A 90,136-nucleotide genomic window follows, 5' to 3' on the forward strand; every position below is an offset into this window, starting at 1 on the left:
GCTCGCCTTCAGGGTTGCGACGAGCCCGGCTCCGTAGTTGCAGGTGTACTGCGTGTCGCAAGAGGAGACATACTCGTTGTCGAACAGGTTGTTGACGTTGAGCGCCAGGGTGAAATTGTCCCGCGTGTAGCGGGTGGCGGCATCGAACACGGTGGCGGCCGGCACCTTCAGGGTGTTCTCGTTGTCGACATAGGAGAAGCCGACATAGCGAATGCCGGCGCCGAAGAGCAGTACGTGGCAGAGAAAGAGCGATGGCGACAGGAGGGCGAGCATCGGAAGCGCATCCACGATGCTAAGTATCCGACATGCATTTGCAAGTATATCTCTGACAAATACTCACAGAACACACCGATATTGCGAATACCCATGCCGCCTGACTCCGCACGAAATGCATTCACCTTGAACCGGCGCTGGTTTCTTGGGGTGTCGATCGGCACTCTTATCGGCGGCAAATCCGAGGCGGAGACTTCCCGGCGGATCGCCGTTCTCGATTGGGCCATGTTCGAGACTTTGCTCGCGCTGGGCTTCGTGCCTGTCGCCGCAACCGAGCTTGTGCAGTTTAGAAAGATCGCCATCGAGCCGACCGTGCCGCCGTAGGTGACCGATCTCGGTCTTCGCGGCTCGCCGAATTTCGAGATGCTGCGCCTCGCCCATCCCGACCTCATCGTCAGCTCGGGCTGGTTCACATGGGTGCAGGACAACTTGGAACGAATTGCTCCTGTCGTGTCCTACTCGGTTTACGAACCGGGTCGCTCTCCTTACCTGGCGGCCGAGGAGACAACGTTGGCCCTTGGCGAGTATCTCGGACGTAAGCCGCAGGCCGAGACTTATGTCAGTGCATCGTCCCATGAGATCGCCCAGGCAAGCCGGCGCATTGTGGACAAGACACGTCCGGTTTTCCTGATCAATCTCGGCGATGCGCGCCACTTCCGGGTCTTCGGCCCCGACAGCATGTTCGGCGACGTACTCCAGCGCCTCGGCCTCAGTAATGCGTGGCAAAAGCCCACCAGCTATGCGGCGGCGGCTCCCCTGCCTCTGGAGGCCCTCGTGGAGATGCCGGAGGCATTGATCGCCATTATCTCCCCGGTTCCTCCGGATGCCCACGTCACTCTCGGCAAGAGCCCTTTGTGGAAAGCCTTTCCGGCGATTCGCGAAGGACGCGTCGTGACGCTGCCGCCCGTCAATCCATTCGGCGCGCTTCCCGCCGCACGGCGTTTCGCAAGGATTCTCAGCGAAGCGCTATCGAACCGCGAGATCACAAATGGTTAGGACCAGAGCAACGGGGCCCTCCGCATTCGCATGGCTTTTGGAGCATTCTGCAACGCCCTCGTCAATGCGGCCATGATCACGGGAGACGCGCGTGCCTTCCAGCTCCTGGCCTGGATCAGCGGCTCGACCGGTCAGGTCACCTGGACCGAGGCCTTGGTTGCCATGACGGCAGCCGTCGTCCCGTTGGGTCTTTTGCCCCTCGCGATCCGCTGGCTCGACATCCTCCCTCTTGGCCCCGATCAGGCTCGCGCCATCGGCCTGCCGCTTCACACGAGCCGCGTGACGCTCACCCTGTTTGCCGCGGGCCTGACAGCCGCGGCCTCGCTCATTGTCGGTCCTTTGAGCTTCGTCGGACTCGTCGCACCCCACATGGCGCGTCTCATCGGCTTCAGCCGTGCCCATCATCAGCTGACGGCCGCAATCCTGATCGGCGCGGGGATGATGATCAGCGCCGACTGGCTCTCGCGGGTCGTCTCCTTCCCCTACCAACTCCCGCTGGGTCTCTTCGCTTCGCTCATCGGCGGACCGTATCTGATCTGGCTCCTGCGTCGAAACCGATAGGCGGAGCGCCATTGTCATGGAACGAACGATGACCTCATCCCTCCTTCGCGCCGAGGCCCGCGTTGCCCTCGCCGGCCCCATCCGGATCATGGACAAACTCTGCGAGCATTTCGTCGAACACGGCCGAGTGGAGCGTTCCGAGCGCTCCGCCCGCTTGGACTTCACCTATGGCAGTGCAGCTGTCGATGCGGACGGCGAGAGCCTCCATCTTCGTGCCGAAGGCGCCGAAGCAACGGGCCTCGCTTACGTGAAATGGAGCCTCGCCGAGCATATCCTCGGCTTTGCCGAGGGTGAGACGCCCCGCATCTCCTGGAGCGGCGATGGCGCTGCCGGTTCGCCCTTGCCCTACTTCCGCGAAATGCGCGTCATCAGCGCCACCAACCTGACGCCCCGCATGCGTCGTGCCCGGTTGCAAGGCTCGGATCTTGCCCGGTTCGCCACCCGCGGCATGCATGTCCGGCTCCTGTTCCCTCCGAGGTCTGGCGTCGTTCCGCAATAGCCGGTGACGGGCGATGACGGGCGGCCGGTCTGGCCGAAGGGAGAGGATCGACTGGTGATGCGGATCTACACGATCCGCGCAATCGACGTGGATCGCGGCGAGATCGACGTCGATTTCGTCCTGCACGACGATGAAGAAACGCCAAGTTCGACCTGGGCCCGAAGAGCCCGCCCCGGAGATGTCGTCGGCGCCATGGGATCGGCGGGAGGCGAGCTTCCGGATGCGGACTGGTATCTTTTTGCCGGCGATGAAACGGCGCTGCCGGCGATCAGCCGGATCCTGGCGGAGCTTCCGGCCGAATGCCGGGCCACCGTCCTGCTCGAAGTGGCTGACGCGAGCGAGGAGCAGTCGCTCCGCTCGTCTGCGGCGCTAAACATCCGCTGGATCCACCGGGACGGGGCCCCGGCGGGAACGACCTCCCTGCTCGAAGATGCCCTCCGTGGAATCGCCATGCCGTCGAGCGCGGCACGTCGCTTCATCTGGGCCGGATGCGAGCAGAAAAGCTGCCGATGCCTGAAGAGGCTCCTGCGCAAGGAATGGAAGATGCCAACGTCGGAACACCAGGTCGTCTCCTATTGGCGCGCGGGCCATACGGCCGATCAGGTCGAGCATTGAAAAAGCCGCAGCGGATCCACTGCGGCTTGGCTCACGCGATCTGGAAAAGATTAAGCCGCATATTTGTCTCGAAGATACGCCAAGTACGGCGCCGGATCGAGGCCGCGTCCGGTCTCCCGCTCCAGCAGTTCGTCACGCTTGAACCGGCGGCCGTGCTCCCAGATCCGGGTGCGCAGTTCTCCCGCCAGAGCCGAATACTCGCCTGCCGCGATGGCTGCATCGAGGGACGGCTTCTGCCGGCGCAGGGTGTCCATCACCTGGGCGCCCATGATGTTACCGACGGTATAGGTCGGGAAGGAACCGATATAGCCCGTCGACCAATGTACGTCCTGCAGGACGCCTTGGGCATCGTTCGGGACGACGAGATCGAGATCGCGCTTGATCGCCGCGTTCCAGGCATCAGGCAGGTCGGCGACGGGCAGTGAGCCATCCATGAGCGCGCATTCGATGTCCGCCCGCAGCATGATGTGGAAATCGTAGGTGAGCTCATCCGCCTCGACGCGGATGAAGCCGGGCTCGACGCGGGTGACGGCGCGGTAGAATTCCTCCGCGCTCACGTCGCCGAGCTGATCCGGAAAGTGCTTCTGCAATTCGGAGAAGTGCAGCTGCCAGAAGGTGCGGCTGCGGACGATGTGGTTCTCCCACAGGCGCGACTGGGATTCATGGGCGCCGAAGCTGGTCCCGCCGACCGCATAGAGCCCCACCAGATCGGTCGCCAGCGTCGTGCGCGTATAGGCCGGGTCGACACCCTGCTCATAGAGCCCGTGCCCGACCTCGTGGGCGGTGCCGAACATGGAGGCCGGAAGGTAGTTGCGATTGTAGCGGGTGGTGATGCGCACGTCGTTGCGCGTGAATGACACCTCGAACGGATGCACTGTCGTGTCCAGGCGTCCGCGCTTGAGATCGTATCCGAGCTTCTCGGCGAGACTCAGGCCGAAGGCACGCTGCCCCTCCTCCGGATAGTCGCGGAACAGGAAGTCCGAACGGGGCTGAGGCCGCGACCGTGCGACTTCGAGGATCGGAAGGAGCCCGGCGCGCAGTTCCCGGAACAGGGACTTAAGGCTCGCGGCCGTCTCGCCCGGCTCGTAGATCGACACCATGGCGTCGTAGGGATGCTCGCTCCAGCCGATGCAATCGGCATAGGCGCGTGACAATTCGACCGTCTTGGCAAGGTGGGGTTCGAAGATCGAAAAATCACTCTTCAAGCGTCCCTCGATCCAGGCTGCCTGAGCTAGGGTGCGAAGAGCCGCCCGCTCCTGGATCAGCGATGCCGGGACTCTCTTGTGGTGGTCCACCGCATGCCGCGTCTGCTGCACCATGCGCCGCTCTGCGGAATCTTCGGCAAGACCTTCGACCGCCCGTTCAGCCTCATCGAGCGCTGTCTCGGTCTCCGGCGCGAGCAGCAGATCGCGCGCCACCCGGGTCAGCGTCGCGATCTGATGACCGCGGGTTTCCGCCCCGCCAGCAGGCATCATGGTGCGGGAATCCCACGTCAGGACGGACGTTGCATTGAGCACGTCGTTGACGGCGGCGATGCGCTCCTGAAGCGCCACGAGAGAGGCTTGCTGGGTCATGTTTCAGAGGTCTCGATTAATCCGTGCCGCCGGTGTTGAGATGGCAGGCGGAGAAGCGGCCAGGAGCGATGCCGGTGAGTGGGGGCGTTTCCCGCTTGCAGCGCGGACCGGCGAAGGGGCAGCGCGGATGGAAGTGGCATCCGCTCGGCGGATGAAGCGGCGACGGAATTTCGCCGGCGATCGGACGGAAGCTCTTCTTGCCCACACCGATGCGGGGAACGCTCTCGAACAGTGCGCGCGTATAGGGATGGTTCGGATTGGCGTAGAGCTCTGACGTGGGCGCCAGTTCGACGATGCGGCCGAGATACATGATCGCGACCCGGTCGGAGACATGCCGCACCACGCCGAGATCGTGGCTGATGAAGATGCCGGTGAGATCGAGATCCTGGCGCAGATCCATGAACAGGTTGAGCACCTGCGCCTGGATCGACACATCGAGGGATGCCACCGGCTCGTCGAGCACCAGAAGATCCGGCTTCATGGCGAGCGCGCGGGCAATGGCGATGCGCTGGCGCTGGCCGCCGGAGAACTGATGGGGAAAGCGCCTGCGGTAGCTCGGGTCGAGCCCGACCCGCCCAAGCAGATCCGCCACGTACGAATCCGCATCGCGCCCCTTGACGATGTTATGCGTCACAGGCCCTTCGGCCACCGTGTCGCCGATGCGGATACGCGGGTTGAGGCTGGCAAAAGGATCCTGGTGGATCATCTGCACGCGGGTCGTCAGCTTCTGCGTCCGCCGTCCCTGCGACTTGGCCACGGGGACCTTGTCGAACAGGATCTTGCCGTCGCTCGGCGTGTAGATGCCGGCGATCATGCGCCCGAGCGTCGACTTTCCGCACCCGGATTCGCCCACCAGACCCACGACCTCGCCCTTGGCGACCGACAGGCTGACGTCGGTCACCGCGCGCACGGTCTCGGCCTTCGGACCCGCCCCCAGGAGACCGGCGATGCGTTCGCCGATGTTGGGCTGCTTTATGAAGCGCTTCGATACGTGGTCGATGTCAAGGAGAGCGGCTGGCATGAAACGGGCTCGATCGGGTAATGGCATAGGGCGGTGCGTCCGTCCGCGAAGGTCTGGACGGGCGGCGTCGTGGTGCAGGCGGGTCCCGCCTTGGCGCAGCGGGGCGCGAAGGCGCAGCCTGGTGGGAGATTGGCCAGGGATGGCGTCGATCCCGGAACCTGTGGAAGCTTCGTCCCGGGCTCATGCTCGGCCGGGACGGATGCGAGAAGGCCTGCGGTGTAGGGATGGCGCGGAGATGCGATCACATCGGCGGCCGGCCCGCTTTCCACGATCCTCCCCGCATACATGACGCAGATGTCGTCCGCGAGGCTCGACACCACCGCGAGGTCGTGCGTCACCCACACGAAGGCCGTGCCGGTCTCGTCAGCCAGGCGCCGCACCTCGGCCAGGATCTGGCCTTGGATCGAGACGTCGAGCGCGGTCGTCGGCTCGTCCGCGATGATAACCGCGGGGCTGTGCAGGAGAGCGATGGCGATCGCCACGCGCTGTCGCATGCCGCCGGAGAGCTGATGCGGATAGGCATCGAGCCGCTCTTCGGGGCTTGGAATGCCCACCTTGGCGAGCGCGTCGCGCGCCCTGGCACGGGCCACCTTGCGCGAGACCTTGTCGTGCGCCCGCACGGCCGCGATCATCTGCGTTCCGATCTTGAGAACCGGATTGAGCGTCATCATCGGGTCCTGGAAGACCATGGCGATCTGGGCGCCGCGGACCTTCCGCATGGCCTCGCCCTTCAGTCCGGTCAGGTCTTTGCCGTTCAGGAGAACCTCACCTCCGGCAATCCTGCCGGGTGGCTCGATCAGGCCGAGGATGGAATAACCCGTCACGCTCTTGCCGGATCCGGACTCGCCGACGAGTCCCAGAATGCGACCTCGGCCGACCTCGAAGCTGACGCCGTCGACCGCCTTCAGAACGCCCGCCCTGGTCTGGAACTGGGTCTGAAGGTCTTTGACACGAAGAACCGCTTCGCTCATCGGCTGCGCCTCGGGTTCAGAACGTTGCGGACCTGATCGCCCACGAGATTGATGGCGACGACCGTCAGCATCAGGGCGATGCCGGGATAGATCGAGATCCAGTAGCGGCCGGACAGCAGGAACTGGAAGCCGTTGGAAATGAGCGAACCCAGCGAAGGCTGCGTGATGGGAAGGCCAAGCCCCAGGAACGACAGCGTCGCTTCCAGCGCGATGGAGTTCGCCACCTGCACGGTCGCCACCACGATCAGGGGCGGCAGCGCATTGGGAAGCAGATGCCGAAACAGCACGTGGCGCGCAGGTAGAGGCGTCGAGAGTGCCGCCTCGATATAATCCTTGCGCCGTTCCGCACTGGCCGCACCATGGGTGGTGCGGGCGAAGTAGGCATATTGCGCGGCCACGAGGGCGGCTACGAGCTGCATCAGCCCCTGCCCCAGCATCGCCACGAGGACGAGTGCGAGCAGGATCGCCGGCAGGGAGAGCTGCAGGTCGATGATGCGCATGATCAGCGCCTCGATGCGGCCGCCGTAATAGGCCGCGATGAGACCAACCGTCGTGCCGAGCACGAGCGCCAGGCTGCCTGCCATGACGCCGACGATCAAGCTCGTGCGCAAGCCATAGAGAATGGCCGAGAAGAGATCGCGTCCAGCCGCATCGGTGCCGAGCCAATGAACGTAGCCGCCGGAGCCGATCTCACCGGGCTCGAGGCGGGCGTCGAACAGATCCAGCGCTTCCTGGTTATAGGGATCCTGCGGTGCGACGAACGGCGCGAAGACAGCCATGAGAACCACGATCACAACGACGGCGAGCGCAGCGACGGCGACCGGGCTCTGGCGGAAATCCGCCCAGAAATTGGAGAGCCGGCTCCAGCCGGTCTCGGCGGGCAAGGGAAGAGCGGGAGAGCTGCTCATGATGCCGCCTTCACGCGAATGCGTGGATCAAGCTGGCCGTAGACCAGATCGACGATGAGATTGATCAAAACGAAGAGGAAGACCACGAGGATGAGGTAGGCGACCATCACGGGACGGTCGAGCACGGTGATGGAATCGATGATGAGCTTGCCCATGCCGGGCCAGTTGAAGACCGTTTCCGTCACCACCGCGAAGGCCAGGGTCGAGCCGAGCTCCAGGCCGAAGACGGTCACGATGGGAATCGAGATGTTCTTGAGCACATGGAGGCCGACGACCTTGCTTTCGGAGAGCCCCTGGGCGCGGGCGAACCGCACGTAATCGGAGCTCATCACCTCGGCCGTGCCCGCGCGCGTCAGGCGGATCAGCAGACCGAGCTTGAACAGCGCGAGGTTGAACGCCGGAAGGATAATGTAGCTCCAGCCCTCGAGCGAGGTGATCGACAGATTCATGCCGAGCACCTGCGTGGTGGGACCACGCCCGCCCGACGGCAGCCAGCCGAGTTCGACCGCGAAAGCCATGATGAGCAGAAGACCGACCCAGAAGCTCGGAACGCTGAAACCGAGAACGGATAAGCCCATAATCGCCTTGGCCGAAAACGAATCCGGCTTGTACCCGGCCCAGAGACCAAGCGGAATTCCCAGGCCCGTGGCGATCAGCATCGCCGTCAGCGCAAGCTCCAGGGTCGCCGGGAAGCGCGACCAGATCAGGTTCAACACCGGCAACCGATAGATGAACGACTCGCCGAGGTCTCCGTGCAGCATGTTGTTCATGAACACGAAGTACTGCTCGTAGAGAGGGCGGTCGAGCCCATAGCGATGAATCAAAGCCTCGCGCAACGCCTGATCGGACGCGGGGTCGATCATCACGTCGATGGGGTTGCCGATGGCATAGACGCCGAGGAACACGATGATCGACATCGCAATGACGACCATGAGCGCCTGCAGAACGCGCTGAATGAGAAAACCAATCATGCTGTCTCGTGCATGGTGCCGAAATGGCAGGAAGCGAAGGGCACGCGGCCCGATGTTCCCGGCCATCCATCAATCAGAAAGCCGGAGGGAAAGGAAGTTCCCTCCGGGAGAGAAACGGGCCGGGCCCGAATGACCCGACCAGCCATCGATACGATCAGCTCTTCGGCTTGATCTCGTAGGCCAGGGTCTCCTGGTCGACGCGCGCCGGGATCGTGAGCATGCCCTTCTTGGCGGCCCAGACCGTCTGGATCTGAACGGTCGGGATCAGCGCACGGTCGTTCATAGAGACCTCCGTCACCTTCTCGAAGAGAGCGCGACGCTTCGGATCGTCCATGGTGCGAGCACCTTCCTGAAGCAGCTTGTCCACTTCCGGATTGGAATAGCCCTGCTTGTTGAAGGCGCCGAGGCCGATCTGCGGATCCGCCGTGTGCACGAGCGAGCCATAAGTATAGCTCGCCTCGCCGGTCAGCGTGCCCCAGCCGCTCATCCAGAGCGAGAACTCGCCCTTCTGCTGAGCCGGGAAGAACACCGTGCCGTTGAGCGCGTTCGCGTTCACCTTCAGGCCGGCGCGGGCCCACATCTGCGAGAGCGCTTCGCACACCGCGCCATCGCCCGGCAGGCGGTTGTTGGTGCAGTGGAAATCGATCTCGAAGCCCTTCGGGTAGCCGGCATCGGCGAGAAGCTGCTTCGCCTTGGCCAGATCGTAGGGCTTCTCGGGCAGGTTCTTGTTGCCGCCGAAGAAGTTGGACGGCATCAGCTGGTTGGCCGGACGACCCAGACCTTCGAGCACGACGCGAACGAGCGTCTTGCGGTCGATGGCGAGATCCATGGCTTCACGCACCTTGGGATCGCGCAGCGGGTTCGCGTCGATTTCCTTACCGTCGACCTTCGCCTTCTTCGGCAGGGTCTCCTTCACGTTCGGCGTGATGTTCAGGAAGTACACCGAATCGGCCACGAACGTGTCGACCGACTTGTCCTTCTGCATCGCGGCATAGTCGGTGGCGGGCACGTAATTGACGAGATCGACCTGGCCGGATTTCAGGGCTGCCATGCGGGCCGGATCGCTCGGAATTTCCTTGCGGACCACCTTCTGCCACGGCTGCTTTCCGCCCCAGTAATCGTCATTGCGCTCGAGGACGAGATCACCCTTCGGCTCCCAGGACACGAACTTGTAGGGACCGGTGCCGATGGCGGCCTTGCCGGAGTTGAACTGCTCGTTGCGTGCCTCCATGCCGACATTCTTCGACACGACAAAGAGACGGATGAAATCGTTCGGCAGGGTCGGCGCGGGCGACTTCGTCTTCACATGCAGGGTATACTTGTCGGCGACCTTCGTCTCCGCAACCTGCTTCGTATAGATGGTCATGCTCATCGGGCCGGTGACGACCGGGATGCGATCGATCGAGAACTTCACGTCCTCGGCGGTCAGCTCCGATCCGTCATGGAATTTCACACCCTCGCGGATCTTGAACTCCCAGGTCGTGTCGTCGATCGGCTTCCAGGACGTGGCGAGACCGGGCTTCAGCCCCAGGTTCTCGTCCGACATCACGAGCGTATCGAAGATGTGGCGCAGGGCTTCCGCCTGGCTGCCAAGCGTCGACCAATGCGGATCGATCGAGTCGGGACCGGCGCGCAGTCCCATGGTCAGCGTTTGTGCGGAAACCGACCCGCAGAGAACCGTGCCCAGAACGAAAGCCGCAACGAGCGATCCACCAAGTTTGAAGTTTTGTTTCACTTCACTTCCCCTCTTGCTAAGACCCTGGCTTTTCGTCCAAGGTGTTCTTATCGATTAGAACGGTAGGTCACTCGGTTAAGAAAAGTCAACAGCGCCGTGCCCAAACCTGAACCAACGCCTGACGCTTATGCAAGCACCCGTTATAAAGAAACGGAACAGACGCCCGATGAGCGCATTCTCGCCAATCTGGCGGCGGCGCTCGACCGTTCTCTCCCGGTGCCGCTCGGCATCCAGTTGCGCGGCTTGATCGAGTTCGGGATTGCGCTTGGTGAACTGCCCACAGGCCAGCGCCTGCCTTCGGTGCGGGAACTGGCTGAGCGAGCCGGCATCGCACACATGACGGTCGCGACGGTCTATCGCGAACTGCGCGAGGCCGGTCTCATCGAGGCGAAGCCGGGAGCAGGCACCTATGTAGGCGACGGACACAGCAGCGACGGATTGCGTTCGTCCGCGATCCGCAAGATCCAAAACCGAATCGAAACACTTTTCAATGAGGCTGAGCAACTCGGTCTTGCGCCTTCCGTCGTTTCGTCGCTGGTGAATGCCCGCGCTGCGCGAGGCCCGACGCCGTCGCGCCCACTGCGGCTCGTCATGGTAGGCAACTTCGTCGAGACGACACGGCAATATGCCAATAGAATCCAGGAATATCTCGGCACGGGCGACACCATCACCGTGACGACGGTCGATGCCCTGCATGCGGGCGAGACCTTCCCCCTGCCCTGCGATATCTGTGTCACGCTCGCACACCGTCGCGGCGAGGTCGAGCATCTCGTCCCCAGCGGCATACCCGTCGTTGGAATGAGCTTTATCCCCTCTGAGGAGACGCGGACGCAGCTCGCCATGATCGACCCCATGGCCCGCATCGGTATCGTGTCGATCTTTCCCGAATTCACAGCGTTGATGAAACCTGGCGTGCTGCGTTTCGCACCGCATGTCTCCGATGTGGACGTGCGCCTGATCACGGCGCCTGATCTGGAAGCATTCCTGTCTCAGGTCGACGTAGCGATCTATGCCAGCGGTGCCGAAGCGACCGTCAGAAGGATGTTGCCGAAGAATCGCCAGGCCATGGAGTTCCGCTATATGCCGGATCCCCATGCCATCCGCGCCACGTTGCTCCCCGTGCTGGAGCGCCTGCGCTCATCCATCGTTATGCAAGAGGAAGACCCTTCATGAAAATCAGTGAGATGAACTGGCTTCAGGTCGAAGAATACCTGAAGACGGATGATCGCGCCGTGGTTCCGCTCGGCTGCACGGAGCAGCACGCCTATCTGAGCCTGTCCGTCGATAGTATTCTGGCCGAGCGCGTGGCGTCTGAGGCGGCCGCCCCGACCGGCGTGCCGGTGTTTCCCGTGCAGGCCTATGGGATCACGCCCTATTTCATGGCTTACCCGGGAACCATCTCGCTGAAAGCCGATACCTATCTGCGCATCATCACAGACATTCTCGAATCCTTGAAGCGTACGGGCTTTCGCCGGATCCTCTTCGTCAATGGCCATGGCGGCAATACGCCCGGCCAGACGGCCGCTATCGAATGGATGGGTGAGAACCCCGATTGCCGGGTGAAGTTCCACAACTGGTGGAATGCTCCGCGCACCTTCGAGAAGGTGAAGCAGATCGACCCGGTCGCCTCCCATGCTTCCTGGATGGAGAACTTTCCCTGGACCCGACTGCCCGGCGTCGAGCAGCCCTCCCACCAGAAGTCGATGGTCGATCTGGAGCGCATGCGCACCTTCGGCCCGGAAGGGGTCCGTGAGATCCTGCAGGACGGCAATTTCGGCGGATACTTTCAGCGGTCCGATGAAGACATGAACGCCATCTGGGCGGTCGCCATCGAAGAAACCCGCGCGCTGATCGAGAACTGGTCATGACCGAGAACGCCATTCTGATCTGGGGTGCCGGCGCCATCGGCGGAACGCTGGGCGCCTATCTCGCCCGCGCCGGTGAGGACGTGCGGCTCGTCGATATCGTCGAGCCGCACGTGTCCGCCATGAACCGCGATGGCCTCTCCATCGAGGGGCCCGTCGAGACTTTTCGACAATCCGTGAAGGCAGTCCTACCCCACGAGGTCGAAGGACGGTTCAAGCGCATCATCCTGGCCGTCAAGGCACATCATACCCCCGATGCCGTGCGGGCCCTGAAACCACATCTCGCCGAGAACGGCACCGTGTTGTCCGCGCAGAACGGGTTGAACGAGATCGTTATCGCCGAGGAAATCGGCGCCGAGCGGACCATCGGCTGCTTCGTCAATTTCGGCGCGGACTGGCTCGAGCCTGGCCGCATCCTCTTCGGCAATCGCGCCGCTGTGGCGGTCGGGGGTCTCGACGGGCAAGCGACGGATGTCATACGCGACTACCATCGCCTGCTCTCGATCTTCGAGCCGAAGGCTGTGCTCACCGACAATATTTGGGGATATCTCTGGGGCAAGCTCGGCTACGGCTCGCTGCTTTTCGCGACCGCGCTGACCAATGCGTCCATGTCGGAGAACCTCGCCTCCGAGAGGCACTTTCCGGTCTATCACCGTCTCGGCCAAGAGGTCATGGCGATCGCAAAGGCCCGTGGCGTGAAGCCGTTGGGGTTCAACGGGTTCGATCCCGATGCCTTCATGCCGGGAGCCGACGAGGCGGCCGCGCGGAGCTCCGTCGCCGACATGGCCGAGTTCAACCGGCATACGGCGAAGACCCATTCCGGCATCTGGCGGGATCTCGCGGTGCGCAAGCGCAAGACCGAAGTTGACGCGCAGATCGCCATCATTGCGACCCTCGGCCAGGAAGCCGGCATTCCCACGCCTGCCATCAGCAGGCTCGTCGCGCTGATCCATGACATCGAGGATGGCCGGCGCGAACAATCCTGGTCCACTCTCGACGAGATGCTGACGCCATGAATCTGGATTTCACCAATCGCCGGGTCGCCGTGACCGGTGCAGCCCAGGGAATCGGACGAAGCATCGTCCAATGCCTCGCGGCCGAGGGCGCCCATGTCTGGGCGCTCGACATGGATGAGGCCGGATTGCGCGTTGCCGCGGAGGCTGGAGCCAAAGCGACCCGTACACTCGATCTTGCCGATCGCGCCGCGGTTGGTCGCGTCATCGACGAGATGGCGGAAAGCCTCGGCGGCATCGACGTCCTCGTCAATTGCGCCGGGGGCGTTCGTGGGCAGGTGGCTAAACCGATTGAAGACGTCAGCGAGCAGGACTGGCTCGTCCTCTTCGAGGCCAATGTGCACAGCGCATTCTGGTGCTCCCAGGCCGTGGCCCCGCATATGAAGCGACAGAAGTTCGGCCGCATCGTCAATATCTCGTCCGGCGCCGGCCTTCGCCCGAGCCTGACAGGCATCCAAGCCTATACGGCCTCGAAGCATGCCCTCGTCGGACTGACGAAGCAGCTCAGCTTGGAACTCGGTCCGCATGGAATCACGGTCAACAGCGTGGCCCCGGGCTTCGTTCTGTCGAACCCGGCGACGCAGCGCCAGTGGGAGAGCTACGGCCCCGAAGGTCAAGCACGTCTGGTTGAGAGCATCCACACACGGCGCCTCGGCTACCCGCAGGACATCGCAAACGCGGTGATGTTCCTGGTGTCCGACGCGGCGTCCTGGATTTCGGGACAGATCATCTCCGCCGATGGCGGCCGCTCCTGAGCCGGCACAAGCGTATAGATATTGAACGAAGGAATTTGAGGAAGAATCATGGACGATATCAGCAGCCAGCCATGGCGTTGGGATGAGCAGACATGGCGCAGCAAGGTGGACCATGTGCGCGCCGGCCGCTCCATGAAGCCCGCCAAGTGGAAGAACGGCGCCCGCTGCGCCGTGGCGCTCTCCTTCGATTCGGATCATGAGACGAATGAACTGCGCGATGGCGGCAAATCTATCGGCCGCATGTCTCAGGGACAATACGGCAATCGGCAGGGTGTGCCGCGCATCCTCAATGCGCTTGCCAAATACGATGCCAAAGCGACGTTCTTCGTTCCGGCCGTCGCCGCCCTCCTCTACGAGGACGAGCAGCGCCGGGTTGTTGCGGAAGGCCATGAAATCGGCATCCACGGCTGGATTCACGAACTCAACAGCCAGCTTCCCTACGAGATCGAGCGGGACCTGATGTTCCGCGCGGCGGATACCCTGGAGCGGATCACCAGCGTGCGGCCCGTAGGCCTGCGCACCCCGTCCTGGGATTTCAGCCCTACGACGCTGCGCATCGAGCGGGAGCTCGGCCTCCTCTACGATTCGTCGCTCATGGCCGACGACGATCCTTACGAGTTGGTTGAACAGGGAGAGCCCACGGGCATCGTGGAGCTTCCCGTGGAGTGGATCCGCGACGATGCGGTGTATTTCAACATGCACCGCTTCAACGGCCTGCGCCCGCACACGCCCCCGACTGCCGTCTTCGACATCTTCTTCCGTGAGTTCGAACGGGCCTACGAGGAAGGCGGGCTCTTCCTGCTCACCATGCACCCGCACGTGACCGGCTACCGCTCGCGCATCTGGATCCTCGAAAAGCTCCTGGAGGAGATCACCCGCCGGTCCGATGTGTGGATCGCCACCCATGCGGAGATCGCCGCCTTCGTCAAGGCGGAATGCGCCTGATGAACCGCCCTCTCCGCGCCCGGGACCTCGGCTTCGCCTGCGGCAACATTTCGGCCGGCACGTGCAACAGCATTGCCGATGTCCCAGGCGTGCGCGTGGGGCATCGGACGCTCATCGATGGCGATCTTCGCACAGGGGTGACGGCCATCGTACCCCATGGTGGAAATCTCTATCGTGAGAAGCCTGTCGCGGCCGTTCACGTGCTGAACGGCTTCGGCAAAAGCGCCGGCCTCGTTCAGGTGGAGGAGCTGGGCACCCTCGAGACGCCCATCGTCCTCACCAACACTCTGTCGGTCGGCACCTGCTGCACCGCCCTCGTGCGCCATGCCATCGCGCAGAACCCGGATATCGGCCGCGAGACCGCCACCGTGAACCCGGTCGTGTTCGAGTGCAATGACGGTTACCTCAACGACATTCAGGCTCTCGCGATCACGGAAGCGGACGCCTACGCAGCTCTGGAGGCTGCTTCATCCCAGTTTGCGATTGGCTCCGTAGGAGCCGGCTGCGGGATGAGCACCTTCGGGTTCAAGGGTGGAATCGGCACGTCTTCCCGCCGTCTTGACCTCGATGGCCAGCATTATCACCTCGGTGTGCTTGTTCTGTCGAATTTCGGGCGCCCCGGAGACCTTCGTCTGCCCGATGGCAGGATCGTTTCTCCTTCCAGCGTCCTCGACGGGACAGTGACGGAGAAGGGCTCCATCATCATCATTGCCGCCACGGATATTCCGCTGAGCGACCGACAGATCAAGCGCGTCATCCGGCGCTCCGGCGTCGGACTGGCGCGCCTGGGCTCCTTCTGGGGGCATGGCAGCGGCGACATCGCTCTCGGCTTCACCACCGCCAACATCCTGTCCCATGACGAGAAGGCGACTCTCGTCGGTCTCCAAATTCTCAACGAGGATCGCATCGACCTCCTCTTCGAGGCCATGGCCGATGCAACGCAGGAGGCCGTGCTCGACGCGCTCGTCGCCGCAGGCTCCATGACCGGCCGCTCGGGCCATCATCGTCCGGGCCTGTTTGACATTCTTAAATCCCTCTCACCTGAAGCGTGAACACCATGACCGGCAGCACGACCTTTGATAACGAATTCGCCCTCGCGATCCATGGCGGCGCAGGCACGATCCTTCGCAGCAAGATGACGCCTGAACGGGAAGCTGCCTATCATGCGGGCCTGCGCCGGGCCCTGGACGCCGGTCGCGCCGTCCTCGCCGATGGTGGTGCCGCGCTCGATGCCGTGTCGGCCGCCGTCATGGCACTCGAGGACGAACCGCTTTTCAATGCCGGACGCGGGGCCGTCTATACCTCGGCAGGCAAGCAAGAGATGGACGCCGCCGTCATGGATGGCCGCGACCGCTCGGCCGGTGCCGTCGCCGGGATCTGCGGCCCCCGGAATCCGGTTCTCGCCGCCCGCGCCGTGATGGAGCACTCCGGTCACGTGCTCCTCATCGGCGAAAGCGCTCTGGAGTTCTGCCGCAAGCAGGGCCTCACCTTCGAGGAAGCGTCCTATTTCTACACCGAACAACGCTGGAATGCGCTGCAGGAAACGCTCGCCATGCGCAAGAGCGGCGCTGACGACCAGGACGAGTCGCGCAAGCACGGTACGGTCGGCGCGGTCGCCCGCGATCGCCACGGGAATCTTGCCGCAGCAACATCCACCGGGGGAATGACGGCGAAAGCACCCGGACGTGTCGGCGACAGTCCCGTGATCGGCGCGGGAACCTGGGCGGACAACGAGACCTGCGCCATTTCGGCAACGGGCCATGGCGAGATCTTCATCCGCTATGCGGCGGCTCATGAGATCGCCTCACGGATGCGCTACGCGGGCCAGTCCCTGGAGGAAGCATCGCGCGCCGTGGTGATCGACATGCTGGCACCGGTCGGAGGATCCGGGGGCATCGTCGCGGTCGATCATGCCGGCAACGTGTCCCTGCCCTTCAACTGTTCAGGCATGTATCGCGGCATGGTCAAGACTGACGGCAGGCTGCTGACGGCGATCTACGATGAGCCCCTCGTCGACTTCGGACGGATGTGAGGGCGACCAATACATCGATGTAACGGAAGCCGTGTGGTGCCTCCCTGCGACTCTTCCCCAGCCTTGAGAAGCGCCTATATCCCACCCGTCATGAACCTGCCCTGAAGAGGAATGTCCCATGCCGCTCAATGAGAATCCTGTCTGGTTCATCACGGGCTGCTCCACCGGATTCGGGCGGGAACTCGCCCAACTCGTTCTGAACCGGGGCTGGCGTGCCGTCGTGACCGCCCGCGATGCCGGCCGGGTCCAGGATCTCACCCGTGGGCATGAGGACAGGGCACTCGCCCTTTCGCTCGACGTCACCAGCAATGATGACATCACTGCTGCCGTCAAAGCAGCCGAAGAGCGTTTCGGCGCGATCGATGTGCTCGTGAACAACGCCGGCTACGGCTATCAGGCTTCCATCGAGGAAGGCGATGATGCGGAGATCCGCGCGCAGTTCGAGACGAACGTCTTCGGACTCGCCGCAATGACCCGTGCCGTTCTTCCCGGCATGCGCGCCCGTCGGCAGAGGCACATCGTCAATATCTCGTCGCAGGCAGGTTTCATCGGCTATCCGGGCTCCGGATATTATGCCGCCACCAAACATGCGGTGGAGGGTCTGTCAGACGCACTCTCCAAGGAGGTCGCACCACTCGGGATCAAGGTGACCTGCGTCGAGCCCGGACCGTTCCGCACCGATTGGGCGGGCCGTTCCCTTCAGCAACGGCGTCCGGCGATTTCCGATTACCAAGACACGGTTGGTGCCCGCCTCGAAACCACGGCGAATTACAGCGGCAAACAGCCGGGCGATCCCGTACGCGCTGCACAAGCCATCATCAAGGCTGTCGAGGCGAAAGATCCGCCCAAGCACCTGGCTTTGGGCGCCATTGCGCTCGACGGCATTCGGGAAAAGTTGAGGGAGACTCTTGCGGAGGTCGAGGCCTGGGCCGAGACGAGCCGGGGTGCCGATTATCCCGAAAGCGAACGCTAGGACCAGATTGACCCGGGCAACGGGGCTGCGGCTATCCTGACAGTATCGCGTCAGGCGGCGCACTCATGGTATGTCGCTGGCCTCATCTTCCGACAAAGGAGCCCCTCGACCATGAGCCTTGAATCCGTTCGCGCCTTCCTCGCCCAAAACGCACCGGATATCGAGATCATCGAGATGCAGGCCAGCACCGCCACCGTCACCCAGGCGGCGGAAGCGCACGGCGTCGGGCCGGAAAAGATCGCCAAGACGCTGTCGTTGCGCGTGGGGGAGAAGAGTTTTCTGGTCGTCACCAGCGGCACGGCCCGCCTCGACAATCGCAAGGTCAAGGCGACCTTCGGCGGCAAGGCCTCGATGCTGGACGCGGAACAGGTTCAGGCGCTCACCGGACACCCTGTCGGCGGCGTATGCCCCTTCGGATTGGCAACACCGCTGCCGGTCTATTGCGACATTTCCCTGAAGGCCTTCGACGAAGTCGTTCCGGCGGCAGGCTCGATCCACACGGCCGTGCGCATTCATCCGCAGCGCATGGCCGAGCTCGTCGGCGCCGATTGGGTCGATGTTTGCCAGTAAGCTCGGAGAAGCCCATCTATTGGACGGAGCCAATGCGCGCAGACTTTTAACTCAGCGGCCTAAATGACGTAAAAATCCTTGTCGGTCAGGGAGAGGCCGGATTTCAGCTTGGCGAAGAGGATGGCTTTGGACTTGGATCCGGAGCCGTCCGCATCGTAATAGAGGTACCCGGACTTCTTGTTGTAGATCAGGTAATCGTTGCCGTCCTTCGCCTTGCTGCCGATGGTGAAGAAGTCGGGCTTCAGCTTTCCGGCCTTGCCGAGCTTCTTGAAGATGCTGTTCTCCAGGCGGATCGTATCGTCCTTGACGTTAAAGTCCGTGATTGTGTCGACATTGGTCTTGGCGTTCAGCTTATCCTTGAAGGTGAAAACGTCACGCCCCCAACTGCCGGACAGAGTATCCTTGCCTGCTCCACCATCAAGAGAGTCATTTCCGGCGTCGCCGTAAAGCCTGTCGTTGCCGTCCGCGCCTAGGAGGGTATCGGCGTCCATCCCTCCGTACAGCGTATCGTTACCGTCCTGTCCCAGCAGTCGGTTGAGCCCGTTCCCGCCGAAGAGGACGTCGTGGCCGCCGCCGCCGTCGAGGAAGTCGTTGCCGACGTCTCCATAGAGGGAATCATTGCCCTCCCCACCGGAAAGGAAATCGTCGCCCATGCCCCCATAGAGGACGTCCTGCCCGTTGTCTCCGTAGATGACGTCGTTGCCGCCGTCGCCATAGAGCCAGTCGTCACCATCACGGCCGTCAATGAAGTTCGCCCCCGCATTGCCGAAGATCTCGTTCGAGAGCGCATTCCCGGTCAGGCTGAGATAGAAGTCGCCGCCGCCGGCTTTCAGGACTTCGACATTGTCGCTCAGAACGAACGAGGCATAGGCTATGACCGTGTCGTATCCCTGCCCGGCCTCCTCTACGACCACATCAGACGACGAATCGATAAAGTAGAGGTCGTCGCCGGCACCGCCTATCAGAGTATCGAAGCCTCCCTTGCCGTCGAGAGCGTCGTTGCCGGACGTTCCAACGATGACGTTCGAGAAGTCGTTGCCGATCAGGGTCAGGGAATTCGCCCCGGCAGCGGCCCTCAGTTGCTCGATTTCGGCATCGGCCGCCATGGCGAAACTGACGCTCGTCAAGATGATGTCATAGCCGCCGCCAATGGCTTCGAAGACGCGATCGTCAGTATTGTCGACGATATAGGTATCGTTGCCGGCTCCACCATTCAGCGTATCCGCGCCCGCCCCGCCGTCGAGATGATCGTTCCCGGCATAACCCTCAAGATAGTCGCCATGCGAGGAGCCGATGAGTTGATCGCTCCCCTGCATGATCCGAGCCGCCGCCGCAGCACTACTCGCATGGAATATTGCGAGGCCCTCGTCATAGGTGAACGGAACTGTGTCGCTTGTGTAGGTGAGCCATAATTCGGCACCGAGCCAAATTTCCATCCACGAAACCTGACCTGAATTGTCGCCGATGGCAGGACCGCGATAGATGATATCGAACAACGAGTGGTCGACATTGACCTGAAACGTCGCCGTCTCAGACATGCCATCGTCGCCATAACCGATCGGGCCTATGATCGGCGTGAAGAAATCCTGCCGTCGGAGGCCAGGGCGCATATTGTCGCTGAATGTGACGACAGCCATCGCGGGTTACCGGGAAACTTTCAGGTATGCGTTGGAAAAGGCTCGACTGAAAAGCAGAAGCACGCTTCGCCTGCTTCCTTTTCGAAAATGGCGATCGTCAAAGCGAAATGAAACACAATTTCGGAAAATGACCCAGCTATTTAATCCTAACTCTTCGTCAACGCAATAACAGGCAGCCATTTTTCTCCGGCCATCTTTGCTGATCAGAGGCACGCGAGAACAGATCGGCCGACGTTATGCAGCTATCTATCCAGTACAGCACCATAGGAGGAATGGGCAGGCATTTTTCTGTGCGTCAGTATTCTTATTACCCCAAGTAACCAGCAAAGTAAGCTTGACATTTACTGTCTTGACTGATGCGATCTGCATACACGGAATATCTTCGCATTGGAACAGTGGAGGGTGTGATGGGCCGCCTCATGAAAGAGGATGATATCTTCATTTCGGGATTATTCGACCTCATGAATCTTCGCTTCGGCCCCTCTCAGGGCTTGGATGAAGCCTTCGGCGGCATCGATGAGATGAAGATCCTGCAAAAGGAGTTCCAAATCTTCCAGAAAGGGCGCTCCTTCCGGGATTGCGTTGCCGTCCTCAATCTCGGAGGCTTCTGGAACGCCCGGGCGCGGAACAGGTGGCTCAAACTTATCGGCGAACTGGATCAGTACGAGTCCGATAAACCCCGCGTGAACGGCAACGACCGGATCATGAACATGATGGTCGAGAATTTAGAATCGGACACTCCTCTTCCAGTGCTTTTCCAGGCTCACGATTCCCGCAGCGACGAAGGACCTAGGGTCGTCGTCAGAGATTCCAAAACGGGCCTCTTCTATATGGAGCAACCCTACATCATCGTGTCGCTGCCGATGCTTCCGAAGACGGCTCCGCGGGTGGCCCGGCAAACCTCGAAGACGGCCCGTAAGGCTCCCACCAAGACAGCCAAGGCAGCACCCAAGACCGCCCGAAAGACTCCGCGGCGGAGGTAAGCCCTCGATCTGAATGGAAAGCGCACTCCCAGACGAACTCGACGCCGCTTATCAGCAGGTCGAGCGATATTACACGCAGAAGCTCTGTCGCCATGGTCCAAGCCCATTAGGCGTGGATTGGAGCTGCATGCCGACGCAGGCTCTCCGCTTCCGAAAACTTCTTATGATCTGCGATTTCGAGAGGCCGTTCTCGCTTAACGATCTCGGCTGCGGGTATGGCGCCCTTCTCGATTATCTGGCGCTTTATCATCCACAAACCCCGGTCGATTATCTCGGCATAGACCTCTCCGCAGCAATGGTCCGCAGCGCGAAGAGGCGCTGGACCGGAGAGACGATCCGGTTTCAACAGGGTGTCGAAAGCCCGCGTTCAGCGGATTACAGCATCGCGAGCGGGATCTTCAACGTCATGCTCGATCAGCCGTTCCCGCTTTGGGAGCAGTTGGTCGAGAAGACACTGACTCATCTTCGAAAGACGAGCCGAAAGGGCTTTGCCGTGAACTTCGTTCATGTGCCGGCATCCGGTGAACGAACAAGGACGGGGCTCTATTGCACGAGCCCAGAGCGATGGAGCGAGTTCTGCCGAACGCATTTGAGCTCCCACGTCCGCATCATCGATGATTACGGCATGAGCGAGTTTACGCTGCTCGTCGAACCTCACAGCCCCTGAAGCACTTTCGGTGAAGTCAATCCGGTTCACCGTCAGTAAATGCGGCATAGCAAAGATGAGGTGATTTCACGCAAGTGAAAACAGCTCTGGGCGACCACTGACAGGGTTTCCGAGAATAGTTTTCGGCTCAGGAACTACCGATGAGCAGCTTCTCCCGAGCGGCTCTTAGCCGAGGTTCGAGGACAATTGCTCCGGTCACCTGTATCAGTGCCTCGGCTTTCTCGAAGAAATAAACTGCATCCTTTCGGCGCTCCTTTCCACGCCGTGAGATCATGGCTTCTCCGGCGACGATCAGGGCGCGGCACTCAGGAAGGCGGGTTGCCCGATCCCGCGATAACCTGATCGTGCGCTCGGCCGTCAGAAGAGCTTCCCCATAATGACCAGCTTGAGCCTGGCATTCGGCCAAACTGGCCATCATGTCCGGCTCGTAGTCCAGGGCAGCCCTTGCGGAGTGCATGAAGTCCAGCCCCTCCTCCAGTTCCCGGATAGCCTCTTGCGCGTCTCCCGCGAGGCCTTTCGCCATCGCCATGCACGCATACGCGAAGACTTTCAGGTAAGGGGTGCCGTGGCGCTCTGCGAGTTGGCTCACGCGCGTCGCGTGCCATAGGGCGAGGTCCGGGTCCCCAGAAAGCCAAGCGAGATCCACATAGCCAAGGTGACTGATGAACTGAACTGTCGGATCGATCCGCCCATCCTCAATCGATAGCATGTGGTCGAGCCAAGCTCTTCCCTCGTCGATCCGGTTGAGATGGATCAGAATCCTCGCTCGCAAGCTGAGTGTCCAATGCTCGACGCTGTATCCCAGAAACCGATTCTCGAAATCCTGCACATATTGCAGCAGAGCGAGGGCACGATCATTGGCTTCGAGCGCTTCCTTGAAGAGGCCGGCCCAGCCATAGGCCTGGCTCAGGGAGGCGTAGAGGGTCGCCGCCCGGCTTCGATGAACGGCATTATCCAGGATCGCCAACGCATCCGTGACACGCGCGACGTAATGGTCGGCCGCTCCGCCGCTCGCGCCACTGATCCTGGCCTCCACGAAGAGAAGCAAGGGAACCATCGTATCGTCCGTTTCTTTTGCGACGGCGAGTGCTTCCTGGATGTAGGGAGCGGCATCCTTGGCACCCATTCCCTCCCGCCATCCAAGCCACGCGATTTGGGCACTCGAGAGGATGAGCAGGGCGTTGTCTCTCACGGACCGGCTTTGAGCATGGACGAGGCGGCGCACGACCTGCCATTGCCTGATCGCCTGAGCAGGGTGCATCGACCCGATCCATTCGGCAGCCTTGCGGGCATATTCCGCGGCCTTGGAAAGGCTGCCTGCCGATTCGTAGTGAAAACTGATGAGACCCGCCACCTCGTCCTGTCGTTCCGCATAGTAGCTCGCCAAGGCAGGGGCCACGAAGGCATGAAGCCTGCTCCGACGGGACTTCAGCTGGCTTGAATAAGCCACTTCCTGAATGAGGGGATGGCGAAAGGAATAGTAGCGCCCATCCGGCCTGTCCTGATCCTGCAACAGTTCGACCGCACATAACCGGAGAAGCGCAGGCTTGATCTCAGCGGCCATCTCCTGCGCGCTGACCGCTTCTAGGACCGTATACGGCACCTCTTTTCCAATGACGGAAGCCATCTGCAGGATTGTCCGATCGAAGGGTGAAAGCCTGTCGATGCGCTCACCGATAACGGCCTGGACCGTCACCGGAAGCGGAGTATCCCCAATCTTGCCTCCGAGACGGTAATCTCCGGGTTTTCCGATCAGGACTTCACTTTCGATCAGCGAGTGGATGATCTCCTCGGCAAAAAAGGGATTGCCGCCCGAACGCTCGGCAATGCGATTTCGGATCTCGGCCAAATCCGCTTGAGGCCCAACGACGGAGGAAATGAACTGGTCTATCTGACTGCAATCGAAATCCTTCAGCTCCAGGAGATGAAAGCCGTCCCTTTGCATCCAAGAGGCCTGATAGGAAGGTCTGTAGTTGACGATCAGAAAGGCATGGGACCCCGCGATCGAATTGCAAAGGACCTCCAGGAAGCTCTCACTCGCCTCGTCCAGCCAATGAAGGTCTTCCAGGATGATGGCATACGGCTCGGAGGCGCGACTACGGACCAGCCAGGAGATGATGTCCACAAGCGCAGCATGACGCATCTTCGGGGTCACGGTCTGCAACGGGGTGCTGTCGGCGATGCCAAGAAAATCGTACAGGATCGGCATCGCGTTCTCGGGAGGAGAGCCAAACTTGTCCAAGCACTCCGTGACGATCCGGCGGGCCGCAGCGGGCTCCTCGCTCGAAGTGATCCCGAGCAGCAGCCGTACAACTTCGAGAATGGTCTGGATCGGCGCAGCCTTGCCATAGGGCTGAGCCCTCACCTCGATCACCGGGATCCGATCTCTCCGGCATCGTTGGGCGAATTCATAGCAAAGCCTTGACTTTCCGCTTCCCGCTGAGCCGCATATCCCAACGATATGACTTTCCCCGCGCAATGCAGTCTGGAAGGATGCTTCCAGATCCGCCATTTCGCGCTCGCGGGCTTGGAAGAGCGTAAGATTGGGATCAGTGAACAGCGTCTCGGATGACGATGGCCGAAAGCCCGAGAGTTCATAAACGCTTATCTCGTGCTGCAATCCCCTGATCGAGCGGCGCCCGATCGGCTTGGCCGCGCAGAACCGTTCGACGAGATGGTAGCAATCTTCGCTGAGATAGATCGTCCCCGGCTCCGCCAAGGATTGTACCCGGCTGGCGATGTGGATAGCGACTCCGTACGCCTCCCGTTCGTTGACCGGCCAAGAAAATCTCGTCTCGGAAACGATGAGGCCGGAGTGCAGGCCGATCCGGACGGCTGTCGCTCCCAGCACGCCTTTGATCTCGGCCTGAATGGCCAAGGCAGCTTGGCACGCCAGCAAAGCATGTCCCTCCTGAACATGCGGCGCACCGAAAAGGGCCATGATCCCATCGCCCAAGCTGTGAATAAGGGTTCCGCCGAAACGTTCCGCTGCTCGCCGCATCAGCATGACGGCCGGCGCCAGACGCCGCATCGCCTGCTCGGGATCGAGTCTCGAAACCAGCTCCGTAGACGCGACGATATCCGCAAAGAGGATCGTTACCGGCTTGAATTCCTCGGTACCGACCGGTTCCGTCGCAAGACCGCTCGGACTGGGCGCATCCGATCCGAGGGGCGCTCCACACTGGCTGCAGAACCGCGCATTGGCCGGAGCAGGTTGTGCACAGCGTGGACAATTCATTGCTGGCCCTTCAGTCCCGCACCGTCTCTTCATCGCAACGTCCCGCTATTAAACGAGATATCGCGGCAACATTGCAAGGCGCGCGTGAAGTTTCACCCGATCACATTAAATCGTGCCAACAGAAAAAGCTCACCTCAACCTTCATTTTGTTCCACTGTATCGCGATATTCATTCGAATAATTCCAGAACTCAGCGCACCTAGCGCCGCCCAACTGTCAAACTCCCCAGACAATACAGTGAAATATTGTGACTTCTCGACAAGCGTCACCGTATTGTTTTCCCTGTCTTGCATCCGCCTAATTCTCCACCCACATTAGCCAGGCCTAGGGGTCCGGGCCCCTCTGGCGGGCGGGTTGCCGCTCGCGATGTCGGACACCTCATCTTGCTCTTGCGCCGACGAGCGCTCCCGCATTTGGAGGATCCATCTTGGACTACGTGGTTTTTCGCTCAGGAACGACAGCCCGCCGCAGCGGCGGCTTCCTGTCTGTTCTGGTGAGATTGTTGGCCGTGGCTGCAGCGGGAATCGCCATCCTGGCGATTGTGCTGGTGGGCCTTTTCATCGTGCTCCCTCTCCTGCTTGCAGGCGGCGTGGCTTTGCATTTCTATCTCCGGCGCCGGGTGCGTCGTACTCAAACTCGCCCGCAGCCGGATGGCATCATCGATGCCGAATATACGGTCGTCGAGCGGCGCGAGCCGTGATCGTCCGCCGAGCGCATGGCTCTGATGGCGGCCTCCTGAAAGCGCTAATGCAATATTAAGGGCATCGACCGAGACTTGTCCGACCAGCCGGCTTCGCAATGAGCCTGCCCAGGTCGAGCCCTCCTTCATGATGCCTCCCACCGATGTGAAAGACCGGCATGTCGCCAATCGACAGGGGGCGGTCTTTGCCTTGGCCGATATGGTGTTCGTCGTCATCTCGATGGGCGTCATCAAGCAGGCCGGAGCGACTTTCCCCGCTATTCAGCTGGTCTTCTTTCGCGCCACCGTCGGGCTTCTGCTCATCGCCCCTCTCATCTGGCGCTATCGGTCAGACGTCTTCAACAGCCGGCAGATGAAAGCACATGTCGGGCGGGTCCTCTGCAGCACCATGGCCCTGAGCTGCAACTATGCTGCCACGGCCGCCCTGCCTTTGACGCTCGTCACCGTGATCGGCTTCACCCGCCCTTCGTCATCCTGGGATTTGCCGCCGTCATGCTGGGCGAACGCATCCTGAGACGGCACTGGATATCGTCCGTCATCTGCTTCGTCAGCGTGCTGTTCATCGTAAAGCCGGGTTCGATGAGCTGGGATTGGGGCCTTCTGGCGGCTTTGGGAATGGTTCTGTTCGGCTCCTTCAGCGTCATCCAGACCCGCCGCCTGACCGGGGAACACGCCGTCGTCCTGATGATATACTACACGATCGGTCTTGCCGTCCTGACGGCCGTTCCGGCGGCTTTCGTCTGGGTGCCGCCTCGCTTGAGCGACCTGCCTGCCTTACTCATCATCGGGGCGCTCGCTCAGGTCGGCCAGTTCTGCTTCCTGCGCTCCCACCAACTGGCAGAAGCGAGCATCCTGGCCCCGCTCAGCTACGTGGTGATCGTGTTCTCTTCGGTCGCCGATTATCTTTATTTTGGCATCGTCCCGACGCTGTCTCTCGTTGTGGGTGGCTTGGTGATCATCCTAGCAGCGTTCATGGGAACCCAGGTCGCCCGCGCGCGACGCTAAATCCCTTTGCCTGCAGCAAAAATCCTGCTCTCGCCCTGCACACGGCCAATGCAATTTCAGCGCATAATCATGCAAAAATTTGCATTTGCGTGAGGATTGCAACTCTCACCCCTCTGCGCAACAAATTCATGCAACGAGAAAAGGTGGGAGGATATGACGAGAGTGAGTCTCAGTCGGCGTCCGCGCCAGACGGATATCGCCCGCTTCGCCGGCGTTTCGGTGAGCACCGTTTCCCGCGTCCTTGCGAATGAGCCCGGCATCAGCACGAATGTGCGGGATCAGGTGATCCGGATCGCGTCCGAGCTGGGCTACAGCATCCGCCCGGTGCCGGCGGTCCAGCCGCAGAACCAGCGGGCAGTGGCGCTCATCCCCGTAGATCATGCGACCGGCGGCCTTGGGGTCTTCTACGAGGGCATTCTCAACGGCCTGCGGGGCGCCGCGGCGCGTTCGGGCGGTACTCTCCTGCCGCGGCTGGTCCGCTCCTCCTCTCTCAAAGTCTCCGAACTCGAGCAGACCCTGTCGGAAACAGACGCCTCGGGGGTTTTCCTGGTCGGCATCGATCCGCCGGAGGATCTGTGCGGCTGGCTCCTCGAGTCCAAGCTCCCGACGGTCTGGGTCAACGGCAACGACCCGAACCTTCAATTCGATTGCGTGTCCCCGGCCAATTTCTATGGCGCCCGGCTTGCGACCCAGCATCTCATCGATGCAGGCCATCGGCGGATCCTCCATTTCACCATGTCCCACCGCCATACCATCCGCGAGCGTGTCCGAGGCTTCGAGGCGGCGGCTGCGAAGAATGGCGTGACCACGCGCATCGTCCAGCTGCCCTCCGCATCCCGGACCAGCACCGAGGCGTGCGAGGCCATGGAGGCGATCCTCCTAGAGGACCAAGGTTTTACCGCCGTCTTCTGCATGAACGACATGATGGCGGTCGGCGTCATGGAGGCGATCACCAACCATCACCTGTCGATCCCCCAGGACTTCGCCATCATGGGCTTCGACGACCTTCCCTGCGCGGCCATGACCATGCCGCGCCTGACCACCATGCATGTCGACCGGGAAGCGATCGGCCAGGAGGCCTATCACCTCATGCAGCGGCGGATCGCCGATCCGAGCGCCGATCCCCGGAAGGTGGAGCTGGCCGTCCGGCTGGTCGAAGGCGCGACCGTGCAGGCGCGCGCCAATCAGTCCAAGAACAGAGAGATTCTGGCATGACCTATGCGGCCGTTCACGCCAATCCCCTGGCAGACAATCCGCTCAGGACCCGAGACGATGTCGAGAAGGCGCTCCTGGACCTGTTCGCCCCGCTCCTGCCCGCCTTCTCGGAAGGCGGCGCCCGGGTGAGCCTCAGCGCCACGGCGGCGCATTTCGATCAGGCGGCAGCAGACCTGGAAGGCTTCGCGCGGCCGCTCTGGGGCTTGGCGCCCTATGCGGCGGGCGGGGGAGAGTTCCCCCATTGGCCGCTCTATGCGAGGGGCCTCGCCAACGGGACGGATCCGGAGCATCCCGAGTACTGGGGCAAGGTGACCGACCGCGACCAGAGGATGGTCGAGCTGGCCGCTTTGGGCTTTGCGCTGCGCCTTGTCCCCCAGCATCTCTGGGAGCCCTTGGACGAACGGGCGAAGAAGAACGTCGCGACCTACCTGCTGGAGGCCCGGCCGCATGAATTCGCCGACAATAACTGGAAATTCTTCCGGGTCATGATCGATCTCGGCCTCGAGCAGGCCGGGGTGGCGTTCGACCGGACCATCACAGAGCAATACCTCCAGGAACTGGAAGCGTTTTACCTCGGAGACGGCTGGTACCGGGACGGCAATGTGCCCCGCGTGGACCATTACATCCCCTTCGCCATGCATTTCTACGGGCTGATCTATGCCGCCCTGGCAACGTCGGACGAGGAGCGGAAGCGCCGGTTCCGGGGCTGGGCGCGGCTGTTCGCGCCCAACGTCCGGCACTGGTTCGCGGAGGACGGCGGCGCGCTCGTCTACGGCCGCAGCATGACCTATCGCTTTGCCTGCGCGGGTTTCTGGGCCGCGCTGGCCTTCGCCGACGAGGAGGCGCTGCCCTGGGGCGAGGTGAAGGGCTATTATCTCCGGCACCTGCGCTGGTGGGCGAGGCTTCCCATCACGGACAGGAGCGGCGTGCTCACGGTCGGGTTCGGCTATGCCAACCTGCTCATGTCGGAAAACTACAACTCGGCAGGCTCCCCTTATTGGGCCTTCAAGGCCTTCCTGCCCCTGGCCCTGCCGGCCTCGCACCCGTTCTGGACCGCCGAGGAGGCGCCGGCTCCCGTGTTCGCCAAGCCGTCGTCGCAGCCGCAGCCCGGCATGGTGATGATGCACACGCCCGGGAACGTGATCGCGCTTTCGGCCGGTCAGGAAAACCTCCAGATGCGGTTCGGCAGCGAGAAATACGCCAAGTTCGCCTATTCGTCCCGCTATGCCTTCAGCGTCGAGAGCGACGAGCGGATCTTCGAGGGTGCGGCCCTGGATGGGATGCTCGCCTTCAGCGACGATGGCCGGCATTTCCGGGTGCGCGAGACCAATGAGGACGCTCGCATCGCCGGGAATGTGCTCTATGCCCGCTGGCGTCCCTGGTCCGACGTGGAGGTGGAGACCTGGCTCCTGCCCGCGTCACCATGGCATGTACGGGTTCACCGGATCAGGACGCCGCGACCCTTGAGCACCGCCGAGGGAGGCTTCGCGATTCCGCGCGCGGATGCGTACCGGAAGCTGGAGCAGGTCGACGAACGCAACGGAACCGCCCTGGTGATCAGCGCGGAGGATTTCAGCGGCATCGCGGATCTGGGCTCCTCGATTGAGCGGCGTGGTATCGCGTTGAAAGCTCCTCCCAATACGAATCTTCTCTACCCGAAGACCTTCGTGCCGCAGCTCCGGGGCGACATCCCAAGCGGCGAAACGGTTTTGCTGACGGCAGCCGTCGCCCTGCCCGGCCCGGCCCAGGTGGCGGATGTCTGGAAGGACATTCCACTGGCACCGGCAATCGACGAACTCGAAGCTCTCATGGCGCGGGACGGCCGGCGGGTCGGCGCCCTGGCCTGGAGAATGGGCTCATGACCGGTTCGCAAAAAATTGCATTCGCGATGGACCCTGTCCGTACGGAAGGCGTCCTCACCCCGCACCTGCTGGAGCGGCTGGACCGCTCATGCACGATCCTCGATCCCGAGCCGCTCCGGACGTTTACGCAAGGGCAGGCCCCAGAGGTTCTCCGGCAGACGGAGGTCCTGATCACCGGCTGGGGCTGCCCGGCGATCAAACGGGATATTCTGGAACTGGCTCCGAACCTGCGGCTGATCGCCCATGCGGCCGGAACGGTCAAAGGGTTCCTGTCCCCCGACGTGATCGACGCCGGGATTACGGTCACGCACGCGGCCGAGGCCAATGCCATCCCGGTGGCGGAGTTCACGCTCGCGGCGATCCTCTTCGCCAACAAGCAGGTCTTCCGCTTCCGCGACATCTACTGCGCGGACCGCAACCGCTCGCGCACGTTCCCGATGACCTCGCAGCCGCTCGGAAATTTCAGGCGCACGATCGGCATCATCGGCGCTTCGCGCATCGGACGGCGCGTCATCGAATTCCTGAAGCCCTTCGCCTTCCGCATCCTGCTCCACGATCCGTTTGTGAGCGCGCAGGATGCAGCGGCGCTCGGGGTGGAAAGCGTTTCGCTCGACGAACTGATGCGGCGCTCCGACGTGGTCTCCCTTCACGCGCCCGCCCTTCCCTCGACACAAGGCATGCTCCAGCGCAGGCACCTGGGGCTCATACGCGACGGGGCCACGTTCATCAACACGGCGCGCGGCATCATCGTCAACCAGGACGATCTTATCGACGAACTGCGCACGGGCCGCATCGATGCGATCATCGACGTCACCTATCCGGAAGTGCCGGAGGAATCCTCCGCGCTCTACGACCTGCCGAACGTGTTTCTCACGCCTCACATCGCCGGCGCCATCGGCAACGAGCGGGAACGGCTCGGCGAATACGTGGTCGAGGAGATCGAACGGTTCGTGGAGGGCCGTCCGCTTCAATCGGCCATTACCGCGACCGCCTTGGAGACGATGGCATGACGTCGTTCCGCCCCGGCCTGTGCTCCGTCACGTTCCGCAAACTCGCGCCGAGGACCATCGTCAGGCTCGCGGCCGAATGCGGCATCGAGGGGATCGAATGGGCGGGCGATGTGCATGTTCCCCCCGGTCAATTCGACCTTGCTCGCCATGTTCGACGCCTCACCGAGAGCGCCGGTCTCGCCGTCATCTCCTACGGCTCCTACATCGCGCCGCCGAGCGACGATGAAGAAGCCTTTGCGACGGTGCTCGAAACCGCGCAGGCGCTCGGCGCGCCGAACATCCGCATCTGGCCCGGAACGCGCAATCGCGATTCCGCGACCTATTCGGCGGACGAACGGAAGCACGCCGCATCGCTGATCCGGCGCATGGCGCGGCGGGCGGCGGACGCATCCGTCACGCTCGGTCTCGAATACCACCCCAATTCCCTGACGGACGATCTCGCCTCGGCGCAGAAGCTCATGGCGGAGATCGACGATCCCAACGTGTTTCTCTACTGGCAGCCGCGACCCGGCCTTCCGCTCGAGGAGGCGCTCGACGAGCTGCGCGCCATCGGCCACGAGACATCGCATGTGCATGTCTTCGCGTGGGACAAGGACAAAGCGCGCTATCCGCTGTCTGACCAGAAAGCCTACTGGAGCAGCATCCTGACCGAGGCTCCGGCGACGCGCTGGCCGGGCGACCGTTTCGCCATGCTGGAATTCGTGCGGGACGACAGCCCCGAGCAGTTCCGCGTGGATGCCGCCGTGTTTCACCAAATGTTGGAAGAGGTCGAGAACCGCCCGGTCGGCGCGGCCCGATCTCTATAACGACACGCGTCGAGGGGCGTGCTTCTCACTCCCTCGCCGAAGAAAGAGTTGAGAAGCGATTGGGAGGAAACCATGAAGACTGATCTGAATCGTCGTACCTTGTTGAAATCGGCCCTGGCGCTTGGTGGCGCCGCAGCCATCAACGCGCCCGGCATGAGCTGGGCGCAGGCCGAAGGCGGAAGGTTGCGCTGCACCTGGTGGGGATCGCCGGACCGGGCGAAGCGCACCACCGATGTGGGCAAGCTCTTTACGGAACGCACCGGCATCGAGATCGCCGGCGAGCCCGTCGGCGCCGATTACTGGACGAAGATCGGCACCCAGATGGCCGGGCGCAACATCGCCGACGTGTTCCAGCTGGAGCCGAGCAGCCTCGCCGATTACGCCGGACGCGGCGCCGCGAAGGCCATGGACGAGTATGTCGGCAAGCAGCTCGACATTTCGAGCTTCGGCGACAAGATGGTCGATCTCTGCCGGGCGAACGGCAAGCTCTGGGGCGTCGCCCTCGGTCTCAACTCGTTCTCTCTCTTCTACGATCAGACCGTGTTCGAGAAGGCCGGCATCGCGCCCCCGACCCACGAGACCACCTGGAAGCAGTTCGCCGACATGGCGGTCGATCTCACCAAGGCGGTGGGCCGTCCTGATTACTGGGGCGCTCCCTACGGCGCGCGCTATCACTACGTGTTCGACGTGTGGCTGCGCCAGCGCGGCAAGCGGCTTTACACGGAAGACGCCAAGCTCGGGTTCACCGTGGACGATGCGAAGGAGTGGTTCAGCTACTGGGAAGACCTGCGCAAGCGCAACGGATGTGTGCCGGCGGACGTGCAGACGCTCGATCAGGCTCAGATCGAACGCAACGCCCTGGCGCTCGGCAAGTCGGCCATGGGTCTCACCTATTCGAACCAGCTCATCGGCTACCAGCTTCTCACCAAGAACAAGCTCGGGATCACCATGGTGCCGACGAACGGCCCCGGCACGAAATCCGGCCACTATTATCGTCCGGCCCTGATCTGGAGCATCGGCGCGACGAGCAAGAACCCGGACAAGGCCGCGGCCTTCATCAGCTTCTTCGTCAACGACGTGGAAGCCGGCAAGATCCTCGGCGTCGAGCGCGGCGTGCCCATGTCGCCGAAGGTGCGCGAGGCCATCCTGCCGAACCTGAACGAGGTCGAGCGCGCGACGGTCGATTACGTCAACCTCCTGGCCGACAAGGTGAGCGACTACCCGCCGCCCGTCCCGGTCGGCGCCGTCGAGTTCGACAACAACGTCATGCGCAAGGTCGCCGACCAGGTCGCCTTCGGCCAGATGTCGATCAACGACGCGGCCCAGCATCTGGTCGACGACGGCAATGCCGTGCTGCGGAAGGTGAATTAGGGGCTGTCCAAACCCGCGACGTCATCACCGGCCTTGTGCCGGTGATCTCGCTTCTGTAGAGCGCGGCGCTTCACGCAATCGGGATGGCCGGGACAAGCCCGGCCATGACGTGGGAAGGGATGATGGCCGCTTGCATCTTTCAGGAAAGCGGCTCAATCTCTGCGTGTGAAATTCTATTACGTCTACATTCTCGCAAGCCGCCCCGGTGGCGCTCTCTATGTAGGCGTTACCAACAACTTGGCGCGGCGCATATGGGAGCACAAAACCGGACACGACAGCGATCATGTTCGACGCTACAGGATCAACCGGCTCGTTTATTACGAAACCTATCCGAGCATTGCAGATGCCATTCAACGCGAGACGTCGATCAAGCGTTGGCCGCGCGTCTGGAAGACAAACCTGATTCTTCAGATGAACCCGACTTGGCGTGATCTCTATGAAGAGCTGAACGCCTGATCTTTGCCTCCTACGTCATGGCCGGGCTTGTCCCGGCCATCCCGATAAGGAGAAGCGCCGCGCCTTTCCGATCGAGATCACCGGCACAGGGCCGGTGATGACGGGGTGAAACCTATCGCCGCCACTCCAGAATTTGCGCTGGGGAATGACACCCTCCCACGTCATGGCCGGGCCTGTCCCGGCCATCCCGATAAGGAAAAGCTCGGTGTTTCACATAATCGGGATCACCGGGACAAGCCCGGTGATGACGTGGCAGGTGATGGAGCAGCCTCACCCGCCAACGCGCCGCAGAGTTCATAAACGCGCACCCTCGCCTCGAACCCCTTCGGCTGAATCGTATCGATTATTCGAAACGCGAACCGGTCGGCGACCTGCTCGCGGACGGCCTCGCTGACCAGGATCTCGGTGCCGTAATCCTTGTTGAGCGGCTCCAGCCGCGCGGCCAGATTCACCGCGGCGCCAAGAACCGTGTAGGCCATTCGGTCCGAGGATCCGATGGTGCCGACGACCGCTTCTCCGGTATGGAGGCCATAGCGCGTTCGATAAGCGGGCCAGCCCTCCCTCTCGAATTCCTCGTTGAGCTTGCGGTTGGCCTCCCGACAGGCCAGGACGGCCGCGCAGGCGCGGGCGACATGATCGGGATCGTCCGCCGGGGCGTTCCAGATGGCCATGATCGCGTCGCCGACGAATTTGTCCACCGTGCCGCCGTGCTCCATGATCACCGCCGAGAGAACGGCGAGATAGCGTGACGTGCGGATCATCACCTGCTCGGGATCGGCCTTCTCGGTGATATGGGTGAACCCGGCGATGTCGGTGAACAGGATCGTGACCTCGCGCCGGGAGCCGCCGAGCCGAAGGCCGTCGCCTGTCGCAAGAAGCTGCTGGACCAGTCGCTTCGGGACAAAGGTCGCGAAGGTCCGCACGACCGTTCGCATGGTTGAGACCGAGCGCCCGAGATCGTCGATCTCGCGGATGATCGAATGAACGTCTATCGCCGGTCCATTGGTTTCGAATCTCTGGATGCGGTCGGTTTCCGCCGCGAGCGCCTTCATCGAGCGGGAGAGCAACAGGCCGATCCACGCGACGACCGGGAGAGAGGCGAGGACGAAGCCGAGCGCCAGGAGAACCAGACTCCGCCGGCTCTCCTCGATCTCCGCGAAGAACTCGTCCAGCGGCGCCACGACGGCCAATCGGAGTCCGGAGGATCCGGAGCTCTTGATCGGCCGGAAGGCCGCCACATAGGTCCGCCCATTGGGGTCGTCGAAAATCTGCTGCGGTGAGCCGCCCCGCTGCCATGCCTCCAGGGGTCGAGTGATATCGACGCTCAGCAGCCTGTTGAGAGGAGGCAGATCGAGCGGAGCACCCGCAGACTGAGCGGACAGGATTTCCGACATGCGCGGATGGGCGACGACCTTGCCGCTGTCGTCGAAGAGAAACACGACGCCGCTGTTTCCGAGCTTCTGGGACCGGAGAAAGGCTTCGGCATCGGTGAGGAGGATATCGCCGGCAGCGACCCCGCCCCGCCCCTGCGTGAACGGCACGCGCACCGTATAGCCGATCAGGCTGGCCATCTCGAAGACGTAAGGCTCCGTGATGGCACCGGCGCCCGGCTCGAATGCATCGCGATACCATGGCCGCTCGCGCGGATCGTAATCCGCCTCCCGTTGCTCCTGGGCGAGGACCGCGAGATCGGACGACAGGTAAGAGGTGACGCGTCTTCTCGACGTTCCATCCTTCGGCGTATCGATGATTGTGAGCCGGAACATCGTGCCCGCCGGGGGCTTGAGCCGCGCGCGCAGCCCCGGCCCTGCGCGATCGATGATGTCGAGTTCGATCAGGGCGCCGTCGGCATAGCCGACATAGATATTGTACAATTGCTCGTGCCGCCGCAGGAGGGCTGCCAGGATCGCATAAAGCTCCGGACTGTCCTGGATCGCCCCGGTCTCGACAGGCTTGAGCTGCCGCAGCACCGTCAGAACGTCGAGCACGTCCTTGAACTGACCGTCCACCCGGTCCGTCGTTTGATCAGCGACGCGGTCGATGAAGGACAAGGCGGCCGAGCGGGTGATCGACCGGGCCCGCTCGAAGCTCAGGAAAACCAGCGACAGGCCGACAGCCAGGACCACCGCGACGAACAGCGCGGTGATCGAGGGTTGATAGCCGATCCGAACACGCATCCGCCTGCCTTCCTGCCCCTGCGCTCTTGTCGTCCGATCACAGAGTTACCCGCGATCGCCGACAGAAAACAAGGGCCGTTGCCGATCCCATACCCCACCGTTGTCACTGACACCTCACCTCGGGCATGACACACTGCCCCGGCTGGAGAGACGGGCCATGGCGCAGAACGTGACGGTCTATTTCGCAACCAACCGCATGCCGCTCACAGACGGAAGCGGGCAGACGATCGTCGGCTTCGGTTCGGAGCCGGGTCCCATCGACGGCACGGCGGTGAGGTTCGGGTCTGCCCAGGCGAGAGTCACGGCGACGACGTCCAGCTTCATCGCGGGTTCGCTCTATGTGGCGCCCGAGCAGCTGATCGGGCCGAGCATCCAGCGGGGCAGCCGCGACATCTTCGAGAAGCTGCGGCAGGACATGCAGGACGGCGGGCGGCCGACGCTCGTGGTGATCCACGGCTTCTCGAACACCTTCACGGACGCAATCGAGCGCGCGGCCAGCATCCTCGACTTCTACGGCATCGACGCCAACGTGTTCGCGTTCACCTGGCCGTCCATCGGAACGCCCCTGCCGACGCCCCTGCCCTATACGGATTATTTCCACGACCGCGGCACGGCGCGCGGCTCCGGCGTGGCGATTGCCCGCACCATGCGCATTCTCTACGACTTCATCGACAATCTGCCCCGCCGGGCGATGTGCCGCCAGCCCCTGCACCTCATCTGCCACAGCATGGGCAACTACGCGTTCCGCTATGCGGTGCAGGCCCTCATGCAGGTGCCTCAGGGCGAGCCGCGCGAATATATCCGCACGGTCGATGCGCCCGCGCCGGACGCGGAGGAGCGCCCCGTCCCGGCTCTCGTCGCCATGCCGACCGAGGCACCCGATCCCAACCGCCTGCGCCAGACCTTCGACCAGATCATCCTGGCCGCCGCCGACGAGGACGAGGACGCGTTGGAGGACGTCAAGGAAATGCGCTACCTGCCGCGCCTCGGCAACCGCGTCACGGTGTACCACACCCGCAAGGACTGGATCCTCGCGACCTTGAGCTCGGTGACCAAGTTCAACGGGCCGCGCCTGGGGGTGAACGGACCGGAGAACATGGCAGCCATCAGCGACAAGGTCACGGCCGTGGATGTGAGCGACGCCATCGACCCGAGTCAGGATTTCCAGACCCATCAGTATTACCGTCTCTTTCCCGCCGTGCGGGACGACATCGTCGCCGTCCTGTCCGGCGAGCGCCAGGACAAGATCGCCAACCGCGACCGGATCGACATGCAGCGCTACAGCCTGCGGGCGCCGACACGGAGCACGCGGCGTAAGGGACGGTAGGGAGGCACGGCGGGCTCGTGGCGGCGATCACAGCCATTTGCGACCCTCTGACCTCATCCTGAGGAGCAGCGGAGCTGCGTCTCGAAGGATCCTCCAGAGAGTACGGGAGGCGCCCTCGTCCTTCGAGACGGCCTGACGGCCTCCTCAGGATGAGGGCTCAGCGTGTTCGCAATCATCCCATCGGGCCATCCACCCTCATAACCCTGGCCTTACCCCGTTCCACCATTCCTTCTCCGCACCGCCCATCGTATCATGTTGCGGCACCCTTCATGGAGCCAGGACGATCATGAGCGGCTTCTCGGCCCGGATCATCGGAGCGTTCGGCTGCATTCTCGCCCTGTCCGTCGTCCTTCCGGCCCAGGCCGATCCCTTTTTCGTCAAGGTCTATGGGCGAACCTACAAGATCGACCTCCGCGCCCCGCCCGATGCGAAAGGCCCGAAGCCCGAGGAGATCATGAAGGCCCTTCCGGCCGACCTTGCGCGGGGGCCAGCCGTCCGGCCCTCGCATGAGGAGGTTCTGGCCGAGGTGGAGGAACGGCTCTGGATCGCGAGCAACCAGCTCGACGCGAAACTGGATGACGCGACCAAGTCGCGCGACCGGCGCAATGCCGGATCTGACACGAAATCCGCCAGGCAGGAAATCACGGGCGCGCTGGACGCGGGAACCGGCCCCGGCCGTTCCCCGGAACTCCAGACGCTCTACGACCGCAACCGGGCCCTGAACCTTCTGGCGCGGGAATTGCGCCGGTCCCTCGACCTGCCGGTGAAGACGCCCGAATCCGGGTTCTCGCGGCCGAAGCTCAATCCCGACATCGAGGCGAGTTACCGTGCGCAGAAGTTCGATCCCTATGAGGCCTATTACGGCTTCAGGCGCGTGAAGGCTGCCTTTCGGTCCGGCGATGTCGAACTTCTCGCCCGCGTGGCCCATTATCCCCTGGTCATCACCGGCAAGGTCAGGCGCAATCTGCGCGACCGCGCCCAATTGGTCGCCGCGAAGGGGATCGTCCTGGACGCCGCAATCCGCGACGCGGTCGCCAAATCCACCTTCGAGACCCTTTTCGTGCGCGACAAGGGCATGATGGTCGGTGGAGGCGCCGTCTGGATCACGTCCGACAGGACGGGCTTCGGCCTGGGAACCGTCAACCTGGACTAAGCGTTACGAAGCTTGACCATTATGCCTCAACTTGGCCGGGATGATGCGACAGCATGTGTCCGGTGCAACCGATGCGGAAGGAACAACGAATGATCAGGGGCTGGCAATACAGGATCGCCGCTTTCACCGCCTTGGCGTCGCTCGCGGGGATGGCCCAGACGGCACAGGCCGCGCAATGCGGCAGCAGCGCGGCCGGGTTCGAGAATTGGAAACGGGAATTCTCGCAGGAAGCGAAGGCCAACGGTGTCGGCCAAACGGCGATCTCCGCGCTCATGAACACGGATTACGCGACGGCCACCATCCGGGCCGACCGGGGCCAGAAGAGCTTCCGGCTCTCGCTCGACCAGTTCATGGCCAAGCGCGGCGCGCCGGTGATCGTGTCGCGCGGGCGTTCTCTCAAGCAGTCGAACGCCTCCCTCTTCGCGTCCCTGGAACAGCGCTACGGCGTCCCGCCCGGCCCGCTCATCGCCATCTGGGGCATGGAGACGGCCTTCGGCACCCAGCGCGGCAACCAGAACACGCTCTCGGCGGTGGCGACCCTCGCGTATGATTGCCGCCGGTCGGAATTCTTCACCGACCAGCTCTATGCGGCCCTGGAGCTGATCGACCGCGGCGTCCTCTCCGGCAGCACGCGCGGCTCCATGCACGGCGAGATCGGCCAGACCCAATTCATGCCCAAGAACATCCTGCAATACGGCCGGGGCGGCAATCTCGACAACACCGCCGACGCCCTGGAGGCCACGGCCAATTTCCTCAAGGCCCATGGCTGGCGCGCCGGCGCCGGATACCAGCCGGGCGAGCCCAACTTCCGGGCGATCCAGGCCTGGAACGCCGCATCGGTCTACCAGCAGGCCATCGCGCTGATCGGCCAGCAGATCGACGGCAACGCGCGCAGGTCGGCGGACCTCTAACCCCTCACCCGCGCCTTAAGGCACGACCTCTCCCTCAAGGAGGGGTGAACTCGCGCCTCACTTTTCAAGCTCAGAGATGGCCTGTCCTCCTCCGACCGGAGAGCACCGCCGGGATTGACAGGAAGCCGGTTGTGCGAGCTATCGAGGGGCGTGCCGGATGGCGGCGCTTCGGGAGGAACGGGTTTGGTCAAGAGAATCGGCTCAAAGGCCTGGCGGGTCCAGGTGTCCGACGATGGTGCGATCGTCGCCTTAGGCGTCCGCACCGAGACGGACAGGGAATACGAGGTTCTCCTCAGCACGGTGGATTCCACGCCCCTCGTCACGGACCTACTCGGCGAGATGGTGCGGACTCACCGGGGCAAGCCGCCCAGGGCGTTTGCCGAGAATGCAGGGCCGAACCATTTCAAGAGCGTGCCGGTTCAGCCCTTGAGCACACGCATCGAGCATGGTGGCGACAAGCCCGTCCTCGTCCTGGATTTCGGCGGAACGGTCCTGAAGGTGGCCATCGACCCCGCTCAACTACAACGGGATCTGAGCGCATCGAAGGTATAGCGCCAGACTTGGGCTCAGGATATTTTTCTAGAGCATCGATCCCAAACGCGGACTTGCACTTTTGGGATCGATTCCGGTGCTCCAGCTTTGAGGAGCACATGGTTCCTGCGAAAAGCTGGGCCGCCTTTCACTGACACGGCCCTTCGGGTCCGCACGATGCGCTAGGTCAGAGCCATCCTACGAGGTTCTTCGTTCTTACCCCTGTCCCGCCAACATCGCCGTAGGCCAGATATAGAAAACCGCCAGATTGAAGCCATGTTTGAGCTTGCGCATCTCGGTCCGCGCATACCGGCTGGCAAGCGTCAATGATTCCGGCATCAGCGCTCTGGCCTTGTCCCGCACGTTCCGAAGAACCGCGACAAGCTGTGGATTTGCCTTGCTCTTGAACTCGACCCGCGCGCGCTGTTGCGCCTCGAACAGCATTCCCATGACGGTGAAAGCCTGCGAATACCGGTAAAGTTGTTCCTCTCCGTCCGCCCACCGTCCCTTGTACGATTCCGAGCCGATGGAAAAGTCGAACAACGCGATTCCGTTGTCGCAGCACCAGCGGATGATCTCGACCAGCAAATGGTTTCCCGGTGAGTGAACTCTGTAATTCTCGAAGTCGCTGCTTTGGATCAGTCCGTAGAACCGGCCGCGCCAGACAAGCCCGAAATTTCCGGCGATCATGCGGTCGCCAACCATGAGCGCGCTCGTGTGTGCGATACTCCCCACCTGCTGACGGGCGAAGGCGTCATAAAACTCCGCATAGGCCGGCTCGCCGATCAGATCATGAGCGCCGGTTGCGCGACACCATGCCGATTTGTACTCGACCGTGGTTTTCAACAAGGCGGCTGCGGATTCCGGGTCGGACGCCACCCTCAGTTCGACGGCCCCCATGGCTTCAAGCTTGCGGCGGGTCCGCCGCAACTCGCCGTTCATGCGACTGCCCAGCGTCTTCATATAGGGCGCAAAGCCGTCCGTGAGCGGGCTGTTGAAGGCGACCATGTCAAACTGGCAGTTCAAACGAGTGAAGGGATTCGGCGCTCCCTCTATGGTGGACGGCATCTTCCGGAAGCTCACCGCGTCCACCTTGCCGATACGCTCCAGAATTCGACTCCATAATGGAGAGAAACTCCGTCGCGCGAGCTGCTCGGCAAAATCCCTGCGAATGATCGGCGCGTTATAGTCGCTGATGCCGAAGTCGATGAACTCCAGAACACGTCTCGACCCGTCCTGCGTCTCGGCCAGCGGGACCAGCATCAGCGGCGTCCCGCTTTCGCTCCTGACTAAAACAATGGCCGGGGTGGCGGATAGTGCATTCCCGACCTTGTCCAGAAGCAGAGACATCCAACCGTAAGTTTGGAATGCCGTGCAGCAACCTTCGCTTTGTAGTGCCTTCCACACAGTCTTCAAGGGCCTGTGCGAGCGATATACTTCGATTCTGAGACGCTGATCTAGCGTGAAAGCCTCCCTAAGCCTCTCCGCCATGTCGACGACATCCTGATTGATTGCAGATGAATCTTTTGCTCGAGTTGGAGCTATTCTGACTTAACCTTCACGCAGGGATGAGACCATTACCCTTATGGATGGGATTATCTGGACAGGACTGCTCTTTAGATTGATTCAAAATATATTGACATTCGATTCCGTGCCCGTTGCGGAATCAGAGGAACAGTGGGGTGAGGCACGCTAAGGGTCCCTCCACGGTTCGGGCAGACCTCCGGTTTCAGTTCGGGCGAAACACCGTTCTTGGAAGCCGTAGCTCCTTCTCCTGGCCGGAGCAGGGTCAGGCCGACCGGGCGTCACGGTGCGCTCGGGCATCTCGCGACGAGGATCGCTCCGCTCACACCGTAATGCGACCGCCGCGCCCGTAGACGAGCAGCATGGAGATGATGACGCAGCCATAGATGATCTGCCGACCGGCCTCGGGCATCTGCATGATGGAGAGCACCGAGTTCAGGAGCACGATCAGGATGACGCCCACGAGGGTGCCGAGATAGCGTCCGCGTCCGCCGAGAATGTTGGTGCCGCCGATCACCACGGCGGCGATGGCCGGGAGAAGATAGGCGTCGCCCATGCCCTGATAGGCCTTGGTGGAGTACCCGGCGAGCAGCACGCCGGCGAGGCCCGCCGCCGCGCCTGAAAGCGCGAACGCGATCAGGACCACGCGGTTCGTGTCGACGCCCGAGAGATAGGCAGCCCGCTCGCGATTGCCGATGGCATAGATGGAACGGCCGAGGGTCGTGCGCGTGAGGATCGCCACGACCACGACGGACACCGCCAGCCAGACCAGGAGCGCCATGGGAATCACGCCGCCGATCCGGGCGACCGCGAGATATTGCATCAGATCCGTGGCCGCCGTCTGCGGGGCGAAGCCGCCGGTATGCGCCACCATGAGGCCGCGCATCACGGCGTTCATCCCGAGCGTGAAGATCATGGACGGCACGCGCAGATACGCGACACCCAGTCCATTGACGATGCCCACGAGAAGACCGACCCCAATGCCTGCGGGGATCGCCCACGGGCCACCGACGGCGGTCGCCATCATGGCCGCGGCGGTCAGGGTCCAGGGCACGGAAAGGTCGATATGGCCGAGCAGGATGACGACCATGAGTCCGGCCGCCACGATGCCGAGGAAGGCCCCCACCTGAAGCTGCTGCAGGAGATATTGCGGCTGGAGGAGCGGCGCGCTCCCCTGGGTGTAGAGCGTGTACCCGGTTCCGACGAGCAGGATGAGCAGGACGAAGCCGGCCGCGAAGACCACGGGCTTGTCGTCGGGCCCGAGGCGCAGGCTGCGTGGCGCGGTGATCATGTCGGCCGTTCTGCTCACCGGAACACCTCGAGCTTGTTCTTGAGCCGCAGCAGCTTCAGGCCGCCGAGGCTCACGGCAGCGAGAAGCACGATTCCCTCGAAGAGAGGCTGCAGAAGGGGCGCCACGTCGAAGATGCGGAAGTTGAAGGAGATCGTGCGCAGCACCATCGCGCCGATCATGGAGCCGATGGCGCTGCCGGTGCCCCCGAGAAGCGATGTGCCGCCGATGACGACGGCCGCGATGGAATTCAGCGTATAGGCTCCCGCCTGCGGAATGTCGGCATTGCCGGATGAGGTCTGGAGTGCGAGGAACAGTCCACCGAGACCGGCGAAGAGGCCGGCCAACGTGAAGGCCGCGAGTTTCGCCCGATGAATCGGCAGGCCCGACATGTAGGCGGCGCTCTCCGACGAGCCGATCGCATAGACCGTGCGCCCCGTGACGGAGCGGGTGAACGGCACCCAGACCAGAAGGATGATCAGCGCAAGCAGCACAAGCGGCACCGGAATCCATGCGAAAGGTTGCAGCCAGGCGGCTTCGCCCCCGTCGAAGAGCCCGAAGGTTGCCGCGAACTCGCGCACGTCGCTCGTGACCGCCCAGGACAGGTCCTCCTGCACCTTGCCGCCGGGTGTCGGGCGCAGGATGAGGGCGAACCCCATATAGATCGCGCTCGTCGCAAGCGTCGCGATGATGGGCTGAATGCGCCCATACACCACCACGCATCCGTTGACGAAACCGCATGCGGCGCCGGAAGCGATGCAGACGACGATGCCGAGCGCGATCTCGGCCGGGCTGCCGTCGACGAGGTGGCTCGCGATGCAGCCCACGAGGGTCATCACGGCACCGACCGAAAGATCGAGGCCAGCCATGAGCACAGGCACCGTCTGCGCCATCGACACAAGCGCCAGGGCAAAGACCTCGTTGGCGTTCTGGACCAGGATCTGACCGGTGAATCCGCGGGGGTGACTCATCTGATAGAACAGGTACAGCACGAGGAAGAGCGCGAGCGCCCCGAGAATGCCGGCGTGCTGCCGCCATCTCAGGCGCAGGTCGCTCCCCCACCGACGGGTCTTCTCCTGCGGTTCCGCTGCGGCGGGCGTGAGCACCGTGTCAGACATGGGCCGGTTCCCGCCGCTCGGAGATGTTGAGCGCGCCCGCGATGAGGTTGCGCTCCGTGATCGCATCGCCTTCCAGTTCGCGCACGATGCGGCCGTCATACATGACCGCGACGCGGTCGCAGCAGCCGATCAGCTCCTCGTAATCCGTCGAGTAGAACAGGATGCAGGCACCCTGCTCCGCGAGCTCGCGCATGAGCCGGTAGATCTCCTGCTTGGTGCCGACGTCGATGCCGCGGGTCGGATCGTTGAGCAGGATCACGTCGGGGTCCGTCGCAAGCCACTTGGCGAGCACCACCTTCTGCTGGTTGCCGCCCGACAGGGTCGAGACCGGATCGCCCGCATCGCCGACCTTGATCCTTAGCTGCTCGATGGCCCGCTCCACGGCGCGCCGGGTGCGGTTCGCATCGATGAATATTCCATGCGAGAGACGATCGAGCGACGCCATGGCGATGTTGTCGGCAATCGACATGGAGAGGATGAGCCCTTCGCTCTTTCGGTCCTCCGGCACAAGCGCCATGCGGGCCCGCCCGTTCTTGGCGGCCTTCGGCGACGTCGCGGCCGTGGGCTGCCCGTCAAGCGTCACCGTGCCTCGGACGCCGCGCAGCACGCCGAACAGCGCGAGCAGCAATTCCTTCTGCCCCTGCCCGTCGAGGCCGCCCAGTCCCACGATCTCGCCGCGTCCGGCTTCGAGCCCGACGCCGTTGAGGCGGTTCTCCCAGGAAAGGTCCCGGATCGTCACAAGGGGCGCCGGACGCGGCCGCTTCGGCTTTGGCGGAAACTGGCCTTCGATCTCGCGACCAATCATGAGGCCGATGATCTCGTCATGGCTTCGCGCGCCCTTGGCGAAGGTCTCGATGTGCCGCCCGTTGCGGAAGACCGAGCAGCGGTCCGCCAGCGCGTTGATCTCATGCATGCGATGGGAAATGTAGAGGATGCTCAGGTCCCGGGCCTTCAGTTCGAACAGCATGCGATAGACACGGTCCACGTCGGCAGCCGTCAGCGCCGAGGTCGCCTCGTCGAGAATGAGGAGCTTGGGATCGCGGCCGAGCGCCTTCGCGATCTCCACCATCTGCCGCCGGGAGAGCGGCAGGTCCGAGACGCGGCTCAAGGGGCTGATATCCTGGCAGCCGATGCGGGCGAGCAGTTCTTCCGAGCGCCGGCGCTGCGCGCGGCCGTCGATGAACCCGAGGCGGCGCGGCGGGCTCGACAGGGTGATGTTGTCGGCCACCGTGAGCTCCGGCATGAGCGAAAGCTCCTGGAAGATGCACACGATCCCGGCTCGGTTCGCCGCCGACGGGTTCGGGAACGTGACGGGTGTACCTTCGAGGATCATGCGGCCCTCGTCCGGCTGAACGACGCCCGCCATGATCTTCATCAGGGTCGATTTCCCGGCGCCGTTCTCTCCGAGCACGGCGTGGATCGACCCGCGGCTGCACGCGAAATCCACATCCCGCAAGGCATGGACGCCGCCATAGCGTTTGGAGATGTTTTCGAGGGCGAAGAAGGGCGCTGGTGCGGGCATGGGGCCTCTTCGACAATCGGAGGAGGATCCTGTCCGGGCATCCGTCCGGACAGGATCCGATGTGCTTTGACCGTGAGCCTCTTACTGCGTGTTCTTGGCGTCCTTCGCCATGATCTCGGGCGCCGTCACGTTCACGCCGCAGGCCGGGAATTCGTTGGCGGCGAAGAAGTTGTCGGAGAGGTTCGACCAGAAGTTCACGTTGTCCTTGAGGGTCGTGTAGTCGACGGCCGGGATCGGCACCGAGATGAGCTGAGGCATCGGGTTGCCTTCGAGCGCCGAGAGCGCGGCCTTCATGGAAATGGCCACGAGACCGGGCGACTGGCTGTAGGAGAAGCCCTTCAACCCCTCGCTCGCATGCTGCGCGATGAGCTTGCGGTAGCCGTTCTCGCCCTCGCCGGCCATCGGCACGAAGGGATGCTTCGCGTCCATCATGGCGCGGACGGATCCCGTCGATCCACCCTGCGTGAACACGGCATCGAACTTGCCGTGCACGGCGAGTGCGTCGGCGGTCGCCTTCTGGGCCGTGCCGTCGTCCCAGTTGCCCACCACCTCGACGATCTGGAACTTGCCTTCCTTCTCCATCACCTCGCGGAATCCGAGATGGCGGTCACGGTCCACCGAGTTGCCGGGCAGGCCCCGCACTTCGAGGATCTTGCCGTCTCGCTTTTGTCCCAGCTCCTTCAGGAGATGCCGCGCCGAGAGCCGGCCGATTTCGAGCTGGTCCTCGTTCACCTGCATGACCTTGTCGGTGTCGAGCACGTTGTCGAAGGGCACGATCACCACGTTGCTGCGATCCGCCAGACGGATCACGCGGTCGAAGCCCTCGGGCGCCACCGCGATGGTGATGATGGCGTCGTAGCCCTGGTTGATGAAATCCTCGATGGCGCCGAGCTGCGCGGCCACGTCGGTGCCGGTCGAGACGACCTTCAGCTCCTTGATCTTGTCCTTCATGCCAGGCTGCTCGGCATAGGCCTTGGCGGTCTGGATCATCTGGATGCGCCACGTATTGCCGACGAAGCCGTTCACCACCGCGATGCGATAGGGGCCGGGCTTCTTGTCCCATTGCATGTACTTGGTCTGGGCATTCCATGGCTTGAAGCAGCCCGGATCGGGGCCAGGACCCGACACAGTCTTGGGACCCGCGAGGGATGCAACGGACGAGAGCAGAAAACCGGTGAAAGCAAGTGCAGACAGGCGAGCAGCGCGTGCCATATGATCCTCCTAGGATGGCGTTCTTCCCGGATCTGGTTCGTCTGTGGCGAACCTGGACCAACTAGCATGTTAGGTCGCGCCGTTACGTAAGACAAGCGGAGGCAGCCGAGAAGACGCCTCCTTCCCACCCAACCAAAACGGATGATACGACCTGTGGCTTACGACTTGTCCTTCGACGGCAGGATCGAGCCGACGATCTCGCGTGCCGTGTTCGCGATCACGCTGCCGGTGTCCGGATCGCCTTTGACGAGCGCTCCCATGAAGTGACGCGCCTGCTTCAGGGTGATGTGCGGCGGAAGCGGCGGCACGTTGGGATCGGTCACCATGTCGAGCACGAACGGCCGGTCCGCCGCGAGCGCTCGGTCCCATGCGGCACCGATCTGCTCCGGGTCCTCCACGCGCAGGCCGTCGAGGCCGATCGACTTCGCGAACTCGGCATAGGGCACGTCGGGCAAGCCTTGTGAGGATTCCCATTTGGGATCGCCCGACTGCACCCGCTCCTCCCACGTGACGTAGGCAAGATCGCGGTTGTTCAGCACCATGACGACAAGGCGCGGATCGGTCCACCGGTCGCGGTATTTCGCGATGGTGATGAGTTCCGCGAGGCCGTTCATCTGCATGGCGCCGTCGCCGACGAGCGCGATCACCGGCCGATCCGGATGGGCGAATTTCGCCGCGATGGCATAGGGCACCGCGCATCCCATGGTCGCCAGGGTTCCGGAGACGGAGCCCATCATGCCGCGTCTGAACGCGAGGTCGCGCGCATACCACACGGTGGTCGTGCCGCTGTCGGCGGTCACGATGCAGCGGTCGGGCAGGCGCGGCGACAACTCGGTTGCGACCCGCTGAGGATTGATCGGCCGGGCGGACGCCGCGGCCATGCCGGCGAGTTGCTTGCGCGACTCCTCGATGTTCGTCGCGATGGTCTCGCGCCAGGAGCGGTCGGGCTTCTCGTCGAGGAGTGGCAGCAGGGCGGCCAATGTGGCGGCCGCGTCGCCCACGAGATTGACCTCCATGGGATAGCGCAGGCCGAGCATGCCCGCATCGAGGTCGATCTGCACGCCCCGGGCCTGTCCCTCCTTCGGCAGGAACTCCGTGTAGGGAAAGCTCGATCCGACCATCAGCAGGGTGTCGCATTCCGTCATCAGGTCCCAGCTCGCCTTCGTGCCCAGAAGGCCGATGGACCCGGTGCAGAACGGCAAATCGTCGGGCACCGCGGCCTTGCCGAGAAGCGCCTTGGCAACGCCTGCCCCCAGCCGTTCCGCGACGGCGACAACTTGGTCCGTCGCCCCGAGTGCTCCCGCGCCGACCAGGATTGCGACCCGCTTGCCCGCATTCAGCACCTCGGCGGCCCGGTTGAGCGCCGCGCCGTTCGGGACGACCGGCGACATCTCGATGCCGACCCCCGAATGGGTCATGCCGTGCTCGCGCGCGGGCTGGACCATCGGCTCGGCCTGGAGATCGTTGGGCAGGATCACGCAGGTGACCCGCCTCTCCGCCTTGGCGATCCGGTAGGCCCGGTCGATCAGGTGGCGCACCTGCTCAGGCGTCGAGGCCGTTTCCACATAGGCACCGGCCACGTCCTTGAAGAGCGCCTGCAGGTCGAGATCCTGCTGGTAATGGGCCCCGATGGCAGTGCGCGCCTGCTGGCCGACGAGGGCAAGGACCGGCTGGTGATCTAGCTTCGCGTCGTAGAGACCGTTCAGGAGATGGATGGCCCCTGGCCCTGACGTCGCGATGCAGACACCCACCTCGCCGGTGAATTTCGCCTCCGCGCAGGCCATCAGCCCGGCCATCTCCTCATGCCGCGCCTGGACGAACTCGACGGCATCCTCCACGCGGGCCAGTGCCGCGATCAGGCCGCCGATGCCGTCGCCGGGATAGCCGTAGACCCGGCGCACGCCCCATTCCTGCAAGCGCTGCCATATGAAATCGGCCACTGTCTCTGCCATCACGGGCTCCTGTCTGGGATCACCCGTTCAACACATGCGGCTCAGGCGCGGTTGCATGACGATGATCGTGGGTCATGAGCCGAACACGGAAGGTCGCCGCACTCCGCTTGGAACGAATTGAAAATCGGGCGCTTTGCAATATAAGTTTATATCGTAGTGTCCCCATGCCCCCCATGCCCCCCATGCCCCCCATGCCCCCCATGCCGCCGCTCCCGACGCAACGAGCCGACAGCTAATCCGGTTTTCCGCACTATCCACCGGAGCCGCAGTAGCCGCTCGTGCATTGCTGAGGTAGGAGACGGCAGCTTGGTTCACCTTGCGACCTGACAGGAACTTTGAAGTGTTTGCCGTGCCCCAGCCACCGTCCAACGAAGCCGAACGGCTCGATTTCCTCTTTTCCTGCGGGATCCTCGACACGTCTCCGGATGAGCGGTTCGACCGCATCACCCGCCTGGCTGCCCAGTTCTACAAGGCCGATGCCGCGTTCATCGGCTTCATCGACGACCGCTATCAATGGATGAAGTCGATCCAGGGGGAAGGCGTGGGTCCCTGGATCGAGCGGGAGCGGTCGGTCTGCCAGCTCGTGATCTCGTCGGGAGAGCCCCTGGTCATCGGGGACATGCAGGCCGATTCACGGCTCGAGGGGCATCCGGTCGTTCCCCTCCTGCCCTTCCGGTTCTACGCCGGCGTGCCGCTCGTGACGGATGACGGCGCCGCCGTCGCATCTTTGTGCATCCTCAAGCGCGAGCCGCAGGCCGCCGACGGGTTCGACCTGTCTCCCCTGGAGGATCTCGGGGCGATTGCCGTGGACGAGCTCGAACTCTGGCGCCTCAACCGGGAACTCGAGCGGGCCTCCGCGACCGACGGGTTGACAGGCCTGGCGAACCGGCGCGCCTTCGACACGACGCTCGATCAGGCGTGGCGGCGGCTCCAGCGCACGCGAGAGCGCCTGTCCCTCCTGCTGATGGACCTCGACTTCTTCAAGATCCTCAACGACCGGGCCGGGCATCCGGCGGGCGACGAGGCGCTCCGGCAATTCGCCAAGATTCTGTCGGCAACGGTCAGCCGGCCCGACGACCTGGCGGCCCGCTACGGCGGCGAGGAATTCGCCCTGGTCCTGCCGGATACCGACCATGCCGGGGCCCTAGCGGTCGCACGGACGATCCAGGATACCCTCGCTTCGGCCAGGATCATGCATCCGGGCGGCATCGGCGGACGTCTGACGACGAGCATCGGGCTCGCAACGATCGGTCCCGAGGATGTGGACTGCCCGGACGCTCTCGTGGCCCGGGCCGATACGGCCCTCTACCGGGCCAAGCGGGAAGGCCGCGACCGCTGCGTCACGTGGAACGCCGGCGAATAAGTTTCCCTCGCGGATGATCCCGCTGGTGCCATAGTCCTGTCCGCAAGGGAGCCTTATGATGGCCGCGCGGCCTTCTCAGGTCGCGGGAGACGGCCATGGCGACGAAGTCTCAGCTCACCCAGGCGACAGGGACGATGCCGGAGCCGGCCCCGTTTCCTCCGACCCCTTTGCTGATCGATCCGCGTCGCGGCGACGTGGAGGACGATCTGGCGAGCACCAAGAGCCGGTCCCTCCTCGCCATCGGCGGGCGGCTTCTGGCGGAGATCAGCCTTCCGAAGCTCGTCCTGGCCTGGATCATGCTGATCGGCCTGCCTGCAATCCTCCTGGGACTCGCGCCCCTGGTGGTTCTGGGATGGGCCGCCACCCTCTCCGGGCAGGTGGCGACCGAGCTGGCAGGCTTGTGGTCGCTGGTGATCCTCGCCGGTCTCGCCGCCCTCGCATGGTTCGGCGGCAAGCCGGTGCTGCGTGCGGCCGAACGCAGCTTCTGGTCGCTCAATGCCCTGGCCGTTCAGCCGATCTACACCCTGTTCCGCGAAGGGTTGCGGCACATCGCCGGCAGGCTTGCCCCCAGTCTCCGGCCCCATCGGCTGACCCGTCTCTACGCGATCGCCGCCCTGGGAGGCGGCCTTCTGGTGAGTGCCCTCTCGTGCTGGCTCGTCGTCCTCGCCTGGCCGGCATCGCGCTGGGTCGGGGACGCGTGGGACCTCCTGACGCCGCTTCAGCTGATCGTCCCGGCGCTGGCCAACGCGACCGTCATCGTCGGATGCTATGTCACGGGTGCCGCGCTGGTCTGGGCCATAGCCGACGCCGCATTGGGACGGCCAGCCGACCTCATGGCCTTCGACGGCCTGCCCTCCGACGCCCGGGTCTGGCGCGTCGCACATCTGTCGGATCTCCATGCGGTCGGCGAGCGCTACGGATTCCGCATCGAAAGCGGCCGGACAGGGCCACAGGGCAACGACCGGATGCACCACGTTCTCGACAGGCTGGACGCCGTTCATGCGCGCGAGCCTCTGGACCTCTTCCTGATCACCGGCGACATGACGGATGCCGGCCGGTCCGGCGAATGGGCGGAGTTCATGGACGCCGTTGCGGCCCATCCCGCTTTGGCCGAGCGTGTGCTGATCCTTCCCGGCAACCATGACGTGAACGTCGTCGACCGTGCTAATCCGGCGCGGCTCGAGCTGCCGACGAGCCCCGGCAAGCGCATTCGCCAGCTGCGCACGTTGTCCATCATGGAAGCGCTGCACGGCGACAGGGTATTCTGCTTCGACACCGAAAGCGGCCGCCTTGGCCCGACCTTGAGCGAGACGCTCGCGCCGTATCGGGATGACATCGCGGCCTTCGCGGACAACGGCGGCATCCGCCGGTCCATGCGCCTGACCCGGATCTGGGACGACGTGTTTCCCATGGTCGTTCCGCCGACGACCGACGACGGCATGGGTGTGGTGCTGCTCAACTCGAATGCGGAGGCGCATTTCTCGTTCACGAATGCCCTGGGCCTGATATCGGCCCTTCACGCGAAGGATCTGGCGGCCGCGATGGAGCTCTATCCACGCGCCGGCTGGATCGTCGCGCTCCATCATCATCTCGTGGAGTATCCCACGCCCGCGAAAGCCTTCTCCGAGCGCATCGGCACGGCCCTCATCAACGGAACCTGGTTCGTCGGACAGCTTCGTCCCTTTGCCGACCGACTGGTCGTGTTCCACGGACACCGGCACACCGAATGGATCGGACAATGCGGCGGCGTGCGGATCGTGTCCGCCTCCTCTCCGGTCATGAACCCGCCGCAGAACGGCAGCGTGTCGTTCTTCGTGCATAAATTTGCGGTCGGCGGCGGGACGCTGAAACTCGCCACGCCCGAGCGCGTCGAGGTCAGGCTTCCCGACGGGTCCGGTCAGGGATGGGCGGATCCGTCTCCTCCGGTGGACCGAGCAGCATCGCCAGCCACCGGGTCGCCGGATCCTGGGCACAGAAGGTGAGGACCGCGATCGTGATCGGCAGGCCGATGAAGGTCCCCGGGATCCCCCACAGGAACGTCCAGAGGAAGATGGAGAACAGCACCACCGAGGGAGACATGGCCAGCATGCTTCCGGACAGGCGCGGCTCGATATAGCTCCCGACCACGAACTGGATCACGTTCAGGCAGCCGAAGACCACGATGACGGCCTGCCACGTGTCGAACTCGACCATGGCGAGCAGCGTCGGGAAAAGGGTTGCGATGAACGGGCCGATGAAGGGAATGTAGTTCAGCGTGAAGGCGATCACCCCCCATTCCTGCGCGAGCGGCAAACCGAAGAGAACGGCGAAGGCCCACACGAGCGCGCCGGTGAGAACGCTCATCAGAGTGCGAACCACCATGTAGCGCCGGATCTTCACGCCGGTTTCCGCGCCCCCAGCGAGCAGGACCTGCGCGATGCGGCGGTTCGGGAGCGCATCGACCTTCCTGGCCGTCCCCTCGACCTCCAGCAGGCCGAGGATCACGTAGACGAGGACGACGAGCCAGAAGCTCAGGGTCGTGTTCACCTGGCTGGTCAGCTTCTGCGTCAGGCCCACGAGCCAGCCGATGTTGAAATGATCGGCCCACAGGCTCGCTATCGCGACCCCTCTCTCCTCGAGCCAGAACGACATCTGATTGTAGAACTCCTGGAACCGGCCCATGTTGGCCAGGATCCAGCGCCCGACGCGGCCGAAGGCCCAGACGACGAGCGATGCGAATCCGCTGAACGCCACCACGAGCAGCAGGATGCTGACCGCCAGGGCGACGAGGCGCGGAATGGTGGCCTGAAGCCGGAACTGAAGCGGCCAGACGAGCGCGATCAGGAACAGCGCGAAGGCGAACGGAGCAATCACGGCCTCTGCCACGTAGATCGCGCCGAGGAGAGCCAGGACCACGAGGGTGATCAACGGCCAGTGCATGGACGAGCGACGAGGAGGTACCTGATGCGACGCTTCCGAGGGAGCCTGCGGCCGATCCATATCGTCTTCCCCGGGTTCGCGTTTGCAGATCGGACAATGTCCCGATCTCTTCCGCAACTCAAGCTTCGTTCGTTGCCGAGAACCAGAAGCGCGAGCCTCAGCACTCCGCCAGCAGGACATCCAGATCGGCCGTCGAGCGCTTGCCGAGATCGTCGGCGTTGGTGTCCAGGAACTCACTCGCGGCCCGGCGCCCCTCCGCTCGCAGCATCGACACGAATTCCCACTCGCCATTGAGCTTCGACGAGGCGCCGAACCCGGCCAGCATGTCGCTCCGGATCCGATGCGTCCGCATCCGGGCCCAGCGGGCGCCCTCGCCCGTTCCGGGATCCGCGACCTGACGCAGGAGCGCAATCATCCGGAGTTCCTTCATCAAGGGAGAGTTGAATGAAATCTCGTTGAGGCGGTTGAGGATGTCGGTTGCCGTGCGCGGCATGTCCGTCCGCTCGGGCGGATTGATCTGCACCAGGATGGTGTCGTGCGCGTCGGTCTCGCGGACCAGCGGCGTGATGGTGGGATTGCCCACGTAGCCGCCATCCCAATAGAGTTCTCCGTCGATCTCGATGGCGGCGAACATCGTCGGCAGACAGGCGGACGCCAGAAGGACATCAGGCGTGATCTCGCCATTGCGGAAGATGCGCCCGCGCCCCGTCCGCACGCTCGTCGCCGTGACGAACAACTGGATCGGAGACCCGGCAAGGCGCTCGAAATCGACGCTCTCGGCCAGAATCGCGCGCAGGGGATTGAAGCCCGACGGATTGAGATCGGAGGGCGAGAGAAGCCGCGAGGCGAGGTCCATCGCCACGTAGGCCGGAGACGTGTCGAGCGTCCAGCGGCCCATGAGACGGTCCAGGGGCGAGCGTTGCAAGGGACTGAAGGCCGCGGCCCGTGACACGCGTCTCCAGTATCGGTCGAGCGCATGGCGGGCCCCCTCCGCGCCCCCTTCGAGCCAGCCATCCGCCAGGATCGCAGCGTTCATCGCGCCGGCCGATGTACCTGAAATGCCCGTGATGCGAAGCCAGGGCTCCTCGAGAAGCCGGTCCAGCACGCCCCAGGTGAATGCGCCGTGCGATCCTCCGCCCTGAAGGGCCAGATCCACCAGGACCGGACTCCGTTTCATGATGCACCTCCGCCGCGCCAGACCGACACCGGCCTCTCTTGCGCAACCTCGGCAGCCATCATGCGAGCGGCGGCTGTCGGAAATGGGGCGGGGCTCCGGGAGGCTGCACATCGCGGAGACAGGCAGCGAGCCACTGTTGCGTCAGATCGGGACGAGGCGAGAGAAAATCGCGGAAAGATGTCCGGCGCGATCTACATTGCTCCATATAAGGTCAGGGATCTATATCGGGCAGAGCGGCTCCATGCTTTCGCCCGATCCTGATTTTTTCGGCAAAGCTCTTGCAACACGGCAGGCATGTCAACCATATTGGGCGATATCGCGCAAATGTCGGAGTTTTGTCCCGCTCCCCGCCCGGAAGGAGATCGTCCTATCCATGTCCAGTGGCTTGCCCCTCCTGGCCATCGTCGCCCTTCCTTTCATCGGGAGCCTCGTTGCCACCTTTCTGCGCCAGGATGCGCGTAACGGCGCGGCCTTCCTGGCCGGTGCCGTTGCCCTCTGCGGGGCCGTCCTGACCGCCTTCCAGTATCCTGCGGTGGGCCGCGGCGGCGTCCTGCACGCCACCCTCTCGTGGATACCGGAGCTGGGACTCGACTTCAGCCTGAGGATGGACGGCTTCACCTGGCTGTTCTCGATGCTGGTGACCTGCATCGGGTTCCTGGTGGCGCTCTATGCCCGTTACTACATGTCCCCGGCAGATCCGGTGCCGCGCTTCTTCGCGTTCCTACTCGCCTTCATGGGCGCCATGCTGGGCATCGTGCTCTCAGGCAACCTGATCCAGCTCGTCTTCTTCTGGGAGCTGACGAGCCTTTTCTCCTTCCTGCTCATCGGCTACTGGCACAACAACGCCAGCGCCCGCGACGGCGCCCGCATGGCGCTCACGGTCACGGCCACGGGCGGTCTCTGCCTTCTCGTCGGCGTCCTTCTGCTCGGCCACATCGTGGGCAGCTACGATCTCGACAAGGTGCTTGCCTCCGGCGACCAGGTCCGCGCCAGCAGCCTCTATCTTCCGACCCTGATCCTGGTGCTGCTGGGAGCCCTGACCAAGAGCGCCCAGTTCCCGTTCCATTTCTGGCTGCCGCACGCCATGGCGGCGCCCACGCCCGTCTCGGCCTATCTCCACTCCGCCACGATGGTGAAGGCGGGCGTGTTCCTGCTCACCCTGCTCTGGCCGGTTCTGTCCGGCACGGAAGCCTGGTTCTACATCGTCGTGACGGCGGGCCTCAGCACCCTGCTGCTCGGCGCCTATGCGGCCATCTTCCAGCAGGACCTGAAAGGATTGCTGGCCTATTCCACGATCAGCCATCTCGGCCTGATCACGCTGCTCCTAGGTCTGGGCAGCCCTCTCGCGGCCGTCGCGGCGATCTTCCACACCATGAACCATGCGACCTTCAAGGCGTCGCTGTTCATGGCAGCGGGCATCATCGACCACGAGACCGGCACCCGCGATATCCGTCGCCTGAGCGGCCTGTTCAGGTTCATGCCGATCACCGCGACGCTCGCGATGGTCGCGGCCGCCGCCATGGCCGGCGTGCCGCTTCTCAACGGCTTCCTGTCGAAGGAGATGTTCTTCGCCGAGGCGGCGGAATCCCACGTGGATTCACTTCTCGACGATTCCCTGCCCTACTTCGCCATGCTGGCGAGCGCGTTCAGCGTGGCCTATTCCCTCCGCTTCATCCACGGCGTGTTTTTCGGCCCTCCGCCGACCGACCTGCCGCGCACGCCGCATGAGCCGCCGCACTGGATGCGCTTTCCTATCGAGCTGCTGGTCCTGGTATGCCTGCTCGTCGGCATCCTTCCGGCCATGACCATCAAGCCCTTCCTGGCGGCGGCGGTCTGGGCGGTCCTCGGGCCCGAGACGCCTTATTACAGTCTTGCCATCTGGCACGGCTTCAACGAGCCTCTGCTCATGAGCGTGATCGCCCTGGCCGGCGGCATCCTTCTGTACTGGCTGCTGCAGGGTTATCTCGCCAAGGGCATCGAGGGGCCGCCTCTGATACGACGCCTCAAGGGCCAGCGCATCTTCGAGCGGGTGCTCGTCGAGGTGTCGTGGCGCTGGGCGCGGTCGCTGGAGCGCCTGTTCGGCACGCAGCGCCTCCAGCCGCAGCTGCGCCTGCTCGTCGCCTTCGCGGTCGTTGCCGCCCTGTGGCCCCTCTACCGGCATGGGCTCGATGTCGGCGCGCGGCCGGACATGGCCTTCGATCCTGCCTTCCTCCTGCTCTGGATCGTCGGCGGCGCATGCGCCATCGGGGCGGCCCATCAGGCCAAGTTCCACCGCCTCGCGGCCATGGTGCTCCTGGGCGGGGCGGGCCTCGTCACCTGCATCACCTTCGTATGGTTCTCGGCCCCCGACCTCGCCATCACCCAGCTCCTCGTCGAGATCGTCACGACGGTGCTGATCCTTCTCGGCCTGCGCTGGCTACCGAAGCGCATCGAAACACCGGCGGACAATTTGCTGATGGGAATCCGCGCGAGGATGCGCCGCGCCCGCGACCTGATGCTGGCCGTCGCGGCCGGCGCGGGCATGTCGCTGATCGTTTACGCGATGCTCACGCGGCCGCTCCCCGACACCGTCTCGCGCTACTTCGTCGAGAATGCCTATGCTGAGGGCGGCGGGCGCAACATCGTCAACGTCATCCTGGTCGATTTCCGCGGCTTCGATACCTTCGGCGAGATCGTCGTGCTCGCGGTGGTGGCCGTCACCGTCTTCTCCCTGCTGCGCCGGTTCCGCCCCGCGCCGGAAAGCGTCGAGGCGCCGGAGCAGCAGCAGGTCCAGGACGCTTACGACAAGGCCAGCCCTGATCGGTCGGTCGGCGACACGCTTGCAGATTATCTGACGATCCCGTCGATCATCATGCAGTGGCTGTTTCCGGTCATCGGCATCGTGGCCATCTACCTCTTCCTGCGCGGCCACGACCTGCCCGGCGGTGGCTTCGCGGCCGGGGTCACGATGTCGATCGCGCTGATCCTGCAATACATGGCGGGAGGCACCCGCTGGATCGAGGCGCGGCTTCGTGTGCTTCCGATCCGGTGGATGGGCCTCGGCCTGCTCTGCGCGGTGTTCACGGGCCTCGGCGCCCTACTCTTCGGCTATCCGTTCCTGACCTCGTATTTCCAATATCTGGACCTGCCGGTCATCGGGAAGGTTCCCGCCGCCTCCGCGCTCCTGTTCGACCTCGGCGTCTTCGCGGTCGTGGTCGGCGCCACGGTGCTCATCCTGATCGCCCTCGCGCACCAGTCGCTCCGCGTCCCGCGCGCCGCCCGGCCGCCGCTCCCGTCCGCCACGCCCGACCTGACGAAGGAGAATGCATGATGGAACTCATCTTCGCCCTTGCGGTCGGCATTCTCACCGCCTCCGGCGTGTGGCTGCTGCTGCGCCCGCGCACGTTCCAGGTCATCATCGGCCTTTCCCTGGTCTCCTACGCGGTAAACCTCTTCATCTTCGGCATGGGCAGGCTTCGGGTCGGAGCCCCGCCCGTGCTGGAGAACGCCGAGGCCGTCGATCCGGCGCTCTATGCCGACCCTCTGCCGCAGGCGCTGGTCCTCACCGCCATCGTCATCAGCTTCGCGATGACGGCGCTGTTCCTCGTCGTCCTGATGGCCTCGCGAGGCCTCACGGGAACCGACCACGTGGATGGTCGGGAGGACGTGCGATGAAGGACATGATCGACCACCTGATCATCGTGCCCATCGTGCTGCCGCTCATATCCGGCGCGGTGATGCTTCTTCTTGAGGAGCGCCGCCGTTCCCTCAAGGGCGGGATCGGAATCGCCACGACGTTGATCCTGCTCATCGTTTCGATCCTCCTGCTGCAGCAGGCGGACGCGACGGCTCCGGGGTCGGGCGTGCGCACCTACCAGCTGGGGAACTGGCCGGCCCCCTTCGGCATCGTGCTGGTGCTCGACCGCCTCTCCGCCCTCATGCTCGTGCTGACGAGCGTGCTCGGCATCGCGTCGCTGTTGTATGCGCTCGCGCGCTGGCATCGCGCGGGACCGCGCTTCCATACGATCTTCCAGATCCAGCTCATGGGCCTCAATGGCGCCTTCCTGACCGGCGACCTCTTCAATCTCTTCGTGTTCTTCGAGGTCTTGCTCGCGGCGTCTTACGGCCTCGTCCTGCATGGGGACGGGAAGGCGCGCGTCCGGGCAGGGCTGGCCTATATCGCGATCAACCTCACGGCATCCCTGCTCTTCCTGATCGGGGCCAGCCTGGCCTATGGCGTCACCGGCACCCTCAACATGGCGGATCTCGCACGTCGCATTCCGGGCCTTGCACCGGGCGACGCGGCGCTTCTCGCTGCCGCCGCGGCGGTTCTCGGCACCGCGTTCCTGATGAAGGCTGGCACCTGGCCGCTCAACTTCTGGCTCCCGACCACCTATGCCGCCGCCTCCGCGCCGGCCGCCGCCATGTTCGCCATCATGAGCAAGCTCGGGGTCTACGTCATCCTGCGCCTGTGGAGCCTGGTCTTCGGCCCGGAGGCAGGCTCCCTTGCCGGATTCGGCGGCGAGTGGCTGCTCATCGGCGGCATGCTGACCATCGTGTTCGGCATGGTCGGCGTGCTGGCCTCCCAATCCCTGTCGCGTCTCGCGGGATGCAGCGTCCTGGTCTCGTCCGGAACCCTGGTCGCCGCCATCGGCATCGGGAACGGCTCCATCATCGGCTCGGCGCTATTCTATCTCGTCAGCTCCACCCTGGGCATCGCGGCTCTCTTCCTGCTCATCGAGCTGGTCGAGCGCCTGCGCGATCCCGGTGCCGACGTGCTGGCCGTCACGATGGAGGTCTACGGCGACAGCGATGACGAACTCGAAGAGGAGATCGGCGTAGCCATTCCGGCGACCATCGCGCTGATGGGCGGCAGCTTCATCGCCTGCGCGCTGCTTCTGGCCGGCCTGCCGCCGCTGTCCGGCTTCGTCGCCAAGTTCGGCATGATGGCCGCCATGCTGAAGACGAACGGTGCCGCGGTCCCGGCCTCGGCCTGGGTGCTGATCGCCCTCCTGACGGTGTCGGGCCTGGCGACGCTGATCGCCATGACCCGGAGCGGCATCACGTCCTTCTGGGCCCGCATGAGCGACAGCGTCCCCCGGGTGCGGATCATCGAGATGACTCCGGTGATCGCCCTCCTGCTGCTCGCCTTCGGCCTCACCATCGGCGGCGGCCCGGCCATGCGCTACATGGAGGCGACCGCCCAGGCCCTGCAGGCGCCACAGGGCTACGTGTCGGGCGTGCTCTCGGCACCGCAAGCCGGTGAAGGCGCAAAGGGGCCTCGCCCATGAGCTGGTTCCTGCCCTATCCCCTCCTCTCAGTCGCCCTGCTCTCCCTGTGGCTCCTGCTGAACCAGAGCGTTTCCGCCGGCCAACTCGTCCTCGGCAGCGTTCTGGCGGTTCTGGCCTCCTGGGTCATGGCGGCACTGCGGCCCGAGAAGCCGCGCATCCGCCGTCCCGGAGCGGCCCTGCGGCTTGCGGGAATGGTGTTCGTCGACATCCTGCGCTCGAACCTCGCCGTCGGGCGGATCATCGTGCGCTCGCGCGAGCCCGGGGTGAATGCCGGCTTCCTGACGATCCCGCTCGACATGCGCAGCCGACACGGGCTCACGGTGCTGTCCATCATCATCACGTCGACTCCCGGGACGATCTGGGTGAACTACGACAGTGCCAAGGGCACCCTGCTGATGCACGTGCTGGACCTGGTAGACGAGACCGCGTGGCTCCGGCTCATCAAGGATCGCTACGAGCGGCTGCTGATGGAGATCTTCGAATGATGAGCACCTTCATTCTCGGTTGGGCCGTCACGGGCGCCCAGGTCCTGCTCGGTCTCGCCCTGTGCTGCGCCACCTACCGCCTCGTCGTCGGTCCGCGCGCCCAGGACAGGATCCTCGGCCTGGATACGCTGTACGTGAATGCCATGCTGCTGCTGGTCACCTTCGGCATCCGCGCCGGCAGCACCCTGTATTTCGAGGCGGCGCTGATCATCGGGCTCCTGGGTTTCGTCGCGACCGTGGCGCTCGCCAAGTTCCTCATGCGCGGAGAGGTGATCGAATGACGATGGCCGAAGGACTTCCCGCCTGGGCGGCCCTGCTGACGGCCATCCTCGTCCTGATCGGCGCGGCGGTGACCCTGATCGGGTCGATCGGGCTTCTGCGGCTCGGCACCTTTTATGCCCGGGTCCATGCCCCCACGCTCGGCACGACATTCGGGATGGGCTGCATCCTGGCCGCATCGGCCCTCTTCTTCAGCGTGCTCGAAGGAAAGCCGGTCATTCACGAGGTCCTGATCGCCGTGTTCGTCACGCTCACCACGCCGGTGACCCTCATGCTGCTCGCCAGGGCGTCCCTCTATCGCGACCGGACGGAGGGGTGCAGGGACGTTCCGACAGCCGATGAAGTGGAGGATCTGATCCCTCCGAAGGGCTGAGTCAGGTTATCGGGCTCCGAAGCCGCACCCCGGGACCTGCCTCGTCCGACGGGATCAGCATGACCCCGCCGCGCTCCAGGGCCGCCACGACCTGGGCCGCCGTCGCGGAGTGGAGATGGTGACGGCCGTTCTCGAAATCGCGAATGGTGCTGCGCGAGACGTCGGCCCGCGCGGCGAGTTCCTCCTGGGTCCAGTCCAGGAGTCCACGGGCGGCCCGGCACTGTTCTGCGAGTAGTAGCGGCATTCCGGTTGCTCTCAACCGGGCGACCATAGTCACCCATTATGGTTGAACCTAGAGCACCGGCCCCAAAAGGGAATCCATTTTAGTCCGATGCTTACGCAACCGCCCGCGCCGCGCCCTGCTCCTCCCGCATCCTCGGCTGGGACTTCTGTGTCTCCGTGATGAAGGCCGCGAGGGCTTCGCGTGGCATGGGCTTGGCGATCAGGTAGCCCTGGGCCTGGGAGGCGCCCGCCAGGCGCAGCGCATTGAGCTGCTCCTCCGTCTCGACGCCTTCGGCCGTCGTGCTCATCCGCAGGTCCTTCGCAAGGCCGATGGTCGCCTTGACGATCGCGCGGCTGTCGGACGAGTCGAGCATGCTGCGCACGAAGGACTGGTCGATCTTGATCTTGTCGAAGGGAAAGCTCCTGAGATAGCTCATCGAGGCATAGCCGGTGCCGAAATCGTCGAGGGCGATCGAGACGCCGAGAGCCTTGAGCCGCTTCAGGGTCGCGGTGGCTTCCTCGGTGAGCTTGACGGATTCCGTGATTTCCAGGACGAGGCGCTGGGCCGGCATGCCGGAGATCTCCAGGGCCCTCTTGACGCTGGCGAACACGTCCCTGTTCCTGAATTGCACCGGCGAGAGATTGACCGCGACCTTGAGCGGCTGCTCCCAGGACATGGCGGTCAGGCAGGCCTCCTCCAGGATCCAGTCGCCGATGGGGCCGATGAGGCCCGATTCCTCGGCGGCCGGAACGAATTGCAGCGGCGAGATCATCCCCTTCGACGGGTGCTTCCAGCGCACCAGGGCCTCGCAGCCCCACATCCGGTTCGTCGCGAGGTCCAGGATCGGCTGGTAGAACAGCTCGAACTCCCGGTTGTCGTGGGCCGTCTTCAGGGCACCCTCGAGCGCGCGACGCTCCGCGCGCGTGTCCCTGATGCCCGCGTCGTAGAGCCTGTAGCTGCTGCTGGAATCGGACTTGGCCGCATAAAGCGCGATGTCGGCGGCCTTCATCAGGTCGGTCGAGGTCTTGCCATCGGTGGACGCGATGGCGGTGCCGATGGACAGGCCGATTTCGATCTCCGTGTTGCCGGCCGTGCATGGGACCTGCATGGCGGCCTGAATCGTCGCGATGAGACCCAGGACCTGCTGCCGGTTCCGGATCGGCCGCTGGATGATCGCGAATTCGTCGCCGCCGATGCGGGCGATGAAATCGGTCTTGCGGAGCCGTTCGCGCAGGCGCCGCGCCACGGTCTGGACGATCTCGTCACCGACGCCATGCCCATGGTTGTCGTTGATGTCCTTGAACCGGTTGAGATCGATGAGGTGCAGGGCGAAATCGGTGTTGGACCGCTGGGCGGCGAGGAATGTCCGCTTCAGGTTCTCGACGAAGAGCAGCCTGTTGGGAAGCTTGGTCAGAACATCGTGACGCGACAGGTAGCTCTCGCTGGCGGCTCTCAGGATGCCGGTTCTCACATGCCGAAGGCCGAGCAGGCTCGCCGCCTCGATCCCGATATCCATCATGTAGGCGAAGAACCCGATCAGGCGGCTCTCGAGCCGCCGTCCCGCCATGAGCTCCGCCACGGTCCGGCTGACCGCGATGCCGCCCGGGTAATGGGCGAGCGGATGAAGCGCGACCACCCGTTCCTTGCGGTCGATCCAGCTGACATCGCGGATGATGGTGGGGATGCTCTTGGCGATCAGGCGCTGCAGGGGCGTGTTGGGGCGCCAGATGCGGCGTCCGAGCGCTCTTTCGGAAATCGGGCAATGGGTGAGGATGACGCCGTCGCGCCGGTAGAGCGTGATCGCCAGCGAGAGGGTTCTCAGATGATCCTTGAAGATCCTCTCGAAATGATCGAGATCGATGGTGGACACGACGAGGCCGAGAAACTGCCCCTCGGCGTCCTCGATCTTGCGGGCGAGCGACAGAACCTTCTTGCCCGTGGCGCGGATTCGCATCGGCTCGCCCAGATACAGGGTGAGCGACGGGTCTGTCGCGAGAGCCCGGTAATAGGACGTGTCCCTGACATAGATCGGGTCGGACATCGGACGCGGCGTCGAGGAGCCGACGACCCGCCCCCGGGCATTGACGAAATCGATGCGGACGATCTGGGACAGGGAGTGGCACGCGCCGACCAGAACCGCCTTCGTCGCCTGCGAGGCGGCGAAGCCGTCGAATTCATGCACCTGGAGGCAGTTCTGCGGGATCCGGCTCACCACGTCGCGCAGGACGCCTTCGATCGATTGAAAGACGCCGTCCGTCCGTTCCTGAAGCGAGAGGGCGAGGTTCGCCAGATCGCCCTCGGCTCGCGCGAGATCGTCGTCGTACCCGCGCGCGAAGAGAAACGCGACGCCGATGATCCCTGCCGCCGCAGTCAGGATGATGAGGGTGATGATCACGTAATCGGGCAACAGGGTTTCGATCCGAGCTCTCGGGCGACGATCTCCGCCAGCTTTCGCCGGAACTCGTCGTTAATCCGTTAATGTCGGCAGGAATTGTGTCCGGCCACACCAAAAAAGGCCGAGCTTCGTCGTGCGTATTTGCGGCCCCTGCCTGGTCGGTGGTGGCGGCGAGTGCGGCGTGATACATTGACGGGAGTGCAGAGTAAGGCGACCGCGCCCGGACGGGCCTATTCGGGTCCGACGCACGAGCGCATCGCGCGGACCCGCAGGGAATCGACCCGATGACCAAGACCGTCACGTCCCTCTTTCACAGCGAGCATCATGCAAACGACGCTGCAAGCCGCCTGAAGCACGCCGGCATTCCGGCGAGCGCCATCGACATCTGGACGACCCCGCACAACCTGGCTCCTCTCCTGGAAGATCTCGGCGTGCCGCGGACCGATGCCCATGCCTATGCGGAGGGGGTGATCCGCGGCGGCACCGTCGTCATCGTCAAATGCGACCCGTCGGATGTCGGAACCGTCGTCGACATTCTGGATCGGGAAGGCGTTCTCGACCTCGACGAGCAGCGGGCCGCCTGGAATTCCGAGGGTTGGGAGGGCGCCGCCGCCGCGGAACAGGCCGGCGAGGTCAGGGGAGCGCCCGAAGCAGCTCGGGAGATGGTGGATAAGGACCGACCCGAGGTGGTCGTCCACGGACGGATCCGCGTTCAATCCTTCCGCGTGGAGCGCCGCGAACCATAAGCGTCGCGGACATTCGCTCACTGCGCCTCCTTCGGAAGCAACGCATCGAACTGCTCGGCGGTCAGGTAGCCCGTGACGGCGGCATTGCGGCTCTTCTGATAGCCCATGATCGCCTCCCGGGTCAGAGGCCCCATGATGGCGTCGATCGGTCCCGTATAGAGACCCAGGTCATGGAGGCGCTGCTGAATCAGGCGGCGCTGCTTCTGCCCAAGCTGCGCATCGTCGACAGGCGTCGGCACGGATGCATGCCGCAATTCTTCCGCCTGGGCGGCCGCGATCTGAGCCTGGGCCTCGACCCGCCGGGCTTCCTGCTTCGCCCGTTCCGCGTCGGCCTGGGCCTTCTCCACGTCGGCCTGAGCCTTCTTGGCATCCGCCTGCGCTTTCAGAACCTCGGCTTGTGCCCGCTCGGCGCGAAGCTGCTCATCGCGGGCGCGCGCCTCGGCCTCCACGCGTGCTCTTCGTTCCGCTTCCAGCTTCCCATCGGGCTCCTCGCTTTTCTGAACGGGCGGCGCCGGCTGCGGAGCAACGGCCGCAACCGGCCGCTCGATGGCCGACGGAGCCGGAGCAGGCTTCGTCAGGCTGACATCGTCCACGCGCCCGAACACGGCTCCCATGCCTCCGTTCGATGCAACCTTGATCAGCTCATTGAGCGACGGGCCCGGCTGTTGAAGGAGCTTCGCCACGGCCTCCGCCGCCTGCTCTCCCGCAGCGTCGATGCGGGAGACCGGAATACGCGCCGAACTGGAGAAAACCGTAACGGCATTCTTGGGAACATCGCTGGTGAATTGCGGCCTGGCATCGAGACCTTCGATGGGGTTCTCGAAACTCGGCGACGTCATGAAGAAGAACACGCCGCCAGTCTGCGCCCGTCCCGCGATCTGCGCGATGTTCGTCGTCGAGAGCGCACGTGACAGCAGGTCGGCAGCCCGGCCGATTTCCGTGTTGGTCGTCAGGAAGAAGGTCTGCCCGCTCCATGACACGCCATGCCCGATGAGCACGACGAATGCCAGCTCGGCGCCCTCCGCCTTCGCGGCGAAATCCCGGAGATTGGCCCGGGCGGTCGCGTTGCTCGGGTTGGGACTGACGATCACATCGAAGCCGTGCGCCTGAAGGGCTTGAGCAATTTCGTTGCCCCGCTTCGTGCCGATACTGGACTTCGCAAGCTTCTGATAATCTTCCGCCACTAGGACTAAAGCGGCTCGTCCGGCGGCTTGCGCGGAGATCGCGCTCGTCAGCAGCAATGAAATCGCAAAGGTGATACTCCCGAAAAGGAGTATCGCGCATGTCCTCCCAAGCTCTCCCCATGTGCTCTTGCGCACAGAGAATCTCCTAGACAAGCTGCCTGCTTGACCGAAATGCATGGCACGTCTCCAAGACTTGCACTATCATGAAATTCGGAAGTTGTGACGCGCACTAAACTCACCAGCCGTTGGAGATCTCCCGTGGGACTACGGCTAAAATTCAACATCATTCTCGCCGTTTGCTATCTGCTCGGGCTCGGCCTGTCGATTTATCCATTTTATCAAATCTCCCGGCGAGAAGCCATGGAGCAGCTACAGTCGCAGATCGACGTTCTGCGGGCTCAGGCGCTGTCCATTCGTCGCTATACCTCGGAAGAGATACAGCCGCTGCTGGCGGAGCATTCGAGCGTTCAGTTCCTGCCGCAGACGGTCCCGTCGTTTTCCGCCCAGACGGCGTTTCGCAACTTCCGGGGATTCTATCCGCAGTTCTTCTACAAGGAAGCCGCGCTCAACCCGACCAATCCGGCCGATCTTGCGCGCGACTGGGAACGTGAACTGATCGAGAAGCTGCGCGCCAATCCCGACCTGACCAAGGATGTCAGTTTCCAGACGATCGACAACCGCTCGAACTACACGGTGACCTACCCGCTCGTGATCAAGGACGAGTCCTGCCTGACCTGTCACTCCACCCCTGACAGGGCACCCACATCGATGGTCGCTCTTTACGGCAGCAAGAACGGCTTCGGCTGGAAGCTCAACGAAACCATCGGGGCCCAGATCATCTCCGTGCCCATGGACATCGCGGAAGGATCGATCTGGCGGAATCTCGGGTTGTTCGTCGGCACGTCCAGCATCATCTTCCTGGTCCTGATGGCGCTGCTCAACATCCTTCTGAACCGGTACGTGATCAGCCCGGTGACCCGGATGGCGAAGACCGCGGAAGCCGTCAGCATGGGTGACGCTTCGATCGCCGAGTTCGAATATCCCGGGTCCGACGAGATCGCGTCCCTGTCCCGTTCCTTCAACCGCATGCGCAGGAGCCTCGATAGCGCTTTGAAGATGCTCGAAAAATGATCGACACCATTGATCCCTGGCCTACCAGAACCAGATGATCGCTCGTCAGAGGATGTTCTCCGATGGCCGCAGACAAGGATCTGAGGACAGGCAGCAGCCAAGGTGGAACCGGCGGCGCCATGCCCGCTAGAGTGGGCAAGTATCGTGTCGATCACGTCATCGGTCGCGGTGCGATCGGCGTCGTCTACAAAGGCTACGATGAGCAGATCGACAGGCCGCTGGCGATCAAGACGCTTCGTCCGGAAATCCTCGAGAACCTGACGGAGAACGACGAGCTTCTCCGTCGCTTTGCCAGCGAGGCGCGCTCGGCGGCGCGGTGCCTTCACCCGAATATCGTCACGGTGTTCGATTTCGTCGAGCAGGACGGTGCGCCCTACATCATCATGGAATATGTCAACGCGGGAACCCTGGAGAACGTGATCCGCCGGGGTACGCTGCTGCCGATCCGACAGGTCGGCGAAATCATGGCGCAGCTTCTGTTTGCCCTGGGCTATGCCCATTCCAAGGGCGTTATCCATCGCGACGTCAAGCCCGCGAATATCCTTTGCCCGTCAGCGGCCTCGATCAAGGTCTCGGATTTCGGCGTGGCCCATGTGGAAGCGCTCGACCTCACGAGGCCCGGCGGCATCCCCATCGGCACGCCGAACTACATGGCTCCGGAGAGATTCCTCGGGCGTCCGGCCGATGCCCGCTCCGACCTTTTCTCGGCCGGGGTCATCCTCTTCCAGATGCTGACCGGCGCGAAGCCGTTCATCGCCGCCGATCTGCCGGAGCTGATGCGCAAGCTCATGAACGATCCGCCTCCGTCGATCGTCTCCTACCGGCCCGAGCTTTGGCCGGAGATCGATGCGGTCGTGCAGCGGGCGCTGGCGCGCAACCCGGAGGACCGCTTCCAGACCGCGGACGAGTTCGTCGTCGCGCTCAATACATCCATCGAGATGCGCCCCAGCGCCGATCTTCCGCCCCTCGACCTGACCGAGCTCTCCCACATGCCCGGCAAGGAGCAGGCGGCGCCGGTCAAGGAGCAGCTCAACCAGACCATGGCGGAAGTGCTCACGCCGGGCGCCATCGATGCGCTCGGACGGTCTCTCGCGCATTCGCTCGGCCCGATCGGACACCTTCTGGTGAAGCAGGCCTCTCATGAGACCATGGACGTGGATACGTTCCTCGAATGGCTCGTCGGGAAGATCACCACCGAGGCGGAAGCGGCGACCTTCCGCAAGACCGCCCAGCAGGTGCTGCGCGACGACAAGGGCTTCAAGATCGCCCAGATGGAAGCCGTCATCTCCCAGACGGAAATCCGCGCCGTCACCGAGGTTCTGCTGCCCCTGATCGGCCCGGTCGCACCGACGCTCGTCGCCCGCCAAGCGGAGAAGTCGGTCGGGCGCGACGATTTCTATCGGCGGCTTTCGGACTTCATTCCCAGCGAGCGGGATCGCGCGAGCTTTCTCAAGATCCGTGGTAAACTCAGCGAGACCAAACAGTGACGTGTAGGCACGCGATGAAGGAATGATGGATAATCCGGCACCCGATGCTCCGCAGCCTGCAGGCAAGCGTGTCCGACGCCTTCGAGCGGTCTTCGCAGCCGACATGGCGAATTTCGGCGGCTTGGTCTCGGTCGACGAGACCAATACGCTCGACGCCTTGTGGGCAACGCGGCGCATCGCCCGGGAAGAGCTCGCGGCCCATGGCGGGTGGCTCTTCGGAATGCCCGGGGACGGGATTTTCGCGCTCTTCGAGAGCGCCGTCGATGCGGTCCGCTGCGCCCTCGACACCCAGGCGCGCCTCGCGGTGATGACGAAGTTCGACGCGGTCCGCATGCGGATCGGCATCCATCTTGGTGACGTCCTGTTCCATGACGATCTTCCTTTCGGAGAGACGCTCGTCATCGCGGCCCGTCTGGAGAGCCTTGCCGATCCCGGCGGGATCCTCGTCTCGGCCGCCGTCATGGAAGCCGTGGCGCCCCGCATCTCCGCGACGTTCGGCGAGCGCGGCGTGTTCGATCTCAAGCACAGCCCGCGCCGGATCACCACGTTCAGCGTGACGACGTCGCCAACGGACACCGACATGAACGCGACCATAAGCCGGATCGAGCCGCTCGACCGGACCGTGCTGTCGCTGGCCTCCGCAAGAGCGGAAGACTGGAGCGTCCCGGCGCCGCCGCCCCTGCCCGCTCCGGAGGCTCGTACGGTCTCGCTGCCGAAGGCTGCGCCTCTGGTCGTTCCCTCCCGCCCTTTGGAGACGCCTTCAGCACCCGCCGAGGCCGTTGCCCGGGAGGCGACGCGTCCCTCGGCTGCGATGGAACCTTCCGCCTTCGAGGCTTGCCTTCCCGAGATTGCCCGCACCCTGACGACCTATCTCGGCCCTGTCGCCGGATTGCTCGTCAAGCGGCACGCCGCGAACGTGGCGGATCTGACCGCGCTCGTCGAAGCCCTGGCGCGGGAAATCCCGGCGCGGGACGAACGCCTGCAATTCCTGAGCCGCGCGCAACAGCTCGTAGCACGCCGGCACCATTGACGAATCGAGCATCTCTCCACGCAAAACCGGCTTCCGCTTATGCGTTCGATGCTTCACTCGCCGAACTCGGCGATATCGTCGATCCGTTCGAGATCGTGAACGATCAGACCGCCTCGGTCCTGTGTCAGGATTCGCTCCTCGGCCCAGCGGTTGAGAAGCTTGTTCAAGCCCTCCCGCGACATCGCCGTCCACTGGGCCATTTCGCTCTGCGTCAGCTTGAGAGCGATCTCGATCCCCTTCGGCGTGGCCTTGCCGTGATCCCGGGCAAGATGGCCGATGATCCGCGCGAGCCGCTGAGGCGCCTGGCGCAAGGTCGCGTCTTCCATGCGGGCGCTGGTCCACCTGAGCCGACGGCACAGAAGGTCGATCACGTTGCGCACCAGCTGCGGGTCGCGGTCCAGCGCCTCATAGAAGGTCCGCCGGGCGATGCTGGTCAGGCGGGTCCGGAGCATGGCGGACGCGCCGGCGGTCCTCACGTCCCCATCGAGCATGCCGATCTCTCCGAAAACGGCCCCGTTCGTGAGAACGTTCAGCGTCACTTCGGCGCCTGCCGCCGACACGGCCCAGATCCGGACACGCCCGTCGGCGATCACGTAGAGCGCATCGGACACATCCCCGACATTGAACAGAAGCTCGCCTTTGTCCAGGTTTCGCGTCTGAGCCTTGCGGGCGATCTGCTCGACGGTCGTCGGATCGATGGCCTTGAAGATATCGAGCGACTCGAGCTTCACGGGCTTGTCCGCGCCGGGCGCTGCATTCGATGATTGAGCCTCCGCCATGGTCAATTTCCCACAACAATGAAGCAAGGTCTTCCAGCATATCGTCCGGCAGGCGGACTGTGAAGCAGATCACTGTCCACCTCCGGACAAGGGTGTAAACCCGGTGCACCGGGCCCGATGTCTGCCAAAGGATCAGCATGATCGACCGATCGGGCCGTGATCGAGGAGAGCCCGATGCACGACCAGCAATGGCATGACGATTGGAACAGACCCGGCCATCAGGACGATGCCCCCTTCGAACGGATGCGCGGTGGTCGAAGCGATATCCATGACGACGGTGACAGGGGCGGCCCGCCGAACGACCATTTCCGAACCGACTATGGCAGTCCTGCGCCGTCTCACAGCGGCAGCCCCGTCGCATCCACACAACCCCATGCGTCCGCGCAGCCGCATGCCCAGGAGAAGGCGCACGACCCCGTGCAAGCGCATGACCCCCCTCAACCGCAAGACACACCTCAACCACAAGATACCGCTCAACCGCATGACGGGGGAGGCCTTGGCTGGGATGCGGCGGCCTGGGACGATGCCGGAGGCTTCGACGCGGTGCTGTCCGGCGGCTTCGACCATGGGGGAGCCATGCCGCCGATTTTCGTCTTCGCCATCGACCATCTCGAAGTGAACTTCAATACCTTGATTCAGACCACACAGATCGAGAACACGGCCGTCTTCCTGAACGCCGCCGACGGCGGCTCGATCGATGTGGGAGGCGACGTGAACGCGATCGGCCTGCAATCCGCATCGACAGACCAATTCACCGTCATCCCGCACGACCCGGTTCTCGGCTGAATCGCGCAGGACCGCGACGACCGATATCCTCGTTCATCTGAAGGGCCCCGACAGGGGCCCTTTCTCTTTTCCGAGCACGAAGGCGATCGCACCGGCAGATCAAAAAAATTTCGCCCAAGCGCAAAAAAATTCGCGGGTGTGAAGCGGTTCACAGCTGGATCGGGCCAAGTGGTTCAAAGTCTAATCATCGCCAACGGAGATCAGATCTCAGGCGGTATTGAACGCAACACTGAGCAAAGATAGGATAGCCCATGTCTCTCAACGTGAATGCCAGCCCGATCACCCAGGTTGCCACCACTGTTGCCGAAGGCGGCGCCGGGATCGCCGGTCACGGCGGCGATGCGACCGCGGTGACGAACCAGAGCGCCGAGAGCGTCAACTACCAGTCCATGGACTCCTCGGATTACTTCGGCTTCGGAAGCCCCGACCTCAACGTCAATGCCAGCCCGATCTCGCAGGCTGCTCTCACCGATGCGCAGGGCGGTCACGGATTGTTCGGTTCCGGCGGCGATGCCTTCGCGATGACGAACCAGGACGCCCATCTGCTCAACGACCAGTCCTCGTACGACCACTCGTTCCCGATCTACTACTAACCGCCCTATCCCCGAGAGCGCCATCGGCCGAAAGCCGGTGGCGCTCATTTTTTTGCGCGACTTCGCCCCTCCCAGCATCGCGATTGTCCATCTGCAGGCGTGGCCGCAATCCCATTGAGAGATTGTGAAGCATCTCACAGCGCCCGGAGCGCGGATCACCCATGATCAGCCCATAGACAGACAGGCCGTCGCCTCGGACGCCGCAGGGCTTCACCGCGCGAAGGCGGCACGCAGCAAGGACGCTCGCGATGAGGAATGGAATGAGGACCAGCGCCGAAGTTCAGCTTCGCACCGCTCTTCGCACCCTGAGGAGGCCCCTGATCGGCATCAGCGCCATCAGCTGCCTGGGCAACATCCTGATGCTGACCGGCCCCATGTTCATGATGCTGGTCTACAACAAGGTCCTGTCGAGCAAGAGCCTTCCCACGCTGGCGGCGCTCACCCTGCTGGCCCTTCTGCTCTACGGCTTCTACGGCCTGCTGGAGGGGCTTCGCGGCAAGCTCATGGCCCGGGTCGGCATCACGTTCGATCACCAGTTGGCGCCGACGCTCTTCGAGGCGACGCTGAAGCTCCCGCTCCATTTCGGCCCCCATGCCCGCAACCATGATCCGCTTCAGGATCTGGCGGCCATCCGGAACTACCTGATGGGCCCCGGTCCGGTCGCCCTCCTCGATCTGCCCTGGATGCCGATCTATTTCGCCATCCTGTTGATCGTGAACCCGATCCTGTTTCTTGCCGCCGCGGGCGGCGCCCTGTTCCTCGTCATTCTCAGCCTCATCAATGAGTGGACCACCAAAGGCACGATCAAGGTTGCAACCCAGGCGCATTCGGCAACCATGACCCTGCTTCTGGATGCGAGGCGCAATTCCGAAGCGGCCGCGGCCATGAGCATGGGAGACGATCTCTGCAAGCGCTGGGGCAGCGGCTACGTGAACTCGATCTCGCACGCCCGCGATCTCGCCGATCACGCCAGCGTCTTCGGCGCGATTTCCAAGACGGTCCGCCACGTGCTGCAATCGGCGATGCTCGCCCTGGGGGCCTATCTGGTCATCGAAGGGCTGATGTCGCCCGGCGCCATGATCGCGACCTCGGTCATCCTCGCCCGCGCGCTCGCGCCGATCGATCAGGTCATCGGCAACTGGCGCAGCACATCGACCGCCTGGCAGGCTCTTCGACGCCTGCGGGCGCTCACCGCCAAGCTTCCCAAAGCGGCCCAGCAGCAGCATGGCATGCCGCGCCCGCGCCACGCTTTGTCAGTGCGCGACATCGCCATCGTGCCTCCTGGGGGAGCCGTCGCGACCGTGTCCGGCGTGTCGTTCGAGATCGAGGCCGGCGACGCCCTCGGGATCATCGGGCCGAGCGGCTGCGGCAAGTCCACCCTCGTCCGGGCGCTGGTCGGCGCATGGCCGACGGCCCGTGGCGAGGTGCGCTTCGACAATGCCCTGATCGGCCAGTATTCGCCGGACGCCCTCGCCGATGCGATCGGGCACCTGCCCCAGAGCATCGAGCTGTTCGACGGAACGATTGCCGAGAACATCGCGCGCTTTCGCAAGGATGCGACCTCCGAACAGGTGATCGAGGCTGCCCGGATGGCGGGCGTGCACGACATGATCCTTGCCTTCCCCATGGGATACGACACGCCGGTCGGCGAAGGCGGCACCACGTTGTCCGGCGGCCAGCGCCAGCGCATCGGTCTCGCCCGCGCCCTGTTCGGAAACCCGTTCCTGGTGGTCCTCGACGAGCCCAACTCGAACCTCGACCCGCTCGGCGAGCAATCGCTGAACGATGCCATTCAACAGATGCGCCAGGCCGGAAAGATCGTCGTCATCGTGGCGCATCGCCCGAGCGCCATCTTCGCGGCCAACAAGATCCTGTCCGTCCGCGGCGGCCGCGCCGAGATGTTCGGCCCGAAGGAACAGGTGCTCGCCGCCCTGTTCCCGCGCATCGGGCAGCCGCACAAGCCGTCGCCGGCGACGAACGTGCAACCCGCCACGCCCCAGGCTGCGCCCGCGCCGCTCCCGCAGGCGGGACCGGAGGCGGCTCCCGCGGGAGCGCCGAACCATCCTGACAATGCCGCCACGGCGACCGTCACCAATCTGGATGCCACCCGGGCGCAGCGAGCCAACAGCCTTTGAGCCGACACCCTTCATGGGCCGTCGGCACGACCCGGAAACTGTGACCTGGGCCACAGCTCCCGTGCAGGCGGCGTGCCACCCTGATGCGGTAGCCTGCAACCCGATCGACCAGTCGCCTGCAGCGACGGCGCCTACACAGCGGAGCGCACCATGACCGAGTTCGAAGACGATCTCGCCGCCAATTCATCTTCCATGCGCCGGCTGATGCGCTGGTTCATCCTGAGTTCGGTCATCGTGTTCTTCGGAATCGGGGGCTGGTCGGTCGCCGCCAGGGTCGACAGCGCCGTCGTCACCGCGGGGACCTTCGCGGTACAGTCGAGCGCCCAGGCCGTTCAGCACCTGGAAGGCGGAGTCATCGGCGCCATCCTGGTCAAGGATGGCGACCTCGTGAAGGAGGGGCAGGTCCTCGTCCGCCTGGACGCCGCCAAGGTCACGGCGGACGCAACCATCCTGGAACGCAAGTTGATCGACCTCACCGCCCAGAAGGCTCGCCTCGAGGCCGAGAGCCTGGATCGGACGACGATCACCAGATCCGAAAGCCCGTTTTCGTCCGGCTCCATGGCGAGCGCCCTGAGGGCGGCTTTCGCCGCCGAGGAAAGCCTGATGAACGAGCGGCGCTTCACGCGACTGAACCAGCTCTCGCAGCAGCAGGAGCGGAAGGTTCAGGTCGAACGCCAGATCGACGGCTTCAACGAACGATACAAGGCCCAGAAGGAAGAGCTCGCCCAGGTGATGGCCGAGCTTGCCGACCAACGGATGCTCGACAGCAAGGGGCTGATCCGGCGCCCGGTGCTGCGCCAGACCGAGCGTGAGGTCAGCCGCCTGAAAGGCGAGATGGGCGATCTCGATGCCCGCGTCGCAGGCGCTCACTCCCAGCTCACGGAGATCGAGTTCAAGATCGCCGAGCTGACCCGGACTGCCCGCTCCGAGGTCCTGAAACAGCTCCAGGCCGTCACGGCCGGTCTCGCGGAGACGGAAGAGCAACTCGCCGCCGCGCACGACCGGCTTCAGCGCCTCGATATCCGGGCGCCGCGGACGGGGCTGGTCCACGAGCTCGCGGTCCACACGATCGGCGGCATCGTCGGTCCGGGCCAGAAGCTCATGTCGATCATCCCGAACGACGAACCGCTGATCGTGAACGCGAGGATCCGCCCCGACGAGGTGGAGCAGGTTCATGTCGATCAGCAGGCGAGCATCCGCATCAGCGCCTTCAAGCTGCCGACGCCGCTGGAACTGGAAGGGTGGGTCACCAACGTGTCCCCGGATCAGGTCGTCAGCAGCCAGTCGGGCCAGGGCTACTTCACCGTCAAGATCGCAATCGCCCCGGGTGAGCGGAACAAGCTGGCAGGAAAGGAGCTCACGCCCGGCCTACCGGCGGAGGTCCTGATCCGCGGCGACGCGCGGCGCATCATCACCTACCTGACGCAGCCACTGACGGACCGGCTTGCCGTTACCTTCCGCGAGTGAGGAAGAGGCCTGCGCCGGATCAACGGAGCAGGCCTCGGCGACCACTACCCAGTTCGCACCCTCGTCACCGGCAACCGAAGCCATATAAAATGATCCTGACAGGACGCTGGATCTTCGGGATGGCGAGAGGCGACCATGAACAGGGCTGACCGCGGCGCCTCCCGCCAGAGACGCTCCGCGCGGCGGCAGGAGGTGAAGCTGGTCAACCTGGCGCTCCAGGGCGGCGGCGCTCATGGAGCCTTCGCCTGGGGCGTGCTCGACCGCCTGCTGGAAGAGGATGGCATCGCCTTCGAGGGGATCAGCGCCACGAGCGCGGGAGCGGTGAACGCCGTCGTCTGCGCCCATGGGCTTGCCGCGGGAGGACGCGAGGGAGCCCGTCAGGCGCTGCGAGAGTTCTGGCAGCAGATCGCGCGCAGCGCCTGCCTCAGCCCGGTCCAACCATCGCTTCTCGACCGCCTCACCGGGAACCATGCCCTGGAGACCTCGCCGGCCTTCTTCCTGTTTCACATGCTGACGCAGGTGGTCTCGCCCTACGAACTCAATCCGTTCAACTACAACCCTCTCCACGATGTGCTCAAACGGATGGTCGATTTCGAGCGTCTGCGCCGTTCTCCCCGGGTCAAACTGTTTCTCTCCGCGACCAATGTCCGCTCGGGAAAAATCCGGGTTTTCGAGAACCAGGAGATGAGCGCCGATGTGGTGCTCGCATCGGCCTGCCTGCCGTTCCTCTTCCATGCCGTGGAAATCGACGGAGAGCATTATTGGGACGGGGGCTACATGGGAAACCCCGCCCTCTTCCCGCTGATCTATCGCTGCGAACACTCCGATATCGTGGTGGTTCACATCAACCCCATCAGCCGGCCCGACGTGCCGAGGACGGCAGCGGACATCCTCAACCGGATCAATGAGATCAGCTTCAACTCGTCCCTGATGCGGGAGGTGCGTGCCGTCGAGTTCCTGAACAGGCTCGTCGAGGAAGGACGCGCGCCAACGCCCGACATCAGGCAGGTGCGCCTGCATGCCATCGAAGCCGACGACGTCATGCAGCACCTCGGAGCCGCCTCGAAGCTGAATGCCGACTGGGCTTTCCTGACCGAGCTCCACGCCATCGGCCGCAGCCGGGCGGACGCATGGCTGCGGGAGGATTTCCCGAAGGTCGGGCTGCGATCCTCCATCGATATTCAGGGCCGATATCTTTGAGGGTAGATGAGATAACACGACCAAGCCGCACCGAAATTTGTGACCGCGTGCACAGAAGAGGCGGACGAAAAAGCCCAGTCTGATCCCATGAGCAGATCAGGCCCATGGGAGTTCCATCCGGTCTGACCGCCACCATCCCGTGCGGGAGGTTGCAATGGGAAGACGGATGTGGATCGTTCTGGCCTGGCTCCTGTCGGCGATGAGTTCCGTCAGTGCCGGTCCGCATCTCTTCCGAGGCAACGACGCTCCGCCCCTCCCGGGCTGGGTGGAGTTCTGCCATCGAACCCCGGAGGAATGCACGATCGACCTGCGGCAGCCGGACATGATCCCGTTGACCGAGGGCCTTTCCGCCCTGCTCTCATCCGTGAATGTCTCGATCAACCATTCCTTGCTCCCGGTGACCGATCAGGACCATTGGGACACCGTCGACCTGTGGAGCTACCCGACCGACGGAATGGGCGACTGCGAGGATTATCAGCTCCTCAAGCGCAAGATGCTCGTCGAGGCGGGCCTGCCGCGTCGGGCGCTTCGCATGACCGTCGTGCTCGATGAGAACGGCGAAGGCCATGCGGTCCTGACGGTCCGCACCGATCGCGGCGATCTCATCCTGGACAACATGACGGACGACATTCGGGAGTGGTTCCAGACGAACTATCGATATATCAAGCGGGAAAGCGCCGAAGCGACGGGATGGGTCTACCTGACCCTGGAGCCGGCCGGCGCATCGCTCACGGCATCGTCAGGACCATAGCGCATCGGATGGATCCCAAAAGTGCAAGTCCACTTTTGGGTCCGATGCTCTGGCCATAGCCTTCACTCGGCCCCGTTGTCGCGCTCGGCGGCTTCCTGCTCCAGGCGCGACACGTCGACGATTCTCACACGGGCCCGCCCGAGTTCCACGACCCCGCTCTTGCGCCATTTCTGCAGTTGCCGATTCACGGTTTCCCGGCCCGCGCCGACGAGCACGCTCAGTTCCTCCTGCGTGATGTCGATCTCCTCGCCGAAATCCTCGACGAGCTTCAACAGGCGGCGCGCCAGGCGGGACTTGAGGGACAGGAGGGATGCCTCCTCCAGGCGTTCGCTCGAGAAGCGGAGGCGTTCGCACAACAGCTCGACGATCCTGGTCGTGATGTCCGGCTGCCGCTTGAGAAGATCCTGGAAGTCGCTTCGCCGGATCACGAACAGCTCCACGTTGCCCGAGGCGACCGCATCGGCACTCCTCGGGTGGCCGTCCAACAGGGCGATCTCGCCGAAGATATCGCCAGGCCCGAGGATGTTGAGCGTGAACTGCCGGCCCGCATCCGTCGTGGTCGTAATGACGATCTGGCCCCGCCTGACCCCGTACAGGGCATCGCCGGGATCGCCTTTGAGAAACAAGGTTTCTCTATCGAGCATCTTCCGGGACGTGCAAAGGGCGGCGATCTGGGCGATTGCATCCGGCCCCAGCGCGGAGAAAAAGGAATTGACGGAGAGCGCCGAAACGAACGGCAAATCCCTCTGGATCTGTTCTCCACCGAGACGCACCGTTGCGCCTCCCTCGAATGGTTCGGCGCCCACCAGCCGAAAGCCAAGCGATTATATAGGAAATAGGGATTGTCTCAATCGCACAGGATACGTTTCTGCCTGAGGAGCCAGCAGAACCGGCATTTCCGGGTCTGCAGAGGAATCGGAGCCTGTCTTCGCTCACCCGCGCACATATCGGACGGTGTCGATGGACGGTTACTGCTTGGCTCCCGTCAGGCCCTGAAGAACCCAGCGCCGCGCGCGCCGCATGGTGGAGAGTTTCGGGCGTTTCATCACTGCCTCCTGGTGCCGAATTGACGAGGATGAATGACGATGGCGGGCTCAGCCTTGCGAATGGCGGGCCGCACCGGGACGGAAACGATCAATGGCTGGTCGGTCAGCCTGTCCAGGACGATGAGAACCATGACGACCTCCTGATGTGTCTCCGATGATGACCGAAGCGGGAACGCTCTTCCGTGACGGTGGTCACAGAAGCCGAAGCTCTAGACGGCGGGAGAAACCTGCAGGCGTGTCTGCCGGGTGATGTCGAGCATCTCCTTGCCGGACAGCACGACGGGCCGCGGCGCGCGGCCGTTCACGGCGATCGCGTCGACCACGAACAGGAGAGCAAGGACACACAGGATGCGGCGGGACATGATCGGCCTCCATGTGAGATCGACCCTGCCACCGGACGCTCCGGGCGACCGTGATGGTGAGCACAGAAGCCGGATCGGGCCCGTGCGAGATTGGGCTATCGAGATGGAGGTCCCAATGTTCTATCTGTACTTTCACTGCGCAGGCCCCGGCGAGATCCTGATCGACCGCGACGGAGCGGAGGTTCTCGATCTGATCGAGGCGCGGGACCGGGCCGTCACCCTGGCGAAGATGCTGGTCGAGCAGGCCTATGGCACACGCGACTTCACCGATTGGCACGTTTACGTGAGCGACGAGGAAGACGACGAGATCATGCTGATCCCGTTCTCCGCCGTCATGCCGACGATTCATTAGTACATCGAACGCAAAAGCGAGATCCGGTTTGCGTGCAAGGATGGGAGGGAAAACTCGGGGCATCGTGCAGAAAGGCACCCTCCACCGTCATGGTCGCACTTGTTGCGGCCATCCACGCCTTTGCCACGGTACCGTTCGTAAGACTGGACAGCCGAGGCAAGCCCGGCCATGACGTGGAGAGGATGGAAGTGGAGTGATCATTTCCCTCGCCCTGAGCTCTCATCCTGAGGAGCCGCTGCTAGCGGCGTCCCAAGGTCCCGGACGATGTCCGGGCACGAGGGCGCCTCCAGTGCTCTCTGGACGATCCTTCGAGACGGTGCTTCGCACCTCCTCAGGATGAAGTTGGAGCTTTACGAACCAGCCTCTGCCGGCATTAGAGATGTCGCCCCGCTGCCGGGACAGTCACCCTCCACGGATTCACCTCAAACTTTGGAAATTTGGGAAAAGCGGGCAAGCCAATCGGCCTGTTCCGCCAGATGCCGCCAACGGCGTGCTGCTGAGCGCAATTCCGCGCGCATGTCCGCCCGCTGGCGCCTGTCGTCCGCAAGACGATCCGCCCGGGCGGCCTTCTCTCGATAATGCTGATTGAGTTTCATGGGTCTCTCGCGTCACGCGTGGTCCGGCACCCGGACCGCTGCTCTCGAAGCGTTGCCGTCAGGTCCTGGCGGAGCCTTTCGGCTTGTCGGGAACTGAAATCGTCACCTGCTGGCCGGATCGGGGATCAAGAATGGTGAGTGTCATCACGGGCTCCTTCAGTTGAGCCCATCATGGCTGAGCGCCGGCCCACGTTCCGTGACGGGCATCACACAATTCCCGGTGTGACGCGGCGCACAGATCGGTTGGAATATCTCGGTTAGTTTGTGAGCGTTCCTCCCTGTCAACTCAGCGCCTCGATCATCGATCGGGCGCTTTTCTTTTGGCGGCATCGCCCCTGAATTCCCCTCTGTGACCAACCCCACATCGGCGCGCATCCGCCCGGTTTAGTGTCGAAGGGTGCGAAACACGTCTCAGAGGAGAATGACCATGACGAAGATCCATCGTGTCCGGCCTGGTGCCGCACTGTTCCTCATCCTATCGGTCGGATATGGCGCAACGACCGCCCAAGCGTGCGACTCCTGGGGCACGGCACGCCCCGGCGGCCCGTGGGGCAGGCCTGCGCCTGTGGTGCGCGACCATCGAAGCCCTTACGGCTCCGCTCCCGGGGGCGTGATCGTCACCAGCACGTCGGGCGGTCCGATCGTGCGGGACCATCGCTCGCCCCCGGTCGTGCGCGATCATCGCCGGTAGTGCCTGCCTCTAGAGCATCGTGCAAAAAAGTGGACCCGGTTTTTTGCTCAAGACGATGCTCTCATCCAAAACAAAGCATCGGAGACCTGGCGCATCGTGCGGCCCAATCGGCCTGCACGATGCGCCAGGTCTCCTTCAGCCTCAAGAAACAATCACCGGCCAGCTTGAACTGTGATGGCCGCCACAGTCCTCGGAAGTGTCTTGGACTACAACGATGACATTCTTGATTGGAGAGCATCCCATGAAACAGAACCGGAAGTCGTTCGTGTTCATCCGCAAGAGCGATTGCAAGGCGGTCTTCGATTCGATCTATCTCCGCGAAGCCGTGTTCCGCAAAGCCGTGACGGCTTCCGAGGTCAAAGCGGGACTCCTGCCGAGGCGCAACGATTAAGAGTTCGTGACCCGTCGCGGACAAGCAGGACCTGACCCGTCAGGTCCTTTCTCGCCATTCTCCCTGTCGTTCATTGAACCGAACAAGACGTTGTTGCAGCCACCGTCGACCATTCCTTGCCGAGCCTGCGCAAAAGAATCGGGCATGAATTCGAATTCATGCCCGATTCTTCGCGTTCTTCCGCATCTTTTCACGCTGAACCGGCGCCCGCTTCTGCGCTCGGTCATCTAGCTCACCCGCCGCCAGTATCCTTCGATCGGAATGGCGACGGCACAACGCTCGTCGGTCGAGAACCGTGGGTAATCGTCTCCTTGCGTCCAGCCGCCGTTACCGCCCGGAATGAAGTGCAAGTAGACGAAAACGATATGAGAGATAACCCACATGCCAGCCTCCTGATCTGCACTGACGGTATCCCGGATAGGCGACGCGCTCTGAGACGGAAGTCACAGAACGCCGCCTGTTGCTTGTCACGTGGGATGGGGTGGACAGGTCCCTTGGATCGTGCGACCGAATTTCCATACGTCTCTGCTCGAAGAGCAACCCGGCCGCCTCTCACGGAAAGGTCGGGGCAAAGGGAAAATCTCTGCCATGATCGTCCTCTCCGACACGGACATCCGTTCGCTCCTGCCGATGAGCGAGGCCATCGAGATCGTCGAGAAAGCGATGATCGCGGTCTCCGAGGGCGCCGCCAACCTGCCGCTGCGCTCGGCCATGGATGTCGGCGGGCCCAACAAGATGGGCGTCATGCCGGGCGCGCTGATGCCCGGCAACGGCCGGATCGACGCGTGCTTCGGCGTGAAGCTGGTGAGCCTGTTCCCCGGCAATCCCGATGCGGGATATTCCTCGCACCAGGGCGCGATCGTCCTCTTCGAGCCGGAGCACGGTTCCGCCATCGCCATGATGAATGCCGGCCTCCTGACAGCCATCCGCACGGCCGCCGCCAGCGCGGTGGCGACCCGGGCACTGGCTCGGCCGGATTGCAGCATCCTCGCCATGGTCGGCGCCGGCGAACAGGCGGAACAGCACCTCGAGGCCATGCTCTGCGTGCGTCCGTCGATCCGGGAGATGCGGGTGGCCGGGCGTCGGCGCGAGAAGGCGGAGGCCTTCGCGTCTCATGCGGCAGAGCGCCATCCGGGTCTCGCCGTCAGAGTCTTCGATGACGTTCGCTCCGCCGTCGGGGGCTCCGATCTCATCTGTACGGTCACATCCTCGGACGAGCCGGTGCTGATGGGCGAGTGGGTGGCGACGGGCGCCCATCTCAACGTGGTCGGCGCCTCGATCCCGTCGAAGCGCGAGATCGACGAGGATACGGTGGCGCGATCAAAGCTCTACGTGGACTATCGCCCCTCGACCTTCGCCCAGGCCGGCGAGGTCATCCGCGCCATCGAAAGCGGCCGCATCGAACGCGAGCACGTTCTGGCCGAAATCGGCGAGGTTCTGGCGGGAACAGCCAAGGGGCGGGTGGCCGCCGACGACATCACGCTCTACCGCTCGCTGGGCATCGCCGCGCAGGATCTCGCCTGCGCCAGCCATTGCCTGCGCGAGGCGAAGGCGCGCGGCCTGGGCGTCGAAGCATCGCTGGACTGACCTGACGACGTCCTACCGCTGGCGGTCCCAGACCAGGGCCGCCAGTGGCATGACGTGGTTGCGTCGCAAGGTGATGATCAGGACGCCGCAGAGCGCGATCCCGGTCCCGGCCGCCATCCGCAGGTCGAAGTGATCCCCGGTGACGAGCAGCCCGAGGGCCACGGTCATGAGCGGGTTCATGATCGTCAGCGGGGCGATCAGATTGGCGGGGTATTTGCCGATGAGCCCGTAATAGATGGTGTGCGCCACCAGGGACACGATGAGGGCCGAGAACAGCAGCGCCGCCAGGAACGCCCAGCCGGCCTCCGTGGCCTTGGGGAATTGATCGGTCTCGAGACCGGCGGAGAGGAAGGTCAGCGGCAGCACGGAGGCGAGGCCGATCCAGGCCTGGAACCGCAGCGGCTTCACGCCCTCCATCTGCTTCATCATCACGGCCGCCAGCGAGCCTGCCGCCGCGGAGCCCAGAATGAGGGCAAGCCCGCCGGAAATGGGAAGGCCACCGGCGGGATCCCACATCACGAGCACGCCACCGATGAATGTCAGCGCGATGCCCAGGCCTCGACGCCAGTAGACCTTCTCTCCCAGGATCGCGACCGACAGGAGGGTCGTGATCGGCAGGCCGAGCTGCCCGACGATGGCGGCGCTCGACGGACTGGCCGTCCGGATGCCGAGGAAGAAGAGAGCGAAGCCGCCTCCCCCCATGAGGAAGCCCACCAGCAGGATGCGCCATGTCGGTCGCGGCATGGGCAGGAGCCACGGCAGCGCCAGCATGGCCACGATGCCATAGCGGATGGCCGCGTAGAACAAGGGAGGGATCGCCATGTCGGAAACGACGATCTTGCTCACCACCGTATGGGCTGCCCACAGGAGGCAGACCAGAATCATCAGGGAGAAATCACGCAGGGCCATGGTATTGGATAACCCGCCCGCCATTCGAGCCACAAATGCCGCGTACGTGGGGCTGGCATGCTCTCAGGAGCTGGGAATGTTCACGCGACAGCAAGGATTGCTTGTCCTTAGCTGCTTCAGTGGTCTTGGAAGGAGATGCACCTCTTCCGTCATCACCGGCCTTGTGCCGGTGATCTCGATCCGAAAAGCGCGGCGTTTCACAGCATCGGGATGGCCGGGACAAGCCCGGCCATGACGTCGAGGGTGTCATCCTGACCAATGCCACCGGTAATGACAGTGGGCCGTCCAACGTCGTCTCAGGCGACATGATCCCAGATGTCGTCCTGCGGCTCGTAGCCGATCAGGCGGCGGGTGGTCTCGATATCCCACGCCATGCTCCGGTTCCGCGACATCCCGTTGACGACGATGCCGGGCTGCGGCCAAGCTTTCGCATCCGCGAGAAGCGCCCGCTCGATCACAGCCGCGAAATCCCGGTTAGAGAGCCACATGTTGCGGAACCAGGCGAGGTCTCGCTCCGTATCCGGGCCGGCGCTCGCTTCCTCTCCGGGCAGGCCCGACGTATTGATCGTCTCCGGCCTGTTCTCGCCCGGCTGGCACCAGCCGATCCGGACACAGACGGCGCTCAAGGCGCCGTTCGAGCGATGGGCCTCGGCAAGGCACGCGCGCTCGCCCATCAGCTTGGACGCCGCATAGGCGAAGCCCTGGATCGTCTCCCGGCCGTTGAACCAGCGCGTCCCCGGCCCCGGCGGCAAAGACGTCGTCAAGGCACCGGGCGACAGGGTGTCTGCCAGGGGCGGGTCCTTGTATTGGCCCATCACATGGTTGGACGAGGCGAACACGATTCGCTGCAATCCGGCCTGGCCGGCCGCCGCCAGGAGGGCGAGGGTCATGTCGAAGGACGCGCAGGCATCGCTCCAGGGCGCATCCGGATAGGGGTTCTGAGCGGCGAAATGCACGGCGGCGTCGACGCCTGCCAAGGCCGCGTGCCACTGCACATCGGACGGATCCGTGAGATTGCCCGCGACCCATCGCACCCGATCAGCCGCGCCGTCCGCCTGCGGCGGGGTGCGGTCGAGCGCGACGATCCGCTCGCACCAATCCTGCGCCAGGAGGTGAGCAATCAGCTTCCGGCCGAGATTGCCTCCGGCGCCTGTGACGAGGACGGAACGGATCGGTTGCAAGGAAGGCATGATCGGACTGACGCTCCACGATGATGAGTTGGAGTCAGTATTGCGCCACGGACACGGGCTGTCACCCAAGCGGCGCGTTCCAGAGCATCGTGCGGACCCGGAGGGCCGCGTTAGCGAAAAGTGGATCCGGTTTTCCGCATCCAACGATGCTCCAGTCATGACAAAAGCATCGGAATTGATCCCAAAAGTGCAAGTCCACTTTTGGCTCCGATGCTGTAGACATGGAAAAGCCCAGGCTCCGGGGCGAACGGACGGGATGCCTTCGCATCTCCGCCTCGCACACTACGGGCCTGGGCTGATAGGGTCCAGACGGGCGCCGGCATCGTCAGGCAAGCGCAGGAACGGACCATGCCGGAGTACATCCGTCCTGGCACGGTCCCATCGACGCTGGCGGTGACGCCCGCCGCTGTCGAAGTCCACAACAATGTCCGCTGGGTCAGCCTGATATGGGGATCGGATTCCCGTCCGCAAGGGGTGCGGCCCATTCTTGTTGCGGTGGCACGTCCGACTCGAGAATCCGCCGCTTGGCCCGCTCGGTCGCCTCCCCGGCGCACTTTTCCAGATGGGCCGTCTTGTTGATCACCTGGAGATTGGGAGCGCCCCAGAAGGCGAGCAGTTCGGGCCAGGATCGCGTGCGATGCTCGGCCCAGACGGCGAAGAGCGGGACGCGGTGGTCCACCTCGGCCGTTTTGAGCAGGCGGCGCCCCGTCGCGGCGCATCGCCTCTGCTGGCGCAGCTTGAGCATCTTCAGATGATCGGGCGGCGCGGTCCAGAACTGCCACGCCACCACGCAGGCGGCATGCCAGGTGGCGTTCCTGTTCGGCTTGCCGTCGTCCCAGAGATCGCAATGCCAGCCGAGCCGATAGACGGGCTGTCCGCAGACGCAGCAATGCCCCGGTCCACGAGCGAAAGCTGCTTCCCGGTAGGGCGCAGGCGGAACGCGGAAGGATGTGGCAAGGCCGGTATCCTTGTCGGATCCGAGCCGCCACTGCCATCCCGCCGGCTGGCCGCTCCGGGCGGCGAGCGCCCGCGCCAGCCGGTCGGCCATCAGCGGGCGGTGCCGCCAGTAGGATTCCACGGCACGGCGCTGGGTCGGCGGGGTCAAGGGCTGCCGGAGCGCGTGCGCCAGAACGCAGCCCGGAAACAGCGCGGAGAGTCGCTTCTCGAGCCGGGCGCGCGCCTTCTGGTTCTTCTCGTCTCGCCAGGTGGACATCCGATCAGCCGTGCGCCCCATGTGAATCGCGATCCGTTTTTAACGCATGGTCGTTAACGGAAAAACCGGGTGCACTTTTTTCGATGGTGCAGCTAGGCTCTAGGCTCGAAGGCGAAACGATAAAAGTCCCTGGGAGAGACGCCGATGAAAGCCCTGCGATGCGATGAGCCCGGTCGCTTGAGCGTGATCCAGCGGGATGTTCCGCGGGCCGGTCCGGGCGAGGTGCTGGTGCGTATCCGGCGCGTCGGGATCTGCGGGACCGATTATCACATCTTCCACGGCAACCAGCCCTATCTTGAATACCCGCGGGTGATCGGCCACGAACTCGCGGGCGAGGTTGTGGAGGCGCCGGGCGGCAGCTCGCTCAAGAGCGGCGACATCGTCTGCATCGAGCCCTATCTCTGGTGCGGCACCTGTCGCGCCTGCCGGCAGGGGAAGACGAATTGCTGCCAGAACCTGCAGGTCCTCGGGGTGCACCGCGACGGCGGAGCCTGCGAGTACATCGCCGTGCCGGAGCGCAACGTGGTGCGGGCAACCGGCCTGAGCCTGGACGAGGCGGCCATGGTCGAGTTCCTGGCCATCGGCGCGCATGGGGTTTGGCGCTCCGGCGCGAACGCGGCGAGCCGCGTCGCCGTGGTGGGGGCCGGGCCGATCGGCATCTCGGCGGCGATCTTCGCGAAGGTGCGCGGCGCTCAGGTGTCCGTCCTCGACATGAATGCCGGACGGCTCGCCTTCTGCCGGGACAAGATCGGCGTCGATCATGTCTTCGAGGTCTCTCCCGACATCGACGACCGCCTCAAGACCGCCACCGGTGGCGACTTCTTCGACATCGTCATCGACGCGACCGGCAGCCCCAAGGCGATGATGAAGGGCTTTTCCTATGTCGGCCACGGCGGCACCTACGTTCTCCTGTCCATCGTGCGCGCCGACATCACGTTCAACGATCCGGAATTCCACAAACGAGAGACGTCGCTGCTCGGCAGCCGCAATGCCACGCGGCAGGATTTCGAGACCGTGCTCGACGTGATGCGCGGCGGTGGAGTGCCGACGGCCGCGCTGGCAAGCCATCATGGCAGCCTCGACGATGCCCCGGAGCTCATTCCGCGATGGTCGGCGCCTGAGGCAGGCGTCATCAAGGCGTTGGTCGAGGTCTAGCGCATTGTGCGGAAAAGTGGCCCCGGTTTTCCGCAGCAAACGATGCGCTTTTCCAAGAGTGGAGCATCGGATGGATCCCAAAAGCGGTGTCCACTTTTGGGTCCGATGCTCTAGCTTCTCGTCTCACGCATTTCCTTGACAACCTGTCGCGACAGGCAGAGCCTCGATCCGGCGGCGGATGGCTTTCCTGTCCGCTCACGTTTGCGTCCGCCACATCACCCTTTTCGGGAGGTCGCGATGCAGTCATTCATCCCCCGGGTCACAATTTGCGCTTCGGCCGTTCTGTTCGTCCTGGCTCCGGCTCTTGCGCAGCAGCCCCAGCACGTCATGGTCAACCCGTCCGACATCAACTGGACGGCCGCGCCTCCGTCGCTGCCCAAAGGAGCGCAGATGGCGCTCCTTTACGGAGATCCGACAAAAGACGGCGTGTTCGTGATGCGGCTGAAGTTCCCGGCCAACTACAGGATTCCGCCGCACACCCATTCGACCGATGAGGTCGTGACCGTCGTCAGCGGTGAGGTCAAGTTCGGTATGGGCGCCACCTTCGACCCCGCGAAGACGAAGGCGATCGCGGCCGGCGGCATCGTCGCCATGCCGCCGGGCACGCAGCATTTCGTGCAGAACGATCAGGAAACGGTTGTGCAGCTGAGTTCCCGTGGTCCCTGGACGATCGCCTATGTGAATCCCGCGGACGATCCGCGCAAGTCGCAATAGGCGCTACAGCAGCGGACCCAAAAGTGGATCCACTTTTGGGTCCGCTGCTTTTTCTCTTGGCTGGAGCATCGTTCTTTGCGGAAAACCGGGTCCACTTTTCCGCACGATGCTCTAACGCGGATCACTTGAAAATCCGGCACTTCGGCGGATCAAACTCGAAGGGGAATTTGCCCTCAGCGGCAAAGAAGTCGTCGAAGGCCTGCTTCACGCCGGGCCAGTGCGGATAATCGTCGCCGATGAGCACGCCGCCCTGGCGGATCATCGGCCACCACTCGCGCAGATCGGCCGTGACCGCGTGCACGTCGTGGCCGCCATCGATATGAACCACATCCGGCTGCACATCGTTGTGCCGCAGCACATGCGCCGCGTTCACCGAGTCGAGCGGCAGGGGCAGGACATAATCCTGCAGCCCCTCTCCGACGATGTTGGCCGCGAAGGTGTGGTAAAGCGCGGGAAAGCCGTTGATGAAGTTGAGGTGCGCGAACCACTCGTCGTTGTTCCAGTGATCCCAGGCGCCCAGCCAGGTGTCGACGGCGATCACGACACCGTCATGGTTCATCTCCCTCATCTTCGAGGCCAGCGAGATGACGGAGCCGCCCTTCCAGACGCCGACCTCGACGACCACCGATGGCCGCAGCCCCTCGATCGCCTCCGTGAGATAGGAATGGCTTGAGCCCCAGCCCTGATGATCCTGCCGGTACAACCGTTCGGGAAAATTCAGGAGGGGGTCCCGGCCACGCCACATCCTGCTCACCAGCTTGTCGCGGACTTTCGTCATCGTGACCCTTTCTCTGATCCGTGCATGAACGTGTCGGCTGCCTTCCCGCCTGAATAACCGCCCTCCTGCCGATAAGGTTCGCAAGCCTCGTCGCGCGGGCCATTTGCCCGGTTCTTTGGGATGCTCAATTGCTAAGCAATTTGCTGATCGATTAGGCGGAGAGCGCATAGCAAGAGAACACTTACCTTTGTGACATGCAATCAATGCATGATACGCATTCGCTCAAGCGGTCTTTTTGCAGCGCACAAGACGGGCCATATTGCTAGACGAAAGTATAAGACAGGCCGAGCCGAACCAGGACCATTCCGATGAGCACGTTGCAGATCAGCGCCCCGATTTCCACCCAACCCCTTACCCCCGCGCGGCGTGCCGGGCCGGTGCTGCGCATCCTTCGTGTCGTGGTCGATGCCATGGGCGAGACCAATCGCCGGCGGGCCGAGCGTGAAATCGCCAGGATGGCCCAGCGCTACGGCACCGTGACCGCCCCGCCTCGCGCCTGACGCTCGAACGAAATCGCCCATTCAGGAGACCACCATGATCATCGTCAGCATCCTCCACCTCTTCCGCAGCATCCTGTCCGACGCCCGTCGGATGCAGCGCGAGGCGGTGCGCCGCTATCCGAACCTCGGTTGGTAATCCCCAACCGGATTTCCCTCTCTCAAGGAGACACCAACATGATCACATCCATGATCCTCGCCCGCCTCGCCTCCTGGCGCCGCTACCGGCAGACCTTCCGCGAGCTCGAAGCGCTCAATGACCGGGAGCTCGCCGATCTCGGCATCGGCCGTCGCGACATCCGCGCTATCGCCCGCCAAGCCTCCCAGTAAAGTCACGCCGCAGAAGCGCTTTCCAGGTCGCCTATGCCGCCTGCGCGACGCCTTGGCACAGGAATCCGACCGGCCGCGGCGCTCCGTCGAGGTAATAGGACTCGATGCGCTGGATGGTGAATCCGGCCTCGTCGAGCAGCTTCTGGACGGGACGGGTCAGGTTGCACCCCACTGCAAGCCTGCGCCAGATCGGGTTGAGCCGATGCTGCCACGCGGCGACGCCCGCGTCGCTCGACAGGCCATGCTCCAGGAACAGCACGCGCCCTTTCGGCTTCAGAACGCGGCGCACCTCGCGCAGGGCCTGCGCCGGATCCGCCACCGAGCACAGGGTGTAGGTGATCACCGCCGTGTCGATGACCGCATCCGCCAGCGGCAAAGCCTCTGCCGGCGCCTGGATGATCTCCAGGGGGACGGGTGAGTGCCGGCGGCGCTCGCGGCCTAGGTCCAGAAACTCCGCGATGGGATCGACACCGATCACGCGCGTGACGCGCGCCGGGTCATAGAGCGGCAGGTTCAGGCCCGGTCCGATCCCGATCTCCAGCACCGTGCCGGTCGCCTGTGGAACGACCTTCTCACGCTCGGCCGCGATGCCTTCCATCGCGCACAGGCAACTGACGAAGCGCGGGCCGATGTGACGTGCATAGAACCCCATCGCGAGGCCCTCCCGTTTGAGATTGGAAATGATGCTCCCTTTCCGACCATACCCCGCGTGGTCGCGGCGAACTGTGAGCCAGCGCACGCCGCCTCGGGATTCGATGCGCATTCGCTCGAAAGTCGCGCTTCCGATTATCCTTAATTTAACCAAGCCGCCGTTACATTGGACCTCGTGAAAGTATTGCTTCACGCATGAAGGCTTCAACCGTTACGGCCTTGTATTCGGGCCCCTGGCGAGAAACAGGCACGTCATGCGCGATCAAGTTGTTGCGTAGAGTTCGCCATGTTGCACAGTTCCTATCGGTCAGGCGTCCGTGTCCCGCGCAAGAAGCGGCGCAATCATTTTCCAACGGCGCTTCTCGTGGCGATCTCGATGAGCCCCCTCGCGTACTTCGTCGATTTCCAGCATCGGAGCGATGAGCCTCGCGGCGAACAGGCGAGCAGCGTGGTCGCTCCTGCGCCCAAGCAGGTCGCAGCCGTGACAGTCTACGACCCGACGCTGGTCGCCCCCACGCTTGCCATGACGGCCGACGCTCTTCACTTCGCAAGCAATGCTCCGCTGCAATCGGGGTTCAAAGCGCCTCCGTCTCAGCAGCGGGCGCTCGTTGCGCCGGCTGCGTCTGCGATTCCTGCCCCAGCCGCCGAGCCCCAACCCGCGCCTGTTCTTGCGATGATGGAAGCGACGCAACCGGTTCCTGCGCTGGCGCCCCTGCCGGTGCCGCGCCCTGCGGACCTGATGTCTCCCCGGGTCGCGGCGCCGGCCCAGGTGGCAAGCGCAGCACCGCCGCGTGCGCCGATGATTCAAAGGTCTGAGGCCGCCGTCGGTGCACCGGCCGACAACCGCTCCTTCATCGAAAAGTTCTTCGGCATCAAGCCCGCCACTCCGCCCGAGGCGGCGCTCAGCTATGCCTCCCTCGACAACGGCACCGGCAGCATTTCCCCGACCTCGCGCTTCGTTCCTTCGCCCGGAACCGGAAGCGGCGGGACCGCCGTCTACGACATCACCGCCCAGGTGGTCATCATGCCGAACGGCGAAAGGCTGGAGGCGCATTCGGGCCTCGGCGACATGATGGACAATCCGCGCCACGTGAACGTGCGGATGAAAGGCGCGACACCGCCCGGAACCTATGTGGTCAGCGAACGCGAAGCGCTCTTCCACGGCGTGCGTGCCCTTCGTCTCACGCCGGTCGGCGGCAGCGCCGCCATCTACGGTCGCGACGGGATTCTCGCCCACACCTACATGCTGGGCCCGCGCGGAGACTCGAATGGCTGCGTGTCGTTCAGGAATTACGACCGCTTCCTCCAGGCCTACCTGCGAGGCGAGGTGAAGCGCCTCGTCGTTACCGCCGGCAGCGGTCAGGATCTCCTCCCCCGTACGGCCCGACGCTCCGACCGCGCTATCTGACCCGGAGCGCAGCGGAGGAGAAGGGAAGCCATGCTCAGCGCATGATCGTCGATCCCTTCCGTCGATCCCTTCCCTCGGTTCGCTCAGCCTGAGGATGCCCCTCTGCCGTCCTCATAACCGCTACGTTATGGTGCCCTCCGCGTCATGACCGTCCCTTCTCCGTCATGGCCGTCCCCTGACTTGATCCGGCGATCAGTCCCGGCCATCCACATCTCTCCTGCCACCCTCTCTTCTCATCCTGAGAGGCTGGTCCACAACGCACTGACCTCATCCTGAGGAGCAGCGCAGCTGCGTCTCGAAGGATCGTCCAGAGTGCGCTGGAGGCGCTCTCGTCCTTCGAGACGCCATCTCCGGCGGCCCTCAGAAAGAGGGCTTGGGGCAAGGGGATGAGCGCTCCGCTTGCAACCTCTCCACGTCATGGCCGGGCTTGTATTGATGGATTTGGCTTAGAGTGCTTGTCCGGAGGGGCTGTGAGGCTCCTCCGGACGGACAGGAGGCCGCTTTTTCGGGCAGGCTGTTGGAAGCCGAGGTCAAGCGCGGCCCTGTTTGTTC

At 63.8% G+C, this 90,136-nt stretch carries 86 protein-coding genes and 1 pseudogene (1 of these 87 only partly in view); 55 read left to right on the forward strand and 32 right to left on the reverse strand.

What is annotated here, in order from left to right; all coding sequences use genetic code 11:
- Nucleotides 1–288, reverse strand: the 5' portion of a protein-coding gene (locus tag AB4097_RS04605) for a TonB-dependent receptor domain-containing protein (RefSeq protein ID WP_442037425.1). 12 nt of this gene lie to the left of the window's left edge; 288 of the gene's 300 nt are visible here — the first part of the coding sequence; the start codon lies at nucleotides 286–288; its stop codon lies off the left edge, out of view.
- A 111-nt stretch (nucleotides 289–399) separates the two neighbouring features.
- Here AB4097_RS04605 and AB4097_RS04610 point away from each other — a divergent pair, with 111 nt between their 5' ends.
- The 4 genes and pseudogenes from AB4097_RS04610 (at nucleotide 400) to AB4097_RS04625 (ending at nucleotide 2,944) form a co-directional block, all read left to right on the forward strand.
- Nucleotides 400–597: a hypothetical protein gene (locus AB4097_RS04610; RefSeq protein WP_442037426.1), complete on the forward strand. Its 198-nt coding sequence runs from the start codon at nucleotides 400–402 to the stop codon at nucleotides 595–597.
- Nucleotides 598–1,269, forward strand: coding sequence for an ABC transporter substrate-binding protein (locus tag AB4097_RS04615; RefSeq protein WP_442037427.1), 672 nt, complete (start codon nucleotides 598–600; stop codon nucleotides 1,267–1,269).
- Between the two features lie 30 nt (nucleotides 1,270–1,299).
- Nucleotides 1,300–1,830 (forward strand): iron chelate uptake ABC transporter family permease subunit, encoded by a 531-nt coding sequence (locus AB4097_RS04620; protein ID WP_442037428.1) that lies wholly within the window; start codon nucleotides 1,300–1,302, stop codon nucleotides 1,828–1,830.
- A 28-nt stretch (nucleotides 1,831–1,858) separates the two neighbouring features.
- Nucleotides 1,859–2,944: pseudogene (locus AB4097_RS04625) on the forward strand (siderophore-interacting protein).
- A gap of 50 nt (nucleotides 2,945–2,994) precedes the next feature.
- Here the strand turns inward: AB4097_RS04625 and AB4097_RS04630 are convergent.
- The 6 genes from AB4097_RS04630 to AB4097_RS04655 form a co-directional block, all read right to left on the reverse strand.
- Nucleotides 2,995–4,518: a carboxypeptidase M32 gene (locus tag AB4097_RS04630; RefSeq protein WP_442037429.1), complete on the reverse strand. Its 1,524-nt coding sequence runs from the start codon at nucleotides 4,516–4,518 to the stop codon at nucleotides 2,995–2,997.
- A 16-nt stretch (nucleotides 4,519–4,534) separates the two neighbouring features.
- Nucleotides 4,535–5,539, reverse strand: coding sequence for an ABC transporter ATP-binding protein (locus AB4097_RS04635; RefSeq protein ID WP_442037430.1), 1,005 nt, complete (start codon nucleotides 5,537–5,539; stop codon nucleotides 4,535–4,537).
- Nucleotides 5,491–6,510, reverse strand: coding sequence for an ABC transporter ATP-binding protein (locus AB4097_RS04640; protein ID WP_442037431.1), 1,020 nt, complete (start codon nucleotides 6,508–6,510; stop codon nucleotides 5,491–5,493). The genes AB4097_RS04635 and AB4097_RS04640 overlap by 49 nt, the downstream gene beginning before the upstream one ends.
- Nucleotides 6,507–7,418, reverse strand: a complete 912-nt coding sequence (locus AB4097_RS04645; protein ID WP_442037432.1) for an ABC transporter permease — start codon at nucleotides 7,416–7,418, stop codon at nucleotides 6,507–6,509. Before AB4097_RS04645 ends, AB4097_RS04640 begins: the two co-directional genes overlap by 4 nt.
- On the reverse strand, nucleotides 7,415–8,389 hold the full coding sequence (locus AB4097_RS04650) for an ABC transporter permease (protein ID WP_442037433.1): 975 nt from the start codon (nucleotides 8,387–8,389) through the stop codon (nucleotides 7,415–7,417). The genes AB4097_RS04645 and AB4097_RS04650 overlap by 4 nt, the downstream gene beginning before the upstream one ends.
- A gap of 154 nt (nucleotides 8,390–8,543) precedes the next feature.
- Complete coding sequence (locus AB4097_RS04655) at nucleotides 8,544–10,124, reverse strand: ABC transporter substrate-binding protein (protein ID WP_442037434.1); 1,581 nt, start codon at nucleotides 10,122–10,124, stop codon at nucleotides 8,544–8,546.
- Between the two features lie 216 nt (nucleotides 10,125–10,340).
- On the opposite strand from AB4097_RS04655, the gene AB4097_RS04660 reads away from it, so the two are divergent.
- From AB4097_RS04660 to AB4097_RS04700, 9 genes are all read left to right on the forward strand, one after another.
- Nucleotides 10,341–11,297: a GntR family transcriptional regulator gene (locus AB4097_RS04660; RefSeq protein WP_442037435.1), complete on the forward strand. Its 957-nt coding sequence runs from the start codon at nucleotides 10,341–10,343 to the stop codon at nucleotides 11,295–11,297.
- Nucleotides 11,294–11,992 (forward strand): creatininase family protein, encoded by a 699-nt coding sequence (locus tag AB4097_RS04665; protein WP_442037436.1) that lies wholly within the window; start codon nucleotides 11,294–11,296, stop codon nucleotides 11,990–11,992. The genes AB4097_RS04660 and AB4097_RS04665 overlap by 4 nt, the downstream gene beginning before the upstream one ends.
- Entirely contained in the window at nucleotides 11,989–13,005 is a 1,017-nt protein-coding gene (locus AB4097_RS04670; protein ID WP_442037437.1) for a ketopantoate reductase family protein, read from the forward strand. The genes AB4097_RS04665 and AB4097_RS04670 overlap by 4 nt, the downstream gene beginning before the upstream one ends.
- A complete protein-coding gene (locus AB4097_RS04675; protein ID WP_442037438.1) occupies nucleotides 13,002–13,757 on the forward strand; it encodes an SDR family NAD(P)-dependent oxidoreductase in 756 nt (251 codons plus the stop codon). Before AB4097_RS04670 ends, AB4097_RS04675 begins: the two co-directional genes overlap by 4 nt.
- Before the next feature lie 48 nt (nucleotides 13,758–13,805).
- Nucleotides 13,806–14,702 carry a polysaccharide deacetylase family protein gene (locus tag AB4097_RS04680; protein WP_442037439.1) on the forward strand — a complete coding sequence of 299 codons (897 nt, stop codon included), beginning with the start codon at nucleotides 13,806–13,808 and terminating at the stop codon, nucleotides 14,700–14,702.
- Entirely contained in the window at nucleotides 14,702–15,754 is a 1,053-nt protein-coding gene (locus AB4097_RS04685; RefSeq protein ID WP_442037440.1) for a DmpA family aminopeptidase, read from the forward strand. The genes AB4097_RS04680 and AB4097_RS04685 overlap by 1 nt, the downstream gene beginning before the upstream one ends.
- Nucleotides 15,755–15,759: 5 nt before the next feature.
- The gene (locus AB4097_RS04690; protein WP_442037441.1) at nucleotides 15,760–16,734 is read left to right on the forward strand and encodes an isoaspartyl peptidase/L-asparaginase family protein; all 975 of its coding nucleotides are present in this window, start codon (nucleotides 15,760–15,762) and stop codon (nucleotides 16,732–16,734) included.
- Nucleotides 16,735–16,852: 118 nt separating this feature from the next.
- Complete coding sequence (locus AB4097_RS04695; RefSeq protein WP_442037442.1) at nucleotides 16,853–17,707, forward strand: oxidoreductase; 855 nt, start codon at nucleotides 16,853–16,855, stop codon at nucleotides 17,705–17,707.
- Between the two features lie 111 nt (nucleotides 17,708–17,818).
- Nucleotides 17,819–18,277, forward strand: coding sequence for a YbaK/EbsC family protein (locus AB4097_RS04700; protein ID WP_442037443.1), 459 nt, complete (start codon nucleotides 17,819–17,821; stop codon nucleotides 18,275–18,277).
- A 59-nt stretch (nucleotides 18,278–18,336) separates the two neighbouring features.
- Here AB4097_RS04700 and AB4097_RS04705 read toward each other — a convergent pair whose 3' ends face one another.
- Nucleotides 18,337–19,914, reverse strand: coding sequence for a calcium-binding protein (locus AB4097_RS04705; RefSeq protein ID WP_442037444.1), 1,578 nt, complete (start codon nucleotides 19,912–19,914; stop codon nucleotides 18,337–18,339).
- A 461-nt stretch (nucleotides 19,915–20,375) separates the two neighbouring features.
- On the opposite strand from AB4097_RS04705, the gene AB4097_RS04710 reads away from it, so the two are divergent.
- Both AB4097_RS04710 and AB4097_RS04715 read left to right on the forward strand, forming a co-directional pair.
- Entirely contained in the window at nucleotides 20,376–20,897 is a 522-nt protein-coding gene (locus AB4097_RS04710; RefSeq protein WP_442037445.1) for a hypothetical protein, read from the forward strand.
- Between the two features lie 127 nt (nucleotides 20,898–21,024).
- The gene (locus tag AB4097_RS04715) at nucleotides 21,025–21,564 is read left to right on the forward strand and encodes a class I SAM-dependent methyltransferase (RefSeq protein ID WP_442037446.1); all 540 of its coding nucleotides are present in this window, start codon (nucleotides 21,025–21,027) and stop codon (nucleotides 21,562–21,564) included.
- A 127-nt stretch (nucleotides 21,565–21,691) separates the two neighbouring features.
- Here AB4097_RS04715 and AB4097_RS04720 read toward each other — a convergent pair whose 3' ends face one another.
- Entirely contained in the window at nucleotides 21,692–24,802 is a 3,111-nt protein-coding gene (locus tag AB4097_RS04720) for an ATP-binding protein (RefSeq protein WP_442037447.1), read from the reverse strand.
- 426 nt (nucleotides 24,803–25,228) lie between these two features.
- On the opposite strand from AB4097_RS04720, the gene AB4097_RS04725 reads away from it, so the two are divergent.
- The 9 genes from AB4097_RS04725 to AB4097_RS04765 all read left to right on the forward strand — a co-directional run bounded on the left by AB4097_RS04725 (nucleotide 25,229) and on the right by AB4097_RS04765 (nucleotide 33,226).
- Entirely contained in the window at nucleotides 25,229–25,501 is a 273-nt protein-coding gene (locus tag AB4097_RS04725) for a hypothetical protein (RefSeq protein WP_442037448.1), read from the forward strand.
- Between the two features lie 127 nt (nucleotides 25,502–25,628).
- Nucleotides 25,629–26,015: an EamA family transporter gene (locus AB4097_RS04730; protein WP_442037449.1), complete on the forward strand. Its 387-nt coding sequence runs from the start codon at nucleotides 25,629–25,631 to the stop codon at nucleotides 26,013–26,015.
- Nucleotides 25,994–26,506, forward strand: coding sequence for a DMT family transporter (locus tag AB4097_RS04735; protein ID WP_442037450.1), 513 nt, complete (start codon nucleotides 25,994–25,996; stop codon nucleotides 26,504–26,506). The genes AB4097_RS04730 and AB4097_RS04735 overlap by 22 nt, the downstream gene beginning before the upstream one ends.
- A 153-nt stretch (nucleotides 26,507–26,659) precedes the next feature.
- A complete protein-coding gene (locus tag AB4097_RS04740; protein ID WP_442037451.1) occupies nucleotides 26,660–27,721 on the forward strand; it encodes a LacI family DNA-binding transcriptional regulator in 1,062 nt (353 codons plus the stop codon).
- On the forward strand, nucleotides 27,718–29,583 hold the full coding sequence (locus tag AB4097_RS04745) for a DUF2264 domain-containing protein (RefSeq protein WP_442037452.1): 1,866 nt from the start codon (nucleotides 27,718–27,720) through the stop codon (nucleotides 29,581–29,583). Before AB4097_RS04740 ends, AB4097_RS04745 begins: the two co-directional genes overlap by 4 nt.
- Entirely contained in the window at nucleotides 29,580–30,593 is a 1,014-nt protein-coding gene (locus AB4097_RS04750) for a hydroxyacid dehydrogenase (protein WP_442037453.1), read from the forward strand. Before AB4097_RS04745 ends, AB4097_RS04750 begins: the two co-directional genes overlap by 4 nt.
- Nucleotides 30,590–31,399 (forward strand): sugar phosphate isomerase/epimerase family protein, encoded by an 810-nt coding sequence (locus tag AB4097_RS04755; protein ID WP_442037454.1) that lies wholly within the window; start codon nucleotides 30,590–30,592, stop codon nucleotides 31,397–31,399. Before AB4097_RS04750 ends, AB4097_RS04755 begins: the two co-directional genes overlap by 4 nt.
- A gap of 72 nt (nucleotides 31,400–31,471) precedes the next feature.
- Nucleotides 31,472–32,770, forward strand: coding sequence for an ABC transporter substrate-binding protein (locus tag AB4097_RS04760; protein ID WP_442037455.1), 1,299 nt, complete (start codon nucleotides 31,472–31,474; stop codon nucleotides 32,768–32,770).
- Nucleotides 32,771–32,935: 165 nt separating this feature from the next.
- A complete protein-coding gene (locus AB4097_RS04765; protein ID WP_442037456.1) occupies nucleotides 32,936–33,226 on the forward strand; it encodes a GIY-YIG nuclease family protein in 291 nt (96 codons plus the stop codon).
- Between the two features lie 224 nt (nucleotides 33,227–33,450).
- On the opposite strand, the gene AB4097_RS04770 is transcribed toward AB4097_RS04765, so the two are convergent.
- On the reverse strand, nucleotides 33,451–35,403 hold the full coding sequence (locus AB4097_RS04770; RefSeq protein WP_442037457.1) for an adenylate/guanylate cyclase domain-containing protein: 1,953 nt from the start codon (nucleotides 35,401–35,403) through the stop codon (nucleotides 33,451–33,453).
- Nucleotides 35,404–35,560: 157 nt separating this feature from the next.
- Here AB4097_RS04770 and AB4097_RS04775 point away from each other — a divergent pair, with 157 nt between their 5' ends.
- The 4 genes from AB4097_RS04775 (at nucleotide 35,561) to AB4097_RS04790 (ending at nucleotide 39,346) form a co-directional block, all read left to right on the forward strand.
- On the forward strand, nucleotides 35,561–36,730 hold the full coding sequence (locus tag AB4097_RS04775) for an alpha/beta fold hydrolase (protein WP_442037458.1): 1,170 nt from the start codon (nucleotides 35,561–35,563) through the stop codon (nucleotides 36,728–36,730).
- Nucleotides 36,731–37,016: 286 nt separating this feature from the next.
- Nucleotides 37,017–37,883, forward strand: coding sequence for a hypothetical protein (locus AB4097_RS04780; RefSeq protein ID WP_442037459.1), 867 nt, complete (start codon nucleotides 37,017–37,019; stop codon nucleotides 37,881–37,883).
- A gap of 89 nt (nucleotides 37,884–37,972) precedes the next feature.
- Nucleotides 37,973–38,794 carry a lytic murein transglycosylase gene (locus AB4097_RS04785; RefSeq protein WP_442037460.1) on the forward strand — a complete coding sequence of 274 codons (822 nt, stop codon included), beginning with the start codon at nucleotides 37,973–37,975 and terminating at the stop codon, nucleotides 38,792–38,794.
- 183 nt (nucleotides 38,795–38,977) lie between these two features.
- Nucleotides 38,978–39,346, forward strand: coding sequence for a hypothetical protein (locus AB4097_RS04790; RefSeq protein ID WP_442037461.1), 369 nt, complete (start codon nucleotides 38,978–38,980; stop codon nucleotides 39,344–39,346).
- Nucleotides 39,347–39,541: 195 nt separating this feature from the next.
- Here AB4097_RS04790 and AB4097_RS04795 read toward each other — a convergent pair whose 3' ends face one another.
- The 6 genes from AB4097_RS04795 to AB4097_RS04820 all read right to left on the reverse strand — a co-directional run bounded on the left by AB4097_RS04795 (nucleotide 39,542) and on the right by AB4097_RS04820 (nucleotide 47,941).
- The gene (locus AB4097_RS04795; protein ID WP_442037462.1) at nucleotides 39,542–40,675 is read right to left on the reverse strand and encodes a GNAT family N-acetyltransferase; all 1,134 of its coding nucleotides are present in this window, start codon (nucleotides 40,673–40,675) and stop codon (nucleotides 39,542–39,544) included.
- 496 nt (nucleotides 40,676–41,171) lie between these two features.
- A complete protein-coding gene (locus AB4097_RS04800) occupies nucleotides 41,172–42,140 on the reverse strand; it encodes an ABC transporter permease (RefSeq protein ID WP_442037463.1) in 969 nt (322 codons plus the stop codon).
- A 14-nt stretch (nucleotides 42,141–42,154) separates the two neighbouring features.
- Nucleotides 42,155–43,255 carry an ABC transporter permease gene (locus tag AB4097_RS04805; RefSeq protein WP_442037464.1) on the reverse strand — a complete coding sequence of 367 codons (1,101 nt, stop codon included), beginning with the start codon at nucleotides 43,253–43,255 and terminating at the stop codon, nucleotides 42,155–42,157.
- Nucleotides 43,248–44,777 (reverse strand): sugar ABC transporter ATP-binding protein, encoded by a 1,530-nt coding sequence (locus AB4097_RS04810; RefSeq protein WP_442037465.1) that lies wholly within the window; start codon nucleotides 44,775–44,777, stop codon nucleotides 43,248–43,250. Before AB4097_RS04810 ends, AB4097_RS04805 begins: the two co-directional genes overlap by 8 nt.
- 81 nt (nucleotides 44,778–44,858) lie before the next feature.
- The gene (locus AB4097_RS04815) at nucleotides 44,859–45,989 is read right to left on the reverse strand and encodes a sugar ABC transporter substrate-binding protein (protein WP_442037466.1); all 1,131 of its coding nucleotides are present in this window, start codon (nucleotides 45,987–45,989) and stop codon (nucleotides 44,859–44,861) included.
- 158 nt (nucleotides 45,990–46,147) lie between these two features.
- Nucleotides 46,148–47,941, reverse strand: a complete 1,794-nt coding sequence (locus tag AB4097_RS04820) for a thiamine pyrophosphate-requiring protein (protein ID WP_442037467.1) — start codon at nucleotides 47,939–47,941, stop codon at nucleotides 46,148–46,150.
- 349 nt (nucleotides 47,942–48,290) lie between these two features.
- Here AB4097_RS04820 and AB4097_RS04825 point away from each other — a divergent pair, with 349 nt between their 5' ends.
- Nucleotides 48,291–49,304 (forward strand): diguanylate cyclase, encoded by a 1,014-nt coding sequence (locus AB4097_RS04825; RefSeq protein ID WP_442037468.1) that lies wholly within the window; start codon nucleotides 48,291–48,293, stop codon nucleotides 49,302–49,304.
- A gap of 95 nt (nucleotides 49,305–49,399) precedes the next feature.
- Nucleotides 49,400–51,286: a metallophosphoesterase family protein gene (locus AB4097_RS04830; RefSeq protein WP_442037469.1), complete on the forward strand. Its 1,887-nt coding sequence runs from the start codon at nucleotides 49,400–49,402 to the stop codon at nucleotides 51,284–51,286.
- On the opposite strand, the gene AB4097_RS04835 is transcribed toward AB4097_RS04830, so the two are convergent.
- Nucleotides 51,180–52,223 (reverse strand): AI-2E family transporter, encoded by a 1,044-nt coding sequence (locus tag AB4097_RS04835; protein WP_442037513.1) that lies wholly within the window; start codon nucleotides 52,221–52,223, stop codon nucleotides 51,180–51,182. The genes AB4097_RS04830 and AB4097_RS04835 overlap by 107 nt on opposite strands.
- A 157-nt stretch (nucleotides 52,224–52,380) precedes the next feature.
- Entirely contained in the window at nucleotides 52,381–53,400 is a 1,020-nt protein-coding gene (locus AB4097_RS04840) for a patatin-like phospholipase family protein (RefSeq protein ID WP_442037470.1), read from the reverse strand.
- Nucleotides 53,401–53,773: 373 nt separating this feature from the next.
- Between AB4097_RS04840 and AB4097_RS04845 the strand changes: the two genes are divergently transcribed.
- From AB4097_RS04845 to mnhG, 6 genes are read left to right on the forward strand one after another with little or no spacing between them, the layout of a single operon-like run.
- Complete coding sequence (locus tag AB4097_RS04845; RefSeq protein WP_442037471.1) at nucleotides 53,774–56,710, forward strand: monovalent cation/H+ antiporter subunit A; 2,937 nt, start codon at nucleotides 53,774–53,776, stop codon at nucleotides 56,708–56,710.
- Complete coding sequence (locus AB4097_RS04850; RefSeq protein ID WP_442037472.1) at nucleotides 56,710–57,054, forward strand: Na+/H+ antiporter subunit C; 345 nt, start codon at nucleotides 56,710–56,712, stop codon at nucleotides 57,052–57,054. Before AB4097_RS04845 ends, AB4097_RS04850 begins: the two co-directional genes overlap by 1 nt.
- Nucleotides 57,051–58,670: a monovalent cation/H+ antiporter subunit D gene (locus AB4097_RS04855; protein WP_442037473.1), complete on the forward strand. Its 1,620-nt coding sequence runs from the start codon at nucleotides 57,051–57,053 to the stop codon at nucleotides 58,668–58,670. The genes AB4097_RS04850 and AB4097_RS04855 overlap by 4 nt, the downstream gene beginning before the upstream one ends.
- Nucleotides 58,667–59,155, forward strand: coding sequence for a Na+/H+ antiporter subunit E (locus tag AB4097_RS04860; RefSeq protein ID WP_442037474.1), 489 nt, complete (start codon nucleotides 58,667–58,669; stop codon nucleotides 59,153–59,155). Before AB4097_RS04855 ends, AB4097_RS04860 begins: the two co-directional genes overlap by 4 nt.
- Nucleotides 59,155–59,436: a K+/H+ antiporter subunit F gene (locus AB4097_RS04865; RefSeq protein WP_442037475.1), complete on the forward strand. Its 282-nt coding sequence runs from the start codon at nucleotides 59,155–59,157 to the stop codon at nucleotides 59,434–59,436. The genes AB4097_RS04860 and AB4097_RS04865 overlap by 1 nt, the downstream gene beginning before the upstream one ends.
- A complete protein-coding gene (mnhG, locus tag AB4097_RS04870) occupies nucleotides 59,433–59,807 on the forward strand; it encodes a monovalent cation/H(+) antiporter subunit G (protein WP_442037476.1) in 375 nt (124 codons plus the stop codon). Before AB4097_RS04865 ends, mnhG begins: the two co-directional genes overlap by 4 nt.
- Nucleotide 59,808: 1 nt before the next feature.
- Here mnhG and AB4097_RS04875 read toward each other — a convergent pair whose 3' ends face one another.
- Together AB4097_RS04875 and AB4097_RS04880 are read right to left on the reverse strand one after the other, a co-directional pair.
- A complete protein-coding gene (locus tag AB4097_RS04875) occupies nucleotides 59,809–60,051 on the reverse strand; it encodes a helix-turn-helix transcriptional regulator (RefSeq protein WP_442037477.1) in 243 nt (80 codons plus the stop codon).
- Nucleotides 60,052–60,142: 91 nt separating this feature from the next.
- Complete coding sequence (locus AB4097_RS04880) at nucleotides 60,143–62,437, reverse strand: putative bifunctional diguanylate cyclase/phosphodiesterase (protein WP_442037478.1); 2,295 nt, start codon at nucleotides 62,435–62,437, stop codon at nucleotides 60,143–60,145.
- Between the two features lie 272 nt (nucleotides 62,438–62,709).
- On the opposite strand from AB4097_RS04880, the gene AB4097_RS04885 reads away from it, so the two are divergent.
- Nucleotides 62,710–63,171, forward strand: coding sequence for a hypothetical protein (locus AB4097_RS04885; RefSeq protein ID WP_442037479.1), 462 nt, complete (start codon nucleotides 62,710–62,712; stop codon nucleotides 63,169–63,171).
- A gap of 17 nt (nucleotides 63,172–63,188) precedes the next feature.
- On the opposite strand, the gene AB4097_RS04890 is transcribed toward AB4097_RS04885, so the two are convergent.
- A complete protein-coding gene (locus tag AB4097_RS04890) occupies nucleotides 63,189–64,532 on the reverse strand; it encodes a peptidoglycan-binding protein (protein WP_442037480.1) in 1,344 nt (447 codons plus the stop codon).
- Between the two features lie 183 nt (nucleotides 64,533–64,715).
- Here AB4097_RS04890 and AB4097_RS04895 point away from each other — a divergent pair, with 183 nt between their 5' ends.
- The 3 genes from AB4097_RS04895 (at nucleotide 64,716) to AB4097_RS04905 (ending at nucleotide 68,003) form a co-directional block, all read left to right on the forward strand.
- Nucleotides 64,716–65,486, forward strand: coding sequence for a c-type heme family protein (locus tag AB4097_RS04895; protein ID WP_442037481.1), 771 nt, complete (start codon nucleotides 64,716–64,718; stop codon nucleotides 65,484–65,486).
- Between the two features lie 62 nt (nucleotides 65,487–65,548).
- Nucleotides 65,549–66,973 carry a serine/threonine-protein kinase gene (locus AB4097_RS04900; protein WP_442037482.1) on the forward strand — a complete coding sequence of 475 codons (1,425 nt, stop codon included), beginning with the start codon at nucleotides 65,549–65,551 and terminating at the stop codon, nucleotides 66,971–66,973.
- Nucleotides 66,974–66,998: 25 nt separating this feature from the next.
- The gene (locus AB4097_RS04905; RefSeq protein WP_442037483.1) at nucleotides 66,999–68,003 is read left to right on the forward strand and encodes an adenylate/guanylate cyclase domain-containing protein; all 1,005 of its coding nucleotides are present in this window, start codon (nucleotides 66,999–67,001) and stop codon (nucleotides 68,001–68,003) included.
- A gap of 53 nt (nucleotides 68,004–68,056) precedes the next feature.
- Here the strand turns inward: AB4097_RS04905 and AB4097_RS04910 are convergent, their stop codons facing one another.
- A complete protein-coding gene (locus AB4097_RS04910; protein ID WP_442037484.1) occupies nucleotides 68,057–68,782 on the reverse strand; it encodes a Crp/Fnr family transcriptional regulator in 726 nt (241 codons plus the stop codon).
- A 174-nt stretch (nucleotides 68,783–68,956) separates the two neighbouring features.
- Here AB4097_RS04910 and AB4097_RS04915 point away from each other — a divergent pair, with 174 nt between their 5' ends.
- From AB4097_RS04915 to AB4097_RS04940, 6 genes are all read left to right on the forward strand, one after another.
- On the forward strand, nucleotides 68,957–69,568 hold the full coding sequence (locus AB4097_RS04915; protein WP_442037485.1) for a hypothetical protein: 612 nt from the start codon (nucleotides 68,957–68,959) through the stop codon (nucleotides 69,566–69,568).
- A 251-nt stretch (nucleotides 69,569–69,819) separates the two neighbouring features.
- On the forward strand, nucleotides 69,820–70,161 hold the full coding sequence (locus AB4097_RS04920; protein WP_442037486.1) for a hypothetical protein: 342 nt from the start codon (nucleotides 69,820–69,822) through the stop codon (nucleotides 70,159–70,161).
- Nucleotides 70,162–70,421: 260 nt separating this feature from the next.
- A complete protein-coding gene (locus AB4097_RS04925) occupies nucleotides 70,422–72,296 on the forward strand; it encodes a type I secretion system permease/ATPase (protein ID WP_442037487.1) in 1,875 nt (624 codons plus the stop codon).
- Nucleotides 72,297–72,446: 150 nt separating this feature from the next.
- Entirely contained in the window at nucleotides 72,447–73,763 is a 1,317-nt protein-coding gene (locus tag AB4097_RS04930) for an HlyD family type I secretion periplasmic adaptor subunit (protein WP_442037488.1), read from the forward strand.
- Nucleotides 73,764–73,898: 135 nt separating this feature from the next.
- Nucleotides 73,899–74,963: a patatin-like phospholipase family protein gene (locus AB4097_RS04935; RefSeq protein WP_442037489.1), complete on the forward strand. Its 1,065-nt coding sequence runs from the start codon at nucleotides 73,899–73,901 to the stop codon at nucleotides 74,961–74,963.
- Nucleotides 74,964–75,117: 154 nt separating this feature from the next.
- Nucleotides 75,118–75,714 carry a transglutaminase-like cysteine peptidase gene (locus tag AB4097_RS04940; RefSeq protein ID WP_442037490.1) on the forward strand — a complete coding sequence of 199 codons (597 nt, stop codon included), beginning with the start codon at nucleotides 75,118–75,120 and terminating at the stop codon, nucleotides 75,712–75,714.
- A gap of 62 nt (nucleotides 75,715–75,776) precedes the next feature.
- Here AB4097_RS04940 and AB4097_RS04945 read toward each other — a convergent pair whose 3' ends face one another.
- The 3 genes from AB4097_RS04945 to AB4097_RS04955 form a co-directional block, all read right to left on the reverse strand.
- Nucleotides 75,777–76,340, reverse strand: a complete 564-nt coding sequence (locus AB4097_RS04945) for a Crp/Fnr family transcriptional regulator (protein ID WP_442037491.1) — start codon at nucleotides 76,338–76,340, stop codon at nucleotides 75,777–75,779.
- 419 nt (nucleotides 76,341–76,759) lie between these two features.
- Nucleotides 76,760–76,891: a hypothetical protein gene (locus AB4097_RS04950; protein WP_442037492.1), complete on the reverse strand. Its 132-nt coding sequence runs from the start codon at nucleotides 76,889–76,891 to the stop codon at nucleotides 76,760–76,762.
- A 78-nt stretch (nucleotides 76,892–76,969) separates the two neighbouring features.
- Complete coding sequence (locus AB4097_RS04955; protein WP_442037493.1) at nucleotides 76,970–77,122, reverse strand: hypothetical protein; 153 nt, start codon at nucleotides 77,120–77,122, stop codon at nucleotides 76,970–76,972.
- 115 nt (nucleotides 77,123–77,237) lie between these two features.
- Between AB4097_RS04955 and AB4097_RS04960 the strand changes: the two genes are divergently transcribed.
- The gene (locus AB4097_RS04960) at nucleotides 77,238–77,474 is read left to right on the forward strand and encodes a DUF6894 family protein (protein ID WP_442037494.1); all 237 of its coding nucleotides are present in this window, start codon (nucleotides 77,238–77,240) and stop codon (nucleotides 77,472–77,474) included.
- Nucleotides 77,475–77,896: 422 nt separating this feature from the next.
- On the opposite strand, the gene AB4097_RS04965 is transcribed toward AB4097_RS04960, so the two are convergent.
- Nucleotides 77,897–78,070 carry a hypothetical protein gene (locus AB4097_RS04965; protein ID WP_442037495.1) on the reverse strand — a complete coding sequence of 58 codons (174 nt, stop codon included), beginning with the start codon at nucleotides 78,068–78,070 and terminating at the stop codon, nucleotides 77,897–77,899.
- A gap of 427 nt (nucleotides 78,071–78,497) precedes the next feature.
- On the opposite strand from AB4097_RS04965, the gene AB4097_RS04970 reads away from it, so the two are divergent.
- Together AB4097_RS04970 and AB4097_RS04975 are read left to right on the forward strand one after the other, a co-directional pair.
- Nucleotides 78,498–78,761, forward strand: coding sequence for a hypothetical protein (locus AB4097_RS04970; protein WP_442037496.1), 264 nt, complete (start codon nucleotides 78,498–78,500; stop codon nucleotides 78,759–78,761).
- Nucleotides 78,762–79,002: 241 nt separating this feature from the next.
- The gene (locus tag AB4097_RS04975) at nucleotides 79,003–79,152 is read left to right on the forward strand and encodes a hypothetical protein (RefSeq protein ID WP_442037497.1); all 150 of its coding nucleotides are present in this window, start codon (nucleotides 79,003–79,005) and stop codon (nucleotides 79,150–79,152) included.
- 227 nt (nucleotides 79,153–79,379) lie between these two features.
- Here AB4097_RS04975 and AB4097_RS04980 read toward each other — a convergent pair whose 3' ends face one another.
- The gene (locus tag AB4097_RS04980; RefSeq protein ID WP_442037498.1) at nucleotides 79,380–79,535 is read right to left on the reverse strand and encodes a hypothetical protein; all 156 of its coding nucleotides are present in this window, start codon (nucleotides 79,533–79,535) and stop codon (nucleotides 79,380–79,382) included.
- Nucleotides 79,536–79,740: 205 nt separating this feature from the next.
- Between AB4097_RS04980 and AB4097_RS04985 the strand changes: the two genes are divergently transcribed.
- Nucleotides 79,741–80,739, forward strand: coding sequence for an ornithine cyclodeaminase family protein (locus AB4097_RS04985; RefSeq protein WP_442037499.1), 999 nt, complete (start codon nucleotides 79,741–79,743; stop codon nucleotides 80,737–80,739).
- Nucleotides 80,740–80,751: 12 nt separating this feature from the next.
- Here AB4097_RS04985 and AB4097_RS04990 read toward each other — a convergent pair whose 3' ends face one another.
- The 3 genes from AB4097_RS04990 to AB4097_RS05000 all read right to left on the reverse strand — a co-directional run bounded on the left by AB4097_RS04990 (nucleotide 80,752) and on the right by AB4097_RS05000 (nucleotide 84,051).
- Nucleotides 80,752–81,648: a DMT family transporter gene (locus tag AB4097_RS04990; RefSeq protein WP_442037500.1), complete on the reverse strand. Its 897-nt coding sequence runs from the start codon at nucleotides 81,646–81,648 to the stop codon at nucleotides 80,752–80,754.
- A gap of 296 nt (nucleotides 81,649–81,944) precedes the next feature.
- Complete coding sequence (locus tag AB4097_RS04995) at nucleotides 81,945–82,838, reverse strand: NAD-dependent epimerase/dehydratase family protein (protein ID WP_442037501.1); 894 nt, start codon at nucleotides 82,836–82,838, stop codon at nucleotides 81,945–81,947.
- A 436-nt stretch (nucleotides 82,839–83,274) separates the two neighbouring features.
- The gene (locus AB4097_RS05000) at nucleotides 83,275–84,051 is read right to left on the reverse strand and encodes a hypothetical protein (protein WP_442037502.1); all 777 of its coding nucleotides are present in this window, start codon (nucleotides 84,049–84,051) and stop codon (nucleotides 83,275–83,277) included.
- 144 nt (nucleotides 84,052–84,195) lie between these two features.
- Between AB4097_RS05000 and AB4097_RS05005 the strand changes: the two genes are divergently transcribed.
- Complete coding sequence (locus AB4097_RS05005) at nucleotides 84,196–85,206, forward strand: zinc-binding alcohol dehydrogenase family protein (protein ID WP_442037503.1); 1,011 nt, start codon at nucleotides 84,196–84,198, stop codon at nucleotides 85,204–85,206.
- A gap of 237 nt (nucleotides 85,207–85,443) precedes the next feature.
- Nucleotides 85,444–85,920, forward strand: a complete 477-nt coding sequence (locus AB4097_RS05010) for a cupin domain-containing protein (protein WP_442037504.1) — start codon at nucleotides 85,444–85,446, stop codon at nucleotides 85,918–85,920.
- Between the two features lie 121 nt (nucleotides 85,921–86,041).
- Here AB4097_RS05010 and AB4097_RS05015 read toward each other — a convergent pair whose 3' ends face one another.
- Nucleotides 86,042–86,698, reverse strand: coding sequence for a class I SAM-dependent methyltransferase (locus AB4097_RS05015; protein ID WP_442037505.1), 657 nt, complete (start codon nucleotides 86,696–86,698; stop codon nucleotides 86,042–86,044).
- Nucleotides 86,699–87,075: 377 nt separating this feature from the next.
- Here AB4097_RS05015 and AB4097_RS05020 point away from each other — a divergent pair, with 377 nt between their 5' ends.
- Nucleotides 87,076–87,198 carry a hypothetical protein gene (locus tag AB4097_RS05020; RefSeq protein WP_442037506.1) on the forward strand — a complete coding sequence of 41 codons (123 nt, stop codon included), beginning with the start codon at nucleotides 87,076–87,078 and terminating at the stop codon, nucleotides 87,196–87,198.
- Nucleotides 87,199–87,384: 186 nt separating this feature from the next.
- Nucleotides 87,385–87,525 carry a DUF1127 domain-containing protein gene (locus AB4097_RS05025; RefSeq protein WP_442037514.1) on the forward strand — a complete coding sequence of 47 codons (141 nt, stop codon included), beginning with the start codon at nucleotides 87,385–87,387 and terminating at the stop codon, nucleotides 87,523–87,525.
- Between the two features lie 31 nt (nucleotides 87,526–87,556).
- Here AB4097_RS05025 and AB4097_RS05030 read toward each other — a convergent pair whose 3' ends face one another.
- On the reverse strand, nucleotides 87,557–88,177 hold the full coding sequence (locus AB4097_RS05030) for a class I SAM-dependent methyltransferase (protein ID WP_442037507.1): 621 nt from the start codon (nucleotides 88,175–88,177) through the stop codon (nucleotides 87,557–87,559).
- Nucleotides 88,178–88,462: 285 nt separating this feature from the next.
- On the opposite strand from AB4097_RS05030, the gene AB4097_RS05035 reads away from it, so the two are divergent.
- Nucleotides 88,463–89,584 (forward strand): DUF2778 domain-containing protein, encoded by a 1,122-nt coding sequence (locus tag AB4097_RS05035; RefSeq protein WP_442037508.1) that lies wholly within the window; start codon nucleotides 88,463–88,465, stop codon nucleotides 89,582–89,584.
- The last annotated feature ends 552 nt before the right edge of the window (nucleotides 89,585–90,136 follow it).

This window comes from Microvirga sp. 2MCAF35 (genome assembly GCF_052115545.1).
Taxonomy (GTDB): domain Bacteria; phylum Pseudomonadota; class Alphaproteobacteria; order Rhizobiales; family Beijerinckiaceae; genus Microvirga.

What these genes read in the sequence shown, in the direction of transcription:
- AB4097_RS04620 (WP_442037428.1), top strand. Translation starts at nt 1,300, where the DNA reads ATGGCTTTTGGAGCATTCTGCAACGCCCTCGTCAATGCGGCCATGATC.
- AB4097_RS04630 (WP_442037429.1), bottom strand. Translation starts at nt 4,518, where the DNA reads ATGACCCAGCAAGCCTCTCTCGTGGCGCTTCAGGAGCGCATCGCCGCC.
- AB4097_RS04635 (WP_442037430.1), bottom strand. Translation starts at nt 5,539, where the DNA reads ATGCCAGCCGCTCTCCTTGACATCGACCACGTATCGAAGCGCTTCATA.
- AB4097_RS04640 (WP_442037431.1), bottom strand. Translation starts at nt 6,510, where the DNA reads ATGAGCGAAGCGGTTCTTCGTGTCAAAGACCTTCAGACCCAGTTCCAG.
- AB4097_RS04645 (WP_442037432.1), bottom strand. Translation starts at nt 7,418, where the DNA reads ATGAGCAGCTCTCCCGCTCTTCCCTTGCCCGCCGAGACCGGCTGGAGC.
- AB4097_RS04650 (WP_442037433.1), bottom strand. Translation starts at nt 8,389, where the DNA reads ATGATTGGTTTTCTCATTCAGCGCGTTCTGCAGGCGCTCATGGTCGTC.
- AB4097_RS04665 (WP_442037436.1), top strand. Translation starts at nt 11,294, where the DNA reads ATGAAAATCAGTGAGATGAACTGGCTTCAGGTCGAAGAATACCTGAAG.
- AB4097_RS04670 (WP_442037437.1), top strand. Translation starts at nt 11,989, where the DNA reads ATGACCGAGAACGCCATTCTGATCTGGGGTGCCGGCGCCATCGGCGGA.
- AB4097_RS04675 (WP_442037438.1), top strand. Translation starts at nt 13,002, where the DNA reads ATGAATCTGGATTTCACCAATCGCCGGGTCGCCGTGACCGGTGCAGCC.
- AB4097_RS04680 (WP_442037439.1), top strand. Translation starts at nt 13,806, where the DNA reads ATGGACGATATCAGCAGCCAGCCATGGCGTTGGGATGAGCAGACATGG.
- AB4097_RS04685 (WP_442037440.1), top strand. Translation starts at nt 14,702, where the DNA reads ATGAACCGCCCTCTCCGCGCCCGGGACCTCGGCTTCGCCTGCGGCAAC.
- AB4097_RS04690 (WP_442037441.1), top strand. Translation starts at nt 15,760, where the DNA reads ATGACCGGCAGCACGACCTTTGATAACGAATTCGCCCTCGCGATCCAT.
- AB4097_RS04695 (WP_442037442.1), top strand. Translation starts at nt 16,853, where the DNA reads ATGCCGCTCAATGAGAATCCTGTCTGGTTCATCACGGGCTGCTCCACC.
- AB4097_RS04700 (WP_442037443.1), top strand. Translation starts at nt 17,819, where the DNA reads ATGAGCCTTGAATCCGTTCGCGCCTTCCTCGCCCAAAACGCACCGGAT.
- AB4097_RS04705 (WP_442037444.1), bottom strand. Translation starts at nt 19,914, where the DNA reads ATGGCTGTCGTCACATTCAGCGACAATATGCGCCCTGGCCTCCGACGG.
- AB4097_RS04710 (WP_442037445.1), top strand. Translation starts at nt 20,376, where the DNA reads ATGAATCTTCGCTTCGGCCCCTCTCAGGGCTTGGATGAAGCCTTCGGC.
- AB4097_RS04715 (WP_442037446.1), top strand. Translation starts at nt 21,025, where the DNA reads ATGCCGACGCAGGCTCTCCGCTTCCGAAAACTTCTTATGATCTGCGAT.
- AB4097_RS04720 (WP_442037447.1), bottom strand. Translation starts at nt 24,802, where the DNA reads ATGAATTGTCCACGCTGTGCACAACCTGCTCCGGCCAATGCGCGGTTC.
- AB4097_RS04730 (WP_442037449.1), top strand. Translation starts at nt 25,629, where the DNA reads ATGATGCCTCCCACCGATGTGAAAGACCGGCATGTCGCCAATCGACAG.
- AB4097_RS04735 (WP_442037450.1), top strand. Translation starts at nt 25,994, where the DNA reads ATGCTGGGCGAACGCATCCTGAGACGGCACTGGATATCGTCCGTCATC.
- AB4097_RS04740 (WP_442037451.1), top strand. Translation starts at nt 26,660, where the DNA reads ATGACGAGAGTGAGTCTCAGTCGGCGTCCGCGCCAGACGGATATCGCC.
- AB4097_RS04745 (WP_442037452.1), top strand. Translation starts at nt 27,718, where the DNA reads ATGACCTATGCGGCCGTTCACGCCAATCCCCTGGCAGACAATCCGCTC.
- AB4097_RS04750 (WP_442037453.1), top strand. Translation starts at nt 29,580, where the DNA reads ATGACCGGTTCGCAAAAAATTGCATTCGCGATGGACCCTGTCCGTACG.
- AB4097_RS04755 (WP_442037454.1), top strand. Translation starts at nt 30,590, where the DNA reads ATGACGTCGTTCCGCCCCGGCCTGTGCTCCGTCACGTTCCGCAAACTC.
- AB4097_RS04760 (WP_442037455.1), top strand. Translation starts at nt 31,472, where the DNA reads ATGAAGACTGATCTGAATCGTCGTACCTTGTTGAAATCGGCCCTGGCG.
- AB4097_RS04770 (WP_442037457.1), bottom strand. Translation starts at nt 35,403, where the DNA reads ATGCGTGTTCGGATCGGCTATCAACCCTCGATCACCGCGCTGTTCGTC.
- AB4097_RS04775 (WP_442037458.1), top strand. Translation starts at nt 35,561, where the DNA reads ATGGCGCAGAACGTGACGGTCTATTTCGCAACCAACCGCATGCCGCTC.
- AB4097_RS04780 (WP_442037459.1), top strand. Translation starts at nt 37,017, where the DNA reads ATGAGCGGCTTCTCGGCCCGGATCATCGGAGCGTTCGGCTGCATTCTC.
- AB4097_RS04785 (WP_442037460.1), top strand. Translation starts at nt 37,973, where the DNA reads ATGATCAGGGGCTGGCAATACAGGATCGCCGCTTTCACCGCCTTGGCG.
- AB4097_RS04795 (WP_442037462.1), bottom strand. Translation starts at nt 40,675, where the DNA reads ATGTCTCTGCTTCTGGACAAGGTCGGGAATGCACTATCCGCCACCCCG.
- AB4097_RS04800 (WP_442037463.1), bottom strand. Translation starts at nt 42,140, where the DNA reads ATGATCACCGCGCCACGCAGCCTGCGCCTCGGGCCCGACGACAAGCCC.
- AB4097_RS04805 (WP_442037464.1), bottom strand. Translation starts at nt 43,255, where the DNA reads ATGTCTGACACGGTGCTCACGCCCGCCGCAGCGGAACCGCAGGAGAAG.
- AB4097_RS04810 (WP_442037465.1), bottom strand. Translation starts at nt 44,777, where the DNA reads ATGCCCGCACCAGCGCCCTTCTTCGCCCTCGAAAACATCTCCAAACGC.
- AB4097_RS04815 (WP_442037466.1), bottom strand. Translation starts at nt 45,989, where the DNA reads ATGGCACGCGCTGCTCGCCTGTCTGCACTTGCTTTCACCGGTTTTCTG.
- AB4097_RS04820 (WP_442037467.1), bottom strand. Translation starts at nt 47,941, where the DNA reads ATGGCAGAGACAGTGGCCGATTTCATATGGCAGCGCTTGCAGGAATGG.
- AB4097_RS04830 (WP_442037469.1), top strand. Translation starts at nt 49,400, where the DNA reads ATGGCGACGAAGTCTCAGCTCACCCAGGCGACAGGGACGATGCCGGAG.
- AB4097_RS04835 (WP_442037513.1), bottom strand. Translation starts at nt 52,223, where the DNA reads ATGCACTGGCCGTTGATCACCCTCGTGGTCCTGGCTCTCCTCGGCGCG.
- AB4097_RS04840 (WP_442037470.1), bottom strand. Translation starts at nt 53,400, where the DNA reads ATGAAACGGAGTCCGGTCCTGGTGGATCTGGCCCTTCAGGGCGGAGGA.
- AB4097_RS04845 (WP_442037471.1), top strand. Translation starts at nt 53,774, where the DNA reads ATGTCCAGTGGCTTGCCCCTCCTGGCCATCGTCGCCCTTCCTTTCATC.
- AB4097_RS04850 (WP_442037472.1), top strand. Translation starts at nt 56,710, where the DNA reads ATGGAACTCATCTTCGCCCTTGCGGTCGGCATTCTCACCGCCTCCGGC.
- AB4097_RS04855 (WP_442037473.1), top strand. Translation starts at nt 57,051, where the DNA reads ATGAAGGACATGATCGACCACCTGATCATCGTGCCCATCGTGCTGCCG.
- AB4097_RS04860 (WP_442037474.1), top strand. Translation starts at nt 58,667, where the DNA reads ATGAGCTGGTTCCTGCCCTATCCCCTCCTCTCAGTCGCCCTGCTCTCC.
- AB4097_RS04865 (WP_442037475.1), top strand. Translation starts at nt 59,155, where the DNA reads ATGAGCACCTTCATTCTCGGTTGGGCCGTCACGGGCGCCCAGGTCCTG.
- mnhG (WP_442037476.1), top strand. Translation starts at nt 59,433, where the DNA reads ATGACGATGGCCGAAGGACTTCCCGCCTGGGCGGCCCTGCTGACGGCC.
- AB4097_RS04875 (WP_442037477.1), bottom strand. Translation starts at nt 60,051, where the DNA reads ATGCCGCTACTACTCGCAGAACAGTGCCGGGCCGCCCGTGGACTCCTG.
- AB4097_RS04885 (WP_442037479.1), top strand. Translation starts at nt 62,710, where the DNA reads ATGACCAAGACCGTCACGTCCCTCTTTCACAGCGAGCATCATGCAAAC.
- AB4097_RS04890 (WP_442037480.1), bottom strand. Translation starts at nt 64,532, where the DNA reads ATGCATTTCGGTCAAGCAGGCAGCTTGTCTAGGAGATTCTCTGTGCGC.
- AB4097_RS04895 (WP_442037481.1), top strand. Translation starts at nt 64,716, where the DNA reads ATGGAGCAGCTACAGTCGCAGATCGACGTTCTGCGGGCTCAGGCGCTG.
- AB4097_RS04900 (WP_442037482.1), top strand. Translation starts at nt 65,549, where the DNA reads ATGGCCGCAGACAAGGATCTGAGGACAGGCAGCAGCCAAGGTGGAACC.
- AB4097_RS04905 (WP_442037483.1), top strand. Translation starts at nt 66,999, where the DNA reads ATGGATAATCCGGCACCCGATGCTCCGCAGCCTGCAGGCAAGCGTGTC.
- AB4097_RS04910 (WP_442037484.1), bottom strand. Translation starts at nt 68,782, where the DNA reads ATGGCGGAGGCTCAATCATCGAATGCAGCGCCCGGCGCGGACAAGCCC.
- AB4097_RS04915 (WP_442037485.1), top strand. Translation starts at nt 68,957, where the DNA reads ATGCACGACCAGCAATGGCATGACGATTGGAACAGACCCGGCCATCAG.
- AB4097_RS04920 (WP_442037486.1), top strand. Translation starts at nt 69,820, where the DNA reads ATGTCTCTCAACGTGAATGCCAGCCCGATCACCCAGGTTGCCACCACT.
- AB4097_RS04925 (WP_442037487.1), top strand. Translation starts at nt 70,422, where the DNA reads ATGAGGACCAGCGCCGAAGTTCAGCTTCGCACCGCTCTTCGCACCCTG.
- AB4097_RS04930 (WP_442037488.1), top strand. Translation starts at nt 72,447, where the DNA reads ATGACCGAGTTCGAAGACGATCTCGCCGCCAATTCATCTTCCATGCGC.
- AB4097_RS04935 (WP_442037489.1), top strand. Translation starts at nt 73,899, where the DNA reads ATGAACAGGGCTGACCGCGGCGCCTCCCGCCAGAGACGCTCCGCGCGG.
- AB4097_RS04940 (WP_442037490.1), top strand. Translation starts at nt 75,118, where the DNA reads ATGGGAAGACGGATGTGGATCGTTCTGGCCTGGCTCCTGTCGGCGATG.
- AB4097_RS04950 (WP_442037492.1), bottom strand. Translation starts at nt 76,891, where the DNA reads ATGGTTCTCATCGTCCTGGACAGGCTGACCGACCAGCCATTGATCGTT.
- AB4097_RS04955 (WP_442037493.1), bottom strand. Translation starts at nt 77,122, where the DNA reads ATGTCCCGCCGCATCCTGTGTGTCCTTGCTCTCCTGTTCGTGGTCGAC.
- AB4097_RS04960 (WP_442037494.1), top strand. Translation starts at nt 77,238, where the DNA reads ATGTTCTATCTGTACTTTCACTGCGCAGGCCCCGGCGAGATCCTGATC.
- AB4097_RS04965 (WP_442037495.1), bottom strand. Translation starts at nt 78,070, where the DNA reads ATGAAACTCAATCAGCATTATCGAGAGAAGGCCGCCCGGGCGGATCGT.
- AB4097_RS04970 (WP_442037496.1), top strand. Translation starts at nt 78,498, where the DNA reads ATGACGAAGATCCATCGTGTCCGGCCTGGTGCCGCACTGTTCCTCATC.
- AB4097_RS04975 (WP_442037497.1), top strand. Translation starts at nt 79,003, where the DNA reads ATGAAACAGAACCGGAAGTCGTTCGTGTTCATCCGCAAGAGCGATTGC.
- AB4097_RS04980 (WP_442037498.1), bottom strand. Translation starts at nt 79,535, where the DNA reads ATGTGGGTTATCTCTCATATCGTTTTCGTCTACTTGCACTTCATTCCG.
- AB4097_RS04985 (WP_442037499.1), top strand. Translation starts at nt 79,741, where the DNA reads ATGATCGTCCTCTCCGACACGGACATCCGTTCGCTCCTGCCGATGAGC.
- AB4097_RS04990 (WP_442037500.1), bottom strand. Translation starts at nt 81,648, where the DNA reads ATGGCCCTGCGTGATTTCTCCCTGATGATTCTGGTCTGCCTCCTGTGG.
- AB4097_RS04995 (WP_442037501.1), bottom strand. Translation starts at nt 82,838, where the DNA reads ATGCCTTCCTTGCAACCGATCCGTTCCGTCCTCGTCACAGGCGCCGGA.
- AB4097_RS05000 (WP_442037502.1), bottom strand. Translation starts at nt 84,051, where the DNA reads ATGTCCACCTGGCGAGACGAGAAGAACCAGAAGGCGCGCGCCCGGCTC.
- AB4097_RS05005 (WP_442037503.1), top strand. Translation starts at nt 84,196, where the DNA reads ATGAAAGCCCTGCGATGCGATGAGCCCGGTCGCTTGAGCGTGATCCAG.
- AB4097_RS05010 (WP_442037504.1), top strand. Translation starts at nt 85,444, where the DNA reads ATGCAGTCATTCATCCCCCGGGTCACAATTTGCGCTTCGGCCGTTCTG.
- AB4097_RS05015 (WP_442037505.1), bottom strand. Translation starts at nt 86,698, where the DNA reads ATGACGAAAGTCCGCGACAAGCTGGTGAGCAGGATGTGGCGTGGCCGG.
- AB4097_RS05025 (WP_442037514.1), top strand. Translation starts at nt 87,385, where the DNA reads ATGATCCTCGCCCGCCTCGCCTCCTGGCGCCGCTACCGGCAGACCTTC.
- AB4097_RS05030 (WP_442037507.1), bottom strand. Translation starts at nt 88,177, where the DNA reads ATGGGGTTCTATGCACGTCACATCGGCCCGCGCTTCGTCAGTTGCCTG.
- AB4097_RS05035 (WP_442037508.1), top strand. Translation starts at nt 88,463, where the DNA reads ATGTTGCACAGTTCCTATCGGTCAGGCGTCCGTGTCCCGCGCAAGAAG.